Source organism: Xanthomonas sp. NCPPB 1754, from assembly GCF_041475725.2.
In the GTDB taxonomy this organism is placed as follows: domain Bacteria; phylum Pseudomonadota; class Gammaproteobacteria; order Xanthomonadales; family Xanthomonadaceae; genus Xanthomonas; species Xanthomonas euvesicatoria.
The window spans coordinates 3,160,231-3,274,700 of record NZ_CM192982.1 but is presented as its reverse complement, the minus strand read 5'-3'; the positions used below and the strand labels follow the sequence as shown (position 1 = coordinate 3,274,700).

Here is a 114,470-nt window from a genome sequence, read left to right as displayed (position 1 = left end):
GATGGTGCCGGCCGGCTTATCGCGGAAGTCGGTGAGCGCGGACAACTGCGCGTCGATCTCTTCCAGGCGCGGTGCCACGGTTTCGAACAGGCGTGCCCCGGCTTCGGTCATCGCCACGCTGCGCGTGGTGCGGGTCAACAGGCGAATGCCCAGCCGCGTCTCCAGTGCGCGCACGGTGTGGCTGAGTGCCGACTGCGAGAGGCCCAGTTGCGCGGCGGCACGGGTGAAGCTGCCTTCGCGCGCTACCGTGACGAACACCTGCAGGTCATTGAGATTTTCCCGTGCCATTGCCACCAATGCCCGCGTCAGGCATGCCATTCATGCGGCTGCATCATGCGCGAATGTGCGTGATGGCTTCAATGCAGCAGCAGGCACTCCGCGGCGCTGCGGAGTGATGCGCCGTGTTTCTAGGAGCATGCGCGGTTAGCCGGTTAGTGGCCTCGGACAAGCGCGCTACAGTTCGAACACTCGAATCAAGGAGCACTGCAATGAATCTGTTCGCGACTGCAATGTCGTTGTCGATGATGGCCGCCGTGGTTCCTGATGAGGCCGCGAGACCGATCAGGGTGAGCAAGGCGGGTGGGGCGCCGTCGGCAGTGGGGTCGGCCGCGTATTTCACCGGCAAGGTGCGCATCGATGCAGCGTTCCAGGCCGACGCACCGGCACGCGTCGGCGGCGCTACCGTCACCTTCGAGCCGGGCGCGCGCACCGCATGGCATACCCATCCGCTGGGCCAGACGCTGATCGTGACCGCCGGCGCCGGGCGCGTGCAGGAGTGGGGCAAGCCGGCGCAGCAGATCCGCCCGGGCGATATCGTGTGGATTCCGCCCGGCGTCAAGCATTGGCACGGCGCCAATGCAACGTCGCGATGACGCATATCGCCATTGCCGAATCGCAGGACGGTACGCCCGTCAGCTGGCTGGAGCAGGTGAGCGAGGCGCAATATGCGGCTGAGTAGACAGCGGTGATGCCGATGCTGGCGCGGTGATGATGCCGTCTCGGCGTGAGTGGACGCTGCGGCGGATTGCCGGGGCTGCTGCGCGGCCCGCGCTGCGCCCGGCAGACCTCACGCCGCTTCGGTGGCGTCCTGCGCGTTGGCACGCAGCCGTTGCGCATCGCGCGCGGGCGAGATGCCGAGGATGCGTGCATAGTCGCGACTGAACTGCGATGCGCTCTCATAGCCAACCCGGAAGCCGGCGTCGGCAGCGGTCAGCGCCTCGGCGACCATCAGGCGGCGCGCTTCGTGCACGCGCAGCTGCGAGCGGTATTCCAGTGGCGTCATCGTGGTCACCGCCTTGAAATGCGCATGGAAGGTGGAGCGGCTCATCGCCGAGAGATCGGCGATCTGCTCGATGCTGAAGCGCTGCGCATAGTGCTCGCGCAACCACACGATGGCCCTGGAAATCTGGTTGAGCCGGCTGTCGGCGATGGCCATCTGGCGCACTGCCGCATTGGCCGGGTCGGCCATCAGGCGGTACAACAGTTCGCGCACGATCAGGGGAGCGAGCGCGGCAATTTCATGCGGTCGATCGAGCAGGCGCGCCAGCCGTAACGCTGCGTCCTGCAACTGCGGCGTGCTGCGATTGAGCAGCAGCCCGGCCGATGCCGCATCGCGCTGCGTGTCCACCAGTTCCGGATGATTGATCGCCAGCTCGCTGAGCACCGCGGTGTCCAGGTCCAGGCAGAAACACAGATACGGTTGCGCGCTGCTGGCTTGGATCACCGAGCCGACGATGGGCAGATCCACCGACGCCACCAGGTACATCTGCGGGTGATAGACATACGCCTGCGCGCCCAGCATTGCCTGCTTGCGGCCTTGCGCCACCAGACACAGCATGGGTGTATAGACAGTGGGCATGGCCACTGTCGGCGCTGCGCTACGCATGATCTGCAATCGGGCGATCTGCGTGGGATGCATGCCGTCGCCAGGCGCATGACGCAGCAAGATCGTGCTCAATTCGGTCAGCGAAGACATGCGAAAACCCGTCGACGATGCAATGCGGCCCGGCCGCGAGGGCACCGATCGTACAAGAGTGCAGGTGGTGTGGGCGGCAAGGTCCATCGCGCGGGCGGTGGGCTTGCGCCCGATGGACAGCGCGGCAGCAGTCGTGGCCGCCTGCGCGTGAACTGCGTCGGCCCTGATAGGGCGATCACAGGCCGGCCGTATCATGGCGAGGTCTCTCGCATTCACTTGCTGCCATGCCCGCAAAACGTTCCAGCTTTCCAACGCCGACCAGCCCGGCAGAGTGGAAGCGGCTCCAAGCCGCTGCCGCCACCGAATTGGCGCGGCGCACCGCACAGGCGCATCTGCAGATCCTGGGGCTGTTGCGGACGCATGGACATCTATTGAGCGATGCGCAGCGGCGTAGCCTGCACAAACGCCTGCTGCGCGGCGGGCGTTGATCTGCGGGAGCGATTGCCTCGGCGGTTGCGCACGCTGCCGGCCTCAGCTTGTGGTCGTGCACGGTCATGCCGATAGCACGATGCAGCAGCTCGCCAGTCACCTCATGCGACCGAAGGCTGCGCGTTCGGGCCGCCAGCCAGTCGCGCAGTCGGGGCGCGTGAGATGCAGCGACCATGCATCGATGCCGTCGTTTCCGGTGGTGACTGGCATGCCGCAGACGGCGCCCGGCGCCGCCTCGCAGTCGCGGCAGGCGCGTTTCGCTGCGAGCCATCCGCACGGCAACCGCCGGTGCCGGCCGCCCCGTGCGTGGCGGCGTTATGTCGCCAGGTCCCAAGGCGGCTGTGCGCCCAGCCGCTCCAGCAGGAAATCCACGAACGCGCGCACGCGCGGCGGCTGCAGCTGGCGCGCCGGCGTCACTGCGCTGATGTGCGAGGTGGGCGGGGGGTAGTCGCGCATCACTTCGACCAGGCGGCCGCTGCGCAATTCGTCGGCGATGTGCCAGTACGAATGCACCGCGATGCCCTGGCCGGCGACCACGGCGTCGCGCACCAGCTCGCCGAAGTTGCTTTCGAAGCGGCTCTGCATGCGCACGCGCACCAGCCCACCGTCGGGCGTTTGCAATGTCCACACGTCCTGGCGGCCGTCACGGCCCATCAGCAACACGCCGGCGTGCTGTGCAAGTTCGTCCGGCGTGCGCGGTGTGCCGTGACGCTGCAGATAGGCGGGCGAGGCCGCCAGGGTACGGCGGTTGTCGGCAATGCGCCCGGCCACCAGCCCGGAGTCTTCCAGCGGTCCGATCCGGATCGCCAGATCGAAGCCCTGTTTGACCAGGTCCACCAGGTCGTCGCTCAGGTGCGCGCTGATGCGCAGGCGCGGATGGCGGGCCTGGAATTCCGGCAGGAGCGGCGACACGTATTGCCGCCCGAATGAGGCGGACATGGTCATGCGCAGCACGCCACCCACGTCGTGCGCGCTTTCGCGCAGATCCTCGGCCAGCGCGTCCAGATCTTCCACCAGCACACGGCCACGTTCGGCCAGCCGCTGCCCTTCGGCAGTGGGATGCAGGCGGCGCGTGGTCCGGTGCAGCAGGCGCACGCCCAATTCGCGTTCCAGGCGCTTGAGACGCTGGCTGGCCACCGCCACCGACAGATCCAGGCTGCGCGCGCCTGCGGTGATCGAGCCCAGGTCGAGCACGCGCAAGAACAGGGCAATATCGCCAAGACGGTCCATGCGATTGTCAATGATTGCTTGAAAGTGAATCAGGATAGCAGGGCTTTCTGTAAGTAAACGCAGGGCGCAGGCTGTGCGCAGTCCTCCCTGGCCATGCCCATGTCCAATCTCACCTCTGCGCGTGCGTCGCGCTTTCCGCCGGCATTGCTGGCATTGACCATCGGTGCCTTCGGCATTGGCACGACCGAATTCGTGATCATGGGGCTGCTGCAGCAGGTGGCCGCCGATCTGGGCGTTTCGCTCAGCGCGGCAGGCCTGTTGATCAGCGGTTATGCGCTGGGCGTGTTCGTCGGTGCGCCGGTGCTGACCCTGGCCAGCGCACGCCTGCCGCGCAAGGCGGTGCTGATCGGGCTGATGCTGATCTTCACCGTCGGCAACGTGGCCTGCGCGCTGGCGCCGGACTACACCAGCCTGATGCTCGCGCGGGTGCTGACGTCGCTGGCCCACGGCACGTTTTTCGGCGTCGGCGCCGTGGTGGCGACGTCGCTGGTGCCGGCCGAACGCCGTGCATCGGCCATCTCGCTGATGTTCGCCGGGCTGACCGTGGCCACCTTGCTCGGGGTGCCGGCCGGTGCTTGGCTGGGCCTGCAACTGGGCTGGCGCGCGACCTTCTGGGCGGTGGCAGCGATCGGCGTGCTGGCCACTGCCGCGGTCGCGGTGTGGGTACCGGCCACGGCAGGTGCTGCCACGCCGGTGTCGTGGCGGCAGGAAGTGGCGGTGTTGCAGCGGGGGCAGGTGCTGCTGGCGCTGGCGATCACGGTGGTGGGCTACGCCGGCGTGTTCGCGGTGTTCACCTACATCCAGCCGCTGCTGCTGCAGGTCACCGGCCTTGCGCAATCGGCAGTGTCGCCGGTGCTGCTGGTGTTCGGCGTGGGCATGATCGTCGGCAATCTGCTCGGTGGCCGGCTGGCAGACCGTCGCCCCACCGCGGCCCTGCTGGGTAGCCTGGCCGCCCTGGTGGTGGTGCTCGGCGCGCTGGGGTGTGTCCTGCACAGCAAGGCCGCCATGGTGGCCTTTGTCGGGCTATTGGGCGTGGCCGCCTTTGCCACCGTGGCGCCACTGCAGTTGCGCGTGCTGGAACACGCGCGTGGCGCCGGCCAGAACCTGGCCTCCAGCCTCAACATCGCCGCCTTCAACCTGGGCAATGCGCTGGGCGCATGGCTGGGTGGCGTGGTGATCGCCACGCAGGCGGGCCTGGCCGCAACGCCCTGGGTGGCCGCGCTGTTGAGTGCCATCGGGCTGGGCATGGCGCTATGGAGCGTGCAGTTGCAACGCCGCCGCGCGACTGCGCCACTGGCCTGTACGCAGATGGGGTGAGGTGATCGCGCGCTGGTCATTCGCCGGGTTGGCGCAGTGCGCCTCAGGCGGCATTCGAGGCGCATAAACACTGGTTTCGCGCCCAGCATTCCACAAGCGCGAGCGGCCAGCGGTCACCCAACGCATCTCTCATTCAACGTTACCAAGGAATTCTCAATGGAAACCCGTCTACTGGGCCGTTCCGGTTTCAAGGTGCCCGTGCTTGGCCTGGGGGCCGGCACGTTCGGCGGTAAGGGGCCGCTGTTTTCTGCATGGGGCGATACCGATGTGGCGCAGGCGCGGCGCATGATCGATGTGTGCCTGGATGCAGGGCTCAACCTGTTCGATACCGCCGATGTGTACTCCGATGGCGCATCCGAAGACATCCTTGGCCAGGCCCTGCAGGGCCGCCGCGATCAGGTGATTCTCTCGACCAAGACCGGCCTGCGCCTGGGCGATGGCCCCAACGATGCCGGCGCCTCGCGTTTCCGTTTGCTGCGTGCGGTGGAGGCCTCCTTGCGGCGTTTGCGCACCGACTACATCGATCTGCTGCAGCTGCACGCCTTCGATGCGATGACGCCGATGGAAGAGACCCTGTCCACGCTGGATGGCTTGGTGCGCGCGGGAAAGGTGCGCTATCTGGGCGCGTCCAATTATTCCGGGTGGCAGCTGATGAAGTCGCAGGCGGTCGCCGATGCGCACGGCTGGAGCCGCTTTGTCGCCAACCAGACGTATTACTCGCTGGCCGGGCGCGACTACGAATGGGAGCTGATGCCGCTGGGTATCGACCAAGGTATCGGTGCGGTGGTGTGGAGCCCGCTCGGTTGGGGGCGGCTGACCGGCAAGCTGCGGCGTGGGCAGCCATTGCCACAACACAGCCGTCTGCACGCCACCGCCGCGGCCGGCCCGGCGATCGACGATACGCGCTTGTTCGACATCGTCGATGCGCTCGACGTCATCGCCGCAGAGACCGGCCGCAGCGTGCCGCAGATCGCCATCAACTGGCTGCTGCAGCGGCCGACCGTGAGCACGGTGCTGATTGGCGCACGCAACGAGGCGCAACTGCGCGAAAACCTCGGCGCGGTGGGGTGGTCGTTGACCGAGGACCAGCGTGCCCGCCTGGATCAGGCCAGCGCGGTGGAGCCGCCGTACCCGTACTACCCCTATTGGCGCGGGCATTTTGCAGAGCGCAGCCCGCTGCCGCTGTAAGGCGGCTGCGCCAACGCGCCACGCTGCAACACACTGCAGCAGCGTGGCACGCGTGACTGCCGCGGTCCTCGTGCAGTGGCGTCACAACGGCCGTGCCGCCGGAACGATCACTTCCGGCTTGATCGCGCCCACGCCGTTGCTGCCTTGCAGCTGGCGGCAATTATTTAATGCGGTCATCGCCGAGGCATAGCCGATCATCGCGCTGCCGTCGGTGGCGGAGGCATAGATCAGCCTGCCGCCCGTACGCGTGGCCAGTGCGCGCGCGATGGCTGGCGTGGTCTCGAACAATTTGATCGAAGCGCCGAGCAATGCCGGCTGGCCGCTCCGCGTTTCCAGCGCGGCAACGACGGTCGCCGGTGGTTCGCTGCGCGCGGTGCGCGCGACCGCGTTCGCCGCGCCGCTGGTGTCCAGGTAGATCGCGTAGCGATCGACGCGGGCAACCGGTGCGTTCGCGCTGGCCTGCGTGCTTGCTAGCGTTTGCGTGGCGGCCGTACCGCGCGTGGTGTCGGCCAGCTGTACCACTGCCGCTGGAATCAGCCGGAAACTGGCACGGTCCACCACCACGGTTTGCCCGGTTGCGGCAGCCCGCAGGCGGACGCGATCGAATACCTGTGCCGAGGCGGGTGCAGACATGCTGGCGGCAACGACGCACAGCAATGTGATCAGAGAAGTTTTCATGTCAGTGGCCCACCACGCGCATTTCGAATTGCTGCAGTTGTTCCTTGCCGTTGTCGGCGAGCATGTCGTCCACCTCCAATGTCCAGCGACCGGCGGCCGCCTCATCCAGGAAGGCATTGCTGGAGGTCAGGAAGACCACGAAGCCATCGCCCGGATCGAGCGTGGAAAACGGCGTCATCACGGTGCTGCGGGTGCCGCTGGGCGAGACCAGCACGGCGCGCAGTTGACGAGGATTCTTGTGCGTCCCCGCGAAGTACAGCTGTACGCCTTCCACCTTGAAGGACTGCTTGATGTCGATCGCCAATCGCGCTGGCGAACCGATACCGCCGATGGTGCTGCTCTTGCCGTCATAGACGGTCCACTCGGTGTCTTGCATTGCAGGCAGCGGAGTGAAATGCATCGCACGCTCCACCGCCGCGGCTGCATCCACCAAGCCGAAGCCATACCAGTTGCTGAAACGGTGGCCGGCCGCGTTGGTGATCCAGGCGGGCTCGATCACGGCGTCCTTGTAGAACGCCTTGGCCTGATGGGGATCGACCTGCACCGCCGTCGTCGCCAGGATGTATTTGACATCGCGCAACGTCAGTTGCGGGTTGGCGCCCAGCATCAGCGCTGCGACGCCTGCAACCGTCGGTGTGGCGGCAGAGGTGCCGTTCATGCGTGCGCTGTAGTTGCACGAGGCATCGATCTTTGAGTGGCTGGTATCCAGCGCGTTCTGCGGCGCACGCGTGCGATCGCGGTTATTGCCTGCCGCGCATCCGCTCAGATCGGTCGTCACGATCGCCGGTGAGAAGAATGGTTGCGGTCCCTGTGCAGCGAGCAGTGTATAGAACGGACTGTAAGTCTCAGGATGCGGGTCGAAGCGACGCTGGAACCCAAATTCGCCGGAGAGACCGGACACCCACACTGCGGATCCGGGCGAGGAATAACTCGCACGCACACCGTCGGCGTTGACCGCACCGACCACAATCATGGTGGTCAGGCTGTTGAGGTTGTCGATATTGGCGCTGCTGCAGGCGACGCCAAGCTGCCGGGTCTGGTCGCTGCAGCGATCGATCAGCTTGCCCTGTGCATCCACATCAAGCAGCGTATTGAAATCATTGCCGGCTGCCTTGACGTAGATGCCGCCCTTGCCGCCACGCTGGGCACGCATCATTTTTTCCAGAGAGCGCTGCTCGTCGAGATCGCTGAATGGATAGACCGCTGTCGAGATGCCGAAGCTGTTGTTGAACACGTCCATCGCACGGGCTTCCGGGCCATCGCCCCAGGAGTAACGGATATCGACGTACTGCTTGCTGCCATCGACTATGGAAAGTGCATTGAAGCCAGCTACATTCGCCTCCGGCGCAACACTGCGTCCACCCAGCCCGTTCCATCCGCGTGCCGCGATGATGCCGGCGACCGCGGTGCCGTGGTCATTGTCGATTTCATCCGCAGGCGGCGTCGGATCGTTGGAACCATTCAAGAAGTTATGCGAGCCGCCGGCAACGATGTTGTCGACGAGATCCTTATGCGCAATCTCAAGCCCGCCATCGATGACCGCCACCTTGACTCCGGCTCCGCGAATGCCAAGCGTGTGCAGGATGTCCACATCCAGATCGACGCCTGGCCGTGGACGCTGGTCGCCGAACACCGGCTGGCCTTGATTGAGCAGATGCCATTGGTAGCGGAACAACGGGTCGCTGGCATTGTTTGTGTTCTGGGTGGTCTTGATCGGCGCGTCAACGCCGGTTGCTGCAGCATCGGCTGTCAGCGAGAAGGACCCGAGCGCCAGCAGGCACGCGCAAAGCAGCGGCAATCGCCGCAGGGGAGACAGTGTCATGGCATGGTATCGGTCATGGGGGCGCACGCCAGATGCAGGTGCCGGCCAAACCGGCCGGCAGGCTGCCTGACGTGAAACGGCCGCAGCGATCGGCCTGCGGCCGATGTACTTACATGGGTTGCATCACCGTCTGCATGACCACCAGCGCCGCCTGCGCGACACCGCTGCTGCGCTGCAGGCCGGGCAGTGCGCGCTGGGCCTGGTCCACCGATGCATAGGTGATCACCGCGCTGCCGTCCACCGTCGAGGTGTATGCAATGGTTCCGCCGGTGCTGGCAGCCAGCGATTTCGCAGTGGCGGGCGTGGTACCGGTGAGTTTCACCTGCGGGTTGACCAGCACGACACGCCCGTTGCGCTCATTCACCGCAGCGGCGATGGGGCGTTCGGTGTTCGTGGCAAGACTGCGTGCGGCACCCGCAGGCGCATCCAGCACGACCGCATACGGCCCGATGCGCGCGGCGACCTTGTCGCTGGGGGCCACCGCACCCGTAATGCCGGCTTTGGCTGCCGACCGCTGCGCCGATATCGCGTTCCGTGGCGGCTTGTGCTCGCTCACCACCGTGGCCGGCAGCATGCGGAACATGTCCGGTCCGGACTTGAAACGCACGCCGGTCGCTGCCGCACGCAGGGTGTTGGCGTCCATGTATTGCACTGCCTGGGCAGCACCGGTTGCGGCGAGTGACAGCGTCAATAGGCAAGCAACAATCATCGGTTTCATATCAGTGCCCCACGATGCGAAGTTTGAAAGCGTTGAGTGCGACAGTGCTCCTGGGATCGCTCATGTCGGTCACTTCCAGGGTCCAGATGCCGCGCGATTTCTCGTCCAGAAACGCATTGCTGGAGGTCAGGTCGATATAGAACCCGGTCTGCGCATAAGCAGCCGGATCCAGGACGGAAAACGGCGTGGCGACAACGCTGCGCGTCCCGCTCGGCGACACCAGCACCACACGCAGGTTGGACGGCGTCTTGTGCGCCGACTGCAGTGACAGCTGCACCGCTTCCACCTTCATCGCCTGCTGCACACGGATGCGCAGTTTGCCCGGGCGCGCCGGGCCGCCGATCTGGCTGGCGGCATCGGTGGAGCTGATCCATTGGGTATCGCGCATGGGCGGCAGGGGCGTGAAGTAGCGCGCCTTGTAGACCGCGGCCGCGGCATCGGCCAGGCCGAAGCCGTACCAATTGCTGAAACGGTGCCCGGCTGCGTTGGTGATCCAGCCCGGATCGATCACGCTGCCCTGGTAGACCGCCTGCGGCTGCCATGGGTCGATCTGGCGCGCGGTTGTCGCAAGGATATATTTGACGTCGCGTGCGCTCAGACTCGCATTGGCACCGAGAATCAACGCAGCCACGCCAGACACCGTGGGCGCTGCAGCCGAGGTGCCGTTCATGACGGCGTTGTAGTTGCACGATGCATCGATCTTCGACTTGCTGCCGTCCAATGCGTTGTAGACCACGTCGGGAGCTTCGACGTTGTCGCCAGCTGCGCAGCCGCTGAGATCGGTGGTGACAATCGCCGGGTCGTAGGCATAGGGGACTGCGTCTGGGTAAAAGGTGGACGCTGCGTCGGGATAGAACTTGCGTTGACGGCCGAACTCGCCGCCAAGACCAGAAACCCACAATGCAGAGCCTGTGGACGAATACGAGGCACGGGTGCCCTTGGCATTCAGGCTGGCCACGACGATGGTTCCAGGCAGATTTGCCAACGGATCGATGTTGGCCAGCGAGCAGCCGACTTTCAATGCACGCGATTGTTCGCTGCAGATATTGACGGGGTTTCCGTTCTCGTCGGGCGCAAGGAAGCGCAGGAAGCTATTGCCCGCAGATTTGACGTAAATGCCGCCAAGGCCTCCGCGTGTCGAAGCCATCAATGCTTCCCAGCTGCGCTGGTCTTCCAGCGGAAAATCCTGGTAGAACGGGGTAGTGGAACCCCAGCTGTTGTTGAAGACATCGATGTTGCGCGCCTCCGGCCCATCGCCCCATGCATAACGGACGCTGGCATCGGTGATCGAAGAATCGCGCGCAAACATGTCGAATCCTGCCAGTTGCACTTCTGGCGCCACGCCGCGTCCGCCGCGGCCATTCCAGCCCACCGCACCGATGATGCCGGCGACGGACGTGCCGTGACCATTGTTCGGGTCGATCGGCGTGGTGTCGTGTGACCCGTCGCCGAAATTGTGCGACCCGTTTGGCAGGATGTTGTCTGCCAGATCTTCATGGCCCAATTCCAGCCCATCGTCCACTACGCCGACCCGCACGCCGCGGCCGCGAATGCCCAGGGCATGCAGGATGTCGACATCCATGTCCACGCCGGCGACCGGACGGCTGTCGCCGATCACGGCCTGCCCCTGATTGGAGATATGCCACTGGTACCGCAGCAATGGGTCGTTGCCAGTGGCTTTCGCTGTGGCGCTATTGCTGGCGCTGGCGCTGGCAGTGGCCGGGGTGGCGGCAGCCGTTGCCTGGGTGGCAGCAAGTACCGACGGCGGCGTACTGCCGCTCAGGAGGACAACGATCAACAGCGCGAGAGGTCGCCTGCGAAGAGAGTTCATTCCGTTTGATTCCAGTCAAATGGGGGGCGCCGTCGAGTGACACACTCCTCCGTCAGGCCAACCGCGCGATCGGCCTTTGCAACTGCTCCACTCCACGAAGCTCGCGCCTGTGAAGCCGGTGTTGGTGGAGCCGGAAAGAGGAATGCGAGTGAAGGACCCAACAGGTGCCAGCCGGGTCCGGAAAGCCCGTCAGGCAGTGCGATCCGAAAGCCGAGCTGCACCGCAGGCAGTCAGATGCCGCGTGTCGATGCCCGGGGTGTGCGACATCGATGCAAAGGAGGCTGCAACAAGAGCCATGTGCGTTTATCCCAGTTGAGTTACCAAGCGCATGTCTGCCGATGGACGCTGCGGTCAGGTCCGGCGTCGGCTCCCCTGTGCGTGTCGACGCAGCCGATGTTGTCGATGCGTGTGCATCAAGAACGCCTGGATTACAAATGGGGGCAGCATTGTCTGCAAGGCATGCCAGCGACGACATCTTCGTGACACATCGCGCAATTTACGGCTGGCGTGTCGGGTGATGCGTTGCATGCGAAGTTCTGCCGACGAAAATTGCAGAAAAATTTGGCAGTGGCAGTCACTTCGATCGAAATAAGCGATCACGATGCGTCGTCGTGCTTCGCATGCGGCGCTGTTCGGCTCCGCCCTGTCATCACCGTGTTACACCGTCTGCCGCGCATCGGAAAACGCATGGGGCCCGCAGCGTCTGGCTACGTCGGCCATGGCCCGGGCATGCCAGTGCCACCAGGCTGCGCATCGAGACATGCGGTAGCGAGGTGCCGCGCAGCAGTCTGCGCTGCTGCGCGGCTCAGCGTGTGGCGGCGAACTACCAGCGGTACGCCACCGACATCTGGTACTGCCGCCCGGCGATGGGGCGGCCCATGAAGACACCACCGGTGGCTGCGCCAGGCACGCGCACGTTGCCTTCGGTCAGGCCCAGCGTGTCGGTGACGTTGCTGCCGCTGGCCGTCACTTCCCAATGTTCGCCCACATGCAGGTTGGCGCCGATATCCAGCATGTCGTACGAAGGCAGGCGCTGGCTGTTGGCCAGGTCCGCAAAGCGCTCGCCGATGTACGAATAGGTAGCAAACACCTTGAGGTCGCCGAACGGCAGCATCCAGTAATAGCTGGGCGTGATGCGGAACTGGCGCTTGGGTTGGCGCATCACCTGGTTGCCGGTGAACTCGCGATAATTGCGGTACTTGGCGTCCAGCCACACCCCGGTGCCAGCCAGCTCGAACCCGCCGAACGGCCGGATCGCACCCTCCACCTCCAGGCCACGTGCGCGCGAATCGCCCACGGCGGTGAAGTTCTCGCCATTGGCCAGGAATGCCTGGAACGGCGAGTTCTTGAAGGTGTTGTAGAACGCGGTGAGATACAGGTCGTAGACGCTTGTGCCGGACTTCAAACCCAGCTCGTATTGATCCACGTCCTGCACGCGGGTCTGTCCATCGCGCAGGTTGTCGAAGCCGGGAAACTTCACCCCGGAGTTGACCCGCGCAAACAGGCTGTTGTGCTGGTCCAGCGTGAAGTTCAGACCGGCTGTCCACGACAACGCTTCATCGTTCTGATCGATGCGCCGGGTGGTCGCCAGCGCCAGCGAGGTGGCGTTGTCGTACAACGTGGCCGGGTTGCCATCCAGATCCACGGTCGTAGTGTCGTGCACATCGCCGGTGACGCTCTGGCGCTCGTAGCGTGCGCCCAGGTCCAGGCGCAGGCGTTCGCTCAGCTCCCACTCGTCGGCAACGAAGGCGGCGATGTTTTCGCCGTCGTACTTGGCGCGCAGGTTCAAGAACGCGGTACTGGTGAACCCCTGGCGCGTGGCCTGGCGGCCATCGTCCAACGCCACATCGATGCGGCGCGCGTTGTTTTGCGCGGTGAGCAACATGGTATTGCCCAGGTACCAGGTGTCGGCAGAGGAATACTTGGCGTAATACGCGCCCACCGTCAGCGTGTTGCCGGCAAACAGCTCGCGGCTCAGACGCAGGTCGTTGGTAAAGGAATTCAGGCGTTTGTCCACCGACCACCATCCGGCTTCGAGCACCTGCTGATTCGCATCCACCACGCCGCCCCCATTGGTGTAGCTGGCGCTACCACTGCTGCCGTAGCTGGCGATGAAATCGCCCAGGCGTTGTGGCGCATCGCCGGTAAACAGCGCGTAGGTCGGTGCGCTGCCGCTGATCACATTGAAGCGGTCTGCAACGGTCCAGCCGCCGCTCTCCCAGTTCCATTCGCCGCCGAACACGTCGATGTTGACGCCGCGCCCGTCGGCCAGGTCGCGCCGCAGCGTCTGGCCATCGGGTCCGACCAACAGATCCACATTGCGGAAATCGCGGCCGAGCAGGGTGCCGGTCTGCGCGTTCAAGCCGGGGAAACTGGAAAGATCGTTGCCGTTGTTGCGCGAGAGCAACGGGATCGCGGTGTAGAACGCGTTGTTATCGTCGGTGTGGCGCGCGTAGAACGACAGCTCGCCGTTGTCCCAGCGCTTGCTCAAGGTGGCGCTGAACTGGCCGCCCTTGTCGGCGGAGAACTGCGGGTCGCGCACGCCGTCGGTTTCGCGAAAAAAACCGCCTACGCTGTAGTACCAGCCATTACCCATCGGTCCGCTGTTGAACACATCGATGCGGCGCAAGGCGTTGTTGCCGCCGGTCAGGCGCACGCTGCCTTCGGGTTCGTCCTGGCCTTTTTTCTGGATGAAATTGACGGTCAATCCGGGCTGGCCGTTGGAGAAGATCGGGCTGGAGCCGCCGCGCAGCACTTCCATGCGTTCGACGGTGTCATCGACACGGAACAGCGTGGAATTCTCCAGGAACGACAAGGTCGGCGGCGGAAACAGCGGCGAACCATCCAGTTGCATGGTCACGAACGGCGCATCGCCTTCCGATGGCATGCCGCGCACGAAGATGTTGGCGCCGGTGCCGCCGCCGCTGGGCTCGGCCCACACGCCGGGCACGATCTTGAGCAGGTCGGCGGTGCTTTGCGGCACCGCCTGCTGGATCTGCTCCGGGCTGGCCGTGGTGATCGAAAAACTGGCGTCGCGCTTGGCCAGGCCCTTGAAGCGCGCGGTGCCGCTGACGATGACCGCATCCAGCGTCGTGGCCTCCTGATTGCCTGATGCAGGCGTGGCGGTCTGCGTGCGGCCATCCGGTGCCAGCAGCGCGGCAGCGACGGCAAGCGAAAGGGTGTAGCGGGGCGATGAAAAACGCATGCGCAAGGCTCCTTGTCTTAAAGTGCAAGAACGCTGCCGAGCCACGCCGCGTGTGCAGGCATCGGCAGCCAGTGCACGCGCGCGCCCGCGCTATCGCGTCGCTTGCGCCCCCTGTCAGCGCAGTGCTAATGAAGTTTTAACCCTAGATGCGCCGCAGCGTGTTGTGCGACGCAGCAGCCGTGGGCTGCGCTTCCACGTTGGGAAGAAGGTCGTGCTGGCGTGTCGCGCGTCGGTGCTCCCGTCCTGAGTGCCGTGCAAATCCACGCGCTGGCGAACGCGACTGCAGGCGCAGTGCAGTGCGCGCAAGCCGGCGCCGATAGCTCGGCAATGCACATAAAAAAGGCCGCCCGAAGGCGGCCTTCCTTCCAGTCAGCAGGGGAGAGAGTCTGCCGTCAGAAGAACAGGCGCACGCCGAACGAGGCGCTGCGGCCAGGAAGCATCACATCGTCCTTGAGGAAGGAGGTGTGCACGCGTGCGTCCTGGTTGGTCAGGTTGTTGCCGTCCAGGAACACTTCCCACGCCGTGCTGCCGTGGTCCACGTGATACGCCAGATGTGCATCGACGAAGGTGTAGCCGTCGGTCGGCGTTTCGTTCACTGCCACCTTGTCCTGCTTCATGGTGCGGGTGGCACCGAGCGATGCGCGCCACTGCTGCGCATCCCAGCGCAGCTGCGCACCGAAGCGGCCCGGTGCGATCCGCGGCAGGTTGCCGCCATCGTTCAGGCGCGCCCGCACGGTATCCCCGAACACGCGCAGGTCCCACGCACCGTTCTCGTTGTTGGCCAGGTGGACGGTGGCCTCGCCTTCGAAACCGTGGAAGATCGCATCGGCCTGCGTCCACTGGCGAATCGGCAGGAAGTCGTTGTCTTCTTCGTTGAACCACTGGCCGCCGGTGTCGACGATGTAGACGAAGTCGTTGTATCGGTTGTAGTACGCCGCCACCTTGGCATCCACCCAGTCATTCTGGAAATTCAATCCCAGCTCGGCCTGGTTGGCCTTCTCGGTCTTCAGGTTGGCGTTGCCGATTTCGAAGGCGAGGGTGGCGATGTGCGGGCCGTTGGCGAACAGTTCTTCTTCGGCCGGCGCGCGCTCGGCATGGTCCAGGTTGGCGGTCAGACGCCATTGTTCGTTGAAGCGGAAACCGCCGCTGGCCGAGAAGCTGGTCGGCGTGAAATCTCGATCCACGCCGACATCGGTCTGGTACTTGACCTTGTCCACGCGCGCGCCGACTTCGGCGGTGACCCGCTCCCAACTGTTGCGCGCAACGGCAAATGCGCCGAGCGAGCGTGTATCGGTCTTGGGCACGAAGGATTCTTCGCCGATCGCCTGGAAGGTGCTGTCGCTGCCTTGCAGGCCGAATGCAGTCTGCCAGCCGCCGCCAAACGTGAACGAGGCTTCCACGCGGCCTTCGTTGGCCCGCTTGGTGAACACGGTGCCGACTTCGGCGCCTTCGAATTCGGTATGTGCGTAATCGGTATGGCCGAAGCTGTAACGCAACGCGCTGCCTTCGCCCCACGGATCGGTCAGCCCGCCCTTGAGGTCGTAGCGGTCCTGCTGCAGTTTCAGCGACACGCCGCGCTCGCCGATGGACGGGTCGCCCGGCTCGCCCGGGTTGCCGTAGTTGTCGCGGAAACGCGATGCCGACAGGCCGACAAACCCCCAGTCGCCGGACAGCGATGCACCGATCGAGCCCACCTTGGAATCGATCCAGCTGTTGAGCTGGCGACCCTTCGGCGTGTCGTAGTCGTTCTGGTTGCGATACACGCCATCGGCGTGGATCGACAGTCCGCTGCCATTACCGGCATCGACGCGGAACATATCGGTGTTGCCGTCCTTGTCGCCGCCGTCCATGCGCACTTCGGCGCGCCCGCTGAAGCCGTCCACCGGGGTCTCGGCGATGCGCCCGTCGACCACGTTGACCACGCCGCCGATGGCGCCGGAGCCATACAGCAAGGTCGAAGGACCCTTCAGCACTTCGATCTGATTGGCCAGGAACGGCTCGATCGCCGGGGAATGGTCCTGGCTGACGGTGGATACGTCCTGGGTGGACAGGCCGTCGCGCAGCACTGCCACGCGCGGGCCGTCCAGGCCGCGGATGATCGGCCGGCCCACGCCGGGTCCGAAGTTGGAACTCTGCACGCCGGGCAGGCTGGCCACGGTTTCGCCCAGGCTGGAACTGCGCACCTCGTCCAGACGCTCGCCGGCCAGCACTTCCACCGGGCGGCTCAACTCACCGGCCGCATCGCGCAGCGGGCTGGCGGTGACCACCACCTTGTCCAGATCCTTGATATGACGCCCACTGGAGGGGCTGGCATCGTGGCGCGTGTCCGAACTGGGCGGGGTCTGCCCATCGGCAGCGACCGGAGCGTCCTCGGCCATGGCCAGGGCAGGGGTCAGCAGGCTGGTCAGGGCCAGCGAGAGCGCAGAACGGCGGAAAGAGGGAGCAAAAGAGGGCATGGTGGACCGGACTCTGTAATTGTTACTGTGTATCAGTGGTAAGGCGCAGCTTTCCTGCTGCGCCGGCGGCGAGCCCGCATGACTGCGCGATGCACTGATGCGGGGCTGGAACAGTAAGATGTTATATTATTCCACGTCGCCGCGAGTACCCTGCTGGACGTCATGCCTCTACCAACCCTTCGCCATCTTCTTGACCGCTTCGGCGCAACCGGCTCGCTGCTGTGCGCGGTGCACTGTGCGGTATTGCCACTGGTGCTGGCGCTGGCGCCTTCGCTGGGCCTGTCGTTCTGGCTGGGCGACGGGGTGGAACGGGCCATCGTGGTGTTCGTGACGCTGCTGGGCCTTTTCAGCCTTGTGCTCGGGTATCGCCGGCATAAAGCGCTGCATGCACTGGCGTTGCTGCTGCCCGGCCTGGGGTTGCTGTGGCTGGGCCTGCTGTACGACCCGCTTCATCATTCGGTGGTGCCGCATGCGGTGGTGATGACGCTGGGCGGCGCCCTGGTCGGTATCGCCCACCTGGTCAATCTGCGTCTGAATCACGGGCATGGGCATGTGCACGACGCCAGCTGCGCGCACTAAGGGCGGCTAACAACACGACTGCGCAGCCGCCAGGCGGGCGCGGCCGGTGCTCGGAATCGGCATGTACCACGCGTACGCTAAGGTTCTGAGCGCGCCGTTCGTGCCCACCTGATAGCTGCTCGCTACGTTTTGTTAGTCGCACTAAGCCTTTGTCGTAGTGCGGTTGCGTCGCCGCCAGGCCGATGCGGACAGCGGAGTTCCTCCACGTCTGCCCCCGCATTTTCTGGCTGCTCTGCTGCTCCAACCGCGGCCGCGCACAGTCCACGACTGCATGCATCGTTCTTGGGTCGATCAGTGCCGCAAGGCGGCCGGGCGCTGCCCAGCTACGCGCGCCGGGGCCGCCGTGGTAGGCTTGTCGGCCTTGCGCGAGGGCGCCGCCGGTGAAACCTCGCCAGACCTGTGCCAGCACGGGAATTTGTATTCACATTCAGGAGTCGACGAAATGGGTAAGGGTGACCGTAAGACCGCCAAGGGCAAGCGCTACAACGCCAGCTACGGCAATTCGCGTTCGCACGCGGTGAGCAAGGTTGTCGTGGGTGCAGCTGCCCCGGTTGCCAAGAAGGGCGTGGTCAAGGCCCCGGCCAAGAAGGCCGTCGCCAAGAAGACCGTCGCCAAGGCCGGCTGATCCCGGCCAGCTTCGCGACACCAGAACGCGGCGCTTGCGCCGCGTTTTTTATGTCCGCTGTCCGGCATTGCCTGGCCGGCATCGTGAAGGCGCCGGCTGGCCAGGCGATGCCCGATCAGGTCGCCGCAACGTCTTTTCCCCCGGCACGTTCATGGACCCGGCGTACGTGTGCGCGCTGGCTTAGGCCCGGCGCCACCCGATCAACGCCGGGACATGTGGTCGATCACCAGGCGACCCGGCACTGAATCATTGCTGTCGCAGCCGGCCGCGCTGCGCACTGCTGGCCGGCCGCATCCAACGTCAGTGACCAGGCGCGGAAGTCGTCGGTGCCACGGTAGCGCCACCCGGTGCCAGCAACTGCTCGGCCAGGCCACGATAGATCGGCGTCTTGCAGACCAGCCCGGAGACTGCGCGCGCGATCAGCACGGTGGCCAGGATGGGCAGCAGCATCTGGCTGGTGTCGGTGAGTTCCAGCGAAATCACCGCCGAGGTCAGCGGCGCCTGGGTCACGCCGGTGAGATAGGCGCACATGCCCAACAGCACGAAGGTGCGCGGATCCACGCTGGGCATCAGCACCGAGAGGTTGTGGCCGATGCCGGCACCCACTGCCAGCGCCGGCGAAAACAGGCCACCTGGAATGCCGGCCAGATACGAGACCAGGTTGGCGATGAGTTTCATCATGCCGAACTCGTGGCCGACCACCGCATGCCCCTGCACCAGGCTGCGCGCCTGTTCGTAGCCGGTGCCGAAGGCGCCTTGTCCGAACACCAGCGCCAGCCCGACCAGTGCAACGCCGCACAATGCGGCCAGCAGCACCGGATGCCGTTGGCGCAGCGCGCCCAACCAGCGCGGTTTGCCGCTGACGCTGGCCAGCACCATCCGCGCGAAGATGCCGCCGAGTAACCCGGCCACGCTGCCGCACAAGGCGATCGCCAGCCAGGCCTGGCCCAAGGGCAAGGCCACGGCCACCTTGCCGAAATAGGTGTAGTTGCCCAGCAGGCCCAGCGACACCACCCCACCGACGATCACCGCGGTGAGCAGGGTGCCGGAAAAGCGGTGCTCGAAACGCCCGCTCAGCTCTTCAATCGCAAAGACCACGCCCGCAAGCGGGGTATTGAATGCGGCCGCGATACCGGCGGCGCCGCCGGCGAGCAGGAAATGCGAGAGCTCGCGTGGGTCGCGAAAACCGAACCAGCGCCCGAACACATGCATCAGGCTGGCGCCGACATGCACGGTGGGTCCTTCGCGTCCCACCGATGCGCCGCCGAGCAGCGACAAGGTGGTCAACGCGAGCTTGCCAACCGACACGCGCAACGAGAGGTTGCTGTCGCGAAACGCCGGCTCCGGGTGCTCCAGCGCGGCTATTACCTGCGGAATGCCGCTGCCGCGCGTGGGCCGCAGCGCACCGGAGGTGAGCCAGGCGAGCAGCGCGAAGATGCCCGGCGTCAGCAGCAGTGCCCACCAAATCGAGTGTGCGGTTATGCGTTGAAATAGATGAAAGGCCGCGTCGCTGGCCTTGGCGAATACGATCGCCACCAGCGCCACCGCAATGGCGCCGCCCCACAGTGCAGCGCGACGACGCCAGCCTTCGCTGGACAACAACGGCCGCAAGCGACGCGGCGGGGGATTGGAACCAGACATTGCGTCATTGTCGCACTGCTGGGCCGCAGCGGTGTCTACAGCGAGCCACATTCCTGTGCTGTCGCCGACATGAGCCGCGCGGCCACGACGTGGCGCGGCGTCTTGCCTGCGTGCGCGTTTTCGGCGTGGATGCTGCGCGCGCGCATGGCGGCGTTGCTGCGGATGCCGGTCGCGTCTATTTGGCGTCGGCTGCCGGCGGCACGCGCAAGGCCGGCAGCAAGGTTGCCGGGTTGCCATCGTTGGGCGCTGCCGGAATACCCAGCAGCCGGGTCATCAGCGCATACACATCCACGTTGTCGAAGCCTGGCAGTGTCTTGCCTTGCGCCAGGTCCGGGCCTTGCGCCAGGAACACCGCCCGCATCGATGGCAATGCCGGATCGAAGCCATGCGAGCCACGTGTGCCCCGCTGCGCGCGTTTGGCAAGCTTGTCCGGGAAGAGTGCATCCCAACCTTCGTGCATCTGGCACACGATCGACGGAATGCGCGGGTGGCTGCCGTACTGCCAGCGTGCCGGCAGCTCCGCCTTGCGCCAGCAGTCGTAGTGGTCGTGCGCACCGAGCACGCTGGCCTCGGCAGCGTCCTGTTGCCCAGGCAATGGCTGCAAGCCGATCACCTGGCCATCGGTGATTGCGGTGGCGATCCGCGGCGGCGCGATGTCTTCCACGCTGATCGCATGCCCCGGCGCAACCTCGGCCATGCCATGGTCGGAGACCACGATGATGTTGGTGCGCGCACGCGTGCCATCGCGTTGCATGCCTGTCAGCAGCTGGCCGATGGCCGCATCCACCGCGCGCACGGCGTCGGCGTATTCGCGCGATTCCGGGCCGTGGTCGTGGCCGGCTTCGTCCACATTTTCGAAGTACAGCGTGACGAGGCGATTGCGCCGGGCGCCGTCGGTTTTCAGCCAGCCCCGCACTGCGTCCACGCGCGTGTCCAGGCGCACGCCTTTTTGATAATGGCGCCACTGCGACGGGCGTACGCCCTTGATTGCCGCCTCGCTGCCTGGCCACGACCAGGTGGCCGCATGCTGGCCGCTGTTTTCCACGCCCACCCACACCGGTTCGCCGCCCCACCAGCGCGCATCGCCCACCGCCTCGGACTTGCTCAACCAGAAACCCCCAAGCGTCGGGTCGCGCATGCTGTTGTGCACGATGCCGTGGTGGTCCGGGCGCAGCCCGGTGACCAGGGTGTAGTGATTGGGAAACGTCAGCGACGGATACGAGGGCGTCATCCAGCGCGCACGTACGCCTTCGCGTGCCAGTTGCGACAGGTTCGGCGTGATGCCGCGATCGAGCATGTCCGCGCGCAGGCCGTCGATGGAGATGAGCAGCAGTGTGTGCGGGGTGCTGGCCGATGCGGTCTTGGGCGCTGCAGTTGGCGCCTGCGTGGGCGCGCTGCGCGCAGATGGCTGGCTGCTACAGGCCGCAAGCAAGGCAAGCGCCGCTGCGGCAACTCCAAAACGTCGGTCGATCATGGCGTCAGTTTACGGCGCAGCGATGACGCCGCGAAGTCAGCCAGTGCGCACTGCCGAGGCAGGTGCAAACAGATCGTCGGCGCGCGCGCCACGCGGGGACCAGCCTTCCAAATGCAACAAGGCCTGCTTGGTCGGCAGGCCGCCGCCGAAGCCGGTCAACGTGCCATTGGCGCCGATCACGCGATGGCAGGGCAGCACGATCGGCAGCGGATTGCGTCCGTTGGCAGCGCCCACCGCGCGGCTCGCGGCCGGCTTGCAGACCGCCTGCGCAAGTTGCGCGTAGCTCCAGGTCTGCCCGAACGGAATCTGCGCCAGCGTGCGCCAGACCGTCAGCTGAAACGGTGTGCCGACCGGCGCCAGCGGCAGATCGAAACTGCGTCGCCCGCCATGCAGGTAATCGAGCAACTGTTCGCGTGCTTCGCGCACCAGCGGCGCATCGGGGTCGTGCAACCAGCGCGCACGGCCGATGGCGTCGTAGCGGTTCTGCGCGAACAGGATGTGGTGCACGCCGGTGGCGTCGGCGGCCACGCTCAGTGCGCCGATCGGCGAGGGAAAGGTGTCGTAGTGCAGTGTGCTCATGCGCGGGTGTCCTTGCGGTCGTTGGCCAGATGCCACAGGTGCAGCACGGCGTAGGCGCGCCACGGTCGCCACGCCTGCGAACGGGCCTCGGTGGCGCGTTCGCTCAGGCGCCCGGGAGCGCCGAGCACCTGCTGCAGGATCAGGTCGCCGGCCGGAAACGCGTCCGGATGCGACAACGCACGCATGGCCACGTAATGCGCGGTCCACGGCCCGATTCCGGGCAGCGCGGTGCAGGCGGCGATGAAATCAGGCAGGCGCTGCCCGGCACCGAAGTGCAGCTGGCCTTGCGCGCAGGCCGATGCCAGCGCACGCAGCGTGGCGGCGCGCGCACGCGGCAGGCCGAGTTGTTCCAGCGGCGCGTCGGCCAGCTGTTCGGGCGTGGGGAAACTGCGATCCAGTCCGGGTGGCATGTCGGCATGATGACCGCCATGACGGTTCACCAACCGCGCTGCCAGCGTTGCTGCGCCGGCCACGCTGATCTGCTGGCCCAGCACCGCACGCACCGCCACTTCGAAGCCGTCCCAGCCGCCGGGCACGCGCAGCCCGGGACGGCGCGCGAGCGCCTCGGCCAGCAGTGGTTCCGGCGCGAGCGTGGCGTGCACGGCCTGCAGGTCTGCATCCAGATCGAATAGCCGGCGCACGCGCCGCACGATCTGCGGAATCTGGCGCGGGTCGGTAGCGCCGATGCGCAGCAGCAGTTCCGCGCGCTGCGGTGCTGCGCTGACCTCGATCACGCTGGCCTTGCCCGGCGGGCCGATCACGCGCCGGTAGCCATTGGCATCGACCTGCTCGATGCCCGGGATCGCGCGGCGCTGCAAGAAGGCCAGCATCGCCGGCAGATCCAGTGGCGGGCGATAGCCCAGGCGCAATGTCAGTTCGCCGCCGGGGACCTCGGTACGCTGCTTGCGCAATGCAGAGGGCGGCATGCCGCAGCCGTGCAGGAAGGCCGCGTTGAAGCGGCGCAGGCTGTTGAAGCCGGCCGCGAGTGCGACCTCGGTGACCGGCAGGGCGGTTTCGGTCAGCAATTGCTTGGCCAGCAGCAGCCGATGCGTGCCGTGCACCTGGATCGGCGTGGCGCCCAGCTGCTGCACGAATTGCCGCTGCAGTTGGCGCGCGCTCAAGCCCACCGCATCGGCCAGCGTCTGCACCGGCTGCTCCTGCAGCGCGCCGTCGGCAATCATCGCCAGCGCACGCTGCACGCTTTCTTCGCCCAGATGTTGCTGCGCCTGCGGCGACAGCTCCGGCCGGCAGCGCAGGCACGGCCGGTAGCCGGCGGCGCTGGCTGCCGCGGCAGTGGGGTAGTAACTGACATTGGCCGGCTTCGGCGGCGGCGCCGGACACACCGGGCGGCAATAGATGCCGGTGCTGCGCACGGCGGTGAAAAACAGCCCGTCGAAGCGTGCATCGCGTGCCAGGCGCGCGCGGTCGCATTGGGTTCGGTCGGGCGTTGCGGTCTGCATGGCGCCAGTCTATGCGCTCGCCCTGGCGCCGGCTGGCCGTTTTCGGACAGGGTTGCGGCGAGCCCGCGCGTTCATGGCCGGGTCAACCCATCGACCCATTCAGCCATAGACTGCGGGTGATCTCCGTCGCGCTCCGTGCCCCACATCATGCTGAAATCGGTTTGTCTGTCCCTTGCCTGCTTGCTCCTGCTGGCCGCCTGCGATCGGTCGGCGACCTCCGCCGATGCAGCGGTTGCGCAGCAGAGTGGTGCAGGGCAGGCAAGCGATGGCGATCACATGGTGTCGGTGGATACGCCCGACCCGGTCCCGCCACCGCGCCCGCGCACGCAGGCGGGCGAGGCCGGCTGGCCGCAGGCGGAACTGGAATCGGGCCAGGCCTGGATCAGCTGCGCGACCGATTACAGCCGCGAGGCCGGCGACGGCACGTTGTTGCCGGCACTGGACCGGGCCAGCGTGGAAGCGGCGCTGGCGCCGTGCCGCGAGACCGGGCTGGTGCGGGTGCGCTACGCCGGCAAGATCAATGCGGGTTTTGCGGCGCTGGTGTGGCGGCTGGCCTCGGTCGCGGAGCAGTGGAAGTTGCCGCATCGCATCCTGGACCTGGATTCCAGTGGCGGGCAGGTGGAGGCGGCGATCCGCGCCGGCGATACCATCGGCGAATCCAACTGGACCATCTGGGTGCGCGAAGGCTCGATCTGCCACAGCGCCTGCGTGTTCGTGCTGGCGGCCGGCGACAACCGCCTGGTCGCCGGCAAGGTCGGCATTCACCGCATGATGCGGATCAGCTCCAAGGCCACTTCGCGCGCCGAGCTCAATCGCGAACTGCGCGAGGTCTACGGCAACGTCAAGGATTACCTGGAGCGCAACGGCGTGGCGGTGGCGGTGGCCGACCTGATGATGACCGTGCCCAACCGCAGCCTGCGCCTGCTCAGCGTGGAAGAGTTGCGCGAATACGGGCTGGACGGCACCAACGCCGTGCAGGACGATCTGGAACGCATCCGCCAGATGCGCAAGTGCGGCGATGCCTTCGTACGCCGCAAGGACGCGTTTCTGGTCGCCTTCGACCAGAAGTGCAAGGGCGAGGGTGCAGACCTGGACGCGGTCAATGCCTGCGGCCTGGCCTTGAAGCAGCGCTTCGGCTTTCCGGATGCGGCCTGCCCGGAAGAAAGCCCGCTGGCCGAAACCGATGCCGCGGCGCTGCCGGCCACCCCGACGTCCGAGACGGAGACCGGTGAGGCGCAGGCCGGCCAGACGCAAAACGACCAAGCCCAGCGCGATGCCGCAGGTGCGGCGACACCTGCAGCCGAGCCAGACTCCGCGCCAGCGCAGGACGCGGCCCAGGCCGGCCCGTCGCCCGCGACGCACCCCGACGGTTGAGCGCAGTGATGGGCTTCACGCGTATCGCACTGCGCGCTGCCTATCGTCGCTGCATCACAACCGAGCCGGGGGGCGTATGCGAGGCAAGACCAAGGGTGTGTTACTGGCATATCTACCTTCGGCCCTGTTGGTGCTGGTTGGCTTCGGTGTGGCCGAGCTGCTGCGTCTGGCCGCTGCCGCGATGCACGAACAATGGCCGGCGACGCTGGCCACCTGGCTGAGTCTGGCGGCGCTGATTGCCGCGATCGCGCGTGCCTTCTGGGTCAGTTGGCGTCTGTGGCGGCCGCGTGGCGTGGCGGCCGTACCGCCGGCTCCCGGGAGCGAGGTCTAGATCGCGTTGACAACGGCAATGGGAATTCAAGGTTGGTGCGTGCCTGTGCGGAATGCGCGCCTGGTCACTTCACGTGATTGCGGCACGCGTCCGCGCACCCAGCCGAGCCCGACATCTGCAGCATGCCTGCTACTCCAGACAGAAGGATGAAACGCCGCTGCCAGACCTGATGACTTCCAATGCGCGCATTGGTGGCCGGAGGTCCCTGCTCGCCGCTTGCGCGCTCGAGAAGTGTGTTTTCCAAAAGGCCCGCGTCAGCGCTTGCCTTGTCGCCCTCAGCGCCGTCCCCGGACCTGCAGCCGCAGACTTGTGTTGCGCATGACGCGCTCTAGACTGCGCTACCCACTAAAAGGTGGGTGGCGCCTCTCCCTTTCCACCCGATCCGTACAAGGTCCCCGTCCCATGCTTCGTTCTCGTCTGGTTATCGTGTTGGCACTGGCTCCAGCGCTGGCGTTCGCTCAACAACCGCAGGCGGCCGGTCGCGCCGCCAGCCCGGCGGCGGCGCAACCGGCCGCTGCAGCGCCCGCAGGGCAGCCGGCGCTCAGCCCGGCGCAGCAGGCGCAGCTGACCAAGCAGAACACCGAGATGACTCAGGCCGCCTTGCGCGTGGCGCAGATGGTGGACGGCAACCAGGTCGCGTCCTTGTGGGATGGCGCGTCCAAGGTGGCCAAGACCGCGGTCAAGCGCGACGTCTTCGTCAGCCAGATCGGCACCGAACGCGCGCGGCTGGGTGCGGTGGTGGGGCGCGGGCAGGGCTCGGTCACGCGGGTCAAGTACGGTCCCGGCGCGCAGGTGCCCGAAGGCCTGTATGTCAACGTCAGCTTCCCGACCCGTTTCGCCAAGGCGCAGCAGCCGGTCCGCGAGCTGGTCTCGTTCCGTCTGGACGAAGACAAGACCTGGCGGTTGGCCGGTTACAGCCTGCGCACGGCGGTGAAGTGATGTTTCCATCGGCCGGGAGAAACGTATGCCACTGACGATCGAGCTGCAGATGCTGGGCTGGGCGATGGTGCTCGGGCTGGTGCAATTACTGGCCGCCTCGGCCAGCATGACCGCCCAGCGCGGCACCAAGTGGAATGCCAGCGCACGCGATGGCGAGGCCAAGCCGCTCACCGGCGTGGCGGCGCGGTTGGACCGTGCGTTTCGCAATTATCTCGAGACCTTTCCGATCTTCGCGGCCGCCGTGCTGGCGGTGAGCGTAGCCGGGCGCACCAGCGCAGAAACAGCACTCGCCGTGCAGCTCTACCTGTGGGCGCGCGTGGCGTATGTGCCGGTGTATGCCGCGGGTATTCCGTACCTGCGCAGCGCCATCTGGGTGGTGTCGTTCTGGGGCATCATCAAACTGGTGCGCGCGCTGCTGGGCATTTGATGCAGCGTCGCCGGCGGGTGTGAGCTTCAATCAGTCGCTTGCACCCGCGCCAGGATTGCATCGATGGCCGCCTGCGTCTCGCCGGTATGCAGGGCTTGCTCCAGCAGTGGAATCACCCAGGCGCAACCGGCCCTGGTCACCTCTGCACGCCAGTCGCCGCGCCAGGCATCCAGTTCGTGCAAGGCCAGCATGCTGCAGCCGCCTCGCTCGGCATGGCCGCCGCGGATGGACTGCTCCAGCCAGAACGGCTGGTCCGAGTCGATGGCGATCGAAAAAACACAGACGTCGTGGGTTGGATCGTCGGCCGAAGGTGCGTTGTTGCGCCGGCCGATCTCCACCACCCTCATGCGTCAGGCTCGGCGTCCGGGTTCCATGCCAATACGCGAATTTCCACATCGTCCAGCTGCACCAGCTGGCCGGGACGGATCTTGGCGGTCTTGCGCAGCTCCTGCACGCCGTCGACGCTAACCGCGCCGCTGGCGACGATCGCCTTGCCCTGGCCGCCGCTGTCGGCAATGCCGGCCAGCTTGAGCAACTGGTTGAGTTCGATGTAGTCGCCGTCCAGGTCGAATTCCAGGTATTGCATGGTGTGCTCGGTGGCAGGGAGGCCGCGATTATCCGCCTACTCGCGCTGGAAACGCGCGATCTGTTCCAGCAGGGTCTCGGTGCGGGCGACGCTGCGGCCGGCATGCGCGGTGTCGAGGCGTTCCAGCCAGGGGTGACCGCTGCGCTGCAGCCGTCGATAGCCCAGCCAGGTGCCGATGCCGCCGATGACACCGACCAGCAGGTTGCATAGCAGCCAGGCGGTCGGCAACGACTGGCCGGTGAAGACCCGCCACGCAGCGCCTGCCACTGCCACCCACAGCACCCAGAACGCCACGCCCAGCCACGGCGCCACGCGTGTGCGCCAGCGCCGCAGCTGTGCAAGCGCGCGCTGTGTCTGCAGCAGTGGCCTGGCGAAATCCAACTGCGACAACAGCCACAGTTGACGGGCCGCAGACGCAGCCAGCGCAACGCACCACGCCTGCAGCAACACGCCGCCGACGACGGCAGCGGCCTGTTCGGCGAAACTGAGCCAACTGTGGGCAACGATGCCACTCACTGCGATGGCGCACAGCAGTTGCGCCGACTGGCTCAGCCACAACGGGCGCAGGTGCGCGCGTGCTGCGTGGCTGCGCAGGTCGCCGAGCACCTGGCCGGTGAGTGCGGCTTGTTGGTCCAGCCGTTGTTCCAGCGAACGCCAGGCCAGGGCGATGTCGTCCAGTTCCATGTCTTGCTCCGGTTGCGGATCGGTGGGGTTCACAGCTCGGCGCGAATGCGCGTTTTCAGTCGGCTGAGTTTGGTGGCGACATTGATTTCGCTGATGCCGAGCACTTCGCCGATTTCGCGATAGCTGTGCTCGTCCAGATAGAGCAACAGCAGCGCGCGTTCCAGCGGCGGTTGCTGTGCGATGAAGGCATACAGCGCGGCCACCTGTTGCGCGCGTACGGGGTCGTGCGCCTGTGGATCGGCGATGCGCTCCATCACCGCATCCAGCGCGATCGGCTCGCCGGCCGCGCGGCGGCCGCGCAGATCGCTGATCGCCACGTTCAGGGCGATGCGGTACATCCAGGTGGAAAAGCGCCGACCCGGGTCGTAGCCGGGAAATGCCCGCCACAGTTGCGTGGCGATTTCCTGCGCCAGTTCGTCGCGGTCGTCGCGTCCGCGGCAATAGCTGGCCGCCACCTTCAGCACGATGCCGCGATGCTGTTGCAGCAGGGCGCTGAAGCGGGTGTGCAGGTCTGTGTCCAGGGGCGTGGCTCCGGTCGGGCAGGTCAAGGGACGACACGGGGGATGATTCGCGCAGCAGCACAATTCCTCACAACCTGAATGGACTGTCACGAAAATTTCGACAGCAAGGGGGCTGAAGAGGCACACTATGCTGCTTTGCGCCTGCCGGCTCCGTGCGGCGCCTCCGGAGTTACCCATGACCCAAGAATCTTCCGCGCCGCTGCTGTTTGCAGATCTCGGCCTCTCGGACGCTGTGATGAAGGCCGTTGCCAATGTCGGCTACGAGTCGCCGTCGCCGATCCAGGCTGCCACCATCCCCGCGTTGCTGGCCGGTCGCGATGTGCTCGGCCAGGCCCAGACCGGCACCGGCAAGACCGCCGCGTTCGCGCTGCCGGTGCTGTCCAACGCCGATCTCCACCAGGTCAAGCCGCAGGCATTGGTGCTGGCCCCGACCCGCGAACTGGCCATCCAGGTCGCCGAGGCGTTCCAGAAATATGCCGAAGCCATTCCCGGCTTCCGCGTGCTGCCGGTCTACGGCGGCCAGCCGTATGCCCAGCAGCTGAGCGCGCTCAAGCGCGGCGTGCATGTCGTGGTCGGTACCCCGGGCCGGGTGATCGATCACCTGGACCGCGGCACCCTGGATCTGTCCCAGCTCAAGACGCTGGTGCTGGACGAAGCCGACGAAATGCTGCGCATGGGCTTCATCGACGACGTCGAAGCGGTGTTGAAGAAGTTGCCGGAGCAGCGCCAGGTGGCCTTGTTCTCGGCCACCATGCCGCCGGCCATCCGCCGTATCGCGCAGACCTATCTGAAGGACCCGGCCGAAGTCACCATCGCGGCCAAGACCACCACCTCGGCCAACATCCGCCAGCGCTACTGGTGGGTGAGCGGGCTGCACAAGCTGGACGCGTTGACCCGCATTCTCGAGGTCGAGCCGTTCGACGGCATGATCATCTTCGCGCGCACCAAGGCGGCCACCGAAGAGCTGGCGCAGAAGCTGCAGGCGCGCGGCATGGCGGCCGCGGCCATCAACGGCGACATGCAGCAGGCCGCACGCGAGAAGACCATCGCCCAGCTCAAGGACGGCAAGCTGGACATCCTGGTGGCCACCGACGTGGCCGCTCGCGGTCTGGACGTGGAGCGCATCAGCCACGTGCTGAACTACGACATTCCCTACGACACCGAAAGCTACGTGCACCGCATCGGTCGTACCGGCCGTGCCGGGCGTAACGGCGACGCGATCCTGTTCGTGACGCCGCGCGAGAAGGGCATGCTGCGCTCCATCGAACGCGCCACCCGTCAGCCGATCGAAGAGATGCAGCTGCCGAGCGTGGACGCGGTCAACGACACCCGCGTCGCGCGTTTCATGAGCCGCATCACCGAGACCCTGGCCGGTGGCCAGATCGACATGTACCGCGACCTGCTGCAGCGCTACGAGGCCGAAAACAACGTGCCGGCGATCGATATCGCCGCCGCGCTGGCCAAGCTGCTGCAGGGCGATGCCCCGTTCCTGCTGACCCCGCCGGTGCGCGGTGCGCGCGAGGACACTGCGCCGCGCGAACGTCATGAGCGTGCCGACCGCGGCGATCGCCCCCGCTTCGAGCCGAAGTTCGAACGTGGCCCGCGTGCCGAAGGCGAACGCACTGCACGCCCGCCGCGCGGTGACGATGCCGGCGAGCGTCCACGCCGCGAGCCGGCCCCACGTGGCGAGCCGGAGTTCGGCATGGAGAGCTATCGCATCGAAGTGGGCCACAGCCACGGCGTGAAGCCGGCCAACATCGTCGGCGCGATCGCCAACGAAGCCGGGCTGGAAAGCCGCTATATCGGTCGTATCGACATCCAGGACGATTACTCGATTCTGGATCTGCCGGCCGACATGCCGCGCGAACTGCTGCAGCACCTCAAGAAGGTCTGGGTGTCTGGCCAGCAGCTCAACATGCGCAAGCTGGAAGACGGCGAAGCGGCCGCAGCGGCGTCCAAGCCGCGCTTCCCGCGTGGCGGCAAGCCGTCCGGTCGCCCGAACGGCCCGGGCCGTCCGATGGACCGCGCCGGCGCGCCGCACCGCAAGGGTCCGCCGAAGCCGCGCGGCGAGTAAGGCTGCCCGGCCCTGCTTGCAGGGATCCTGCAGACGGTCGGGTTGCCCAGTATCGCTATGCATCCAAGGGCATAACGAGCAGGTAAGGCGTTACGGCGCCTCGAGGCGGCGGCGATCAGGCTGATCTAGTCAGCGTCGCTAACCCCGGTCGCATCACGCCAAGCGGGCATAGCCATACAGACTCGGCCGTTGCGGCCGTTACTGCCTTCAGGCGCCCAGTGGGCGCCTGAATCGCATTGGGGCGGCGAAGGACGGACGGCGATGGCGCAAGCAGTACGCGGCAAGGGCGGTGGGCAGACCATGCACCTGGTGCGTGGCTGGCTGACGCTTCCTCTGGCGCTGTTGATCGGTATCGCCGTCTGCATGACGGTGGTGTCGGCGCTGGTGATCGAAGTGCAGTCCGGCGCGACCGCCTGGATCGTCGGCCAAAGCCATTGGTCCAACGCCCAGCAGGAATCGGTGTACTGGATGGAGCGCTACCTGGGCAGCGGGGATACGGCCGATCTGCAGGCCGCCTGCCGCGCGCTGGAAGTGCCGCTGGGCGACCGCGCCGCACGCGTGGCGATCGAACAGCCGGTGATCGATTGGGACGCGGTCTACGCTGGTCTGACCGCTGGGCGTAATGCCCATGAAGACATGCCGCAAATGGTGCGGCTGTATCGCTACGGGCACCAATTTCCGTATCTCGGCGACGCCATCGCGCTGTGGAAGCGCACCGACGCCGGCATCCTGCAACTGAGCAATCTGGCCGACCGCGCCGCTTCGGTGCAGGCCGCCAACCGGCCCGACCCGCGTGCGTTGCAGGCACTGCGCGATGAACTGCATCTGCTGGACGGCCGCATGCGTCACGACGCGTCCGAATTTCTGGCCTACCTGACCCGCTGCGCGCGGCTGCTGCACGATGTGATGGTGGTCTGCAGCCTGGCCACCTTGCTGCTGGTGTTGATCACCTGCGTACTGGCGATGCGGCGCATTCGCGATTATCTGCTGTCGCATGAAGGCCGCTTCCGTACCGCGTTTCAGCAGGCGGCGCTGGGCATGGTCAAGTTCGATCTGCGCGGCAACGTGCTGGATGCGAACGCGTCGATGGCCAACGTGCTGCTCTACCGGCCCGAAGAATTGCAGGCCTGCACCTTGGCCGAGGTGATGCATCCGGAAGACATCAAGCTGGACAGCCGCGGCATGCTCGATTGGCCCAAGCTGCTGCAGTCCGGCGAATTGCGCTTCGTGCGTGCCGACGGCGGGGTGATGTGGGGCCGCTGGAGCGCGTCGTTGGTCGAGCCGGGGCCGGAAGAGCCGACCCTGGTGCTGGCGGTGATCGAAGATGTCTCGCACGCGCACGAGCTGGCCGACGAAGTGGCCTTCCATGCGCGCCACGACGCGATGACCGGGCTGATCAACCGGCATGAAATCGAACGCCGGCTGCTGCGCCTGATCGAGCTGCCGCAATCGCCGCAGATGTGCCACGCGCTGTGCTTTGTCGACCTGGATCATTTCAAGCTGGTCAACGACACCTTCGGGCATGCGGTCGGCGACAAGTTCCTGTGCCACTTCGCCGATGTGATCACCATGCAGCTGCGCTCTGGCGATTGGCTGGGGCGTCTGGGCGGCGATGAGTTCGCCATCCTACTGGCCAATACCGACCTGGCGCAGGCGCAGGCCGTGCTGGAACGCATGCACGGCGTGCTCGGTCAACCGTGGAGCCATCAAGGCGGGCGACCGCTGACGCCCAGTTGCAGTTTTGGCGTGGTGGAGATTCGCCACGGCGTCAGCGACCTCACTACCTTGATGACCGCCGCCGATCTGGCTTGTCATGCGGCCAAGGAAGAAGGGCGCAACCGCGTTCGCTGCTTCAACGAGAACGATCTGGCACTGGCGCAGCGCCGCCACGATGGTGGCTGGATCAGTGCGGTGCAACAGGCGATCGCCGAAGAGCGTTTGCTGTTGTACGCGCAGAAAATCCAGGTGCTGAACGACCCGGGGCGCCTGCAGTACGAGGTGCTGGTGCGCATGCGCGCCAGCGACGGGCGGGTGCTGAGCCCGGGTGAATTCTTGCCGGCAGTGGAGCGTTACGGCCTGGGGCGCATGGTCGATACCTATGTGCTGGAAGCGCTGTGCGCGCAGTTGGCGGCCAATCCGATGCATGTGGCGATGCTGGACCTGTGCCACGTCAATCTGTCTGCACAATCGATCGCGCAGCCGGATTTTCTCGACGTCGTCTGCGCCCTGTTCGAGCGCTACCCGGCACTGGTGCCGAAGCTGTGCATGGAGATCACCGAGACCGCGGTCATCGGCGATCTGGAACACGCGCAGCGTTTTGTGCAGAGCGTGCGCGCGCGGGGGTGTCACGTGGCGCTGGACGATTTCGGCAGCGGCCTGGCCTCGTTCGGCTATCTCAAGCAATTCACCGTGGACGTGTTGAAGATCGATTGCGGCTTCGTCCGCAACTATGCGCACGATGCAGTGGATCGCGCGGCGGTGCATTCGATCGCCCAGGTCGGGCTGGCGCTGGGCATCGAGGTGGTCGCCGAAGGCGTGGAATCGGAGGCCGACATCCCCGGGCTGCGTGAGGCCGGCGTGGGCCAGGTGCAGGGTTTCAGCCTGCATCGTCCATGCCCGCTGGAAGAACTGTTGCACACACCGCAGCTGGTGGCCGTCTCCGGGTAGCGCGCTTGACCCGTGCGATGTCGGGCAGCGTCAGGCCGGTGCTGCGTGTACAACGCGGCTGGCGACTGCCTGCTGCCGATTGCTGGCCCGGTCAGCCAGCATGGCGCACGGCCTGCTCCAAATCGCCGATAATTGGCAGATGACGATCCGACTCAACAAATACATCGCCGAAACCGGCTTCTGCTCACGCCGCGAGGCCGATCGCCTGATCGGCGAACGAAGGGTCACCGTCAATGGCGTACCCGCCGGCACCGGCGCGGTGGTCGGCGCGGAAGATACCGTGCTGGTGGATGGCCAGCCGCTACGCATACGCGAGGCCAAGAAGCTCGGTGGTCGCAAGCACGTCTACATCGCGCTCAACAAACCGGTGGGCATCACCTGCACCACCGAGAGTTCGGTCAAGGGCAATATCGTCGAATTCGTCGGTCACGAGCAGCGCATCTTCCCGATCGGCCGGCTCGACAAGGACTCCGAAGGGCTGATCCTGATGACCAGCAACGGCAACATCGTCAACGAGATCCTGCGCGCGGAAAATCGCCACCAGAAGGAATATCTGGTCGCGGTCAACAAACCGGTCACCGATGAATTCCTGCGCGGCATGGCACGCGGGGTGCGCATCCACAACGAAACCACATTGCCGTGCCGCACCGCACGCATTGCCAAATTCGGCTTCCGCATCGTGCTGGAGCAGGGCCTGAATCGGCAGATTCGCCTGATGGCTGCCGAGTTCGGCTACCGGGTGACGCAACTGCGCCGGGTGCGCATCGACAACATCAAGCTGGCTGCGCTCAAGCCGGGGCAGTGGCGCAACCTCAGCGACGCGGAATTGCGCGGCCTGCTGCCGCAACGCACCGACTGGTAAGCGCCTGTGCCGGGCCGGCTGCATCGCAGTCAGGTCGGCGCAGCCGGCGTTTCGGACACGGCACATGCCCGCGCTGTAGTGCCGTGCTGCCGCACCAAACGTGCAACGCCGTGCCGGGTGCTTGCGCCCGCTGTATGGATCGCGCTTCGAAATATCCGATGCCGTCCAGGGCGGCGCTGCAGCGTAGGGTGCGCCCGATGGTGGCACTTGCCGGGCTCCGGCATACTTTCACAGATAACAGCCAGGGGGCGGCAGTGATCAAACCGGAATTGCCGAGCAACGAGGCCGAGCGGCTGGCCGCGCTGCGCCAGTACGACGTGCTGGATACGCCAGCCGAACGTGCATTCGACGACCTGACCATGATTGCCTCCACGCTGTGCGAGACGCAGATGGCGGCGGTGGTGCTGGTGGACGAAGACCGGCAGTGGTTCAAGTCTGCGCACGGTGCGCCACGCAGCGAAGCACCACGCGATATCTCGTTCTGTGCGCACGCCATCCTGCGCCCGGACGAAGTGCTGATGGTGGACGACACTTTGCTGGACCCACGCTTCCACGATAACCCGATGGTGGTCGGTAGCGGCGGGGTGCGCTTCTATGCCGGCGCGCCGCTGGTGACCAGCCAGGGCCTGGCGCTGGGCTCGCTGTGCGTGTTCGACCAGACCCCGGCGCATCTGCGCGAAGACCAGCGCGAGGCCTTGCAGGCATTGTCGCGGCAGGCCTCGCAGCTGCTTGAGTTGCGGCTGGCCGGCAGGCAGTTGCGCCAGCAGTTGCACGAGCGCGAGTGGTACGAACAGCAGATGGCTGGCTATTACGCGCAGATGGATGCGTTGAACGCCGACCTGGTCGAACAGACCCGCACCGATCCGTTGACCGGCCTGCCCAACCGGCGCGCGTTCGCGGTGGCGTTGGCGGCGGCCACCGAACAGACGCGTGCGGTGGGCCAGCCGCTGTCGGTCGCGCTGCTGGACGTGGACCACTTCAAGACCGTCAACGACGTGCATGGGCACGATCAGGGCGATGCAGTGCTGCGCGAATTGTCCGCATTGTTGCGTGCGCATATGGCCGGTGCCGGCACCATCGCCCGGTATGGCGGCGAGGAATTCGTATTGCTGCTCCCGAATACGGATCTGCTGCAGGCACGCGTGCAATGCGAATACCTGCGCCAGAGCGTGGCGGCGATGACGATCGCGCTGCCGGTGACGGTGAGTATCGGTGTGGCGACCTTGTACCCGCAGGAAAGCGTGGAGGCGGTGATCAAGCGTGCCGACCAGGCCCTGTATGCGGCCAAGCGCGGTGGGCGCGATCAGGTGGTCGCACTGGAGTAGGGGCGCGTGGTTGCGCGCCTGCCGATGCAGATCGCCTGGCCAGCGCATGGGACGTCGATTGCCGTATGCCGGGCGGCGCGGACGCCGCGCGATGCAGCGTGAACGCCGGCGTGCTTCAACGCGGCGGTCGCAGTGGACAAGCGCGATCTTGCAGCGCTGTGCAATCAGTCGACGATATTTTTCGCCTCGGCTGTGCCGAGCAATTCCGGGTGCGCCACCGTGCGCCGACGCTCCAGAACCGGATGCAGGAACACCGCGCCGAGAATGATCGCCACGCCGAGATAGAACTGCAGGGTCAGTTCGCGTTGTTCGCCCAGCAGCGCGATCGCCAGCACGATGGCGTACACCGGTTCGAGATTGGTCACCAATTGCACCGAATAGGCGCTCAGATGCCGCAAGGCGACCAGCGCCAGCGCAAATGGCAGCAAGGTGCAGGCCAGCGATAACGCCAGCAGCAACACGCCATCGTGCAGGCTGGGCACCACCAGCAGATCGCCATGCAACGCCGGCAGCAGCAGCGGCATCGCCGGTGCAAGCAGGGTCAGGGTCAGCGTGCCGGCGCCCAGTTCCAGCGCGGTGACGGTGAGCGGGTCGGCATGCGCCACCATGCGCTTGTTGAGCGAGCCGAATAGCCCGACGAACACCGCCGAAATCGCGCCCACCACCACGCCGGCCCGCATGCCGTCCGGCACCCCGCCGACGACCAGCGCCACGCCGGGCAACACGGCCAGCCCGAACAGCAGCTCGCGCGGACGGAACGGGCGATGCGTGACCAATGGCTCGATGACCGCCGTGAAAACCGGCGCCAGTGCGATACAGGTCGCCGCCACCGATGCATTGGCCAGCTTGATCGCGCCGTAGAAGGTAAGCCAGTGCAAGGCAACCAGCGCGCCGATGCCGCAATAGCCCAGCACCACACGCCCGGACAAGCCACGCAACCCACGCCACACGCGTGGCCACAAGGCCAGTGCCACCACCACGATCAACATGCGCCACCACACCAGCGGCAGTGCCTGCAGCGTGATCAGCTTGCCCAGGATCGCGGTGATGCCCCAAAGCAGGACGCAGAAGTGGATTTGCAGTTGCGCCTTGCGCAGGTCGGTCGTGGGCATGCGCCATTGTCGCCGAAAACTGCGTGATGTTGCGCTGCAAGGGACGCGGCGCCGGCGTGCAGCGGCGGGGTGGAGGGATGGCTGGCCAGGCTGTCGCGCAGCAATCGTGCGACCCGCCAGCCATCGGCCGACCTGCATCACGGCAGGATGGCCGAGGAGCGATGCACCAGCCCATGCCGCGATCGATCGCGGCACCTCAGCGCTCAGCGCTGTGCGCAAGAGACGGCCGCGTCAACCATCGCGGATTGCCCTCATGTGCGGACCAGGGCGGCTGGCAAACCAGCAAGCCTCAGATGGCTGCGGACGCGCACGCAGAATCCGAATATACGCATGGAACCTGCCGATTCCGAAGCGGCGGCGCCCCTATCGCGGCGGCGCTGTCGTGTTGCTAGCTGCCCTGACGCGCCGACACCTCTTTCAACAGCGCCATCGCCGCTGCCGGGTTGCGTTCCTTCGCCGCACTGATGAAAAACACGAAGACCTCGCGCGGCTGCCGTGCCGGCGCTGCCGAAGCGTCCACGTGCGGCAGATCGGCCGGGTCTTCGCCGCGGCGCCAGGCCTGGATGCGCTCTGCCCAACGCGCCAGTGCCGGCGCCGGATACCCTGCATGCAGGCGCGCCTGGCTGCGCATCAGACGCGCATAGACGAAATCCGTGGAGAGATCGGCGAACGAGGGGTGCTCATCCGAATCGGTGAACACCGTGGCCACGCCATGGCTGCGCACCAATGCGAGCAGCGAAGCATCTACCGCATCGTGGTCGCGGATCTCCAGCACATGGCGCAGCGCTCGCGGGCCTGCACGCTTGGGCAGCAACGACAAAAACGCGTCCAGATCGTCGGCCTGCAACCGGTGCCCTTGTTCGAATTGCCACACCAGCGGCCCAAGCGTATCGCCTAGCTCGACAATGCCGCCGATGAAATCTTCCACCTGCGCCCTGGTGCCAGCCAGCTTGCGCGACTGGGTAATGCGGCGCGGCGCCTTGGCCGAGAACACGAAGCCGGGCGGCACTTCATCGCGCCACTTCGCGTAAGTGGCCGGCTTCTGCGTGCCGTAATAGGTTCCGTTGATTTCGATGGCGGTGACGTGGCGGCTTGCGTATTCCAGCTCGCGGCGCTGCACCAGGCCTTCCGGGTAGAACATGCCTGCGCGCCACGGCGCATACACCCAGCCACCAATGCCGATGTGGATACCTTCGAGGGCGGGCGGGGCGGAAGCGAACAGATCGGTCATTGCATGGAGACTCGCTGGCGAGGTCGTGCGTCATTGCGGATGCGTCGATGGGTGCGACGCGTGCCGGCCGATCATAGCCGTGGCGCAGGTGGCGCGATGAGAAAATGCGTTGCCAATGGGCGCCGCGGGGCAGTGCAATGGTTGAGCCCGCACGACGCAACGTTGCATGGCAGGCTGGCGGTCGTGCCAACGTTGGGTTACGCCTGCGCTGGTCTGCCGCGCCGGCGTTGCACGCTGCTGGAGATGGGCTGCGCAAGCCGCAGACGGCGTAGCTGGCGGAAACCCACGCCGGCTGCGTTGCGCGCCTCGACGGAGACCATACGCGGCAAGCGCCGCATGGCGACTGCCTTGTAGCGACCATCACGACGCGGCGAACGCAGCGTTGTCCGCGTGCGCGCACCTTCGCTGAGCGTGCGTGCCTGCATGGCGCGTTATCGGGTGTCGGTCATCGGGTATCGGTCATCCGTCACCCATCGCCCGCGCGCGGCCACAGCCGGCTACCATGCCAGCTCTGCCGCGCGAGATCGCCCCGATGACCTGGACCACGCCTGATCTGTGTGACCGCTACCCCGACGTGACGATCGCCGAACCGCTGTTCCGCCACTTCGGCGGGCGCACGGCATTCGCCGGGCCCATGGTCACGGTGCGCTGTTTCGAAGACAACTCGCGGGTGCGCGAGCTGGCCGCCATGCCGGGCGACGGCCGCGTGCTGGTGGTGGACGGGCAGGGCTCGCTCAAGCATGCGCTGCTGGGCGACCAGATCGCGGCCAATGCGGTGGCGAACGGCTGGGCCGGCGTGCTGATCCACGGCTGCGTGCGCGATGTCGAGATTCTTGCCACGTTGCCGCTGGGGGTGCTGGCGCTGGCGGCTTGCCCGCGCCGCACCGAGCGACGCGATCTGGGCGATGTGGATGTGCCGGTGAATTTTGCCGGCGTGCCCTTCGTTCCGGGCCACTGGCTGTACGCCGATGCCAATGGCGTGCTGGTGGCGCCGCAACCGTTGGCGCTGGATGGCGCCGGCGGATCGATCTGACCAACAACCTGAAGGTGATGCAGTGACCTTGAACCGATGGCTGAGTGGGGGCGTGCTGATGGTGGCAAGCTTGGTGACGACAACGCACGCGGCCGAACTTCCCGCCGGCATGCAGCAGTTCGATGCGCAGATGGAACGCGTGCGCAAACAGTTCGACGTGCCCGGTATTGCGGTGGCCATCGTCAAGGACGGCCAGGTGGTGCTGGAGCGCGGCTACGGCGTGCGCGAGACCAGCAAGCCTGCGCCCGTGCAGGCCGACACGTTGTTTGCGATTGCCTCCAGTACCAAGGCGTTCACTGCCGCGTCGCTGTCGATCCTGGCCGATGAAGGCAAGCTCTCGCTCGATGACAAGGTCATCGACCATCTGCCGTGGTTCCGCATGTCCGATCCGTATGTGAGCGGGCAAATGCGCATCCGCGATCTGCTGGCGCACCGCAGCGGCCTGAGCCTGGGTGCAGGCGATTTATTGTTCTGGCCCAGCACCAGCTACACCACCGAAGAGGTCGTGCAGCGCCTGGCCAAGGTGCCGCTGAAGGGCGGTTTTCGCGACCGCTATGCGTACGACAACATCCTGTACGCAGTCGCTCAGAAGGTGATCGAGCAGGTCTCCGGGCAGAGTTACGCGGCATTTCTGCAGCAACGTATCTTCGACCCGGTGGGCATGCGCGGCACGCGCTTCAACGCCGACCATCTGCAGCCCGGCGATCACGCGGCAGTCGGGCATGCCAAGTACGACTTCACCGAGCTGCGCACGGTGGCGCCGCTGACCTGGTCCAACAACTCCGGTGCCGGCGGCATCTATTCCAGCGTGCACGACATGGCGCTGTGGATGAACGTGCAACTGGCCGGCGGCATCCTGCCCGATGGCAAACCCCTGTTCAGCGCCAAGCGCCAGCAGGAAATGTGGTCGATGATCACGCCGATCCCGATCGGCGAGGTGCAGGTGCCCGAGCTTGCCGCGGCGCGGCCGAACTTCGCCGGCTACGGTGAGGGCTGGAGCCTGAGCGATTACCGCGGCCATCGCCTGGTCTGGCACACCGGCGGCTGGCCCGGCATGGTGTCGCGCCTGACGCTGCTGCCGGATCAGAAGCTGGGCGTGGTGGTGTTGACCAATCAGGAGGTGGGCGCTGCGTTCAACGCCGTGACCTTCCAGGTGCTGGATGCCTTCTTGCAGGTGCCGTCCACCGATTGGACCGCCGCGTACGCCAAGCTGGTGGAGAAGGCCGACAGCGAGGCGGACGCAAGTTGGAAGAAGCACCAGGACGCGCGCGCGGCGCGGTCCACGCCGTCGTTGCCGCTGCGCAGTTACGCGGCCACCTATCGCGACCCCTGGTATGGCGATGTGGTGATCGTCCAGGACGGCAAGCGGCTGCGCCTGCAGTTCGCCAGGACCGCTCAGTTGGTGGGCACGCTGGAGCATTGGCAACACGACAGCTTCATCGTGCGCTGGGACGACCGCTCCTTGAATGCCGATGCCTTCGTCAATTTTGCGCTGACCCCGGACGGCACGGTGCGCGAGATGCGTATGGAGCCGATTTCGCCGCTGACCGATTTCAGCTTCGATTTCCAGGACCTGGTGCTGACGCCGGTGCCGACGCAGACCGCTGTGGGCAAATGATGCAGGCACGCGCGGATGACCTGCGCGCTGCGCCTGGCGGGCCCAAGCGCGCAGGTGGCTCAGATCGCCATCGGCCGCCGCACGCTACCGAAGTGCGGCAGGTCCAGTTACGATCTGCGCACTTTTCAGGGATGTCGCCGCACGCATGACCACTCCGCAGATGTCGGTGTATTTCTTTTTGCAGGCTGCCGCGATTTTGTTGGTGTGCCGGCTGGTCGGCATGCTGGCCAAGCGCCTCGGGCAACCGCAGGTGGTGGGCGAAATGATTGCCGGCGTGATGCTGGGGCCCTCGTTGTTCGGCTTGCTGGCGCCGGGCGCGCAGGCGGCCCTGTTCCCCAAGCAGACCATGGACGTGCTGTATGTGTTCGCGCAGTTCGGCGTGGGCCTGTACATGTTCTTGGTCGGAACCGATTTCCGCGGCGACCACTTTCGCGCGCGCTATCGCAGTGCCATGAGCGTGTCGATGGCGGGCATTGCGGTGCCGTTCCTGCTGGCATTTGCCATGTGCCCATGGTTGATCAACGTGCAGGGCCTGTTTTCGGAAAAGGCCAAGCTGGCCGAAGCGTCGCTGTTCCTGGGCGCGGCCATTGCGATCACCGCCTTCCCGATGCTGGCGCGCATCATCCACGAACGCGGTCTGACCAATAGCCCCTTGGGCACCTTGGCGCTGACCGCTGGCGCGTTCGACGATGCCGCAGCGTGGTGCATTTTGGCCGTGGTGCTGGCCAGTTTCGGCGGCAGTTGGGGCAGTGCCTACCTGGCCATCGGCGGCGGCATCGGCTATGCGGTCTTCATGATTTTCGTCGGCCGGCATCTGCTCAAGCGGCTGGCCGATCATGTGGTGCCCGGCCAGCCGCTGAGCAACAGTGTCCTGGCGGTGGTGCTGATCCTGTTCTGCATCAGCGCCTGGGCGATGGATGCGATCGGCATCCACGCGGTGTTCGGCGGTTTCCTGCTCGGTGTCTGCCTGCCCAGGGGCGCTCTGACCGAGAAGCTGCGCGAGATGATGCAGCCGTTCGTCGTGGTGTTGCTGCTGCCGATGTTCTTCACCTATTCGGGCTTGAAAACCCAGCTCAGCGTATTGCTGCAGCCGCAGATCATGCTGGCGGGCGTGGCGATCCTGGCCGCGTCGTTCATCGGCAAGGGCGTGGCCTGCTGGGCCGCGGCGCGTGCGACCGGCGAGAACAACCGCGACGCGATGGCGATCGGTTCGCTGATGAATGCACGCGGGCTGATGGAGCTGATCATCATCAATATCGGCTTGCAGGCGGGTGTGATCGAACAGGGCCTGTTCTCGGTGCTGGTGCTGATGGCGATCCTGTCCACGCTGATGGCCACGCCGTTGTTCAACTGGATCATGCGCCGCCACGCCAATGTGAGCGACGCGGTGCCGAGCCTGCAGTCGCGGTGATCGGCGCGCGACTGCCCGCAGGTGCGGGCAGTGCACTGGCGGCGTGTGCGGCCGGGCCTTGCGTCAACGCCCCAGCGGCAACTGCACGCTGGCCAGCAGGCCACCGCCGGGGCGGTTGCTGACGACCAGTTGGCCATCGTGCGCCTGGCAGATGGCCGAGGCGATCGCCAGGCCCAGGCCGCTGCCGCCGGAATGCCGCGCGCGCGAGCTGTCGGCGCGCCAGAAGCGGTCCAGCAAGTGCGGCAGTTGCGCAGGCGCCACGCCGGGACCGCGGTCGCCGACGGTGAGCTGCACGCTGTTGCCGTCGCGGCGCACCTCGATTTCCAGCAACTTGCCGGCTGCGGCGTAGCGCAACGCGTTATCGATCAGGATCGACAGCACCTGGCCCAGCCGGTGCCGGTCGGCATGCAGGCGCAGCGCCGGAGCCGTGGGGTAGTGAATGGTCATCTGCGCCTCGCGCAGCGCCGGGCCTGCCCACTCGATGCGCTCGGCGACGAGCTCCCGCAGCTCGACGCTTTCCGGCTCCAGCACCAGCTGGCCGGCACGCGCCAGCGACACCAGGTGCAGGTCGCCGATCAGGCGATTGATCTGCTCCAGCTGGCGATGCACCAGCCGCAGTTGCTCCGGTTCGCGCGGGAAGACGTCATCCAGCATGCCTTGCACGCGTCCCATCGCGGCATTGAGCGGGGTGCGCAGTTCATGCGCCAGCATCGCGCTGGAGTCGCGTAATTCGCGCTCGTATTGCTGCAGCCTGCCGCTCATCGTATTGAAGTCGTCGGCCAGGGCGGTGAGCTCGTCCGGCGCGCCGCGCACCACTTGCGCGCGTGCGCCGAAATCGCCATCGCTGACCCGGTGCGCGGCGAACGCCACCTGCGAAAATTGCCGCGACAGCGGCCGCGACGCGAGCAGGCCGCAGAACAGGATGACCGGGACCGAGATGGTCATCATGGCGCCCAGCATCCACCAGTCCGGATTGGCCAGCCCGGGCAGGAAATTTTCGATGTCGTAATAGCGCTGGAACAGCTCCCACAGGCGCGCCTGGTTGGCCCGGGGCTGCTCGATCAGCTGGGAGATCTCGGCACGCGGCTCGGCCGGCACGTTGCTCAGGATCAGGCTGTAGCGCAGATTGAAATAGCACCACATGCCGAACGCGATGACCATCATGGTCACCACCGCCAGCGCGCTCATGCGCAGTCCCACCCACCACCACAGGGGCGCCTGGTTGCGCCAGGCATGAAACCGCCGCAGCACCTTCATTGAAAGCGATACCCCACTGCACGCACGGTGACAAGGACACCGGTGATGCCATGCACTTGGAGTTTGCGGCGCAGGTTGTGGATGTGCGAATCCACCACCCGTTCCAATGCATCGCTGTCGGGCAGGCAGGCGTCGAGCAGTTCGCTGCGCGTAAAGGCCTTGAATGGGGTCTTGAGCAGCAGCGCGAGCAGATTGAATTCGGTCGGCGTCAGATCCAGCGCCACGCTGTCTCCGTTTTCGTGTTGCACGCTGGCGACCACGGCGGCCGGATCCACGCTCAGCCGACCGTGCTGCAATGGCTCGCCCGGCGCGCGCACTGCCACGCTCCGGCGTAGCACCGCATGCACACGCGCCACCACCTCCTTGGGGCTGTATGGCTTGACCACGTAATCGTCGGCGCCGTAGCGCAGGGCGCCGAGCTTTTCCGGCTCGTCGCCAATGGCGGTGACCATGATCACCGGCGTGTCGCCGGCGCGGCGGATCGTCGACAGCACCTCGATGCCGCTGAGCTTGGGCAGCATCACGTCCAGCAGCACCAGATCCGGTGCCCATTGCCGGTGGAGCTGGATGGCGCGTTCGCCATCGCCGGCCACCGCCACATCGAAGCCGTCGCGGCGTAGATAGGCCTCCAGAATGCTGGCGCTATCGCTGTCGTCTTCCACCAGCAGAACCTTTTTGCCTGTCATGGCGTGTTGCCCTGTCGTCTCGATCAAATCTGGATAATTCCCGAAAACAACCTGGACGCTGCGGGTCGAGGATGTCGGTCGAGATTGGCTCTGTGCTCCGACATCATGATTCCACAAATTATTCCGCATCGTTGGTCCTGCGTGTGCCTGGTTGCCGCCACTGCGGTGCTGTCGGTTGGCTGCTCGCTGACGCCGGCCTACCAGCGCCCGGTAGTCGGCGTGCCGGCCACGTTCGGCAGCCCGCAGGCGGCATCGGCGCCGGCATCCGGCCAGCCCGACGCCGATGCGGCCGCCGCCGTCACTCTGAACGAGCAAGAGCGCGCGTTTCTGCAGGCCTTCGCGCCAGACCGCGACCTGCGGCCCCTGGTCGAACGTGCCTTGGCGCACAACGGCGATTTCCGCCGTGCGGCATTGCAGGTAGAACAGGCGCGTGCACAGTACGGCATTGCGCGGGCGTCGCGCCTGCCGACGCTCGCCGTCGGCGCGCAGCAGCTGCGGCAACATTTCGACAACCCGACGCTGGATGCGCGGTACCAGCAGGATCTGGTGATTGCCAATGCGGGAATCGGCAATTTCGAAGTGGACTTTTTCGGCAAGCTGCAGGCGATGTCCGAGGCCGCACGCCAGCGCTACCTGGCCAGCGCCTATGGCCGCGACGCGGCGCGTGGCGCCCTGATTGCAGAGGTGCTGCGTGCCTACACCGCCGAGCGCACCACCGCGCAGGCGCTGCAGCAGCTGCAATCGCTGGATGCCGACAGCGCTGCGCTGCTTGCCATCGCCGAGCGGCAATATCAGGTAGGGCTGATTGCGCGCGACGAGCGCGATGCGCAGCAGCGACAGGCCGACCAAGCCCATGTGGCGGCCCTGCAGGGCAACGACAACCACGCTGCGGCGCTGCGTGCGCTGCAGTTGCTGGCCGGCTACGACAGCACTCCGGTACCCGGCGACCTGCAGGGTCTGATCGCCGCTGATACGCCTGCCAGTGCGTGGCGCGCCCTGGATTCGTCGCTGTTGCTGCAACGCCCGGACATCCAGCAGGCCGAGCTGGAATTGCGCGCGGCCAATGCCGACATCGGCGCGGCGCGCGCGGCGTTTTTTCCATCCATCACCTTGAGCAGCAGCGTGGGCACGGCCAGCGACGGATTGAACGGCCTGTTTTCTGCAGGCCACGGCGTATGGAGCTTCATGCCGCAACTGAACCTGCCGTTGTTCGATGGCGGCCGCAATCGCGCCAACCTGGACCTGGCGCAAATACGCAAACGTGCCGATGTCATTGCCTACGAGCAGGCGATCGAGTCTGCATTCCGCGAGGTCGCCAACGCGCTCGACGCGCACGCCACCTTGTCGCAGGCCGAGCCGCGCTCGCGCGAGCAGGTCGAACGCGAGCAACTGCGTCTTGCTCGAATGCATGAACGCGTGGATGCCGGTCTGGAAGACCGCAGCGCGCTGCTGGCCGAGCGGACCCGCATCGCTCAGACCGAACTCGATTACCTGGATACCGCACGCCAACGCGTGCTGAGCCGTATTGCGCTGTTTCAAGCCTTCTATGGCGTGCGCCTGCCCACCGCTTCCTGACTTCCGACGGAGACTTTCGATGAACCTATCGTCCTTCAATCGCCTGCGTGGCCACCATGCCGTTCGCGCCAGCGTGCTTGCCTGCATGAGCGCCATTCCGTGCATTGCGCACGCACAAACCGATCTGACCGGGAGTTCGCGCCTGCTGGGAGACCGTACTGAAATCACGGCCGGCGCGGCAGCGGTTGCTACGCCGGAGTATGCCGGTGCCGAGCGCGCGCGCGTGCAATTCAACCCGGTGCTGGTGGTGCAGCGCGGCGTCCTGTTCTTCGACACCTCCCGCGGCGGCGGCCTGCAATTCCAGAGCAAGTCCGGCTTCTACGTATCGCAATCGTTGTATTACGACCTGGGCCGGCTGCAAAGCGACAGCAACTGGCGGCCGGGCTCGCGCCTGCTGGCCGGCATGGGCGATGTGCCTGGCTCGGTGACCGCACGCACGCTGGTGATGCAGCAAGTGACGCCCTACATGAACGTCAATGCGGAGGCCGAATTCACGCTCAAGGATGCTGCGCGCCGCAACCGCTATCGCGCCGGGATGGAGTTCACCCTGCTGCATAGCGCCAACGACACGGTCACCCTGGACCTGGACGTGCATGGCGGCGACCGCCGCTTCAATCAGGCTTACTTCGGCGTCACCGATGCGCAAGCCGCGCGCACCCGCTTTGCCGCCTTCAATGCCGGGTCCGGTGCGTATGCCGCCGCGGTAGGTGGCAGTTGGACGCACTCGTTGGGCGACCACTGGGCCACCACGTTGGGGGTCACCGGAACGCGCTACCTGGACAACGCCGAAGACAGCCCGCTGGTGGCACGCCGCAGCGTGGTCAGCGGCAACCTCGCACTGACCTACAGCCACTGAGCGGCATACCCCGGGGGATCGAATGATGACGATGTTCTATCGCGGCCTGGTGTGCGGCACGTTGCTGCTGGGACTGGCCGCATGCAGCGGGCCGGAGGCGCCGGCCACCGACACGCCGCGCGCGGTGAAGCTGGAGCGCTTCGGCAACGGGAGCGATAACCCACTGCAGGTGCCGGCGCTGGTGCGCCAGGAACAACGCGCCGAGCTGGGGTTCGAAGGGGCAGGCCGTCTGTCTGCGGTGCTGGTGGATGTCGGCGACCGGGTGACCCGCGGGCAACTGCTGGCACGGCTGGACGATGAGCCGCTGCGCCTGCGCGAACAGCAGGCCGATGCCAACGTGCGCGCGGCACTGGCGCAATCGGGCGAACGGCAACTGCAATTGCGCCAGCAACAGGCACTGTTCGATGACGGTGCCAGTTCCAGCGCCACCTTGACTGCCGCGCGGGCGGCGGCAGATGCGGCCGCCGCGCAGCTGCAGGTGGCCAGGGCCGACCTGGCCATGGCGCGCCGCGGCACGCGTCTGGGAGAGCTCCGCGCGCCCTTCGATGGCAGCGTGGTGGCGCGCCTGCAACAGCCGCAGGCCGATGTGGCGGCGGGGCAGGCGGTGCTGCAGGTGGAGGGGCAGGGCCATGTGCAACTGGTCGCCACGCTGCCGGCAACTGCCGGTGCCGGTCTGGTGCCGGGGCAAACCGTGCATGCCCGTGTGGTGGATGCGGGCGACGCGCCGATCGAACTGCGTCTGCGCAGTCTTTCCAGCCGCCTGGACAATGCCACGACGGTGCAGGCGTTGCTGGAACCGCTCGCCGCTGCGCCTTCGCTGCGCAGCGGCGACAGCGTGATGCTGACGCTGCCGCCTGCTGCCGCTTCCACGCCGAGCGTGCCGTTGTCGGCGGTATTGCCCCGACTCAACCGGCAACAGGCCAGCGTGTTCGTTTACCAGCCGGCCACGCGGGCCGTGATCGAACGCGCGGTCGACCTGGGAACGATCGTCGGCGAGCGCGTCCAGATTCTGCGCGGGCTGCGAGCAGGCGAGCAGGTGGTGAGCGCCGGTGTGGGCTTCTTGGTGAACGGCCAGCCGGTGACGCCACTGCAGGCGCAGACGCAGCTGAGCGGAGGTCGCACGCCATGAAGCTGACCCAGATGGCGATGCGCTCGAGCCGGCTGACGTTGTTTGCCGCAGCGATGATCCTGATCGGCGGCATCGTGGCGTTTCTCGGTTTCCCATCGCAGGAAGAACCGTCGGTGACCGTACGCGACACGCTGGTGTCGGTGGCCTATCCCGGCATGCCCAGCGAGCAGGTGGAAAACCTGCTGGCGCGTCCGGTGGAGGAGCGCTTGCGCGAGCTGGCCGGCATCAAGCGCATCGTCACCACGGTGCATCCGGGCAGCGCGATCGTGCAGCTGACCGCCTATGACGATGTGCAGGATCTGCCGGCGCTCTGGCAGCGGGTGCGCGCCAAGGCCGCGGAGGCCGGCGCGCAATTGCCTGCGGGCACGCTTGGTCCCTTTGTCGACGACGACTTTGGGCGCGTGTCGGTGGCGTCGATCGCGGTGACCGCACCGGGCTTTTCGATGAGCGAAATGCGCGGCCCGTTGCGGCGCATGCGCGAGCAGCTGTACGCCTTGCCCGGCGTGGAGCAGGTGAAGTTGTATGGCCTGCAGGACGAATCGGTGTATGTGTCGTTTGATCGTGCACGGTTGCTGGCGAGCGGCTTGACGCCGTCCAGCGTGATGGCGCAGTTACGCGCGCAGAATGTGGTGGGTTCCGGTGGGCAGGTCGCGGTGTCGGGGCTGGCGCTGACCGTGGCCACGTCCGGCGAAATCCGCACGCCAGAGCAGTTGCGCGCTGTTCTGCTGAGCGTGCCGGGCGCACCTGCGGGCGGTGCCCGCGAGGTGACCCTGGGCGAGCTGGCAAAGGTGCAGGTGATGCCGGCCGACCCGCCGCAAAGCGCGGCCGTTTACCAGGGCCAGCCGGCGGTGGTGGTCTCGGTCTCGATGCAGCCGGGCACCAATATCGCCGACTTCGGCAAGGCGCTGCGCGCCAAGCTCGACGACACCGCGCACGAGCTGCCTGTCGGCTTCACCCAGCACGTGGTGAGCTTCCAGGCCGATGTGGTCGAGCGCGAGATGGGCAAGATGCATCACGTCATGGGCGAGACCATTGTCATCGTCATGGCGGTGGTGATGCTGTTTCTGGGCTGGCGTACCGGGTTGATCGTCGGCGCGATCGTGCCGTTGACCATCTTCGCCTCGCTGATCGTCATGCGTGTGCTGAACGTGGAGCTGCAGACGGTCTCCATTGCCGCCATCATTCTTGCGCTGGGCTTGTTGGTGGACAACGGCATCGTGATTGCCGAAGACATCGAGCGCCGCCTGGTGGCCGGCGAGGAACGCCGCCAGGCCTGCATCGATGCGGGCCGGACGTTGGCGACACCTTTGCTGACCTCGTCGTTGGTCATCGTGCTGGCGTTCTCGCCGTTCTTCTTCGGCCAGACCAGCACCAATGAATATCTGCGCTCGCTGGCCACCGTGCTTGGCGTGACGCTGCTGGGTTCGTGGTTGCTGAGCATCACGGTGACGCCGCTGCTGTGCATGTACTTCGCCAAGGTGCATGTCACCAAGACCAGCGATGCAGCCGAATCGCGGTTCTATCGCGGCTACCGCCGTGTGATCGAACGCGTGCTGCAGCACAAGGTGCTGTTCATCGGCGCGATGACGGCGATGCTGGCAGTGGCGGTCACCGTGCTGGTGTCCATTCCATACGACTTCCTGCCCAAGTCCGACCGCCTGCAGTTCCAGATGCCGGTGACCTTGCAGGCGGGCAGCGATGCACGCCAAACGCTGCGCACGGTGAGTGAACTCAGCCGCTGGTTGGGCGACCGCCGCGCCAACCCCGAGGTGGTGGACAGCATCGGGTATGTTGCCGATGGCGGGCCGCGCATCGTGCTGGGCCTGAACCCGCCGCTGCCGGCGGCCAACCAGGCCTACTTCACGGTCAGCGTGCGGCCGGGGACCGACATCGATGCGGTGATCGCCCGGGTGCGCTCGCATGTGCGCAGCCACTTCCCCGCGCTGCGCGCCGAGCCCAAGCGTTTTTCGCTGGGCGCCACCGAAGCCGGGATGGCGGTGTATCGCGTGGTGGGTCCGGACGAGGCGATCCTGCGCAGCAGCGCTGCTGCGATTGCCAGGGCCTTGCGGGCGGTGCCGGGCACCGTGGACGTGCAGGACGACTGGCAGGCGCGCATTCCGCGCTATGTGGTGCAGGTGGACCAGCTCAAGGCCCGCCGCGCCGGTGTCAGCAGCGAGGACATTGCGCAGGCATTGCAGGGGCGCTACAGCGGCGTGGATGCCACGTTGATCCGCGACGATGGCACCGATGTGCCGGTTGTCGTGCGCGGCAGCACCGACGAGCGTGCCGCCAACGGCAACCCGGCCGATACGTTGGTGTACCCGCAGGCAGGCGGCGCACCGGTACCGTTGGCGGCGGTCGCCACGGTGCTGCGCGACAGCGAGCCGTCGGCGATCCAGCGGCGCAACCTCAGCCGTGCGATCACCGTGACCGCGCGCAACCCGCAACTGACCGCGACCGAGATCGTCGAGCGGCTGTCCGCGCCAATTGCCGCGCTCAAGCTGCCGCCCGGCTACCGCGTGGAGATTGGCGGCGAGCTGGAAGATTCGGCCGAAGCCAATCAGGCCCTGCTGCACTACATGCCGCATGCCTTGGGCGCGATCCTGCTGCTGTTCGTGTGGCAGTTCAACTCGTTCCGCAAGTTGTTCATCGTGCTGTCGGCGGTGCCGTTCGTGCTGATCGGTGCGGCACTGGCGCTGGTGATGACCGGCTATCCGTTCGGCTTCATGGCGACCTTCGGCCTGCTGGCGCTGGCCGGCATCATCGTCAACAACGCGGTGTTGCTGCTGGAGCGCATCGAAGCCGAACTTGCCGATGGCCTGCCGCGCCGCGAAGCGGTGGTGGCGGCCGCGGTCAAGCGGCTGCGCCCGATCGTCATGACCAAGCTCACCTGCATCGTCGGCCTGGTGCCGCTGATGCTGTTTGCAGGCCCGCTGTGGACGGGGATGGCGATCACCATGATCGGTGGGCTGGCGTTGGGCACGTTGGTGACGCTGGGCCTGATTCCGATCCTGTATGACCTGCTGTTCGGTTTGCGCCTGCGCCGCAGTGCTTGAGCGTGGCCGCCAAGCCGTGACGCGTGGCGGTCGGGCGGGCGTGGACGGGGCGCTCAGAGGCGGGATGGACAAGTGCTACATCCCGACCCGGGCACCGGCCGCGCCCGCCTGGCGGTTGCGCAGTGATTCAATCGCCGATCTGGACAGCGTCTGCATTCGCCTGCCTTGCACGCCATACTGGTAACAGGCAGGCACACGCATCGCATGATGACCAAGGCAAAAAAGAAATCCGCGCAGCAAGCGCTGCAGGCACCTGCGCCGGTGTATCAACTGCATGTGGCATTGATCGGCAGTGCGCCGCTGATCTGGCGGCGCCTGCTGGTGTCGGGCGCAGTACGCCTGGCCACCTTGCATCGCGTATTGCAGCCGGTGATGGGCTGGAATGGCGCCCATCCCTACGAATTCGACCTCGGCGGCGGGCGTTACGGCGAATCCGGGCTGGATGTGCCCGAGCGTCCCCGGCTCAAGCACGCCGGGCGTGTCACGCTGGAAAGCGCGGTGGGCGAACTGGAAGGCTTCGAGTATTTCTACGGTGCCGGCCCTGGCTGGCAGCATCGGCTGCAAGTGGAAGCGCTCTTGCCGGCCGATGCCGGCCTGCGCGTGGCGCGCTGTGTGGACGGTGCCAATGCCTGCCCGCCGAATAGCAGTGGCGGCATTGCCGATTACCAGGCGCTGTTGCACGTCATCGCCGACCCGGACCACCCGCAGCATGTGCAGGAATTGGCGAGCTTGGGTGGGCGCTTGGAACCTGGGCATTTCGATCTGGCAGAGGTCAATCGCCTGCTCGCGCGCGTGCGCGAGTGACAGCGGTGGCGCCTCATGGGCGAAGGCGCTGCAAACCTCGTCTCTTGTTCTCCTGGCGACGGCGTTGACGCAGTGCATGGGCTGATCAAGCCGCGTGCCGACCAGCGCCACTGCGGCTTGACGCCCGATCGGCTAGCCTGAGATCCCGGTGTTTCCGAAGTCCGCGCAATGTTCCGCTGGTTCGAGTCTCTGATCGATATCTTCCCGCCCATCGAGCGGGAGATGCCGCCACGCAGCGTGTGGCGCTTTTATCTGCATTATCTGCGGCCGTTGTGGCCGATCCTGCTGGCCACCTTGATCGCCGGGCTGCTGCTGGCGCTGGTGGAAGTGGCGATGTTCGACTTCCTCGGCCGCATCGTCGACATGCTTGCCGACAAGCCTGGGCCGGACTTCTTCCGGCAGCATGCGGGCGAACTGATCTGGATGGCGGTCATCACGCTGGTGGCAAGGCCGTTCTTCACCGGCCTGCACAATCTGCTGGTCAATCAGGCGATCGTGCCGGGTCTTAGCAACCGTTCGCGCTGGCTGATGCACAACTACGTGGTGCGCCAGAGCCTGGGCTTCTTCAACAACGATTTTGCCGGGCGCATCGCCAATCGGGTGATGCAGACCGGCACCTCGCTGCGCGAGTCGGCCGTGCAGATGGTGGATGCGCTGTGGTACATCGTGGTCTACACCGGCAGTGCCCTGTGGCTGTTCGCGCAGGCAGACCCCTGGCTGATGGCGCCGCTGCTGCTCTGGCTGGTGGTGTACGTCGCGCTGATGGCGTTTTTCGTGCCGCGCATGAAGGCGCGCGCATGGGTTGCCTCCGATGCGCGCTCCAAGGCGACCGGCCGCATCGTCGATGTCTATACCAATATTTCCACGCTCAAGTTGTTCGCCCATGCCGGCCGCGAACAGGCGTATGTGCGCGATGCCATCGACGAACTGGCGGTGAAACACCGCCGGCAGACCCGGGTGACCACCGCCATGGACACCGCCATCGCAGTGGCCAACGGCTTTTTGATCGTGGGGACCTGCGCGCTGGCGCTGTGGTTGTGGAGCCGCGGCCAGATCAGCGTGGGCGCGATCACCCTGGCCACCGGTCTGGTGATCCGTATCCACAACATGTCCGGCTGGATCATGTGGACGGTCAACGGCATCTTCGAGGACATCGGCACCGTGCAGGACGGCATGCAGACCATCTCGCAACCGGTGCAGGTGCAGGATGCAGCCGATGCGGTGCCGCTGCAGGTAACGCAGGGGCAGGTGCAGTTCGAGCACATCCATTTCCATTACGGCAAGCGCGGTGGGGTGATCGCCGGGCTGGATCTGCAGGTGCGTGCCGGCGAGAAGATCGGCCTGGTCGGGCCGTCCGGTGCCGGCAAATCCACCCTGGTCAACGTGTTGCTGCGGCTGTACGACCTGGAGCAGGGCCGCATCCTGATCGACGGACAGGACATCGCAACCGTGACGCAGGAAAGCCTGCGCGGGCAGATCGGCCTGGTCACCCAGGACACCTCGCTGTTGCATCGCTCGATCCGCGATAACCTGCTGTATGGGCGGCCGCAGGCCAGCGAGGCGCAGATTCTCGATGCCGTGCGCAAGGCACGCGCCGACAGTTTCATCGACACGCTGATCGATGGCGAAGGCCGCCGCGGTTTCGATGCGCATGTGGGCGAGCGCGGGGTCAAGCTCTCCGGCGGTCAGCGCCAGCGCATCGCGATTGCGCGGGTATTGCTGAAGGACGCGCCGATCCTGATCCTGGACGAAGCGACCTCGGCGCTGGATTCGGAAGTGGAGGCCGCCATCCAGGACAGCCTGGACGCGCTGATGGGCAACAAGACCGTGATCGCCATCGCTCACCGCCTTTCGACCATCGCACGCATGGACCGGCTGGTGGTGATGGATGCCGGCAAGATCGTCGAGACAGGCACGCATGCGCAATTGATTGCGCATGGCGGCCTGTATGCACGGCTTTGGGCGCGGCAGACCGGAGGGTTTGTTGCTGCGGATGCGTGACGGAAAGCTACGTGTAAGGACACGCGACTGGGGTAACGCGGGTTGGAAACTGGCCAATAGACATTGGCAACGACCTAAGCCCCTCTCCCGGCGGGAGAGGGGTTGGGGTGAGGGTCCGGGGCGAAGCCACTTGCTAGTTTTGGATGACACAAGGCTTCATGGTCGATTGAATTCGCACCAAGAAAATGCGTCCTCTATGAGGCACGCGAGGCTTCGCCCGTACCCTCATCCGCCCCTGCGGGGCACCTTCTCCCGCGGGGAGAAGGGAAATGCTCACTCGATCGGTTGATCCAGCATCAGCTCGCGGGCGAAGCGTACCGGCGGTGCACCGTAGGACAGCATCTTGTCGTGATAGGCCTTCAGGTTGAAGGTCTCGCCGAGCTTGTCCTGTACCGCCTTGCGGGTGTCCAGATGTTCCTGCACGCCGACGAAGTAGGTCGGGAGCTGTGCGGAGGAGAGCTGCGCACGCACCCACTTGCCCGAGGCTTCGCTTTCCTGCTGGAAGGTGTCGTGGGTCATCAGGTGCATCGCCTTGTCGCGATCCCATCCGTCCACATGCACACCCTGGTCGAGAATGGCATTGGCAATGGTGCGCAGGTAGAACTTGAGCTGCACCAGGTGGAACAGCGGGTCGTTATCCAGGTAACCCTGCTCCTGCATCATGCGCTCGGTGTAAACCGCCCAGCCTTCGGCGAACATGCCCGAGCGCAGCACCGCGCGCAGCGTGGAGGGGAACTTGGCCGAATGCCAGCCTTCCAGGTAGTGACCCGGCGTGCCCTCATGGATGCTGAGCAGCTGGATCATGCGGGTGTTGTATTCGCGCAGGAACGAATCGACCTGCTTGTCGTTCCAGTCGTCGGGAATCGGCGACACCGCGTAGAACGTCTTGAGATTCTTGTCGAGCGGGCCGGGCGAATCGCAATACGCGACCGCCACGCCACGCTGGAACTCCGGCATCAGGATGATGTCCACCGGCGAATCGGGCAGCGTCATCAAGTCCTTCTGGCGCACGAACTCGGTCGATTGCGCCAGCGCTGCCTTGGCCGCGTCCACCACCTTGTCGCGCGCCGGCTTGTCGGCATACGCCAGTTCCAGCGCCGCTTCGATCGCCGCCTGCTGCTGGTCGTCGGTGGGCGAGTCGGGCAACTGGGGAGCGCCGGGCTTGTCCTTGAGCACCGTGCGTGCAATCCCATACATGTCGCTGCGCACGCGCTTGAGCTCGGATTCGGCGCGCTGCTTGATGTCGGCACGCGACAGCGACGACAGCAGCGCGAATTTCAGCTTCTGATCGTATTTTTCCGCACCGATGCGGAAGTCGCCCTTGGCATTGGGGACCAGCACGGTGTCCAGCCAGGTCTGCTGCTCGGCCACTGCCTTGCGCAGGTTGTCGATGGCCGCCTGCGCACGCGCCGCCTCGATCGGGCCAAGCTGGCTGATGTTGGGGGCGATGAAGCTGTCGACGATGCTCAGGATGCCCTTGTTCTGCTTGGCCACCGTTTCGGCATGGATCTTCGGCACGCGCGCCGGGTCCAGGTTCTCGCGTGCCTGTGCAAAGATGCTCGGGATCTTTTCCATGCGCTGGGTGGCCGCGGTCAGGCGCTCGGGCAGCGGCGCGAATTCGCGCGCCATCAGGCTGTACAGCGCGCTGCCGGCCAGCCCGTTGTAGACCTGCGGGTCCCAGGCCCAGCTTTGCAGCACCTCGGTATTCCAGATCTCCGATTGCAGCTGATTGCGCAGGATGGCCGCATCCACCTGGTTCTCGCGCGAAAGCTTGGCCACCTCGATTGCATCCAGGGTGGCCAGCAGCTTCTTGCCCGCATCCACGCTGCGCTGACGGCCGCCGGCGCTCAGGTCGTCGATTTGCGCATCGAAGCGATGGTCGCCGGTCTGGGTGGCGGTCACCGGCGACAGCTGCATCCAGGTGTCCAGGGCCTGTTTGGATAATGCGGCAAAGCGCGCATCCGGGGTCTGTGCCTGGCTGGCGGCAGGCGCGGCTGCATCGGCGCGCGGTGATTCGGGCTGTTGCTGGCAGGCGCTGAGGCCGGTGAGCAGGGCGAGGACAAGCAGGCGTTGACGCATCGTAGGTCCTGGTGGAATCAAACCGCCAGCATAGGCATCTGCGCCCACGTGCGCATCCGCCATTGGTGTAGGGCAGCCAATAAATCGACGGCGCTCACCGCCAGGCGGGCGCGGCCGAGGCTTGGACCAGCGTGTGCCGCCTGACCCTGCGGATCGTGCGCGCCCTCCATGTGCCCTGACAGATGCGCACCACGTGTGGGTGAGCGCCCCGATCCTGCCGGCCGTGCAGCGGCGCAATCGCCCGGGTGAACACGACGGCTGCACGTTGCGGGCGCGATCGCTCGTACACTCCGGTTCCCGGGCGCCGCCTCGCTACCCAGGCGGCGCGTACACGCAACATCATGCTTGCCACCCGCACGGTGGCCTGTTCCAAGGAGGATCACATGCACTATGCCGGTAGCTGTCATTGCGGACGCATCGCGTTCGATCTGCAGACCGAAGCGCCCATCACCGAGGTCTACGACTGCAACTGTTCGCTGTGTCGCCGCCGTGGCGGTTTGCTCTGGTTCGGCGCGCGCACGCAGCTGCAGCTTCAGGCCGCGCCGGAAGCTGTGGGCAGCTACCGTTTCAATCAGCAGCACATCGATCACCACTATTGCACGCAGTGCGGGATCGCGCCCTTCAGCGAGGGCCTCAACCCCAAGACCGGCGAAATGGGCGTCGCGGTCAATGTGCGTTGCCTGCCGGCGCTGGATCTTGCCGGGCTGCAGGTGCATGCAATCGACGGAGCCAGCCGATGAGCCGTGCCATGCAGCGGTATGCCACGGCCATGCTGCTGGGATGGGCGCTGTGCGGGTGTGCGAAGCATCACGCGGAGATGGCGGCCGACGGCGGGGCTGCGGCGCCGGCACCGCCCGCCGCGCAGGGCAATGCCCTGGCCTACGAGCACGATGTGCGCATCGAGCTGCCTGCCGACCAGATCGGCCAGCGCATCGCCGCGATACGCACTGCCTGCCAGGACGCGCAGTTCGGCGACTGCGCCTTGCTGGCGGTCGAGCAGGAAGGCGGGCGCGATCCCAGTGGGCGCGTCAGCGTACGGCTAGCACCAGAAGGGATCGAACCCATGGTGCAGTTGGCCGGCCAGCATGGCGATGTCGCCGCGCGTAGCACGCGGGCCGAAGATCTGGCCCAGCAGATCGCCGACACCGGCCTGGCACAGGCGCGGCTGCAAAAAGAGCATGCGCGCCTGCTGGAATTGCAGCAGCGCCGCGATCTGGCGATGACCGATCTGCTGGCCTTGTCCAAGCGGCTGGCCGAGATCGAAGCCGAGGCGCAGCAGACCCAACAGCAGGCCGCGCAGCAGCAGCGCCGGGTGCGCACGCAATTGCTGACGCTCAATTTCCGCAGTACCGGTGGCGAGCAGGGCAGGGGCGAGATCGCACAAGCCGCTGCCGAGTTCGGCGAGGTATTTTCCAGCAGCGTGGCGTTCGTCATCCGCGCAGTGGCAGCGCTACTGCCGGTTGCTGCGGTTGCACTGATCGCCGGCTGGTTGTTGTTGCAGGCGTGGCGCTGGCGCGTACGTCGGCGCCGGATGTCCTGATGTACCGCAGCTGCGCGGGACTGCCGTGCAGCTGCGGGGTCATCCGACCGATCAGTGCATGCGGCGTGCGCTGTCAGCGCTCGGTCGCACGCGGCTTGAGCGCGCAGCGGCATGCCCAAGCGACGCAGGACGCGTCATGGCGTCGCGTGTGATCCAGCAACGCAGCACTGTCGCCACAGGTAGGGCTGAGCCCGGCTCAACCTTCGTCCACTTCGTATTCCACAAACACGTCCAGCTGCAGTGCCAGCTCTTGCACCGCGTCGCGGACCTTCTGCGCGGTGGCCTCGTTGCCGGCTTCCACTTCGAACTCGTGGCTGCCCGGACCTTCGTCGTCCGACAGGCCTGCCGAGCTGGAATCTTCGTCGTCCAGGTGCGGCATCAGATCGTCCACTTCTTCCACGTGCTCGATGCCGTCGATGCTTTGCAGCAGGTTGGCAATGGCACGCGCGTCGTCGTCGGTGCCGGTGATGCGCATGCGGAGGGTAGGCATGGGAGTGTCCTGTGGATTGGGGACATCAAGCCTAGGCATCGCCAGGACAAAACGAGGTGATGGCGCGCTGCTCACATCACGCGGGCCGTGCCGGCCATGCCTGGCTGGTAACGGGGTCGGACTGCATCACGCGGCCTACTGCGGCGCGCAGCATCGTGGGCATGACGTACTGGTGATGCGCATGATGGATACAGGCCATGTAGACACGGCCAAACCCGTTGCGGCAGCTCACCCGGGTGGCCATGGTCAGCTCGATCTCGTGCGTGCCGACCCGGCGCAATGCCACCGACGAGCGGAAGCGCAGATGTTTGTCGTCGGCGCCCAGCACGATCTGCACGTGCTGCCCATCGGCGTCGCTGCGTTGTGCCAGCACCGGGAAGCGCCCGGCAAAACGTTGCGCTGCGCTCGGGTCGAGCAACGAAGACACCGGGCAACCCAGGTGCGAGGTACGTAGTCCCAATGGCTTGACCATCAGGTTGCGCAGGCGCATCAAACCGCTCACGCCGCCCGGCGGTTGATCGACGAATGCCTGCAGCAAGTCGCACATCAGGCCTTGCAGGCTGTCGCTGCGCAGTTGGCGTGTGTCCAGGCGCAACTGATGGGTGTCCTGAAAATGCACCTGTCCGCTCAACTGCTCGCGCAGCAATGCATCGGCCGGCAATTCGTGCAGCGAGCGGATCCGTAGCGGTGCCACGCGGGTGGCGACAAATCCGGGGCGGCGGGTGCGCGGCGGCAGCTGGCGGATGCGCCCGCTCCAACGGCGCGCACGGCTGCAGGCGCGCTGCTGCCAGCTCTGCGGTTTGACGTGCAGCGACAGCGAAACGGTAGGCACATCCGCCGCACGAAAGGCATCGGACTGCAGCAGCGCCGCGACAGGGGGCGGCAGCAGTTCGGTCAAGCTGGCAATGGTCGCCGTGCCCTGGGTGACCAAGGCTTGCTGCTCGGGGCTCAAGTCGCCGCCGGCTTCGTCCGGATGGCAGGACAGCGCAAAGAACGCCGAGTGTGCCGCGTTCCCTTGCGCAGGCACGAACCGGTGCCACGTTCCGCCGCCGAAGCGCACCGTAAACAGGCTGTCGCCGGGCAGATCCACGTAGCGCAGCGCCTGCAGGAAGGCCCGCGGGTCCTGACGCAATTGCTGCGCCGAGGCGGTGGAAAAGCGCAGTTGCGCACCGCCGCTTCCGGTGATTGCGGTGAACACGCGATTGCCGGCATGGCAGTGGAATGGATGCCCCTGCGGCCCGACCGAAAACGAAAATAGCGAGGCACGATCGTCATGGCCGAAGTCCGGTGCGGACAGCTGCGCCGACGGTTCGTCCAGGGCATCGTGGTGTGCCGGGTGGTGTCGCTGCCGTTCGCCGGTCTGCGCGATCAAGCTATCGCCTGCGCCTGGGTCCAGTTGCGCAATCAGCATCACCTCGACCGGGCGGCCGCCGCTGTACGAGGGCAGCGATACGCGCGGAAAGCTTGCGTCTGCGACGATCCGTTGGTGGTCCATGGCATGTCCTTGCAGCAGAAGTCGAGTGAAGGGTCAGCGGGTTTTTTTGGCCAGCTTGCGCGACTCGCGCTGCAGCGGGCCTGCCTTGGGGCACACCTCAAATGCGAAGCCGCTGAGCGTATTGACCATGTTGTCGGGCGTCAGCCGATACACCACGAATTGGCCGCGCCGCTCGCTGCTGACCAACCCGGCCGCAGACAGCACGGAGAGGTGGCGCGAAATGGCCGGCGCGCTCATCGAAAACCGTTCGCCGATCTGCCCGGCAGTCAGTTCCTGCGCGGACAGGTAGGCCAGGATTTCCCGGCGTGGCCGGGAAGCCAGGGCTTCGAAGATGCGGTCGATGGACATGGATGGGGTTAGCTAATTAACGAATTAGCTAATTAATGATCTTGATAGGGATGGCTGTCAAGCGATTTATGCAGTGTCGCTCAGGATGTGCTGGTAGCCACTTTCCTGCGGGGCGCCGATCTACCGCTTGCGCACCGATGGTGCGCAAGCGCGCGGAACGGGGGTTTGAGGTGAAGGTACGCGCCGAAGCCGCAAGTGCACCGGACTCCACTAGCCTTCGCTCTTACCCTCATCCACTCCTGCCGAGCACCTTTTCCGTAGCGTGAAGGGCAGCGAAATGTTTCACGCAAACAGCCAGATACCCGCGCAACTTCATTCCGCCGCCGATGCGCTACGCAAACGCCGCCTTGCACGCGGCTCCTGCACGCCTTCGCTCAGCGGCAACGCCACCAATTCGGCGGGCAGTGCCGGCATCGGGGTGCGTTCGTCCTGTGCTTCGCGCTTGAGCCAGTCGATGAACAATGCCGCGGCCGGGCTGAGTTCGCGGTGGCTGGGGTGCACGATGTAGTACGCGTAACGCGCCTTGAGCGTGGGGCCGGGCAGGCGTACCAGTTCGTAACGCTGCAGGTAGGGCTGGGCGATGTGCTTGCGCGCCAGCACCGCGCCCAGGCCATACACGGCGGCGCGCATCGCGTCGGTGCTGTCGTTGAAGGTGTGCATCGGCGGCACGGTGGTACCGCGGACCTGGGCTGCGCGGAACCAGTCGCGCCACCCCTGTGGCGACATGTCGGTCAGTAGCGGTAATTGCGCGATCTGCGCCGGCGTGCGCAGGGCAGCCACTTCCGGCAACGACGGTGAGGCCACCGGGAACAGTTCGTCGTCCATCAGGTGATGCGAGGTCAGTCCGGGCCAGGCGCCTTGGCCATAACGAATACCCAGGTCCGGGCCGCCTTCTTCGAAACGCGAAAAGGCCGTATCCGATTGCAGGTCCATGCGGATATGCGGATAGGCGCGGCAAAAGCGCGGCAGCCGCGGCAACAACCAGCAGTACGACAGCGAGCGCAACGTGGTGACGCGCAGTGGAATGGCGTCTTCGCGCGGATGCAGGTTGCCGGCTACCGCCGCGATCTCGGCCAGCGCGGCGGTGGCCGCATCTGCCAGCTGGCGGCCTTCGGCGGTGAGTTTGACGCCACGCGGTAGCCGCTGGAACAAGGTCGCACCCAGCAGCGCTTCGAGCTTGCGCACATGGTGGCTAACCGCGCTGGCGGTGAGGTGCAGTTCTTCGGCGGCGTGGGCGAAATTCTGGTGGCGGGCGGCAGCGGCGAACACGCCCAGCGCAGGTAACAGGGTAGGGCGCAGATTCATCGAGGCATGAGTGAGATTTGTGGCTCGCCCCGATACTACGCGCTTGTCGCGCCCCTGGTGGCAACCGATGCTGCATCATCCCTTCGCGACGATCGTGCCATGTCTCTTAGTCTGCCTGCTGCCGTCTTCTGCCGTTTCATCCCCGCATGGCACGGTTCGGGAGCACGGCCATGAGCGCCCAACCGTCGGTGCAGTCCGAGCTTGCGGTACGTCAATGGCGTACGCCGCTTGAGCTTGGTTTTCTGGGCGTGGTGTGGGGCTGCTCGTTTTTGTTCATGCGCGTGGCCGCGCCCAAGTTCGGCACCGTGGTGCTGGTGGAAATTCGCCTGGCGCTGGGTGCGTTGGTGCTGCTGCCATTCCTGTGGCTGGCACGCGAACGTTTCCCGTTGCATCGCTGGCCGATGCTGGCGGCAATCGGCGTGCTCAACTCGGCGTTGCCGTTCCTGCTGTTCGCCTGGGGCGCGCAACATGCACCGGCGGCAGTCGGGGCGATCTGCAATGCGATGACGGTGCTGTTTACCGCGCTGATCGCCTTCCTGTTTTTCGGCGAACGGATCGGCACGCGTCGCGCACTGGCCTTGCTGGTGGGGTTTATCGGCGTGCTGGTGCTGGCCACCGGCAAATCCGCCGGTCTGAGCGTCGGGCCGGCAGCGCTGGCTGGTGCAACTGCCTCGCTGCTGTACGGCATCGGCTACAACCTGGTGAAGCGCCATATGGGCGATTTGCCGCCTGCTGCGTCGGCGGCGTCGACGCTGGGTTGCAGTGCGCTCTTGCTGGCGCCCTTGGCCTGGTGGCAATGGCCGACCACGCCGGTGCCGGCGGTGGCGTGGGCCTGCGCCACCGCGTTGGGTGTGGTGTGCACCGGGTTGGCGTTCTTGATGTACTACCGCCTGATCCAGCGCATCGGCCCGGCGCGTGCGTCCACGGTGACCTATCTGGTGCCGGTGTTCGGCGCGCTGCTGGCATGGTCGCTGCTGGGCGAACCGCTCACCTGGACCATGCTGGTGGCCGCGGTGCTGATCCTCGGCAGCGTCGCCTTCAGCCAGCGCGCCCGCTGACGGGGCGCGGCTCGCTCTTGCGATTCCCGATTTCCGATTTCCGATTTCCGATTCAACCAGCCGGCGGCACACGCACCGGCAACGGCACATTGCACAGGTCGATGTGCCCGGCCGGGCGCTTGTAGAAATCGTCCTTGCGGTTGCGGCGCGCCTCGACCACATCGCGGAAGGTCTGGCTGTCGGTACGCAGCAATTGCAGTGGCGTGCGCTCTGGCGCAGGCACTTCGCTGGCCAGCCGGATCGCGCGGATCGGTGCGCGTTGCGCGGGGTCTTCGTAGAAGCCCATCGGGTCGGGGCCGCGTGGCGTCACGCTGAGCAATTCCATGCCCTTGACCACACGCCCGACCACGGTGATGTTGCGATCCAACTGGCGCGGCGATTGCCCGGTGACCACGTACAGTTCGGCGCCGATGCTGCTGTCTTCGTCGTTGTTGCGGCCGGCGCCCAGAGTGCCGTAGCAGTGCGCCAGCCAGGTCTTGTCGGTGGCCGTGTCGCGGCCGACCGGGAAGCCGTCGACAAAGCCCACCTGCGGCGCCCAGCCATCGCTGTCGGGCAGGCGCTGGAAATCCAGGCCCTGCGATGCGCGTTCGAATTCGGCCGGCAGATGCGTCTTGGCCGAGCCAAGCGATTTGGCCTTGGCCGGCGTCTCGCCATCGGGGTCGCCGAACTGCACCACGAAATTGTCCTGCGAGCGATAGATGCTCAGCCCGTCCCAGAAGCGCTCATGCGCCAGCGTGCGAATGTTGGCGACGTGCTCCGGCGCAAATTGCGGCGCCAACTCGATGATGACCCTTCCGGCATCCAGCTCCAGGTACAGCGTGCGGTCCGGATCGAGCACGCGCCACGCGCTGGCCGGCGAGCTGTCCAGAATCTGTTGTGGGCTACGGTAGCCCGCGTTGGCGGCTACGGGTAACAGCAGGGCGAGCAGGCAGGCAGAAGCAACAGTGCGCAGGAGCATGAAGGCAGCCAGCAGGGAGGTGTCTGCGATTCTTGCCGACCACGCGCCCAGACGCAAAGCATGCATCGCATGGCATGACGCCGACGCAGTGCGCCGGCGTCATGCACAGATGCTAGACCTGCCGCGGGCAGGAGGTTACGGATTGTTGCGCACGTGCGGGCTGGTGTGATGCCCGGCAGTGCCATGGTTGTTGCGGAACAGCGGTACCAGCTGCCACAGCGCCGAGAACCCCACCAGCGTGTAAACCACACGCGACAGCAGTGCGTCCTGTCCGCCGAACAGTGCGGCAACCAGATCGAACTGGAACAGGCCGACCAGCCCCCAGTTCAATCCACCGACGATGAGAAGCACCAGAGTGATGACGTTGATCGCTTTCATGAAAGCATTCCATGTGGGTTGGGAAACCCCAGACTCCGCATGCCCCAGCGAGCAGGCCGTGAGCGTCGCCCGCTGGCGGCCCGCTTTGCACACATGTCGCTCACATCCGCCAGCCATGCGGGTGGTGTCTGCGCGCTTGGGCAGCGGTCGCCAGCCGCGCGATGGCCGGTGACCAATGCCTTGGCAGACAGGCGGCGACCCGACATGGACAGGGGCGATATCGCTTCGTTCACCGCCGAGGCGAACGATGCAGCGGCGTGCATCTTCGGCCTGATGCCGCCGCTGGTCCGGCAATGAGTCCGCTTCGGCATCCGCCTGGCGGCGCGGCTGCCGAGGAAGCAGCACACCCCGCGTCAATCGACGTCGGTAACGGACAAGGCAGCGTCCGGTGCGGCGGCCATGTTGCAGGGAGGCGACGCCCTGCAACATGCCGGATCATCACCTCACACCAGGTGCTTGGAGTGTTTGCCGGCCATGCGGGCGAACTCGTGCAGTTCCGTCCCCAAGTTCCGAGCGCTCTTGGACCGCGTTATCTCGTTATTGGTCTGTTCCAGCCTCGATCGGTTCGGGCTACTCGGGGCCGAAACATGTTCCCGGCGCGGTGGTGCCGCCCTGGATGTCGATGGCAAATCCTGTGGCTGGCTGGAAGAGGTGCTTGCCTCCTGCACAGACAACGCTCTTGCCGTTGCCAGCAGCGCTTCAACATCATTGCCCTCCAACAAGGTGTTGATGGCCTTGCTGGCCTTGGTCCCACGTCGCTGGGAGAGCGTTTCATGCATGGCGCCCAGGATTCCGCGGCCTACCTGCTTCCCCAGCCCGATGTCGGTGCTTCCCTCGCGACGGTTGTTCTTGATGGTGATGGCGGTGTGCTGGTTCAGGGCGCCAACGGCGGCCATGCCCCCGGAGATCGCCGAGACCGCCAGGCTTTGCGGGAGCGGAACATTGCGGGTCCCGCCCTGGGAGGCCGAAACGAGTTTGCTGATTACCGACGATGCGGCGCTGCCCAGGAAGATCAGATGGAACATCTGGCCGATGCGCTGTGCGGTTTGCGCGGTGAACTCGAGATAGTTGTACTTCTTGGCGATATCGTTGAACAGCTGCTGCGACAGCACGGACTTTTCGGCGCCGATAAGCAGCTTGGATGCGGTGCCGTTCGGGTCGATTTCGTCGAGCCTGCCTTCGCGCAATGCCTCAAGGTCGTTGCGCACCAAGCGCAGTTCCTGCATCGCCTTGCTGGCGTCGCCGGCCTCGATGTCGCGGTCGTCTGCCGTGATTGCGCCTGGCTGCGTACCCTCTGCTGTCACTGCATCCGCCAGCAGCTTCTCCAACTCGGCGACCCCGGCGGTGACGCGCTTGACCAGCGCTTGGGTGGGCGACTGGATCAGGCTGCGTAGCTTGTCGGCCTTGATGTCCTCTGCGCTGACCGCCGCGCCGCTGGCCAGCTTCTGCTTGCCTGCGTCGGTCAGTACATCGGCGTACAAGAGGTTGAGCTTGTTGTTGGCTTCCTGCTTGGCTTGCTCGTCGAAGCCGGCGGCCACATGTTGCGCAGCCGTCATCAACATCGCGCCAACCGTCTGCGCCGTCGGCGACAGCGCACGCATCGCGCCTGTCTTGCTGAGCAGCCCCAGCGTGCTGGCCACCGGCGAACGCAAGATGCGTGGAACGGCCTGCCAGCGGTTGCCCTGCCACTGGCGATCGTGTGCGCCCTGGGTCATGACGAAATCATGCTGGGCCTGGTGCAGCTCCTTCTCTGCTGCCAGCAAGACGTCGGCTGCCGCCGCGCGTTCCTTACTTGAGGAATTCGGATCACTCTGAATCTCGCGAAACACGTCGCAGGCTTTGGCGAACGTTTCGATCTTTTCCTTGAGGGCGTGTGCCAGTTCGGGGAGCCAGTGCTTGTCGTTGATCTGCTTCTTGTCCGGCACGATGACGTGTGCGCCGTGTTCGCGAATCGACTCGCACAGGCTGACAACCGCCGATTGTTGGCCGGCATTCACAGGTGCGGCGACCAGCATGGTGGCCAGACCGAACCCTGCGCCGGCCCACGGTTGGCGTGTCGCATAGTTGATCCACGGCGAGACGATGTACTGCATGGCATTGGTGAGGAAGCTGCCGCTCGGGTTGGGCATGCCGGAAAGCAGTGCGGTGCGCCGCAGCGTGGCTACGTCGTTTTCGTTCAGCCCCTGCGCCTTGTACCAATCGATCACATCGTGTTCGCTGATGCGGCTGACCAGGTCCGCATGCGTGGCCGCGCGTGCCTGCGCACCCGTGGTGCCGGGCGATTTCATCGGCCTGAGCCTGCTGATCAGATCGGCCGCCAAGTCCGGTGCGATTGCGCGTGCATCGTCCGAAGCCAACTGCTGACGAAGCCGTGCCAGCGTCGCCTTCGTTGCATTCGATGAGGTTGCCGGTTGCGGGACGAGGGCCTGGGCGTCTTGCTCGGGCCTGGCTAGGAGCGCCCCCAGCGTGTTTGCGCCACTGCGCCTGACGGGCGCACGCCCAAGTGGGCTGAGTGCGGGGTCCGGCGCGGATTGGTGTGTGACGGCCGCAGAGGTGGAGGCAGTGGCGAGCTCTGTTTCCTGGATCTCAGGCAAGTGCGACCCCGCACTGCGGCTGGCCGAATCGACGGATGCGGATGACTTCATCGGGACATCTCCTGACGTGTATACGGCAGATAGATTGCGTGCGTACCGGACGATTGTGCGCATCGCATGGGATTGCATCGCAGATGCCGTGGAACCTCCCTCCCGTAGCGAAGTTCCTGGTGCAATCCTGAGCCTGCCGGTATTGGTGGAGGCGAAGTGGTGAATGCACTGCGCGAAAATTGAACTACCAGACGCGTATGCCCGCTGTCTGTCCAGCAGATTTTCTATCGCCGTACGCGAACCAAATCAGGTTCCGAAGCGGCGCCTGGTATGCAATGGATGTGGAGCGTGACAGAGGGCAGTCTTTTCAAATGCACTGGCGCTCTGCAGTCGGCCGGTCTCTGTCTCGTCAGCAACCTTCCAAAATGCGCGTCCAGGGCGAGCAGGTCGTCATGGGTGCATGCCAATGGTGCTGCGCGTCAGGACTGCCGCGCCGGACGGCGCGCCAGGCGATGGTCATTGGCGACGGATATGCCCTGAGGTGCCGAAAAATCTGTGGCCACCACAGCCTTGATCGCTGACTTGAGCAAACAGGCAAGCGTGCGGATCGAACTATTTGCGTGAGGCTTTTGCGCTTCGTGCGTTGCGCCGGTGATTCGCGCTTTCTTTGCGGTGACCGGGCGCTGACAGTGACACTGCCCAGGCAGAGCCAAGCGATGCAGCTCGCACTTTCATTGTGAGATACCTCAAATGACATCCGATCAGATCAATGTTGATTCCATGGTGGCTTCGTTCTTTTCCGGTCTTGGTATTCGCCTGGGCCTGACCGATGTACTGGTGCAGCGCCTGCGTGAAGGCGAGACCGTTCTCGGGCCTGCGGGCATGCTGTGTCGCGTGCATGCGCAGCCCCGGAACGATGGTGTGTCGGGATTTCCGGAAGTCATCCTGCCGTTGGCCGCACGCGAACTCGAGGGCGACGAGGTCGTCACGCTGCTTGCGCTGCAAGAGCAACTGCTGACCGAGTACGGGTGGCGGCTGACGATGTCCAACCTGGGCCTGTTGTGCATCTGCCCGTTGCTGCTCGCGCAGACGCCCGAAGACGTGGCAGCCACTCTCGATCGGGGGCAGATCGTCGCACGTGTCGTGCTGGATGCGCTGGTGACGCAGGCGGGCAGCGCCAGGGAGGCTGTCGTATGAAGCTCCAACGCCAGAACAGCGCTCCACCGTCCATCCCAAGTGGATCGTCCGCAAATCCCGGTGCCGCGCACGCAAGCGAACCATTCGTGCCAGAGCCGCAGACGCCGCGTTCGACGGTGCTAAAGGGGCTGGCGGAGCCGAGCCCGCGCTTGCGCGCGCGTGCAGGCAAGACCACAACGCTGCCGTCGGGTGAATTATCCCCCGCCAAGACCAGGCAGTGGCGTCCGGAAGCGGGTGAATCCTCCCGCGCTGCGTCTGAGCGCGCAGAGCGCCAGCATCGCGCTGGGCGGCATCCAGGCAACCAGCAGGCGGCTTCTTCTTCGGCGACGCAGGGGGCTTACGCGCAGCGTTGTGTCGCCGCTTGCGAACGCCTGAAGACGCAACTGCGTGCAGGTCTGAAGGATCGCCCGTTTGCGGAGCCGTCGGACGAGCAGCTCGCATTGTAGGCGGAATACGTGCAGTGGGCCGATGCCCGCTTGCAGGAGCGTATTGAGGCGTTCGGTCCGGACGCTGCCTACGAAGTTGCCGGGGATATGAAGGCGGTCGGCAGGAAAGCGTCGCTGCCCATTGCGTATGAAAGTCTCAGGTCGTTTTTCGTTGGCGCGTTGCGGACGCCGCTCGGCATTTCTGCAGCCACTGCCTACCAGAGCAGCCGCCCGCCCGCTTCCGAACCCTTGAGTACAGCGACCCTGGCTGGGGTGATCTCGGGAATGGGGTCGCATGCCTGCGACACGCTGTTGATTCCATCGATGGACAGGCGCGCGCGCGTCGCCAATCTGCCGCGTTTCCAGGCGATCGATCCCAAGATCCTGGTGCCGGACCCGCCGCCGGTCCTATTGGAAATCACCCCTGAGGGAAGCAAGCGCTTCGTGCGTCCCGGAGAAAACGGTACGCCGACCCGTGCCGAGCTCACGGCACAGGCCTATGACCGTCGGGCAGGAATCGCGCAGCGTCAGTCCATGCTGGACGATACGGCGCTGGACACCATGCTGCTCAGGCCGACCATCAGCGGCGGCTTTAACGCCGCGCGGCGCACCTCAGGCGACCCCTCCACCCGTACGGCGGTTGCCGAAGTTGGCCTGGCCGGGCTGGCGGTGGGTGGTGCAGGCGCTTTGCATAAGGCGTTGCTGGATACCGGCAAGGCAATGGGGCGCACTGGCCAGATGACGGTTCCCGATTTGCTCGGTGGGCATCAGCGCTTGAATCTGTTCGCTCTTGCATTGCCGGACAAGACACGACCTCCTGCCACGTGGTCCGATGCGGTGCATTTTCCCAGCTATCTGTTGCAGACAGGTCAGGAAGCGATGGCATTAGCGAAACAGGCGTTCAGCACGGCGAACGCGGCAACGACGGCGCTCCGCGATGTGCTGGGACGCCATATGGTCGGCAATGTGCTGGCCAACATGGCTTCGTTGGGTGCCACCAGATTGATCGCTTCCCCGCTGAGAGGAGGGTATGGCGGCGGCAGCTTGCCTGGAGAGGCCGACAATTCTCCAGCATGGGTGTTGCAGCAAGGAGCGCAGATGTTCTTCAACGATGTGGTGTGGAATGCGCTGAAAGCCAAGAACGGCACAAATACCACCCAGGCCACGCGATTGGATCACGAGCGCGCCATTGTAGCGGCCGAGCAGGATAGAACGATTTCACGCACCTTGCAGACGCTCGCCCAGCCCCTGGACACAGCGCTTGGCTTGCTTCCCCCGCCAGCCCAGGGCGAAGTGGCGCGTGCCATGGAAGAAGGCACGGGCGTGCCCGTGCCGCTCAGCGCTGACGTCGACCAACTGCGCAATGCGTTGCAGCAGCTAAGGAACCAGGTGGCTGCGCAAGCGGTCTCGATCGCGACCATCGACGATGCGCTTGGTCGGCTGGCCGATCTCCCCGTCGCGGGTGACGGCGAAGGCCGCGCGGTGATCGCAGAGTTGTCTGCGCAATTGCACGCGCTTGGCGCGGCCTTGCGTCAGAAGCAGGCGCTGCAGCAGTGGCAACAGGGTAGGCCTTGAGCGCCGCCCAGGCGCCGGCGCCTGGCCATGACCAAACGCACGCGCTACGAGTTGCAGCCAGGGCTGCGGCCCGTAGCGCTTGCGTCAGCCCGGCGTTATCTGCATGCCGGAACGCAGGCTTGTCAGTGAGCACGGGTTCCAAGTCAATGCGCCCATGGCCTGATACAAAACCGATGCGCGTTGCGCGACAACTGCAGCAACGGGCGGCACGCTTGCGGCTGCGGTGGCCACACTCGCGTTGCGCCTATGGCAAAGTGCCTGCGCGTTTGCTGCTGCGGCATTAGCACCTGGTCAGGAGGGCGTGCAGCTGTTTCGCTCCGCCATCATCCGTTGCGTGGGCGGCGAGTCGAGCGAAACATGCATCGCCGTATCGGCTGGCGTGGCAGCGTCACTGCCGTCATCCTCAGCGTGCGGGTTTGCGTTTGACGTAGAGCTGCTTGCGGACATGTGCGACCACTTCGCCGTCGCGGTTGTAGACCGTGTTCTCGAACCAGCGCAGATGTTTCTCGCCGTTTGCAGTGGCCTGGCGCAATTGCGCCAGCACGCTGTCGTCGATGACGAAATCCGCCGTTACCGTGCCGCGCCCGGGCTTGACGAATTCGATGCTGCCGGCCTTGTCCCACACGTAATATTCGCGGCCCAGGTTGTGCATGGTCAGCAGCATCCAGAACGGGTCGGTCATCGCAAACAGGCTGCCGCCGAAATGGGTGCCGACATAGTTGCGATTCCATGGGCGCTGGCGCAGCTCCACCCGCGCAAAACGGTAGTCGGCCGAGAGCACGGTGACGTGGATGCCGGCAAACAAAAATGGCGGCCACAGATTGACGCCTAACTTGAACAGCGATGCGCGCATGCGGGCCTGTTTCCTTGGCAAGGGAAAGTGCGCAGCATAACATTCGCATGCGTATGGAGTAGGCCGGCTGCGCGTGGTCGGCGCGGCGTCCGTCCGTTGCTGCCGACCGCGAGCTGGTGTCGTCATGGTCGTTGGCCCGGGTCAAAAAGCCATGCAGGCCCCCGAACGCAACACGCCGGGCACAGGCCCGGCGCGCATCCTGCGGTGAGCAGGGCGATCGGGTGACCGCCTCAACTCAGCGCAGGTGTCGCACGTCAACGCTGGGGCTTAAAACACCAGCGCCGACATCTTGCGACGATAGCGGCCGACCAGATCTTCGTCCTCGATCACGCGGAAGGCATCGATCAGGCTACGGCGCGGCAGGTTGTCGTCGAAGCTGCGGTCCTGCCGCAGCATTTCCAGGAACTGCTCCAGCGCCGCTTCGTCGTTGCCGTCGAGCAGATGGCGCACGCCGAGCAGGTGCCGTGCGCGCAGGTCGGCGCTGTTGGCATCCACGGCGGCCTGCAGGGTGCCGGCGTCCGGGGCGTCCTTGAGAACGTTGGCAAAGCTCAGCCGCGCCTTGGCGCGCACCGCGCGGTCGTCGGTGGCCAGGTTGGCGGGCAGGGCATCGATCAACTGCTCGGCCTCGGCGGTGTCGCCGGTCTTGAGCAGCGCCAGCGCCAGGTCCAGCTTGAGTTCGTCCTTGTCCGGTTCGGCGGCGACCGCTTCACGCAGCGCCGCGGCCTGCGCCTGCGGGTCGAGCGGCGCCAGCGGCACGTCTTCTGCCACCTGCGGCTCGGCCGGCAGCACGCCGTGCTGGGTCAGGAATTCGCGCACCTGGCCTTCCGGCATCGCGCCGGGGAAGCCGTCGACGATCTCCCCACCCTTGACCAGGAAGACCGTCGGCACCGAGCGGATCTGGAACGCCGCAGCGATCTGCTGTTCCTTGTCCACGTCGACCTTGCCCAGCTCGAACGCACCGTTGTACTCGCCGGCCAGCTTTTCCAGGATCGGCGTCAGCGACTTGCAGGGGCCGCACCAGGTGGCCCAGAAGTCCACCAGGACCGGTGTCGTCAACGATTTCTGCAGGACCTCGGTCTCGAAGGTGTCAGTGGTGGCATCGAATACATGCGGCTTGTCGGACATGGGCTTCCAGAAGTTAAGTGCGGCAACAGTGGGAGGTAATGGTGGCAAACGCGGCTGACACAAGCCCAGCCGCAATGAGGCGCTCACGTGCCCGGTTCGGGCGCCTTCCGCATGGCCGTGGCAGCGTCAGGGGTTCACGCCGCGCCCGACCGGCACGACAATGCCGCGTTCTGGCGGCGCGTCGCGCCCAGTGTTGGAGCAAGCCAATGGCAACCACCGAGCGCGCGCAGCGCTACATGGGCCTGGTCGCGGCAACGGTTTTCGTACTGGCGCTGGCCGGTTTCGGCGTCACGCTGCCGGGCTATCTGCAGGCCAGCCATCCGGTGGCGCTGTTGGGCGCGCAGGGCGTGCCGCATGCGCTGGGCTTCAATCTGGTCGCCTTCGTGCTGGTGGGCGCGCTGGGCATGGCCACCGGGGTCAGCCTGCTGGCGCGCATGCCGCCCAAGGCCAGCTGGAGTCTGCGCGTGGGCGGACAGTTGATCGTGCTGGCCGGCCTGGCCTTCCTGGGCATGGGCATGCTGCCGCTGGATCCCACCGATCTGGATGGCCGTGCCAGCCAGGCCCATGCCACCGCCTGGTTGTTGTGGGCCGTGGCGTTCGTGCCCGGCATGTTGTTGATTGCCGCCGCGCTGCTCAACGATGCCACGACCCGCAGGCTGGCCTGGTTGAGCCTGGCGGCCGGATTGCTGGTGGCAGTGCTGGCGTTCGGCCCGCCGGGCCTGGTGCGCCAGGCCATTGCGCAACGGCTGGCGTTCCTGGCCTGGGTCGGCTGGCTGGCGGTGGCGGGCTGGATCTGGCCGCCGAAGCCGGCCGCGCTGCGGTAACGGTTTGGTCCACCTGCTGCACTGCGGTACCCTGTACCGCTTTGCACCGCCCGAGCATCCGCTCCCAATGTCCACCGTCGAACCGAACGTCTACGACCCGCAGCAGGTCGAAACCTCCGCCCAGCAGTTCTGGGATGCCACCCGCGCCTTCCAGGTCGACGAGAACTCGGAGAAACCCAAGTTCTATTGCCTGTCGATGCTGCCGTACCCGTCCGGGGCGCTGCACATGGGCCATGTGCGCAACTACACCATCTCCGACGTGGTCAGCCGCTACAAGCGCATGACCGGCCATAACGTGCTGCAGCCGATGGGCTGGGATGCGTTCGGGTTGCCGGCCGAAAATGCCGCCATCAAGAATAAGACCGCGCCGGCCAAGTGGACCTACGCCAACATCGAGCACATGCGCGCGCAGCTGAAATCGCTGGGCTACGCCATCGACTGGTCGCGCGAGTTCGCCACCTGCACGCCGGACTATTACGTGCACGAGCAGCGCATGTTCACCCGCTTGATGCGCAAGGGCCTGGCCTACCGCCGCAACGCGGTGGTGAACTGGGACCCGATCGACCAGACCGTGCTGGCCAACGAGCAGGTCATCGACGGCCGCGGCTGGCGCTCCGGCGCGCTGGTGGAAAAGCGTGAGATCCCGCAGTGGTTCCTGCGCATCACCGATTACGCCCAGGAACTGCTGGACGGCCTGGATCAACTGGATGGTTGGCCGGATTCGGTCAAGACCATGCAGCGCAACTGGATCGGCCGCTCGGAAGGGCTGGAAATCCAGTTCGACGTGCGCGACATCGACGGCGCACCGCTGGACCCGCTGCGCGTGTTCACCACCCGCCCGGACACGCTGATGGGCGTGACCTTCGTGTCGATCGCCGCCGAGCATCCGCTGGCGTTGCATGCCGCCAAGTCCAACCCGGAACTGGCCGCGCTGCTGGAAACGCTCAAGCATGGCGGCGTCTCCGAAGCCGAGCTGGAAACCCAGGAAAAACGCGGCATGGCCACTGGCCTGACCGCGGTCCACCCGATCAGCGGCGAGCAGGTGCCGGTGTGGGTGGCCAACTTCGTGCTGATGGGCTACGGCACCGGCGCGGTGATGGCCGTTCCGGGCCACGACCAGCGCGATTTCGAGTTCGCCAACAAGTACGGCCTGCCGATCGTGCAGGTGGTCAAGCTGCGCGAGCCGCGCAACGAAGAAGAGCAGACCTGGGACGCCACCCACTGGCGCGATTGGTACACCGACAAGAGCCGCGAGCTGGAGCTGATCAATTCGGCCGAGTTCGATGGACTGGATTTCGGCGGTGCCTTCGAAGCACTGGCCGAGCGCTTCGAGCGCAAGGGCCAGGGCCAGCGTCGGGTCAATTACCGCCTGCGTGACTGGGGCGTGAGCCGTCAGCGTTATTGGGGCTGCCCGATTCCGGTGATCTATTGCGCCAAGTGCGGCGCGGTGCCGGTGCCGGAAGATCAACTGCCGGTGGTGCTGCCGGAGAACGTGGAATTTTCCGGCACCGGTTCGCCGATCAAGACCGACCCGAGCTGGCGCCAGACCACCTGCCCGGACTGCGGCGGCCCGGCCGAGCGCGAGACCGACACCTTCGACACCTTCATGGAATCAAGCTGGTACGTGGCGCGCTATACCAGCCCCAACGCACGCGACATGGTCGACCGCCGCGCCAATTACTGGATGCCGGCCGACCTGTACGTGGGCGGCATCGAGCACGCGATCCTGCACCTGATGTACTTCCGCTTCTATCACAAGCTCATGCGCGACGCGCGGCTGGTGGACAGCGATGAGCCGGTGACCAACCTGCTCACCCAGGGCATGGTCATCGCCGAGACCTTCTATCGCGATGCCGACAACGGCGGCAAGGACTGGATCAACCCGGCCGACGTGCAAATCCAGCGCGACGAGCGTGGCCGCGTCACCGGTGCGGTGCTGATCGCCGACGGCCAGCCGGTGCACATCGGCGGCACCGAGAAGATGTCCAAGTCCAAGAACAACGGCGTGGACCCGCAGTCGATGGTGGCCAAGTACGGCGCCGACACCGTGCGGCTGTTCTCGATGTTTGCCGCGCCGCCGGAGCAGTCGCTGGAGTGGAACGAGGCCGGCGTCGACGGCATGGCGCGCTTCATGCGCCGGTTGTGGGTGCAGGTGCACAAGCATGTGGGCGAGGGTGCTGCCGTCGCGCTGGATGTCGCCGCACTGAGCGCCGAACAGAAAGCGATCCGCCGCAAGACCCACGAAACCATCGGCAAGGTCAGCGACGACTACGGTCGCCGCCACAGCTTCAACACCGCGATTGCGGCAGTGATGGAATTGTCCAACGCGTTGGCCAAGTTCGACGACGCCAGCGCGCAGGGCCGCGCAGTGCGCCAGGAAGCACTGGAGGCGATGGTGCTGCTGCTCAATCCGATCACCCCGCACGCCAGCCACGCGTTGTGGCAGGTCCTGGGACGCGGCGAGACGCTGCTGGAAAACGTGGCGTTCCCGCAGGCCGATGCCAGCGCGCTGGTGCGCGATGCGTTGACACTGGCAGTGCAGATCAACGGCAAGTTGCGCGGCACGATCGACGTCGCTGCCGATGCGACCCGCGAACAGATCGAAGCGCTGGCGCAGGCCGAGCCGAACGCCGCCAAGTTCCTCGAAGGCCTGAGCGTGCGCAAGATCATCATCGTGCCGGGCAAGATCGTGAACATCGTCGCCGGCTAAGCCGTGCTGGTCCGGCGGGTTGCCCTCGCCGGTCCGGGCAGTGCGCCGGATCGGCGTGGCAACGCGCTTGCACGGTGGCGGGGGCGTCCAGCGCGGTCAGGCGCGTGGATAACGTTGCAGCTGCCGCACACTGCACCGGCGTGCGATGTGCGGATGTGCTGCTGCGACGGATCTAGCGATGCATGGCATGGGGGCGCGGTAACACGAAAAGGCGAGGCCGATCGGCGAGAAGCGCCAGGTGTCTTGGGCGACCATTCCATCGGTGCGTGACGACGTGCTGCTGGGTTTTCAGGCAAATCGCCGCGGCGGCGCGTGGCGTGGCTTACGTGGGCACTTTCGTTTTCGACACCGCATTTCACTGGCGCGCACGACGCGTGGGTAGAGTTTTGGCAGTGGTTGCCGACGATGCGTTTCACTGGCGCGTGGCGACGCGTTTTTTCATTCCTGGGGCGCCGCAGTGCTTCGCGGCGCCCTCTCAAGCCCCGTTCACGCGGTCTCGGGCAGGCTAGCCGCCTGTTGCCGCCGCCGGGGCGCTCATCCAGACTGTGCCCATGATTCGATTTCCTACTGCCTTCGCTGCGTCCCTCGTGCTCGTCTCGAGCCTCACCGCCTGCGGCTTCCATTTGCGCAATTCGCTGGCGTTGCCGCCCGACACACCGGCGGTGAAGGTGCAGTCCGCCGTGCAATACAGCGAGCTGGCCAAGCTGTTGCGGCGGGGTCTCAAGGCCTCCGGCGCCACGCTGGCCGACGACGATGCCAAGACCGGCTTTGCGCAGTTGCAGGTGTTGTCCGAGCGTTGGGGCGATCTGCCGATCGCCATCGACAGCCAGGGCCGTGCACAGGAATACAGCCTGCGCTACGCGGCCATTTTCACCGTCACCACCGCCAATGGCTCGGTGCTGGTGCCGCAGCAGGTGATCGAGCTCTCGCGCGACTACGTGTCGCCACCGGTGGATGCCACCGGTACGGCAACCGAGCGCGAAATCCTTGCCGACGAACTGCGCAAGGACATGTCGGCCTCGATCCTGCGTCGTATCGACAGCGTGGTGCGGGCACGCCTGCAGCGCGGCGAAGGTCTGGAGAGCACGCCGACCGCGCCATTGCCGCCGGCCCCGACGGCGCCAGCGCAGCCGACCACGACACCCGAATCCAGCGTGCCGGCCTCGTTGCCGCCCGCGCCCACGTCGGGCAACTGAGCCGCGCCCCGCGTTTTCGGTGATGGAACTTCGCCCAGAGCAGCTGGCCGGCCAGTCCAGCCAGCCCTTGCAGCCGGTGTATCTGATCGCCGGCCCCGAGACCTTGCGTGTGCTTGAGGCCGCCGATGCGGTGCGCGCACGCGCGCGCGCCGAAGGCATCGGCGAACGCGAAGTATTCGATGCCGATGGCCGCGAGTTCGACTGGAACCAGCTTGACGCCAGCTTCAATGCGCCCAGCCTGTTCAGTCCGCGCCGCCTGGTCGAAGTGCGCCTGCCCAGCGGCAAGCCTGGCAAGGACGGGGCCGAGGTCATCACCCGCTTCTGCGCCAACCCGCCGCCGGACGTGGCGCTGCTGATCACCGCCAACGACTGGAGCAAGGCGCATCACGGCAAGTGGGCGGAGGCGGTCGGTCGCATCGGCACCATCGCGGTGGCCTGGGCGATCAAACCGCACGAACTGTCCGACTGGATCGAGCGCCGCCTGCGCGCGCACGGCCTGCGCGCCGATGCCGCTGCCGTGCAGCGCCTGAGCGAGCGGGTGGAAGGCAACCTGCTCGCCGCCGCGCAGGAAATCGACAAGCTCGCCCTGTTGGCCGACGGCAAGACGCTGGATCTGGAGGCGATGGAATCGCTGGTTGCCGATGCCGCGCGCTACGACGTGTTCCGGCTGGCCGAAACCACGTTGTCCGGGCAGCCGGCCGCGGTGATCCGCATGCTTGCCGGCCTGCGCGGCGAAGGCGAGGCGGTCGCCGCGCTGATGCCGATCCTGATCAAGGAACTGCTGCGCACCGCGTCGCTGGCGAAGGTGCAGGCCAACGGCGGCAACCTGGCCGCCGAAATGAAGGCGCAAGGGCTGTGGGAATCGCGCCAGGCGCCCTTCAAGCGCGCGCTGCAGCGTCACCCCGAACCGCACCGCTGGGAACGCTTCGTCGCCGAAGCCGGGCTGGTCGATCGCATGGCCAAGGGCCGCGCCGACGGCGACGCCTGGGTTGGTCTGGAACGCCTGCTGGTGGCCGTGGCCGAAGCCCGCGCGGTGAGATTGTTGGCGTGAAGGCCAGGGACGCCGGAACCCGGGACTCGGGACCGGGGAGCCGGGAAGGGCAGGGTGACCGGCAGCGGGCCCATTCCGACCAGCTTGCGCAGGCCAGCCCTGCAAGCAGCTCTTCCGGATCGCAGGAACAGCAACACTCCCATCCCGACCACGTTGCAGACCCCGGCTCTTCCGATTCCCGAATCCCGAACCCCGATTCCCAGCTCCATCTTTACTACGGCGGTACCTTCGACCCGATCCACCTGGGCCATCTGGCCATCGCCTGCGCGGCGCGCGACGAACTGGGCGCGTGCGTACGGCTGGTGCCGGCTGCCGACCCGCCGCATCGTCCTGCACCCGGTGCCACCGCCACGCAACGTGCGCAGATGCTGAAACTGGCGCTGGCCAACTATCCAGGGCTGCAACTGGATACCCGCGAACTGCAGCGCGCCGCGCATTGCGATGCGCCGTCCTACACGGTCGATACCCTGCGCGGGCTGCGTGCCGAACTCGGCCCTGCGGCGCCGATCGCCTGGTTGCTCGGCGCCGATGCCTTCGCCGGGCTGCACCACTGGCATCAGTGGGAGGCGTTGTTCGGGCTGGCGCATTTCGTGGTTGCCGCCCGACCGGGCACACCATTGACGCTGGCCGACGCACCGCAGCTGGCCACGGCGGTGCAGGGCCGCTGGGTCGCCGGCGCCGACGAGCTGGTCGGCGCGCCGGCCGGCCGCCTGTATCTGCTGCATCAGCCCCTGCGTGGCGAATCGGCCAGTGCGGTCCGGTCACGCATCGCCACCGGTGCGCAATGGCAGAGTCTGGTGCCGCCGCCGGTGGCCGGAATGATCCAGCGCGAAGGCCTGTACCGCAGCGTCCGCCCGGCTACCTGAACACGCGTCCGGCCGGACCGGCCTATAATTCACGCCAATTCCATCGAGTTGCCGCTTTGACCAGCCAAGCCCAAGTCATCAAGACCTCCCTCCCGAACCCGCCGCCATCCGTGCCGGCCCTGTTGGCGACCGTGCGCGAGGCTGTCGAAGAACTCAAAGCCAAGGACGTGGTCGAGATCGATGTGCGCGGCAAGTCCAGCGTCTGCGACTACATGGTGGTGGTCTCCGGCACCTCGACCCGCCACGTCAAGTCGATCGCCGACGAAGTGGTCAAGTTCGCCAAGCGCCTGGACGTGATGCCGCTGGGCGTGGAAGGCGAGCGCGAAGCCGAATGGGTCCTGGTCGACCTGGGCGATGTGGTGGTGCATGTGATGCTGCCGCGCGTGCGCGAGTTCTATGCACTGGAGCGTCTGTGGACCGTGGGCGATCAACGTCCGTCCGACGAAGACGAGTCCGACGAACTGCGCTGAGTCTGCGCAGGTGCGCCGCAGGCGCGCAGAGACAACAACGGCGCCCTTGGGCGCCGTTGTTGTGTGGGGCGTTCGCTGCGCAATCGGTCGGCGTCGTGCATTCCTTGGCCACGCGCTGTTCGGGACATGCATACCGCAGGTGCGCAGCGCCACGCGCTTAGAGCGGTCCGCGTTCCCACGGCCCGGTGATGGCCAGGGTAATGCCCGGCGTCTGGATGTTGACGAACAAGGTGCGCGCCAACGGGTCCCAGCACGCGCCGCAGAACTCGGTGTCGCGGTAGTCGCCTTCGGCGATCGTCTTGCCGGCATCGGCAATCTGCTGCGAGGTCAGCTGCACGTTGTTCTTGGCCAGATAGAACGAGGCGCCGTTGCGCGTCAGCCCGAGTAGACGCGCGCCGGGGCCGTATTGGTCCGGGCTTTCGCCGCCGTCTTCGCACAACACCACGCCGCCGCGCGCACTCACCGTCACGTTATTCGGGTTGTGCGCAGCCAGCTGATTGCCGCTGACGAACAGCGCGCTCAGGCGTTGGGTAAACAGGTCCAGTACCCACACCGCACCGTTGCCGTACCCACGGCGCCCCTGCGCATCCACGCCGGTGCTGGTGTCGACGATGAACATCTTGCCGTAGCTGTACCAGATGCCTTCGCCGCGGCTCATGCGCAGCGCGCCATCGGCCCAGGCCTGCGCGAACGGGCCGCTCAGGGTGTCGTTGGCGCCGATATCGGCAAAGCCGGCCGGCGCAGCGATGCTGTCCAGGTCGGGCTCGGAGATATCCACCCATTCCAGCTGGAATTGCTGGCCGATGCTGGCCACGGTGAGATCGGCATTGCGGCGCCCGCGCACGCGCGCGGCTTGCAATCGCCCGCCGTTTTCCAGCGAGCCATTGCGGCCGCGGCGGTCGTTGGGGATGAAGCGGTACAGGCCGGCCTTGTTGCGGTCGTCTTCGGTGAGATAGACGATGCCGGTGCGCGGATCGATCGCCACCGCTTCATGGCTGAAACGGCCCAGGCCCACCAGCGGGCGGCCGGTGGTGCGGTGGCTGTCCGGGTCCACCTCGAACACGTACCCATGCTTGCGGCCGGTGCTGGAGACCGTATTGGTCTTGATCTCTTCGCAGCTCAGCCAGGTGCCCCAAGGCGTGGGGCCGCCGGCGCAGTTGACCAGCGTGCCGCCCAGGCTGGGCTCCAGGCTGCCCCAGCCGCGCCGGCCGTAGCTGAGCGTGGTGGTGCCGCCGCCGGCCTGCTGGGTGCCGCTGACGATGCCGGTGTCGTACATCGCCGGTGCGCGGAACGGGTTGCCTGCGCCGCGTTCGTGGTTGCGGATCAGCACATATTCCAGACCGCGTAGCGGGTCGCTACCGGGGCGCCAGTCGGGTCGGCGCAGGCCGACCACGGCCATGCCGTCGTGGCGGTCGGGGCAGGGCTGGCCGTCGTCCATGCGGTCGCCGCTCCAGCCGAACGAGCGATAGCTGAAACCCTGTGGCAGCTGCAGCAGCGGCAAACCGGTGCTCTGGTCGGCGACCGGGGCGAGCGGGCCGTACCGGCTCGGGACCGGTGCAAGCTGCGTGGAAGGCGAGGTGGCGGCCTGGGCTTGGCGCGACTGCAGCGCGCTCAAGCTGCCAAGGGCGCCGGCGGCCATGACGGCAGCACTGCCCTTGAGAACCTGGCGGCGGGCGGGATCGAAAATCGGCATCGAACGACTCCTGCGTGGCTGGGTGGTCGAGCGACACTAATTGCCAGCTGTAACCACACCATGACACGCGGTGACAAATCGCCGCGGGCTGCCCGGGCTGTGACGCGGATATCATGTGGCCATGAAATGCCGACTCATCGCTACCGGCGAGCGCGCACCAAGCTGGGTGGCGCAAGGTTTTGCCGAATATCAAAAACGTCTTTCGCACTGGATGCCGCTGGAGCTGGTCGAGATCGAGCCCGGCCTGCGCGGCAAGGGCCGCGATGCGCAGCGCGCGACCGACGACGAAGGCCGTCGCGTGCTCGCGGCGCTGCCAAAAAATGCCTACGTGGTGGCGCTTGATGTCCCCGGGCGCCCGCTCAGTTCCGAACAGCTCGCCCAACGCATGGAGCATTGGCGCGGACAGGGCCGCGACCTGGCGTTTCTCATCGGCGGGCCGGAAGGCCACGCGGCGGAGGTGCTCAAGAGCGCCAGCGAAAGCTGGTCGATCGGCCCGCTCACCCTGCCGCACATGCTGGTGCGCCTGATCGTCGCCGAGCAGCTGTATCGCGCCGCGGCGATGCTGGCCAACCATCCGTATCACCGCGCATAAGAGCGCCTAACGGAACTGGTGCGCAGAGCCACATCGATGCGGCGGCTGCGGTTGCAGGCCGCCGCATCCAGTCGCCACTTAGTTCAGCGAGAAGCTCACCGGCACCAGACCATAGGCCTGCACGGCCTGGCCGTTCTGCATCGCCGGCTGGAAGCGCCAGCTGCGCAGCACCTGGCTACGCGCGGCCAGGTCGAGCACGCGATGGCCGCTGCTGGTCTGCACGCTCACTTCGGCCGGACGCCCATCGGTGCCAACCAGTACGCGCAGCACCACCGTGCCTTGCTGCCCTGCACGCAGTGCAGCCGCCGGATAGCTCGGCGCGGGCGAACTCAGATACTGCAATTGCCCTGCTTCGACCGGGCCGCTGGGTGGGGTGGTTGTCGGAGCGCTGTCTGCAACAGCGTCGGAGACCGTTGCGGCAACGGCAGCCGGTGCGCTGTCGACAACGGAGGGTTCACTGATCACCGGGGTCTGTACCGGCACCGGCAGCGTCTTGGTCGGTGAATGCGTTTTCGGCGTGAACTTTACTTCGACTGGAAACACCAGCGGCGGTGGCGGCGTCGGGATGCTGACCGGCATGAGCCAGCGCTCTTTTGGCGCGGTCTGCTGCGGAATGGCCCGGTGCGAGAGCGGAATCAGCAACAACCCGCCGGCCAGCAGGTGCAATGCCACGGCCGTGCTCATCGCCAGAACGCGGGAGGGGTCGATGCCAAGGGGACGGGAAGAAACCTGCGATTGCGTGCGAACCATCATCCACCTCCAGAACGGAACTGCGGAAAGGACCAGCGCGAGCCGGACGCACATCACCATCCGGTGGCGTAGGTTTACCGCAGTGGTGGCAACCGCACAAGCGCCGCGCAAATGCGCGGGGTTGCATCGAGCCGTCAACGCGGCACGCGTCGTTTTCATGGTGCTTGGGGATGCGTTGCGGCTCACGCATATCGCATGGACCAGCCGCGGCACTCATCCGCGCAAGCAAAACGCCCAGCCGAAGCTGGGCGTGGATCGAAGAAAAGCCCAGCCCTTAGCAGGGCTGGGGAAGCGACGCTGACGGGAGAGTGCGTCAGTAGTCGTACGACACGGACAGCACGGCGTAGCGGGGCTGAGTGAAATAGACTCCCATGCCGTAGGTGTTGGACAGGGTGTAGGGGCTGTCTTCCCAGGTGGAGTCCACTTGCAGCGGCTTGCGTTCGTTGAAGATGTTGAAGCCTTGCAGGGTAACGGCCAGTTTTTTGTCGGCAAATGCCGGGCGGTAGGTCAGGCCCAGGTCGACGATCTTGGTCCACGGCAACCGGCCGGCGTCGCCAGGACGCGATGGCTGGCCGTTGCAGATGTGATAAGCCGAGCCGTAACCGACCGGGTCGCCCGCATCGGAAGACTCATCAGTGCCGTTGGTGCTGACATAGCCCAGGCAGGACCACGGCGTTCCGGACAGGACGCGGATATTGCCCGCGATTAGCCATTCCGGTGCGATCTGGTATGAGCCGTAAATCTTGATCTGGTGGCGCCGATCGTTGGCCAGGTAGCCGCCGGAATACCACATCAGCGCAGCGGCATCCCAGTCCTGGGTTTTGGACACGTCGGTCTGCCCGATATCGGATTTCACCTGGCCCTCTGTGTTCCCAAAGTTGCGCGACAGGGTGTAATCGATGCGGCCTTCCCACTTGCCGTCGAACGGATGCTGCAGGAACAGATCCAGTGCCAGGTACTTGCGCTTGGCCTTCTTGTCGAAGCCCCAATCGGCCGACGACATCGAAACCGCGGTGCGGCCGGAACCATCCAGGTTAGCCAGGCTGAAGGAATTGGTTTCGCCCGGGTTGAAGATGACGCAGCCGGGAACATTGACGGTGCTGGGGTCAACGCCGATCGCAGTCAGCTTGGTGCGCATCTTGTCCGAATCGCAGACATCGTCGATGGTGGTGCCCAAGTTGCGGTAGGTGAACTTGGCGCCGGTAACCCAGTCGCTGCCCAGCGTCTTGTCGAAGCCGACCATGAACTCATCCTGGTACATCGACTTGAGATCCCGGGCGGCAACGCTGGCCGAGTCGGTCGGCTGGCCGCATTCCTGATTGGAGGAGACCACGTTGCCGCCGCAGGAGAAACCCACGCTTGGGTCGACTGCGATCGGGGTCAGGCCGGTGGGATTGCCTTGCGCGTCGATGCCCGTGTAATTGAAGTACTCGCGGGTGTAGGTTGATGGTGATGCACCGCGGATGGCGACGCTGTTGGGCAGGGCCAGATAGTAGCGGCCAGCGTTACCGTAGACTTTCAATGACGAATCGCCGAAGACGTCCCAACTCAGGCCCAGGCGCGGCGCCCACTGGTCGCCGCTTTCGACATATGGCGTGCCGGCATCGTTGAAGTTAGTGAACTTGTCGTTGCGTACGCCCAGTGTCAGCAACAGGTTGTTGGTCACCTGCCACTTGTCTTCCAGAAAGTAAGCCTTCTGCCGGACCGACATGCTGGTAGACGTGTTGTAAACGCCTCGATACACGTAGTAACCGTTGCCGCCTGCCGGACCAACGCCTAGCGAACCGCTGATCGGCAAATCCGGACGCGACGAATTACCGTAGGTCCAGGTATAACCCGGTCCGGTCGTGACCACGCCCTCGTTGTCGGCGTTGAAGTACATATTGTCGACGCCCGCGGCCAGCGTATGGGCGCCCAGCACGTATTCCAGATCCAGGCGCAGACCGTGCGTGCGGTTTTCGCCGTCGCGTCCTTGAGACGAAGTCTGATTGTTACGGATCTCGGTACCTCCAGTGACGGCGGGGTCCTGCAGGTTGGCGGAATACAGATACGGATTTGTGCTCGGGTTGTTGCGATAGTCGCTCTGCTGGCTTTTGCCGTAGGTCGCGCTGAAGGTCAGTGCGTCGGTGATGTAGCTGGTGTACTTGCCAATGTAGTAACGGTCGTTGACCTTCACGGTGTCGGCGAATGCATCGCCTGCATCCGAGGTGATGCCGTCGTAGCCATTGAAAGCGCTATAGACACCGCTCTCGCGGTAATTGTTTTTTACGCCAGTGAATTCAAGGACGTTGCTGTCGTTGATATTCCAGTCGATCTTGGCGTAGACCTTCGGCTCATCAATGCGGTAGTTGTTGCGGCCGATGACCGGGCTGTCGCGGCTGGCGGTCGACGCGCCTTCGGTGCGTTCCTGTTCGGCGGCGATGAAAACGAAGAGCCGATCCTCGATCAGCGGGCCGCCCGCGTAGGCGCTGTAGACCGTATTCCATGCCTGGTCGTCCTTGCGGCTGCGGTACAAGGTGCCGGGCAGGCTTTCATCGCTGTACTCATAGCCGGCAGGCGGTGCGGTATTCGGATAAAAGACATTCTTGTAGTCGCTGGACAGGCTCTTCGGCCGCCACAGCATCTGGCCGCCAAAATGCCACTCGTTGGTGCCGCGCTTGCCGACCTGGCTGAGCACGCCGCCTGCCGAACGGCCGTAGCGGGCGCTGTAGCCGCCGGTATAGGTTTCCTGCTGGTCGATGGCGCCGTAGGGCAGGGTGACGCCGCCGATGTTGGTCAGCGGATTGGAGCTGAGATAGCCGTTGAGGTAGTAGGCGTTCTCGGTCACGCCGGCGCCGCCGAAGGAAATGGCGTTGCCGAAATAACCGCTGCCCTGTACCGCGCCCGGCGACAACAGCGCAATCGCTTCGCCCGAGCGTGCCAGTGGCAAGCGTTGCAGTTGCTCGGCCGTGATGACGGTGCGTGAAGCAGTGGCGGAGACGTCCACCGGCGAGATGTTTTTGCCGGTCACCGTGATGGTGCCCAGGGTGGCCGTGTCGTCGGACGCATTGCCGCTGCCAAAGGACACATCGGTGCCGGCGCCAACGCGCAGTGCGATGTTCTTGCGGGTCTCGGCGGCCTGGCCTTCGCGTTGCAGGGTGACGGTGTAGGTGCCCACCGGGAGGTTGCCAATGGCATAACGGCCATTGGCATCGACCGTTGCCGTGCGCGTCAAACCGGTGTCGCTCTGCGCGGTGACCGTTGCACCTGCACTGGCCGGCGCGCTTCCGTAGATGCCGGCAGTGGTGCTTTGCGCGGCTGCAGTGCCGGTCGCGAGCATGCCGACGGCGCCGCTCAGGGCAAGCGCAAGCATGCTGATGCGGCCATAGCGCGCAGGCGACGTGGAACGAAACGGGCGGCGTTGCCGCGCGGCGTGGCTGGTCATCTCTATCGCTCTCCAGATGGGCGCCGTCACGAAGATGACGGTGCGCTGACAATCGATGCTAGAGAGCGGTCGCGCTTGCTTAAAGAATGATTTCGCTAAATTTCATGTTTTTTTAAGCACAAACAGCCGAAAACGCGCATTCAGGATAAGTCGTTGTGACTGTGGGCACTTGCACCTAAGTAGTGCCTTTGCTTTAGAGAGGTAGCTAGTCGCTAGTGACTGGTCACCATCAGCGACTGCCAACGGTCGGAGGTGCGGTGCGCTTTACCGAGCGTACAAACGACACTGCCCTCCGAGGAGGGCAGTGCAAACGCAGTGGCTTGACGGTGGTCTGCCCTGTCAACGCCCCAGCTCGAACGTCACATCCAGGTTGATCGACAAGGTGCTCTCGCCGGGGGCGACCGGGGTGTCCATCTCGGCCTTTGCCGAGCGCATCGAGGCGGCCATCATCATCGGGCGGACTGCGCCGCCGCTGCGGCCTTCGGAAATGCTGACGATGCGGCGCACCTTCAGCCCCAGCGACTTGGCGTAAGTTTCGGCGCGCGCCTGGGCCTTCTTCAGTGCGGCAACGCGGGCTTCGTCGTAGACCGGCTCGGGTTGGTCGATCGAAAAGCTGGGGCCGTTGATGTCGTTGGCGCCTTGCGCGACCAGGGCGTCGAGCACCTTGCCCAGGCGGGTGATGTCGCGCACCTTGAGGCTGACCGTGTTGCTGGCCTGGTAGCCGTTGATCTTGGGCGCTTCGTTTTCCTTGTAGGTGTACTGCGGGCTCAGATTGATGCCGCTGGTCTGTACGTCTTTGTCGGCGATGCCGGCAGCTTTGACCGCGGCCATGACCTTGCTCATCTGTTCGGCGTTCTGGCGCATGGCGGCGTTGCCGTCGGCGGCCTGGGTGACCACCCCGGCAGACAGCGTGGCGATGTCCGGCACACGCTTGGCTTCGGCCTCGGCCGAGACATTGAGCAGGGTGCCGTCGCTGGGAATGGTGTAGCTGGACGCGGGTTGGGCGTGGGCAGTCATGGCGGTTCCGGCAGCGATGGACAGGGCCAGCAACAACGGCTTGAGATGGGTACGCATGAGATCTCCTTGTCTGTGTGGCGAGCGTGTTGGCAGCTCGATGAATATGTTGTGAGTCGAGCACGACAGCGCCGTCGGCAACGGTGTGTGCGTTCACCAGGCAAGCGGGCGAGTGCGGGCAACAGGTATGCTGGACGGATGCTCTATCTCGCTTCCCGTTCGCCGCGCCGACAAGAACTCCTGCAACGCCTGGATGTGCCGTTCCAGACGCTGCAACTGGATGTGCCCGAGCTGCGCGCAGCCGACGAATCGCCCGACCAGTACGTGCAGCGCGTTGCGTTGGAAAAGGCGCATGCCGGGCTGGCGCTGGTACAGGCCGCCGACCCCGACGCCATCGTGCTGGGCTCCGATACCGAGGTGGTGCTGGGCGAGCGGGTGTTCGGCAAACCGGTCGATGTGGACGATGCCGTTGCCATGCTGCGCGCGTTGTCCGGGCGCACCCACCAGGTGCTCACGGCGGTGGTTCTAGTCTGCGCACAGCGCGCGCCGGCCCAGGCATTGGTGGTGTCGGAGGTCACCTTCGACACGCTCGATGATGCGCAGATCGCCGCCTACGCCGCCTGCGGCGAGCCGATGGGCAAGGCTGGCGCCTACGCGATCCAGGGCCGCGCCGAACGCTTCATCCGCCATCTGTCCGGAAGCTATTCCGGCGTGATGGGATTGCCGCTGTACCACACCTCGCAGTTGCTCACAGCCTTCGGAGCGCATTGATGTCGGAAGAGATTTTGGTCAACGTCACCCCGCGCGAGACCCGTGTGGCGGTGATCGAGAACGGCATGCTGCAGGAACTGCACATCGAGCGCGGCTGGCGCCGGGGCGTGGTGGGCAATATCTACAAGGGCAAGGTGCAGCGGGTGATGCCGGGCATGCAGGCTGCCTTCGTCGAAGTGGGGCTGGAGCGTGCCGCGTTCCTGCACGCCAACGACGTGGTCCGTCTGGCACCGGCACCAGCCAGCGTGGTCGATACCGAAGAAACCCCGATCCCGCCGCCGCCGCCGGCCTCGGTGCCGATCGTGGAGCTGCTGCGCGACGGCCAGGAGATCGTGGTGCAGGTGGTCAAGGATCCGATCGGCACCAAGGGTGCGCGGTTGACCACGCAGATCAGCATCCCTTCGCGCTATCTGGTGCTGCTGCCGCAGTCCAAGGTGGTTGGGGTGTCGGCGCGCATCGAAGACGAAGCCGAGCGGCTGCGCCTGAAGACCATCGTCAGCGAGGTCTCGGCCCAGCATGGCGGCTTCGGCTACATCATCCGCACCAATGCCGAAGGCCAGCCGGCCGAGGCGCTGGCCGAGGACATCGCCTACCTGTCGCGGGTCTGGAACGTGGTCGAGCGCCGCGGCCGCGAAGCGCCGCCGTGCAGCATCATCTACGAAGACCTGAGCCTGCCGCTGCGCGCGGTGCGCGACCTGATCCGCCGCGACGTGGAAAAGGTCAAGGTCGATTCCAACGAGACCTTCGTGCAATTGCAGGCGTTCGTGGCCAAGTACATGCCGGTGCTGGCCGAGCGGCTGGAGCTGTACACCGGCGACCGCCCGATCTTCGACCTGTACGGGGTCGAAGACGAGATCGGGCGCGCGCTGAACAAGCAGGTGCCGCTCAAATCCGGCGGCTATCTGGTGATCGACCAGACCGAGGCGATGACCACCATCGACGTCAATACCGGCTCGTTCGTCGGTCAGCGCAACCTCGAAGAAACCGTCTTCCGCACCAACCTGGAAGCCGCGCAGGCGGTGGCGCGGCAACTGCGCCTGCGCAACCTGGGCGGCATCATCATCATCGACTTCATCGACATGGACGATGCGGAGCACCGCCGGCAGGTGCTGCGCACCCTGGAAAAAGCGCTGGCGCGCGATCATGCCAAGACCACCGTGTATGAGTTCTCGCCGTTGGGCCTGGTGGAGATGACCCGCAAGCGCACCGTCGAAAGCCTGGAGCGCCAGCTCTCGGAAACCTGCGGCCAGTGCGGCGGGCGCGGCACCATCAAGACCGCCGAAACGGTGACCTACGAAATTTTCCGCGAGATCACCCGCGCCGTGCGCCAGTTCGATGCCGCGCGCCTGTTGGTGATCGCCTCGTCGAAAGTGGTCGCCCGCATCACCGAGGAAGAGTCCGCCGCCGTGGCCGAACTGGAAGAGTTCCTCGGCAAGAGCATCCGCTTTCAGTCCGACGACCAGTACCTGCAGGAGCAGTTCGATGTGGTGCTGCTGTGAGTTCGGGATTGGGGATCCGGGATTCGGGATTTGTAAAAGCCGGCCCCGTCATGATGTGCGGCCAGCAGGAGCGTTGACGTTACCGTGCTTGGACACGCTGTAACCAATCCCGAATCCCCAATGCCCAATCCCCGCTCCTGATGCCCACCCCGCTGCGCCGCCGTCTTCGTCTGTTTCGCCGCTATGCGATCACTGCCTGCGCGCTTGCGCTGGTGGCGGTCGCGTTGTTGGTGGGCGCGGCCAGCCAGGCGCTGCCGTTGGCCGAGGAACATCCGCAACAGATTGCGCAGTGGCTGAGCCAGCGTGCCGGTCAGCCGATTGCGTTCGACCGGCTGCAGACCGAATGGACCCGGCGCGGTCCACTGCTGCGGCTGGATGGGCTGCGTATCGGTCCGCACGGCGAGGTGCGCGTCGGCCAGGCCGAGGTGCTGTTGGCGATGTACGCCGGGTTGCTGCCGGGCCATTCGCTGACCGAAATACGCCTGCGCGGCCTGGCGCTGACCTTGCAGCGCAGCGACGACGGTGTGTGGTCGGTCCAGGGCATGCCCAGCGGCGGAAACTCCGATCCGTTGGATGCGCTGCGCCGGCTGGGCGAGATCCAGCTGGCCGAAGCCCGACTGCACGTGGCCGCGCCCTCGATCGGCCTGGACACCACGCTGCCGCGCATCGACCTGCGCCTGCGCGTCAGCGGCTCGACGGTGAAGGTGGGCAGCCGTAGCTGGATCGATCTCACGCGCGCGCCGCTGACGGCGGTGCTGGAATTCGATCGCGACAGCGGCGACGGCAGCGCTTATGTGCAAGCCGATCCGGCCGACCTGTCCGCATGGGCGTCGTTGCTGCAGTTCGGCGGCATGCGCGTGGAGGGCGGTGGTGGGCGCTTGCAGGCCTGGGCGCAATTGCGCGCACGCCGGATCGCTGCAGTGAGCGTGGATGTCGACCTGCAGCAGCTCCGCCTGTCCGGGGCCGCGCTGCCGGACGAGACCGCGCGGCGCACGCTCACCTGGGAACGGCTGCAGGCGCGTGCGCGCTGGCAGACCATCGATGGCGGCTGGCGCGTGGACGCGCCGCTGCTGCGCCTGGGCCCGGCAGCGCAACTGCAGCACCTGGACGGGCTGAGCATTGCCGGCGGGCGCCGCTATGCGGTGGTGGGCAAGCATGTGGATGTCTCGGGCCTGATTGCAGCTGCCGCCTTGAGCGAGCAGTTGTCGCCCGCCTTGCGGCGTTGGCTGAGCTTGTCCAAACCGCAGCTGCGCGTGGCCGACCTGCAGGTCGCCGGCGAGCGAGGCGGCGACCTGCGCGCGCGGGGCCAGATCGAAGCGTTGGGGTTTCTGCCGGTGGGCAATGCGCCTGGCATCAGTGGCCTGCGCGGCACCTTCGATGGCGATGCGCAGGGCGTCGAGCTGGATCCCGCGCCCGACGCCACGCTGCGTTTCGATTGGCCGACCGGCTTCGGCGTGGTGCACGAGATCCAGCTGGCCGGCAAGATCGTCGGTTGGCGCGAAGGCGCGGGCTGGCAGGTCGCCACTCCGGCGTTGCGCGTGCAGGGCAAGGATTACGGCGCCAACGTGCGTGGCGGGCTGTGGTTCCAGGGCGATGGCAGCCGCCCGCGCATGCAGCTGGCGGCCCAACTGGACGATGTGGCGCTGCCGGTGGCGCGCAAGTTCTGGATCCGCTCCAAGATGAGCGAGGCCGCCATCGACTGGCTCGACATGGCCGTGGCCGGCGGCACCGTCACCGGCGGCACTGGCCTGGTCAGCGGCGATCTGGACGATTGGCCGTTCGACAACAACGACGGGCGCTTCGAAGCGTTCGGGCAGATCCGCGATGGCGTGATCCGCTTCCAGCCGGACTGGCCGGCGATGGAGCAGGTCCAGGCCAACCTGAGCTTCATCGGCAACGGCTTCTCGCTGCAAGGGCAGGGTGATCTGGCCGGTACCCCGGTCGCGCAGCTGGAAGCGGGTATTCCCAGCTTTGCCACCTCCGAACTGTACGTGCGCGCATCCACGCAGGCCGATGCGGCGCAACTGCTCGGCATGTTGCGCAAGAGTCCGCTGGAGCGACGCTATGGCGACACCTTGCGCAATCTCACCGTGTCCGGGCCGGCCGCCGTGACCTTCGACCTGCTGCGCCCCTTGCGGACGCATGGTGCCGGTGGCCATCTGCAGGGCACGGTGGCCCTGCAGGGCGCCAAGCTGGCCGACGCGCGTTGGGACCTGGCCTTCGACCAGGTCAGCGGGCAGGCCGAGTATCGCGACACCGGCTTTGCCGCCGAGCGGCTGAGCGTGCAGCACGAAGGCCGCAGCGGCGAATTGTCGTTGCGCGCCGGCGGGTTGGTGCAGGACCCCAGGCAAGCTTTCGAAGCACGTCTGGGCGCCACCCTAGATGCCAGGGAACTGTTCGACCGTGCACCCCAGATGGAATGGCTGCGCCCGTACGTGCATGGCAGTGCGCCATGGCAGGTGGGCGTGGATGTGCCACTGCCGCCGCCGGGGCAGACCGATGCGAACGCGGTGCTGACGCTGCGCTCCAATCTGGTCGGCACCACGCTGGATCTGCCCGCGCCGTTGGACAAGGCAGCCAGCGAGCCATTGGACACCCGGGTCAGGGTCGCGCTGCCGCTCGGCGATGGCGACATCGATGTGGGGTTCGGCAAGCTGGTGGCGCTCAAGGCCAGCAGCCATGGCGCGCAGACCGGCGTGCGTGTGGTGATGGGCACCGATACCGTCACCGAACGGCCACCCGCCAACGGGCTGGTGGTGACCGGCCGCGCCGCCTCGCTGGATGCGATCGACTGGATCAGCCTGGCGCGCGGCAGCAGCGGCGACGCCGACATGCCACCGTTGCCCGGCCAGCCGGCCGTGCCCGCCAAAGACCCGATGCCGTTGCAGCAGGTGGATGTGCAGGCAGACCGGTTGCTGATGATCGGTGGGGTGTTCCCGCAGACGCGTCTGCGTCTGCGCCCCACCCGCGACACGGTGGCGGTGACGCTGGACGGCCCCTCGCTGGCCGGCCAGCTCACCGTGCCCAATGCCGACGGCGCAACGGTGCAGGGCACGTTGAAGACCGTGCACTGGCAGCCGGTGGAGGCGCCTGCCGAGCCGGCCGCGCCCGAGCCCGGCGACCCGTTGGCAGGCGCGTTGCCGGAGCCCGCGCGTCGTGCCGTGGCCGAATTCGACCCGGTGTCGATCCCGCCGCTGGCGCTGGATATCGACGATCTGCAGATCGGCAAGATGACCTTCGGTGCGGCCACCCTGCGCAGCAGCCGGCTCACCGATGGCATGCAGGTGGATCAGCTGCAACTGCGCTCGGACGATCAGAACATCGGCCTCACCGGGGCCTGGCGCGGCAAGGGCGAGGCGGCCAGCACGCGGTTGTCGGCGCGCGTGGACAGCCGCAACCTGGGCAATCTGCTGCAGAACCTCACCCTGGGCGGCCAATTGCGCGGCGGCGAAGGGCAACTGGAGCTCAATGCCGGCTGGCAGGGCTCACCAACCGGTTTCGCGCTCGGCTCGCTGGACGGCAACCTCAAGGTCGATGTGCGCAATGGCCAATTGCTGGAAGTGGACCCGGGCGCCGGCCGCGTGCTCGGCCTGCTGAGCGTGGCGCAGCTGCCACGCCGGTTGATGTTCGACTTCCGCGATTTCTTCTCCAAGGGGCTGGCCTTCAACAAGCTGGCCGGCGAGGTGCGCTTCGGCGAGGGCTTCGCGCGGACCGATGCCATCCGCATCGAAGGCCCGGCTGCCGACATCGCGATCCGAGGCCAGACCGACCTGCGCGCGCAGACCTTCGACCAGACCGTGGACGTGAACCCCAAGGCCGGCAACCTGCTAACCGTGGTCGGCGCAGTGGCCGGCGGCCCGGTGGGTGCCGCCGTCGGCGCAGCGGCCAACGCGGTGCTCGGCAAACCGCTGGGTGCGATCGGTGCCAAGACCTATCACGTCACCGGGCCATGGAAAGACCCGCAGGTGGACGTGGTGGAGCGCGAGGCGCGCGAGCGGGCGCCGAGCAAACCGGCCGCCCCCTCCGGCAGGTCCGGCAAGGCAGATCCGACGCAGCGCTGATGGACTCCGTCGGCCTCACTCTGCGGGCGCGTCCTCGCTGCCGGCACGGGTAAACATCGGCAGGCGCAGTCGCGACCGATGTCCCGGCACCGGCGGCTGCCCGGGTGCGGCCACACCAAGAAAATAGCCACGCTGCCATTTTTCGCGTGCCGCCGCCGATTGCGTATCGGGCAGTTCCTCGAGAAAGCGCGTGCGGCTCCGGGTCCAGTCGGCGTGTTGCTGGGCCAGTTGCGGCGCTTCGGAAAGCGGCTTCCACTGCGGCTGCACCTGCTCGATCAACTGCCGCTGCAGCGGGAACAGATGACAGAACGGTTCGCCCGCCTCGAAGCGCACCCGCCCGGGCCGGGTGAAGCGCCAGTTCATGGTGAAGGTATGCGGGCTCCAGTCGGTTTCCACCATGCCGCTCAGCGCGCCGATGCCGTCCTTGGGGCGGTTCAGCGGCCCGGTAACGAACAGGTCGATGCCGGTGTCGGTGCGGAACAGGCACGGTACGTGGAAGGTCAGCACGCCATAGCCGAAGTGGCTGATCGCCGGTGCCTGCGTGTCGGCATCGGCGCTGATGCTGATCGCCGCCAGTGCGTCGCTGCCGTCCCAACTGGCCTCGAAACCGGACTGGCACAGCAGCTCCCAGCCATGCGCATTGGCGATCGCCAGCGGCAGGCAGCGGTAGGCGTAGCGCTGGTCGGTGGCATCCATCCACGCGCGCTCGTGCGGGGCAGGGCGGATGTCCAGCGTATGGCCATCCAGGACGTAGGCGATGAGCTTCATGCGCGGGCGACCGGTGAAGAACTGGCCAGCGATGATAGCCGCGCGCATGTTCAGCCGAACGACTTGTCTCCCCGGCGCGCGGGCCCCATCCTGACCACATGACCGATAACGCTCTCACTCTGGCCGAAACCCGGCTGCTGCTTCCTTCCGGCCTGGACGCCGGCCATCTCGACCGCACCTTCGGCGCCCTGCTGGGCCCGGGCATCGACTTCGGCGATCTGTATTTCCAGCATTCGCGGCGCGAGAGCTGGAGCGTGGAAGACGGCATCGTCAAGGACGGCGCGCATTCCATCGAACAAGGCGTGGGCGTGCGCGCAATCGCCGGCGAAAAAACCGGCTTCGCCTATTCCGACGACATCCACCGCGATGCACTGCTGGAAGCGGCACAGTCCGCGCGCGCGATCTCGCGCGAGGGCGGGGCGCAATCCACCCGCGCGCTGGTACGCGGCAATGGCCGTGCGCTGTACCCGGCCACCGATCCCATCGACGACATGGACAGCGCCACCAAGGTGGACCTGCTGCGCCGGATCGACCAGTTCCTGCGCGCTGCCGACCCGCGCGTCAAGCAGGTGATGGTGAGCCTGTCCGGCGGCGTGGACACGGTGCTGATCGCCCGCAGCGACGGCGTGCTGGCAGCAGACGTGCGGCCGCTGGTGCGCTTGAACGTGCAGGTGATCGTCGAACAAGGCGGCCGGCGCGAATCCGGTTATTCCGGCGGCGGCGGCCGCTATGGCTATGCCGAACTGTTCGCCGACGGCCGCCCGGAAGGGTTTGCGCGCGAAGCGCTGCGCCAGGCGCTGGTGAATCTGGACGCGATCCCGGCGCCGGCCGGGGTGATGCCGGTGGTGCTTGGCCCGGGCTGGCCCGGCGTGCTGTTGCACGAGGCGGTGGGGCACGGCCTGGAAGGCGACTTCAACCGCAAGGGCACCAGCGTCTACGCCGGCCGCATCGGCGAGCGCGTGGCCTCGCCGGGCGTGACCATCGTCGATGACGGCACCCTTGACGGGCGCCGCGGCTCGCTCAATATCGACGACGAAGGCACGCCCAGCCAGTGCACCACGCTGATCGAAGACGGCGTGCTGGTGGGCTACATGCAGGACAGCCACAACGCGCGCCTGATGGGCGTGGCGCCCACCGGCAATGGCCGCCGCGAATCGTTCGCGCACCTGACCATGCCGCGCATGACCAACACCTACATGCGCGCCGGCCAGCACGACCCGGAAGAGATGATCCGCTCGGTCAAGAAGGGCATCTACGCGGTGAACTTCGGTGGCGGCCAGGTCGACATCACCAGCGGCAAATACGTATTTTCGGCCACCGAGGCCTACCTGATCGAAGACGGCAAGGTCACCGCACCGGTCAAGGGCGCCACCCTGATCGGCAACGGCCCGGAAACCATGCAGAAGGTGCGCATGATCGGCAACGACCTGGCGCTGGACGAAGGCGTGGGCGTGTGCGGCAAGGACGGGCAGAGCGTGCCGGTCGGCGTCGGCCAGCCGTCGCTGCTGATCGACGGCATCACGGTTGGCGGAACGCAGGCCTGAGATGCGGGGAATCGGGATTGGGGAATGGGGAATCGCAACGGCGGGAGCGGGGTATCGCGTGTCTGAGCCTTGTGCTGCGTCGGGCTTAATACCGGGAATCGGGATCAGGGCAGCGGGAGGCGCAGCGGTAGAGGGGCATAGCGTCCTCGGCGCTCAGGTGTCGCCTACCCAGGTTGCTGATGTTGGACGCATGCTGCCGCGGTGGACTGCGGCGGAGGCGCTGGTTGAGCAGCGCCGCGCTTGCGGCCGCCAGGTCCTATTCGTCGTCTCCCGGATCCTGGTTGTCTTCCAGTCCCGAATCCCCGCTCTCCAATCCCTGCTCTTGAGACAGCTCCCGCAGCACCTGGAACAGTTCGCGGTAGGCGCGCGGGGGCTTGTTCTTGGCACGTTCGTGGATCGCGTTGCGCACCAGCTGACGCAGTTGCTGGCGGTCGGCGGCCGGGTAGGCTTCCAGCAGTTCGGCCAGCGCCACGTCGCCTTCGGCCAGCAGGCGTTCGCGCCAGCGTTCGACCCGGTGGATCGCCGCCACTTCGCGGCGCGCGGTATCGCTGTTGGCGTCCAGCGCATCGCGGATCGCGGCCAGGGCCTGCTCGTCCTCGCGGCGCATGTGCTTGGCCAGAAACGCCAGCTGCCGCTTGTGCGCAATATGCGAGGTGATGCGCTTGCTCTCTTCGATATGCGGGATCAGCGATTCGGGCACCGGCAACTTGGCCAGCTGCGCCGGGGTCAACGCCACCAGCTTTTCGCCCAGGTCGAAAATCTCCAGCGCCTCGCGCCGCTGCTGGCTGCGGCTGGCGCCACGAAATTCACCGGTCTCTTCATCGCGTCCGCGCATTGCCACCACATCCCGAAACTTGGTTGATAAACATCTGCGGCCTCGAACGGCCGGGCGTCGGCGGAATAACTCCGCACCGAATTCAAACATTCCGGTCATGGATGGCCGGGCTTTCGCGGACGGATCCGCGTTTCCAAGGATAAAGCATTGAACGCACTCTCCTCCGAAATCCGCGTCACCGACGACAGCCTGCAGCGCCTGGATGCGCTCACCGACATCTCCCAGCGCCTGCTCGAGCGCGCGCGCGCCGCCGGCGCCACGCAGGCCGAAGTCAGCTGCAGCGAAGAGCGCGGCCTGGACGTCAATGTGCGGCTGGGCGATGTGGAGACGGTCGAATCCACGCGCGATCGTGGCATTGCGGTCACGGTCTACTTCGGCAAGCGCAAGGGCAGTGCCAGCACTGCCGACCTGCAGGATTCAAGCCTGGAATCTACCGTGGCGCAGGCCTGCGCGATCGCCCGCTTCACCGAAGACGACGTGGCCGCCGGCCTGGCCGACCCGGAGTTGATGGCGCGCGAGTTCCCCGAGCTGGACAGCTGGCATCCGTGGGCGCTGGACGCCGATACCGCCGTGGATCTGGCGCTGGCCTGCGAAACCGCCGGCCGCGACGCCGACGCGCGCATCACTAATTCCGATGGCGCCTCGGCCAGCACCGGTCTCAGCCTGTCGGTGTACGCCAATTCGCACGGGTTCATCGGTCGCGAGCGCGGTACCCACCACTCGATCAGCTGCGCGCTGATTGCCGGGCAGGGCGATGGCATGCAGCGCGACGGCTGGTACAGCAGTGCACTGGCACGCGAAGACCTGGAAGCGCCCGACGCCATCGGCCGCCATGCCGCCGCGCGTACCGTGGCGCGCTTGCAGCCGCGTTCGCTGCCCACCGGTCAGTTGCCGGTGCTGTTCGCTCCGGAAGTGGCGCGCTCGCTGGTCGGCCACCTGCTCGGCGCGGTGTCCGGCGGCGCGCTGTATCGCCGTGCCAGCTTCCTGCTCGACAGCGTCGGCAGCACGTTGTTCCCGGACTGGTTCAACATCGAAGAGCTGCCGCACCTGCGCCGCGGTTTGCGCTCGGCCGCCTTCGACGGCGAAGGCGTGGCGACGCGGCGTTCGGCATTGATCACCGACGGCGTGCTGCAGCGTTACGTGCTGGGCAGCTATTCGGCACGCAAGCTGGGCCTGCAGACCACCGCCAACGCCGGCGGCGTCCACAACCTGCAGGTCACCGCCAATGCGGGCGATCTGGCGTCGATGATTGCCGGCATGTCGCGCGGCCTGCTGGTCACCGAACTGATGGGCAACGGCGTCAATCCCGTCACCGGCGACTATTCGCGCGGGGCCGGCGGCTTCTGGATCGAGAACGGCGTGATTGCCTACCCGGTCGATGGCCTGACCATCGCCGGCAATCTGCGCGACATGTTCGCCGGCATCGAAGCGGTGGGCAGCGATGTCGACCCGCGCTCGCACGTAAAGATCGGCTCGGTGCTGATCAACCGCATGACGGTGGCAGGCGACAGCTGAGCGGCACCGCTGTGTCGGCTTCGCCGGTTTCCGGGCGGCTTGTCGTGTAGGCGCACGCCTCACGAGTCGCCGCTCGCACCTGACGATGCATCTGCGTAACGCCGAAGCGGGCAGGTCACGGTCACCGCCGCTGTCTCCGATGCGATATGCGCAATGGGGTATGGATCTTGCGGCGGCGCGCGCGACGTGCGAGCGCTACCTACGCACCTTGCGGCGCGCGTGAATAAGCCCTCTGCGTCTTGTGGGCGGCACCCGCTCGCACTAAGGCAGGGTGGTCTTTTTCGCCATGGCGCGGCCGATTGCAGCCATGGCCGGGCCGCGCACCCATGTCTTTCCGCACTGGTGGCCGGCTGAATCGTTGCTATAGTCCGCCGCACCACAACCATGCACGGGGAGACATGATGAGCGAATTCGAATCGCACGCCGCACCGCCACCGCCACCGGTCAGCACCAGTCCGTCGGAGGAGCGTACGCTCGCGCTGGCCGCGCATCTGCTCGGCATCGTGACCTCGTTCGTCGGTGCGTTGGTGATCTGGTTGATCAGCAAGGACGCCAGCCCGTCCAAGCCGTTCGCGACCGATCAAGCCAAGGAAGCGCTGAATTTCCAGATCACCGTGCTCATTGCCACCGTGGCAGCGATCATTCTGACCATTGTCTCGTTCGGCATCCTGTTCTTCTTGCCGACGCTGGTGTGGATTGCCAACCTGGTGCTGTGCATCCTGGCCGCTGTCAAGGCCAACAACGGCGAGCATTACCGTTACCCGTTCGCGCTGCGCCTGATCAAGTAACCGGCGCGGTGGAAGCGACAAAGGCCCGGCAGCGATGCCGGGCCTTTGTCGTATCAGGCGATGGAGCGATCAGTTCTGCGCCGGAGTGTTTTCGGCGAAATACTCATGGCTGTCGGCGTTGGTGATGGCCTGCGCCGGGTTGCTGATCGCCAGGCTGCGCGCGCCGGACTGGCCATAGACGCGATCCTGGGTGCCGGCAACGACCGTGAAGTGACTCATCTCGTGTACCAGCGTGCCGGCCTTGGAGTCGGTGCCGGTGGTCGATGCACTCCAGAACGCATTGCAGACATAGATTTCGTAAGGTGCATTGGCGTAGACGTACGCGAAGGCACTGTCGGTGCAACCGCAATTGATGGTGATCTGGCCGTTGTTCTGGTCCAGCGCATTGTCGATGTTGACGAAGTTCGAGCTGACCCGGCTGTAGCGCGAGGCGTTATAGGCACCAAACCAGGTGGTGTAACGCGCGCCGGTGCTGCCGGCATTGAGGTAGTTGCGCGCGTTCTGCGAGTAGTTGCGCGCGGCAGTGACGGCACTGGCGATCTGGCTGGTGCGGGTGGTGCTGCAGTTGAGGTAATTGATGCCGTTGACCACGGCGGTCGGGCCGACTGCGAGCTGGCGCTGTACGCCACGGTTGACGCCGTCCAGCCACACGGTGAGCGGGGTGCTGGTGGCCACGGCCGGCTCGCCGCTGGCGGCTTTCATCAGGCTGCCGTCGGAAAAGGAGGCGTACTGCAGCGCCGAGCGCACCTGGATGGTGTAGTTGCCGCTGGTGGACAGATCGTAGGCGCCGGCCAGATCGACCTCGCCCTTCACGCTCTGGCCTGGCTGCAGGATGGTGAAGTCGGCGGCCTTGGGCAGGCCGCGCTTGACCAGGCGCCCGGTGTAGTCCACCGGCTTGCCGTCGCGGCTCACTTCCAGAATGCCGTTATCCAGCGACTTCAGCGGCAGCTGGTACGTCGGCACGCGTGCGGTCTGGCTGCCGTTATTGGTGACGGTGACGGCGATCTTGCCCTGATGACGCCCAGCCTGGTCGGCCACTGGCGACAGTTCGATGGTCAACGGAAGCGGGCCGCGCACGGACTGCGCCTGGGCCGATCCGAGGACGCCAACAACGGCCAGCGTGCCTGCTGCAAACGATGCGAGAAAAACGTTCTTCACCAGTGACTCTCCGTGTGATCGGGGGATGTCCGCGGATGCGGGCAAGCCAAACCTAGGCAGGACGAGCGGACGCGACAAGTTATTCAATTGCGAATATTTTTGTTCGTAGCGAACTTATGAACGCCGCTGAAATAGCACGGATGTCGACAATTCAGCTTTAAAATGTGCAATCGGTCATGTGCTGCGACTCAGAATGTGTCATCGCATGACACAAACGCAGCCAAGAAAAGTTGCAATGTGTGACCCAGTTCGCCGCTTGCACGCCCCCGATGCAGACGTTGACCGTGCGCTGGCGCACGGAGTGCGCAAATCGTGTCCGGCGCGTCCGCTTTATGTCGCAAATCGTCCAGATGTGGCTGCGCGAGCCACCGGCGCGCCATTGCGGCACGCGGGAAACTTCAGATCGATTCGGGCATCGGCCGTTCCTGCTCGCTGCGGTGTAGCGGCGTTGGCAACTGCGCCTAGTGCGCGCGGTTCACCGCAAACCGGCCCAAGGTGGCCAACGTCTCGCCTGGTTGCCCATAGGGCTGCAGGACGTCGTGCATGCGCGCGGCCAGCTCGGCCAGCTTCGCCTTGGCGCCATCCATCCCCAGCAGGGCGGGGTAGGTGGATTTGGCTTGCGCCGCGTCCTTGCCGGCGGTCTTGCCCAGCTGCGCCGAGTTCGATTCCACATCCAGGATGTCGTCGCGCACCTGGAAGGCCAGGCCCAAGGCGTCGGCAAATTCGTCCAGACGCTGCTGGTCGGCCGCCGCGGCACCTCCGGTGAGTGCGCCCATCCGGACCGCCGCACGGATCAACGCGCCGGTCTTGAGCGCATGCATACGTTGCAGATCCTGCAGCGACTGCAGTTGCCCGGTCGCATCGATATCCAGCGCCTGGCCGCCGCACATGCCGGCCGCGCCCGCAGCAGTGGCCAGGCTCTGCATCCAGCTGACGCGCAGTTCGGCGCTGGCAGAGGCAGTGGCGAGTAATTCGAACGCGCGCGTCTGCAAGGCGTCGCCGGCCAGAATCGCGGTGGCCTCATCGAAGGCGATATGCACGGTGGGCTGGCCGCGCCGCAGCGCGTCGTCGTCCATCGCCGGCAAGTCGTCGTGCACCAGCGAATAGGCGTGAATCAGCTCTACCGCCACCGCGGGCGTGTCGAGCTGATCCTCAGCAGCGCCGAACAAAGCGCCGCTTGCGTAGACCAGCAGCGGACGCATGCGCTTGCCCCCGCCCAGCACGGCATGGCGCATCGCTGCATGCAGGCGCTGCGGCGCATGCGTGGCGCGCGGCAGGCCCGCCTCCAGGCTGCGTTCGGTGCGGGCGATCCAGTGGTCGAACAGCGCCGAGCTCACCTCAGCCGTCCAGCGACGGCGGTTCGAAGGCTTCGGCAAGCTCGGGGCGGGCGGGGTCGGTCAACAAGCGCACGCGCAGTTCGGCCTGTTCCAGCGCCTGCTGGCAATCACGGTACAACCCGATGCCGCGCTCGTAGGCCGTGAGCGATTGCTCCAGGCTCAGATCGCCGACTTCCATCTTCTGCACCAGTTGCTCGAGTTCTTCCAGCGACTGTTCGAAGCGGGCAACCGGGGACGTTTCGTTCAAAGACTTCTTGGCCATCGCTAAAGTGTGCGGCGCGCGCGCAGGCGGGTCAATTCGCGTCGGCAGCCGCGCGCCATTGCAGCGCGGCGGCATTGGTCTGCAACCATGCGTCCAAGGTGGCGGAAATGATGCAGTCGCCGGCGGCGAGCACCTGCGTGCCGTCCCACAGGATCGGCAGGCGCCCGCGCTCCCACGGCGGTAGATCCAGCGCCTGCAGCAGGTGTTTGAGTTGGTGCGAATGCGTGCGCTGCGGCAGCACGACGCGCTCGCCGCCCTGGCGTGCGCGCACCAGCAGCGGTTGCGCAAAGCGCAGCCCGGGTGCGCCGAGCAACTGCAACTGCGCACCGTCGGGCAGGTGCAGGGGCGCTGCGCCGTCCCACTGCGCGTGCCAGTCCGACGGCCAGGCCGCAGCGGGGCGGTGCAGAAACAGGTACTGTCGCCAGCGGCGTACTTTTACCTGTTGCCACGCAAAGCAGGCCTGCCGATCTGCAGCGTGATTGTCGATTTCCCGTTCCAGTGCGGCCACGCCTTGCGCAGGCAGCGGCGGCGCGTGCGCCGCACTCACCCAGGCGCGCAACAGCCGTGCCCTTCGTTCCACGGGGTGCGCGCGCAATGCCTGCAGATCCAGCGCGCCGCTTGCGGTCCGCACACTCGGCAACAACGCCATGTCCTGCTGCAGCAGTAATGCGCTGGCGTTGGCGCTCAGTTGCGCACTGCGCGCCAACGCGTCGGGTGCTTGCGGCCAGCGTTGCTGCAGCAACGGCACGACCTGGCTGCGCAGGAAATTGCGGTCATGGCGCGGATCGGCATTGCTGGGATCTTCGATCCAGCGCAACCCTTGCGCATGCGCGTAGGCGAGCAGATCGGCGCGGGCGTGCGCCAGCATCGGGCGCCACAGCGTGCCGCTGGCGAATGGGCGCTGCGGCCGCATCGCCGCCAGGCCTTCGGGGCCGGACGCACGCAGCGCACGCAGCAGGAAGGTTTCCGCCTGGTCGTCGCGATGGTGCGCCAGCGCCAGCCATTCGCCAGCAGTGAGCGCCTGCGCGAACGCCGCATGGCGCGCGTGGCGTGCTGCCGCTTCCAACCCAAGACCGCTGTCGCGTGCCACCTGCACCCGCACGATCTGCAACGGCACCTGCAGCGTGTCGCAGGTGCGTTGGCAATGCGCGGCCCAGGCATCGGCATCGGCATGCAGCCCATGATGCACATGCAGCGCGCGAAATCCTGCGTGCCGATAGCGTGGCGTCGCCGCCAGCAGATGCAGCAGCACGCTGGAATCCATCCCGCCGCTATAGGCCAGCAGCACCGGGCCGGGCGGGGTGGCTGGCAACAGGAGCGGGGTGCCGGTCAGCATAGGCGCAATCTCGCAGCGGCTCCTGCGCGCTCGGCGAGCAGATGCCATCCCTGCTGCGTGATTGCGTGTCGGCCGCCTGCCCGGGGTGTTCTCTGCTTGGGACCCATCGACGATTCCGTCGTTCCCGGCGCCCCGTAGCGCGAACAACCGTGCGCAGCTGCAGTCTGGGCTGCAACGTGCTGCCGTGCGCGGTCACCGCATCGTTCCGCTACGGCCCATCCGAGCACCACACCAACGGCTGGGGACTGCGGCTGTTCGCAGGCGCGATTGCACATGGCGGTGGCGACGCCAGGCGGGCAGGTCGAGCGGCGATGCGGCAACCGCATCACGCGCCAGCTCGCCCGCCATCGCCGCAGCGCCGCCCGCGCATCAGCGCTTGACCGCAGCCTCGAAGGTGGCCGGCCTGGGCAATTCCACCGGCACGCCGGCGGCATCGCAGGTGCCTGCCTTGCACAGGCGCTCGCGCAAGCGCGGGGTGGCCTGGACGATGACGTGGTAGATCACGTTCTCTTCCAGCGTGCCGCGGAATGCCGCGCTGCCGGGGCCGGTGGCCCAGATGCCGACATCTTCGCCGCCGTGGCTTTCGGATTTGGTCGGCACCAGCGCTTCCTGCATGTAGCTGGGGGCCTCGGTGTCGACGTGGGTCAGGTCCGGGCGGCCGGCAGCCGGCTCGCTGCTGCTGGGTTCGTGCGGATATTTCTTGGGGCCGGCCGGCTGCGCATTGCTGGCACCGGTGTAGCCGGGACCGTTGGCGTAGCTGAGCGTGGTGTATGGCTGGCCGGCCAGGTCGGTGGCCAGCTGGCTGCGGTCGCCTTCTTCGCCGCCGGTGCCGCGCACCTTGCCCAGGATCGGGTTGCCGCGCACCGGGTAGCCAACAAAGTTGAGCGTGTGCGAATGGTCGGCAGTCACGATGATCAGCGTGTCCGCTGGCGCAGTCTGCACGGCAGCGCGTACGGCATCGGACAGCGACACGGTTTCGTCGAGTGCGCGGTAGGCATTGCCGGCGTGGTTGGCGTGATCGATACGGCCGCCTTCGACCATCAGGACGAAGCCATTCGGGTCGCGCGACAGCGACTGGATCGCGGTGCGGGTCATTTCGGTCAGGCTGGGCTCGCCCTGCGGGGTGCGGTTGCGGTCGTGGTCGAACTGCATGTGGTCCGGCTCGAACAAGCCCAGCAGCGCCGGTGCACCGGACGCTGCCTGCAACTGCTGCTCGTTCCAGACATAAGCGCCCTGCGGGTGCGCCTGTTTCCATTCGGACACCAGATCGCGGCCGTCCAGGCGCAGGCCCACCTTGTCGTCGTATTCCGGGTCGCGCTCCTGCACGCTCTGGAACTGGCTGCGTCCTCCGCCCAGTACCACTTGCGGGCCTCGGCCGTAGCGGGCGGTGGAGAGCAATTGCTGGGCGATGTCCTGGCAGCCGGCAGCACGGGCCGATTCGGGAAGGTCGGTGTCGTTTTCCCAATTGCGGTCCGGCGAATGCGCATAGGTTGCCGCCGGCGTGGCGTGGGTCAGGCGCGTGGTGGTGACGATGCCGGTGGCCATGCCGGCGCTGTCGGCCAGCTGCAGCCAGCTCAGCAGGCCCTTGTTCAAGCTGTCGGCACAGTCGCTGCGGTTGCCGCTGCTGACCCCGATCGCGCCCATGTGCGACTTCACGCCGGTGGTGATCGCGGTCATGGTGCCGGCCGAATCCGGCGTCTGCGAGTCGGTGTTGTAGGTCTTGCTGAAAGCGGTGGCGGGGAATTGTTCCCACGACAACAGGTTTTCTTCGCCCGGCCCGCCCTTGCGCTGGCCGTCCAGGATGCGGGCGGCGGCGACCGTGGTCAGGCTCATGCCATCGCCCAGGAACAGGATCACGTTGCGCGCCTTGCCGGCCATGGCGCCGTTGCCGGCGGCACGGGCGGCGCCCGAGCGGTACCACCACTGCGGGGTTTCGCCCGCCGGGTGCGCCACCGGCGGTACCTCCACGCGGACCGACGCGGGTGCGGAGGTGCTGCTGCCGGTCGTGGAGGCGCAGGCGGCGACGCACAGCGTGGTCAGGGCGGCGAGGGTAGGCAGGCGGTAACGCATCGGCATCGAACTCGTGGCTGAATCAATCCCCATTATGCCGCGCTGGGTGGTGTCACACCGATGACACAGCGCTGTTCCAGCGGTGGTCTCGCGGGCAGGGCAGCCCTGGGCTATGGTGCATGCACTTTCCCCCCGGAAGATTCGACGACATGAAACTGGTTGCGGCGTGGTTGCGCATTCCGTTCTGGCAACGCGTGGTGGCCGGCTTCGTCCTCGGCGCGCTGGTCGGCTGGGCCATGGGCCCGGCGGCCGATGTGTGGTTCGGTCCCCTGGGTGACCTGTACGTCACGCTGATCAAGATGATCGCCATCCCGCTGGTGTTCTTCGCGGTGATCAATGCGATCTCGTCCTTGCACGGGCAAAAGTCGGTTGCCGCACTCGGTGGACGCACGTTTTTATGGTTTGTCATCACCGCAGCATTGGCGGTGGGCGTGGGCCTGGCGGTCGGCACGATCATGCAGCCGGGCGCCGGCCATTTCAGTCTGAGCGTGGATTCGGCCTGGAAGCCGCGCGATGTGCCAAGCCCGGTCCAGGTGCTGCTGGATGTGGTGCCGTCCAATCCGTTCTACGCACTGACCGGCATCGGCACCAAGACCAACGCGGCCGGCGAAACGGTGCTGGCGGCGGGGCGTGGCTCGATCCTGCCGGTGATCTTCTTCGCCGCGTTGCTAGGCTTTGCAATGGTCAAGCTCGGCGAGCGGGTGGCCGAGGCGCGCAAGCTCACCGGGCAGATGAGCGACATCATGATTCAGGTGACGCGCTTCGTGCTGGAAATGACTCCGCTCGGCACCTTTGGCCTGATCGCTGGCCTGGTCGGCAGCTACGGCTTTTCGAAACTGCTGCCGTTCGGCAATTTCGTCCTGGCGCTGTATGTGGCCTGCGCGATCCACATTGTGGTGGTCTACAGCAGCCTGTTGCTCGCACATGGGCTGAACCCGTGGAAGTTTTTCCGCGGTGCCGCGCCTGGCATGCAGGTGGCGTTCGTCAGTTCGTCGAGCTTTGCGGCAATGCCGGTGGCAATGCGTTCGATCACGCATAACCTGGGGGTCAGCAAGGATTACGCCGCATTCGCGGTACCGCTGGGCGCCAGCATCAAGATGGATGGCTGCGGCGCGATCTTTCCGGCGTTATGCGCGGTGTTCATCGCGCAATACACCGGCGTGCCGCTGACCGCCAACCAGTATTTCGTGGTGCTGATCGCCTCGGTGCTCGGCAGCTTCGGCACGGCCGGTGTACCGGGCACGGCCGTCATCATGGCGACGGTGGTGCTCAGTGCGGCCAATCTGCCGCTGGAAGTGATCGGCTACCTGTATGCGATCGACCGCATCCTGGACATGATGCGCACCATGACCAATGTCACCGGGCAGATGCTGGTGCCGGTGCTGGTGGCCAAGGAGACCGGACTGCTCGACAAGCGCATCTACGACTCCGCCTCCACCAATGTGGGGCTGGAAGAACCGCCGGCCGACAGCGCCAGACCACTGCGCTGAGGCGGCTTGATGCGTGCCGGATCTCCACTCCTGCGCGAACGGCTGCAGCAGCTGCCCGAGCTGCAGCGCATGGATGGCGTGTTCGTGCAGCGCGGCTTGGCCGACGACCCCTTCGAGACGCGCTATCTGGAGATCCGGCGCAAGGAAGGCCGGCTGTACACCGATGCGCAGGTGCGCAGCCTGCCGCGTCCGGGCGGAAAACTGGCGGCAACGCTGGAATGGCGCGTGCGCGCGCTGTCGAGCAGTTTGCTGGTGCAGCACCTGGGCACGCATGCCGGCGAGGGCGCCATCCTCGAACTCGGTTGCGGCAATGGCTGGCTATCGCACTTGCTGGCGCAGTCGCTGCAACGCGAGGTCTGCGGCATCGACGTCAATCGCACCGAGCTCACCCAGGCCGCACGCGTGTTCGGCCATGCAGCGCGCCTGAGTTTCATCGCTGGCGACATCCAGACCGTGGCACTGCCGCGCGACGTATTCGACATCATCGTGCTACCCGCCTGCGTGCAATATTTTGCTGATCCTGGCGCGTTGATCGAACGTTTGCTCGCGCATCTGCGCGAGGATGGCGAGCTGCATATTCTCGATAGCCCGCTCTACGCCACGCCGCAGCGCGGCCAGGAGAGTGCCACACGCAGCCTGCGCTACTTCACCGAGCTGGGCGTCCCGGAGCTGGCCGCGCATTACCACCAGCATACCTACGCGACGTTCGAGCGCTTTGCGGTGCAGTGGTTATTCGACCCGCGTTGTTGGAGTGCCCGTGCGCGAAAGGCGCTCAGCGTGTCGCAGCCGCATTTTCCATGGCTGTGTCTGCGCAAGCGGGACAACCCTGGGGTGCTTGGCGGTTGAGGGTGCTTGTGGGTGTTGTTTGATAAAGCCGGGCAGTGTGCGTCGGGCGATCTGGCGATGACCCTGCTCACGCTCGCATATGAATTTCAAGGCATCCGGCATTCGCTGATGGACAGCAATGGCAACGAGGGGTGTGCCGGCCGATGTTCTTAGGCGCTCACGTCGACCGGTACGGCCATCGCGTCGCGGGTACGACGAGCTTCAACCACATGGCACACTTCCAGCTCATCCATTGACGAGGGCGGGCGGTGATTGGCCAACAGCGTGATCTGACATTTCGTTTTCTGGCCGAGCCCAGCGACGTCAACTTCGGCGGCAAGGTGCATGGCGGCGTGGTGATGAAGTGGATCGACCAGGTTGGCTTTGCCGCCGCCAGCGGTTGGAGCGGGCATTACTGCGTCACCGTGGCGGTGGGCGGCATCCGGTTCGTGGCGCCGGTGCGCATCGGCGATCTGGTGGCGGTGTCGGCCAAGCTGGTCTACACCGGCCGCAGCAGCATGCATTTGGCCATCGACGTACGCGCGCGCAGTCCGATGGGAGGCGATTCGCGCCTGTGCACGCATTGCATCATCGTGTTCGTGGCGATGGACCCGGACGGGGTCACCCCGGTCGAAGTGCCGTCCTGGCGGCCCGACACCCCGGAAGATCAACGCCTGGCCGAATATGCGCTCAAGGTGATGGAGTTGAGCAAGGGCATCGAGGACACCATGGCGCGGTACAAGGCCGACACTTCGCAGTAAGCCGCGTACGGGGTAGGTCGTCTGGCCCGATGAAAGCGCATGCGGTGCGGCCAGCGTGGCTCCTGGTGCGCCTGGCACGCGGGCCGATAGGCGCCGAGAGCATGCGCAGTCGCACACGGACGTCGCGGCCGGGTTCCGCACAACAAAAAGGCCGCGAGATCGTCGCGGCCTTGCTTGACTGAGTCCGGGCAACCGAGCGTTACAGCACGCGACGCGCCTGGATGAACTTCTCGCTCCAGTAGCCGCTCGCCAGCGAATCCACGCGCACGTCCTTGCCGCGGCTGGGCGCGTGCAGGAACTTGCCGTCGCCGACCACCAGGCCGACGTGGTCGATACGACCGCGCTTGCCGAAGAACACCAGGTCGCCAGCCTTCAGCGCGCTCGGGTCCTTGATCAGTTCGGCCGATTCGTCGCGGGCGATGTCGCGCGAGACGCGCGGCAGATCGATGCCGAGTGCAGTCTTGAACACATAGCCGACCAGGCCGCTGCAATCGAACCCTTCGGTGGACTCGCCGCCCCAGACATACGGGGTGCCGAGCAGGGCCATGGCGCGCTGCAGGATCACCTGCACGCGGCTGTCGGCCACGGCGTTCTGGGCCGCATTGGCTGCGCTCTGCGACACGTCGTAGTTGGCAAGCAGGCGGCTGAGATCGCCGGCGAACATTGCCGAGCGATCCATCAGCGGAATGGCGTCGTTGGCAGCCAGGTGCGGAAGCAGGGCGGCCAGTGTTGCAGTGGCAGCGGCGTCGGCGCGACTACGGGTTGCGGCTTTCTCGGCGGCGACGGCGCTGTCAGGCGTGGTCGTCTGCGAAGCGGATGGCGTGCTGCTGGCGGTCTGCGCGAATGCGGGAAGTGCTGCAATCAAGAGAGCGGTGGCGCATAGCAGGCGGAGCGGTTTCCGGGGCGGAAGCGGTGCGGCGCCAGTTTTGATCTGTTCGTCGTTCGTCACGCGGGAATCACAGTTCTGCTGTCGATGCGAGATGATGCCCTGGTGAAAGAATCGTTACGTTCAAAAAAAGTTAACTTTCCGTTTTATGACTTGTGATCTGCGTCACATTTCAGTGCAAAACCCGCTTCGAACCTGAATAATGGTCACGCCAGTAAGCTCCATCAAGGAAATCCAGGCGGACCGTACCGCCCGTGGTAGGGGCATGCACGAAGCGGCCTTCACCGACATAAATGCCGACGTGGGTCACGTTGCCGCCGGAGCCAAAAAACACCAGATCGCCGGTGGCAAGTCGCTCGGGCGGGATGCGCGGGCCCTGAATTGCGGCCAGTTCGCGGGAGGTGCGCGGTAGCGCCAGGGCCAATACATCCCGGTAGACATAGGTGACCAGCCCGCTGCAGTCGAACCCGGTCTCTGGCGTGTTGCCGCCGAACCGGTACGGGGTGCCCACCAACCCCAGCGCGCGCATCAGGATGTTGTTGGCGGCGGCCGGGTCGGCTGGCGTTACCTGCGGCCACACGCGCGTTGTCGGCGGTGGCGCGGCCGGGCGCTGAACCGGCGTGTGCGACGAACAGCCCCCCAGGAGCAGCAGGCCCAGCAACAGGCTGGCCGCGGCGCAACGGGCGCGGGCGGCGAAAACTGGCGTGATATGCATGGAGCCGGGATAATGGGCGGTTCGAAAGGTCGCCATGATGGCGGCGCACCCGGCGGCCGACAAGCCGTCCTCAACCGTCTGCCACCGGGCAGCCCATTCAGAGCCAGGCATGAAGATCGAAAAAGACAGCGTCGTCCGCTTCCATTACACCGTTTCGGAGATCGGCCAGGAGCCGATCGAGAGCTCCAAGGAGCGTGACCCGTTGGCGATCATGATCGGCCACGGCAACATCATCCCGGGCCTGGAAGCGGCCATGATGGGGAAGGAGGCCGGCGAGAGCTTCGGCGTGGACGTCAAGGCCGCCGACGCCTACGGCGAATACCGCGAAGGCCTGAGCCAGCGCGTGCCCAAGAAGCATTTCGGCGCCACCAAGCTGGTGCCCGGCACCCAGGTCGTGCTGCAGACCAACTTCGGCCCGCGCGCAGTGACGGTGCAGAAAGTCGGCATGAGCGTGGTCGATGTGGACCTCAATCACCCCATGGCCGGCAAGGATCTGCATTTCGACGTGGAGATCGTCGAAGTGCGTGAAGCCACCGCAGAAGAACGCGACCACGGCCATGTGCACGGCGACGGCGGTCATCACCACTAAGGGTGGGGCACGCGCTCGCATGGCGGTTGGACGGGTGGGACGCCTGCGCGCCACTGACGTAGGCCGGTCATCCGGCGCTGCGCTGGCGCATGCACTCCACGCGCATGTCGGCCCATCCGTGCGGTTTGCCGCGGCGCGTGCATGATTGCTGTTCCTGACGGCCCGCCCCATCGGCGGGCCGTTTGCATTCTGCGGCGCGTGCCGCCGTATCTGGTTGCCTGAGCCGTGATGACATCCCGCGACGTGCTGCTTCCCATTGCTGCGACCGAGCGCATCGTCGTGCTGGATGTCCTGCGCGGCGTGGCGCTGCTGGGCATCCTGCTGATGAACATCGAAGCCTTTGTCGGGCCACTCGATCTGGCCATGACCGGCGTGGAGCCGCATTGGCATGGCGCCGACCGGGTTGCCGATGCGCTGGTCTACGTGTTCGTGCAAGGCAAGTTCTACACGCTGTTTTCGCTGTTGTTCGGCATGGGCTTTGCGGTGATGGCGCAGCGCGCCGCGCAGGCCGGGCGCGCGTTCTTCGGCCTGTATCTGCGCCGCACCCTCGGGCTGTTGGCGATCGGGCTTGCCCACGCGCTGCTGGTGTGGTCCGGCGATGTCCTGGTGACCTATGCCCTGCTGGCGTTGCTGCTGCTCAGTGCGCGCAACGTGCCGACCGTGACGCTGCCGTGGTTCGCTGCGTTGGTGTACCTGTGCGCACCCGGGCTGACCCTGCTGTATGGGGTGGCAGGCGAGTTGGCGCAGGCCGATCCTGCCGCGACGGTGCAGTGGAAAGCGGCGATGGCCGACGCCGCGCAGCAGGCGCTGGCGAATGTGCAGGCGCAGCGCGCCGCATTCGGCAGCGGCACCTACCTGCAGGCGACGGTGCAGCGCTGGCATGACTTTCAGCAGGCGATGACCGGGCTCAGCATCAATGGCCCGGCCATGCTCGGCATGTTCCTGTTCGGCAGCTGGTTCGTGCGCAGCGGTGCGATCGCCGCGCCCGAGCGCTTCCCCCGTTTGTTTGCGACGCTGCGCCATGGCGTGTTGCCGCTCGGGCTGGGCGTGATGCTGGCAAGTTATGCATTGGAGCCGTGGATCGATCCGGCGCGGCTGGACCTGCGCCTGTCCGGCGCCTTCGCGCTGTCGCTGATTGCAGGGCCGTTGATGTGCCTGGGCTACGCCGCATGGGTGGTGCGCCTGGCGCCGCGTCTGGCATGGCTTGCGCCGGCGGGGCGGATGGCATTGAGCAATTATCTGCTGCAATCGCTGGTCTGCACCGGCATCTTCTACGGCTACGGGCTGGGCTATTTCGAACAGCTGCCGCGGGTGTGGCAGCTGCCGTTCGCGCTGGCACTGTTCGCGCTACAGGTGCAGCTGAGCCGGTGCTGGCTGCACTGGTTCCGCTTCGGGCCGATGGAATGGCTATGGCGCAGCGCGACCTATCTGCAGATGCCGCCGATGTGGCGTGGCGCTGGGCGCGCCGGGTAGCGCCTGCATGCACGGCAGCCGCGATGATGTGGTGGTGATCGGTGCGGGCGCGATTGGCCTGGCCACCGCGCTGGCACTGGTCGAAGCGGGCCGGCAGGTGCGCGTGCTCGATGCCGGTGCGCCCGGTGCGGCGACCTCCTACGGCAATTGCGGCACCATCACGCCAAGCCATGCACCGCCGCTGGCGGCGCCCGGCATGATTGCGCAGGCACTGAAATGGATGTTCACCCCGGACGCGCCGCTGTATATCCCGCCACGTCTGGATCCGGGGTTGTGGCGCTGGCTGCTGCGTTTTGCGCGGCGCTGCAATTCACGCGATTGGCAGGCCAGTGCACAGGCGCGCGCGGCGTTGTTGCACGACGCGCGGCAGCGCTTCGACGCGTGGGTGGCGCGGTACGGGTTGGAGTGCGAGTTTCGTAACGACGGGCTGGATTACGTGTTCGGCGATGCGCGCCGCTTTGCGCAATACCGCGACGAATGCGCGCTGCTGGCGCAGTGGGGTATCCGGGCCGAGGTCATCGATGGTGCGGACTACATACGCCAGGATCCCGCATTTCGCGATGGGATCGCCGGTGCGATCCACTTCCCGGGCGATGCCCATCTGCGCCCGGAGCAGTACACCGCAGAGCTTGCGAGGGTGCTGCGCGCACGTGGCGTGGTGATCGATGCGCACTGCCGCGTGCAGGCAATCGTGCCCGATGGAGCTGGCAGCTGCGTGCAGACCGAGCACGGCAAGTGCCCTGCGCGCGAAGTGGTGATCGCAACCGGGCCATGGTCGCCGGTGCTGGCGGCGCAACTTGGTTTGCGCCTGCCGGTGCAGGCCGGAAAGGGCTATTCGATTACCTACAGCGCGCCGCATCTGATGCCGCGCCGCCCGGTGGTGTTGAAGGACCGCTGGGTGTTCGTGGTGCCGTGGCGCGACCGCCTGCGCATCGGCAGCACGATGGAATTTTCCGGGCGCGATACGCAGCTCAATGCCACACGCCTGGCTGCGTTGGAGCGTGCAGCGGCCGAATATCTGCAGGCGCCATGCGGGCCTGCGGTGATCGAGCGCTGGTACGGATGGCGACCGATGACCTGGGACGATGTGCCGGTCCTGGGCGCGGTGCCGGGCCATCCTCACGTCTGGCTCGCAGCCGGGCATGGCATGCTCGGCATCAGCATGAGCACTGCAAGCGGACAATTGATGGCCGACCTGATCACGGGCCGCGCACCCGCGCTGGACCCGCATCCTTACCGGGCGGAGCGTTTCGCATGAGTGCGCGTTACGACTACGACGTGGTGATTCTGGGTGGCGGCTCCGGCGGCCTCGCGGCTGGATTTCGCGCAGCAAAACATGGCGCGCGCGTGGCGATCATGGAGCCCGACGAACTGGGCGGCACCTGCGTCAATCTCGGTTGCGTGCCGAAGAAGGCGATGTGGCTGGCAGCCGATCTGGCCGGCAAGGTCGAGTTGGCCAGCGCGCTGGGATTCGATGTGCCGCGCCCGACGCTGGCCTGGCAGGAGCTGGTCACGCATCGGCAGGGGTACATCTCCAACATCCACGCCAGCTATCGACGCCGCCTCAACGAAGATGGCGTGGTCCTGATCCCTCAGCGCGGCGTATTGCAGGACCGCCATACCGTCATGGGCAGCGACGGCGTACCGGTGACCGCCGAGCACATCGTGATCGCCACCGGTGCACACCCGTTACGCCCGGACGTGGAGGGCGCAGAACATGGCGAAGTCTCCGACGATTTCTTCAATCTCTGCCATGCGCCCGAGCAGGTCGCGATTGTCGGCGGTGGCTATATCGCGGTGGAAATCGCCGGGCTGCTGCAGGCCCTGGGAAGTCGCGTGCATCTGTTCGTGCAGGGCGAGCGCTTGCTGGAGCGCTTCGATGCGGAGCTCACCTTGCAGTTGGCCGACAACCTGCGCCATCTGGGTGTGCGGCTGCACTTCGGTTTCACCACCACCGCATTGGAGCGCGATCTGCACGGTGCGTTGCGCGTGCATGGTCATTGCGTGCATCCGCGCGAGCAGGGCAACGACGTCTTCGACAAGGTGTTTTTTGCGGTGGGTCGCCGCGCCAATACCGCCGGGCTGGGTCTGGACACAGTGGGCGTTGCGCTTGGTGACAAGGGCGAAGTGGTGGTGGACGACGGGCAGACCACCAACGTGCCGAATATTCACGCCATCGGCGATGTGGGCGGCAAGGTCGGACTGACGCCGGTGGCGATTGCGGCAGGGCGCAAGCTGATGGATCGCCTGTTCGGTCACCAACCGGATGCGCGCATGGACTACGAAAACGTGCCCAGCGTGGTGTTTTCGCACCCGCCGCTTGGCAATGTCGGGCTCACCGAAGAACAGGCGCGTGCACGGTACAACGGTGCGGTGCGCGTGTACCGCAGCAATTTCCGCCCGATGCTGCACGCGCTGGCCGACGCGCCGCAGCGCAGTCTGTTCAAGCTGGTGTGCGTGGGCGAGGAGGAACGTGTGGTCGGTGTCCATCTGCTGGGTGAGAGCGCCGACGAAATGCTGCAAGGCTTTGCGGTGGCGGTGAAGATGGGCGCGACCAAGCGGGACTTCGAGGAGACCGTGGCGATTCATCCCACTTCGTCTGAAGAGATTGTGTTGATGCATTGAGGGGGGCGCTGTCGCCATCGACGGTGGGTTGCCGCGTGGCGGCGCATGAGGCGATGCCTTGATCAATGCCAGACTGGGATAGCCAGTGGCAGCCGTAGCCTCATCCGGCGCTGCGCGCCACCTGGTCCCCCAGTGTCTCGATGGAAGAAGGGACCGAGCTTCTGTCCCTGTGGGAGAGGGTTGGGGTGAGGGTCTGGTACAAGCGACGCATCGATCCAACGCGACCTGATGTTCAAGGTTGGTTGTACCTTTATCCACGAACAAACGACGACTGATTGCGTGTCCCCGGCGGTTTGCTCTGCTGCGCCCGCACCTCAAGCCCTCTCCCGGGAGCAGAGGGCTTGCAACCTTCCCCTCGCGTGCAGGGCGATCCGCACACGCACGCTCATCAGCTGGCATGCTTGTGCGATGCCCACATCTCGCCATCCAACACCGCGCGGCACCGCCAGCCCGCCTGCGCGCGCAGGCTCCAAGAGCGCGTCACTGTCCGGCGAGCAGGCGCGGCTGCGGATTCTTCAGGCGATCGGCGCAATTCCCGTGGGCGAGGTCGCCGGTTATGGGGAAGTTGCCCGGCGCGCGGGCCTGCCGGGCCGTGCGCGACTGGTGGCACGCGTGCTCAGCGGCAACGACGACCCGCAGCTGCCCTGGCACCGCGTATTGCGCAGCGACGGCCGGATTGCCTTGCCCGAAGGCTCGGCAGGCTACCGCGAGCAATGCCAGCGCCTGCGCGACGAGGGCGTCCAGGTGGAACGTGGCCGTGTGCGCCGGGCCAGCGCCGCGCAGCGGCTGGATGCGGCCGTGTGGGGACCTTCATAAGCCTGCCGTTATCATCAGCAGCATTCCGAAGGAAGCCGCCATGCCTCAATTGCCGCCCGTCACCAAAGCATTACTGATCGCCAACATCGGCTTGTTCCTGCTGCAATGGGCGGTGGGCGACCTGGGCGCTGGCGTGTTGCCATCGGACAGCGTGTTGTCGTGGCTGATGTTGTGGCCGCTGTCCAACGGCTTCGATGCGTTTTCGCCGGGTGCCAGCTTCATGCCCTGGCAGCTGCTGACCTACGCATTCCTGCATGGCGGCTTCAACCATCTATTTTTCAACATGCTGGCGCTCTTCATGTTCGGCGCGCCGTTGGAACAGACCTGGGGCCAGAAGCGCTTTCTCACCTACTACCTCGTGTGCGTCGCCGGCGCCGGCCTGTGCCAGTTGCTGATGGCCTGGTTCACGCAAAGCGGTGCGCCGGTCGTCGGCGCATCGGGCGGCGTGTTCGGTTTGCTGCTGGCTTACGGAATGCTGTTCCCCAATCAGCGCGTGATGCTGCTGTTCCCGCCGATTCCAATGAAGGCGCGGACCTTCGTGATCGTGTTCGGCGCGATCGAGTTACTGCTCGGGGCGACCGGTTGGCAGCCTGGCGTGGCCCACTTCGCGCATCTGGGCGGCATGCTGTTCGGCTGGCTGATGATCCGCTACTGGCGCGGCCAGTCGCCATTCGGCGGCAGCGGCGGAAGGAAGGGCGGCGGGAAGCGCAAGCCGCCGTTGCGCGTGGTGCGTTGAGATCCACGCTGCTCCGTAGGAGCGACCCTGGCCGCGATGGGGTTTTACCGGCAAGGCTTCATCTCGGCCGGGCCGCCCCTACGAAGAGCGCGTTGAGGTAAGCAACGGATGGGCGAAATGCCAGGCACAAAAAAAGAGCGCGGAGTCCGCGCTCTTCTTTATTGCCTGCCACTGCGTGCTGATTGCCAGCGACTTGCTGGCGCCTGACTCAGCGCCAGATCTTCAACTGCTCGGCATCCACGCGCTGCATCGGCTGGCCGGCCTTGCAGCTGAACGCTGCACCGAACTCGGGCAGGTTCGAGAGCGGGCCATTGGTGCGCCACTGGCCCGGTGCGCGGATGTCGGCGCTTGCGCGCTGCACCGCCTCGTTGGGCGACAACTGCTGTGCCCACAGCCCGGCCCAGGCGGTGAAGAAGGCCTGCTTGTCGGCCTCGGTGGCTGCCGGCTGCGCCTTGCTGAACGCCTGCCAGGCCAATTCGACGCCGGCCAGATCGGCCAGGTTCTCTTCGGCGGTCTGCGCACCATTGACCTTGGCGTTGGGCACGCCCGGGTACGGGTAGGCGGAGAACTGCGCGGCGACCTTGTTGGTCAGCATGGTCCAGCTCGCCTTTTCGGCCGGCGTCCACCAGCTGCGCAATTCGCCCTTGGCATCGACCAGCGAGCCCTTGGCATCGATCGCACGGGTGATCTCGTGTGCGACCAGCGCACCGTAGGCACCGTACTGCGCGGCCTGGGTGCCGCCGGTGGTCAACACCGGCGCCTGCAACACGGCGGAAGTGACGATCAGGCGGTTCTGCGCAATGTCGTAGGCCACCGCCGGCTGTTGCGGCAGCACGTCCCAGC

General features: G+C 66.1%; 94 protein-coding genes, 1 other RNA gene and 2 pseudogenes (2 of these 97 only partly in view). 51 read left to right on the top strand and 46 right to left on the bottom strand.

Annotated features, from left to right (window positions below):
- Positions 1-288: the 5' end (the start) of a LysR family transcriptional regulator gene (locus ACCQ15_RS14325; protein ID WP_005919295.1), read on the bottom strand. The gene continues 612 nt to the left of window position 1, outside the view; only the first 288 of its 900 coding nucleotides appear in the window; its start codon is at positions 286-288; the stop codon falls past the left edge of the window.
- A gap of 200 nt (positions 289-488) precedes the next feature.
- Between ACCQ15_RS14325 and ACCQ15_RS14320 the strand changes: the two are divergent.
- A pseudogene (locus tag ACCQ15_RS14320) lies at positions 489-958 on the top strand ((R)-mandelonitrile lyase).
- A 108-nt stretch (positions 959-1,066) separates the two neighbouring features.
- Here the strand turns inward: ACCQ15_RS14320 and ACCQ15_RS14315 are convergent.
- Entirely contained in the window at positions 1,067-1,975 is a 909-nt protein-coding gene (locus ACCQ15_RS14315; protein ID WP_011348053.1) for an AraC family transcriptional regulator, read from the bottom strand.
- A gap of 224 nt (positions 1,976-2,199) precedes the next feature.
- Between ACCQ15_RS14315 and ACCQ15_RS14310 the strand changes: the two genes are divergently transcribed.
- The gene (locus tag ACCQ15_RS14310; RefSeq protein ID WP_014090619.1) at positions 2,200-2,403 is read left to right on the top strand and encodes a hypothetical protein; all 204 of its coding nucleotides are present in this window, start codon (positions 2,200-2,202) and stop codon (positions 2,401-2,403) included.
- Between the two features lie 316 nt (positions 2,404-2,719).
- Here ACCQ15_RS14310 and ACCQ15_RS14305 read toward each other — a convergent pair whose 3' ends face one another.
- A complete protein-coding gene (locus ACCQ15_RS14305; RefSeq protein ID WP_372380712.1) occupies positions 2,720-3,634 on the bottom strand; it encodes a LysR family transcriptional regulator in 915 nt (304 codons plus the stop codon).
- A gap of 99 nt (positions 3,635-3,733) precedes the next feature.
- Here ACCQ15_RS14305 and ACCQ15_RS14300 point away from each other — a divergent pair, with 99 nt between their 5' ends.
- Together ACCQ15_RS14300 and ACCQ15_RS14295 are read left to right on the top strand one after the other, a co-directional pair.
- Entirely contained in the window at positions 3,734-4,951 is a 1,218-nt protein-coding gene (locus ACCQ15_RS14300; protein ID WP_014090618.1) for an MFS transporter, read from the top strand.
- 156 nt (positions 4,952-5,107) lie between these two features.
- Entirely contained in the window at positions 5,108-6,139 is a 1,032-nt protein-coding gene (locus ACCQ15_RS14295) for an aldo/keto reductase (protein ID WP_136732762.1), read from the top strand.
- Between the two features lie 81 nt (positions 6,140-6,220).
- On the opposite strand, the gene ACCQ15_RS14290 is transcribed toward ACCQ15_RS14295, so the two are convergent.
- The 6 genes from ACCQ15_RS14290 to ACCQ15_RS14265 all read right to left on the bottom strand — a co-directional run bounded on the left by ACCQ15_RS14290 (position 6,221) and on the right by ACCQ15_RS14265 (position 16,849).
- Positions 6,221-6,817, bottom strand: a complete 597-nt coding sequence (locus ACCQ15_RS14290) for a hypothetical protein (protein WP_122272545.1) — start codon at positions 6,815-6,817, stop codon at positions 6,221-6,223.
- A gap of 1 nt (position 6,818) precedes the next feature.
- Positions 6,819-8,639, bottom strand: a complete 1,821-nt coding sequence (locus ACCQ15_RS14285) for a S8 family serine peptidase (RefSeq protein WP_372380711.1) — start codon at positions 8,637-8,639, stop codon at positions 6,819-6,821.
- Positions 8,640-8,748: 109 nt separating this feature from the next.
- Entirely contained in the window at positions 8,749-9,357 is a 609-nt protein-coding gene (locus ACCQ15_RS14280; protein WP_136732761.1) for a hypothetical protein, read from the bottom strand.
- Position 9,358: 1 nt separating this feature from the next.
- Positions 9,359-11,155 (bottom strand): S8 family peptidase, encoded by a 1,797-nt coding sequence (locus ACCQ15_RS14275; RefSeq protein ID WP_372380710.1) that lies wholly within the window; start codon positions 11,153-11,155, stop codon positions 9,359-9,361.
- A gap of 856 nt (positions 11,156-12,011) precedes the next feature.
- The gene (locus ACCQ15_RS14270) at positions 12,012-14,393 is read right to left on the bottom strand and encodes a TonB-dependent receptor (RefSeq protein ID WP_218502108.1); all 2,382 of its coding nucleotides are present in this window, start codon (positions 14,391-14,393) and stop codon (positions 12,012-12,014) included.
- A 392-nt stretch (positions 14,394-14,785) separates the two neighbouring features.
- Positions 14,786-16,849, bottom strand: a complete 2,064-nt coding sequence (locus ACCQ15_RS14265; protein WP_372380709.1) for a TonB-dependent receptor — start codon at positions 16,847-16,849, stop codon at positions 14,786-14,788.
- A 162-nt stretch (positions 16,850-17,011) separates the two neighbouring features.
- Between ACCQ15_RS14265 and ACCQ15_RS14260 the strand changes: the two genes are divergently transcribed.
- From ACCQ15_RS14260 to ACCQ15_RS14250, 3 genes are all read left to right on the top strand, one after another.
- Positions 17,012-17,428 (top strand): MerC domain-containing protein, encoded by a 417-nt coding sequence (locus tag ACCQ15_RS14260; RefSeq protein ID WP_008571877.1) that lies wholly within the window; start codon positions 17,012-17,014, stop codon positions 17,426-17,428.
- Positions 17,429-17,489: 61 nt separating this feature from the next.
- Positions 17,490-17,566, top strand: a non-coding RNA gene (locus ACCQ15_RS14255) — sX9 sRNA.
- Between the two features lie 304 nt (positions 17,567-17,870).
- Positions 17,871-18,053 carry a 30S ribosomal protein THX gene (locus tag ACCQ15_RS14250; RefSeq protein ID WP_008571876.1) on the top strand — a complete coding sequence of 61 codons (183 nt, stop codon included), beginning with the start codon at positions 17,871-17,873 and terminating at the stop codon, positions 18,051-18,053.
- 300 nt (positions 18,054-18,353) lie between these two features.
- Here ACCQ15_RS14250 and ACCQ15_RS14245 read toward each other — a convergent pair whose 3' ends face one another.
- The 4 genes from ACCQ15_RS14245 to ACCQ15_RS14230 all read right to left on the bottom strand — a co-directional run bounded on the left by ACCQ15_RS14245 (position 18,354) and on the right by ACCQ15_RS14230 (position 23,207).
- Positions 18,354-19,745, bottom strand: a complete 1,392-nt coding sequence (locus ACCQ15_RS14245) for a chloride channel protein (protein WP_127166644.1) — start codon at positions 19,743-19,745, stop codon at positions 18,354-18,356.
- Between the two features lie 124 nt (positions 19,746-19,869).
- On the bottom strand, positions 19,870-21,168 hold the full coding sequence (locus ACCQ15_RS14240; protein WP_014090608.1) for an alkaline phosphatase family protein: 1,299 nt from the start codon (positions 21,166-21,168) through the stop codon (positions 19,870-19,872).
- 36 nt (positions 21,169-21,204) lie between these two features.
- Positions 21,205-21,747 (bottom strand): methylated-DNA--[protein]-cysteine S-methyltransferase, encoded by a 543-nt coding sequence (locus ACCQ15_RS14235; RefSeq protein ID WP_372380708.1) that lies wholly within the window; start codon positions 21,745-21,747, stop codon positions 21,205-21,207.
- A complete protein-coding gene (locus tag ACCQ15_RS14230; RefSeq protein WP_008575644.1) occupies positions 21,744-23,207 on the bottom strand; it encodes an AlkA N-terminal domain-containing protein in 1,464 nt (487 codons plus the stop codon). The genes ACCQ15_RS14235 and ACCQ15_RS14230 overlap by 4 nt, the downstream gene beginning before the upstream one ends.
- Positions 23,208-23,354: 147 nt before the next feature.
- Between ACCQ15_RS14230 and ACCQ15_RS14225 the strand changes: the two genes are divergently transcribed.
- The 4 genes from ACCQ15_RS14225 (at position 23,355) to ACCQ15_RS14210 (ending at position 26,278) form a co-directional block, all read left to right on the top strand.
- The gene (locus ACCQ15_RS14225) at positions 23,355-24,581 is read left to right on the top strand and encodes a COG3904 family protein (protein ID WP_122272553.1); all 1,227 of its coding nucleotides are present in this window, start codon (positions 23,355-23,357) and stop codon (positions 24,579-24,581) included.
- A gap of 76 nt (positions 24,582-24,657) precedes the next feature.
- Positions 24,658-24,912 (top strand): hypothetical protein, encoded by a 255-nt coding sequence (locus ACCQ15_RS14220; RefSeq protein WP_005912872.1) that lies wholly within the window; start codon positions 24,658-24,660, stop codon positions 24,910-24,912.
- Positions 24,913-25,314: 402 nt separating this feature from the next.
- Positions 25,315-25,851 carry a DUF4019 domain-containing protein gene (locus ACCQ15_RS14215; protein WP_057681427.1) on the top strand — a complete coding sequence of 179 codons (537 nt, stop codon included), beginning with the start codon at positions 25,315-25,317 and terminating at the stop codon, positions 25,849-25,851.
- A gap of 25 nt (positions 25,852-25,876) precedes the next feature.
- Complete coding sequence (locus tag ACCQ15_RS14210) at positions 25,877-26,278, top strand: MAPEG family protein (protein WP_005912874.1); 402 nt, start codon at positions 25,877-25,879, stop codon at positions 26,276-26,278.
- 26 nt (positions 26,279-26,304) lie between these two features.
- Here the strand turns inward: ACCQ15_RS14210 and ACCQ15_RS14205 are convergent, their stop codons facing one another.
- Genes ACCQ15_RS14205 through ACCQ15_RS14190 form a run of 4 tightly spaced genes read right to left on the bottom strand, consistent with a single transcriptional unit; the run spans position 26,305 to position 28,096 of the window.
- Positions 26,305-26,625 (bottom strand): hypothetical protein, encoded by a 321-nt coding sequence (locus ACCQ15_RS14205; RefSeq protein WP_218498594.1) that lies wholly within the window; start codon positions 26,623-26,625, stop codon positions 26,305-26,307.
- The gene (locus ACCQ15_RS14200; RefSeq protein ID WP_005912879.1) at positions 26,622-26,864 is read right to left on the bottom strand and encodes an RNA-binding S4 domain-containing protein; all 243 of its coding nucleotides are present in this window, start codon (positions 26,862-26,864) and stop codon (positions 26,622-26,624) included. Before ACCQ15_RS14200 ends, ACCQ15_RS14205 begins: the two co-directional genes overlap by 4 nt.
- Positions 26,865-26,900: 36 nt before the next feature.
- Entirely contained in the window at positions 26,901-27,548 is a 648-nt protein-coding gene (locus ACCQ15_RS14195) for a hypothetical protein (RefSeq protein ID WP_372380707.1), read from the bottom strand.
- Positions 27,549-27,577: 29 nt separating this feature from the next.
- Entirely contained in the window at positions 27,578-28,096 is a 519-nt protein-coding gene (locus tag ACCQ15_RS14190; RefSeq protein WP_372380706.1) for a sigma-70 family RNA polymerase sigma factor, read from the bottom strand.
- Between the two features lie 148 nt (positions 28,097-28,244).
- On the opposite strand from ACCQ15_RS14190, the gene ACCQ15_RS14185 reads away from it, so the two are divergent.
- From ACCQ15_RS14185 to ACCQ15_RS14170, 4 genes are all read left to right on the top strand, one after another.
- Entirely contained in the window at positions 28,245-30,143 is a 1,899-nt protein-coding gene (locus tag ACCQ15_RS14185) for a DEAD/DEAH box helicase (protein WP_218490065.1), read from the top strand.
- A gap of 261 nt (positions 30,144-30,404) precedes the next feature.
- Positions 30,405-32,810, top strand: a complete 2,406-nt coding sequence (locus ACCQ15_RS14180) for a putative bifunctional diguanylate cyclase/phosphodiesterase (protein ID WP_347129801.1) — start codon at positions 30,405-30,407, stop codon at positions 32,808-32,810.
- Between the two features lie 139 nt (positions 32,811-32,949).
- Positions 32,950-33,672, top strand: a complete 723-nt coding sequence (locus tag ACCQ15_RS14175; RefSeq protein ID WP_014090599.1) for a pseudouridine synthase — start codon at positions 32,950-32,952, stop codon at positions 33,670-33,672.
- A 197-nt stretch (positions 33,673-33,869) separates the two neighbouring features.
- Positions 33,870-34,997, top strand: a complete 1,128-nt coding sequence (locus ACCQ15_RS14170; RefSeq protein WP_011348033.1) for a GGDEF domain-containing protein — start codon at positions 33,870-33,872, stop codon at positions 34,995-34,997.
- A gap of 164 nt (positions 34,998-35,161) precedes the next feature.
- Here ACCQ15_RS14170 and ACCQ15_RS14165 read toward each other — a convergent pair whose 3' ends face one another.
- The 3 genes from ACCQ15_RS14165 to ACCQ15_RS14155 all read right to left on the bottom strand — a co-directional run bounded on the left by ACCQ15_RS14165 (position 35,162) and on the right by ACCQ15_RS14155 (position 37,765).
- Positions 35,162-36,109 carry a DMT family transporter gene (locus ACCQ15_RS14165; RefSeq protein ID WP_003487571.1) on the bottom strand — a complete coding sequence of 316 codons (948 nt, stop codon included), beginning with the start codon at positions 36,107-36,109 and terminating at the stop codon, positions 35,162-35,164.
- A gap of 388 nt (positions 36,110-36,497) precedes the next feature.
- Positions 36,498-37,340, bottom strand: a complete 843-nt coding sequence (locus ACCQ15_RS14160; RefSeq protein ID WP_031423452.1) for a DUF72 domain-containing protein — start codon at positions 37,338-37,340, stop codon at positions 36,498-36,500.
- Between the two features lie 197 nt (positions 37,341-37,537).
- A complete protein-coding gene (locus ACCQ15_RS14155; protein ID WP_506187841.1) occupies positions 37,538-37,765 on the bottom strand; it encodes a hypothetical protein in 228 nt (75 codons plus the stop codon).
- 107 nt (positions 37,766-37,872) lie between these two features.
- On the opposite strand from ACCQ15_RS14155, the gene rraA reads away from it, so the two are divergent.
- The 3 genes from rraA to ACCQ15_RS14140 all read left to right on the top strand — a co-directional run bounded on the left by rraA (position 37,873) and on the right by ACCQ15_RS14140 (position 41,402).
- A complete protein-coding gene (gene rraA / locus ACCQ15_RS14150; RefSeq protein ID WP_071118636.1) occupies positions 37,873-38,373 on the top strand; it encodes a ribonuclease E activity regulator RraA in 501 nt (166 codons plus the stop codon).
- Positions 38,374-38,395: 22 nt separating this feature from the next.
- Complete coding sequence (locus tag ACCQ15_RS14145) at positions 38,396-39,991, top strand: serine hydrolase (RefSeq protein WP_496561797.1); 1,596 nt, start codon at positions 38,396-38,398, stop codon at positions 39,989-39,991.
- A 145-nt stretch (positions 39,992-40,136) separates the two neighbouring features.
- Positions 40,137-41,402 (top strand): cation:proton antiporter, encoded by a 1,266-nt coding sequence (locus tag ACCQ15_RS14140; protein ID WP_008573493.1) that lies wholly within the window; start codon positions 40,137-40,139, stop codon positions 41,400-41,402.
- A 63-nt stretch (positions 41,403-41,465) separates the two neighbouring features.
- Here the strand turns inward: ACCQ15_RS14140 and ACCQ15_RS14135 are convergent, their stop codons facing one another.
- On the bottom strand, positions 41,466-42,659 hold the full coding sequence (locus ACCQ15_RS14135) for a sensor histidine kinase (protein WP_008573491.1): 1,194 nt from the start codon (positions 42,657-42,659) through the stop codon (positions 41,466-41,468).
- Positions 42,656-43,345 (bottom strand): response regulator, encoded by a 690-nt coding sequence (locus ACCQ15_RS14130; protein WP_372380705.1) that lies wholly within the window; start codon positions 43,343-43,345, stop codon positions 42,656-42,658. The genes ACCQ15_RS14135 and ACCQ15_RS14130 overlap by 4 nt, the downstream gene beginning before the upstream one ends.
- A gap of 105 nt (positions 43,346-43,450) precedes the next feature.
- On the opposite strand from ACCQ15_RS14130, the gene ACCQ15_RS14125 reads away from it, so the two are divergent.
- From ACCQ15_RS14125 to ACCQ15_RS14100, 6 genes are all read left to right on the top strand, one after another.
- Complete coding sequence (locus ACCQ15_RS14125) at positions 43,451-44,920, top strand: efflux transporter outer membrane subunit (RefSeq protein ID WP_372381565.1); 1,470 nt, start codon at positions 43,451-43,453, stop codon at positions 44,918-44,920.
- Positions 44,921-44,939: 19 nt separating this feature from the next.
- Positions 44,940-45,776 carry a MipA/OmpV family protein gene (locus ACCQ15_RS14120; RefSeq protein WP_372380704.1) on the top strand — a complete coding sequence of 279 codons (837 nt, stop codon included), beginning with the start codon at positions 44,940-44,942 and terminating at the stop codon, positions 45,774-45,776.
- A 22-nt stretch (positions 45,777-45,798) separates the two neighbouring features.
- The gene (locus ACCQ15_RS14115) at positions 45,799-46,905 is read left to right on the top strand and encodes an efflux RND transporter periplasmic adaptor subunit (RefSeq protein ID WP_372380703.1); all 1,107 of its coding nucleotides are present in this window, start codon (positions 45,799-45,801) and stop codon (positions 46,903-46,905) included.
- Positions 46,902-49,961, top strand: coding sequence for an efflux RND transporter permease subunit (locus tag ACCQ15_RS14110; RefSeq protein WP_372380702.1), 3,060 nt, complete (start codon positions 46,902-46,904; stop codon positions 49,959-49,961). The genes ACCQ15_RS14115 and ACCQ15_RS14110 overlap by 4 nt, the downstream gene beginning before the upstream one ends.
- 204 nt (positions 49,962-50,165) lie before the next feature.
- Entirely contained in the window at positions 50,166-50,765 is a 600-nt protein-coding gene (locus ACCQ15_RS14105; RefSeq protein WP_008578182.1) for a plasmid pRiA4b ORF-3 family protein, read from the top strand.
- 168 nt (positions 50,766-50,933) lie between these two features.
- Entirely contained in the window at positions 50,934-52,766 is a 1,833-nt protein-coding gene (locus ACCQ15_RS14100; RefSeq protein WP_372380701.1) for an ABC transporter ATP-binding protein, read from the top strand.
- A 273-nt stretch (positions 52,767-53,039) separates the two neighbouring features.
- Here the strand turns inward: ACCQ15_RS14100 and ACCQ15_RS14095 are convergent, their stop codons facing one another.
- On the bottom strand, positions 53,040-54,845 hold the full coding sequence (locus ACCQ15_RS14095; RefSeq protein ID WP_055026736.1) for a DUF885 domain-containing protein: 1,806 nt from the start codon (positions 54,843-54,845) through the stop codon (positions 53,040-53,042).
- 341 nt (positions 54,846-55,186) lie between these two features.
- Here ACCQ15_RS14095 and ACCQ15_RS14090 point away from each other — a divergent pair, with 341 nt between their 5' ends.
- Both ACCQ15_RS14090 and ACCQ15_RS14085 read left to right on the top strand, forming a co-directional pair.
- Positions 55,187-55,585: a GFA family protein gene (locus ACCQ15_RS14090; RefSeq protein WP_082429798.1), complete on the top strand. Its 399-nt coding sequence runs from the start codon at positions 55,187-55,189 to the stop codon at positions 55,583-55,585.
- Entirely contained in the window at positions 55,582-56,385 is an 804-nt protein-coding gene (locus ACCQ15_RS14085) for a DUF4349 domain-containing protein (RefSeq protein WP_372380700.1), read from the top strand. Before ACCQ15_RS14090 ends, ACCQ15_RS14085 begins: the two co-directional genes overlap by 4 nt.
- A gap of 196 nt (positions 56,386-56,581) precedes the next feature.
- Here the strand turns inward: ACCQ15_RS14085 and ACCQ15_RS14080 are convergent, their stop codons facing one another.
- The 4 genes from ACCQ15_RS14080 to ACCQ15_RS14065 form a co-directional block, all read right to left on the bottom strand.
- The gene (locus ACCQ15_RS14080; RefSeq protein WP_005912915.1) at positions 56,582-56,875 is read right to left on the bottom strand and encodes a hypothetical protein; all 294 of its coding nucleotides are present in this window, start codon (positions 56,873-56,875) and stop codon (positions 56,582-56,584) included.
- Between the two features lie 76 nt (positions 56,876-56,951).
- A complete protein-coding gene (locus tag ACCQ15_RS14075) occupies positions 56,952-58,286 on the bottom strand; it encodes a DUF2867 domain-containing protein (RefSeq protein ID WP_240993263.1) in 1,335 nt (444 codons plus the stop codon).
- Between the two features lie 117 nt (positions 58,287-58,403).
- The gene (locus tag ACCQ15_RS14070) at positions 58,404-58,718 is read right to left on the bottom strand and encodes a metalloregulator ArsR/SmtB family transcription factor (protein ID WP_011348014.1); all 315 of its coding nucleotides are present in this window, start codon (positions 58,716-58,718) and stop codon (positions 58,404-58,406) included.
- A gap of 312 nt (positions 58,719-59,030) precedes the next feature.
- Entirely contained in the window at positions 59,031-60,023 is a 993-nt protein-coding gene (locus ACCQ15_RS14065) for a LysR substrate-binding domain-containing protein (RefSeq protein ID WP_011348013.1), read from the bottom strand.
- A gap of 170 nt (positions 60,024-60,193) precedes the next feature.
- On the opposite strand from ACCQ15_RS14065, the gene ACCQ15_RS14060 reads away from it, so the two are divergent.
- Complete coding sequence (locus ACCQ15_RS14060) at positions 60,194-61,081, top strand: DMT family transporter (RefSeq protein ID WP_014090584.1); 888 nt, start codon at positions 60,194-60,196, stop codon at positions 61,079-61,081.
- Between the two features lie 52 nt (positions 61,082-61,133).
- On the opposite strand, the gene ACCQ15_RS14055 is transcribed toward ACCQ15_RS14060, so the two are convergent.
- The 3 genes from ACCQ15_RS14055 to xopN all read right to left on the bottom strand — a co-directional run bounded on the left by ACCQ15_RS14055 (position 61,134) and on the right by xopN (position 65,062).
- Positions 61,134-62,105 (bottom strand): peptidylprolyl isomerase, encoded by a 972-nt coding sequence (locus ACCQ15_RS14055; RefSeq protein WP_031423422.1) that lies wholly within the window; start codon positions 62,103-62,105, stop codon positions 61,134-61,136.
- 69 nt (positions 62,106-62,174) lie between these two features.
- Positions 62,175-62,417, bottom strand: a complete 243-nt coding sequence (locus ACCQ15_RS14050; protein ID WP_372380699.1) for a DUF378 domain-containing protein — start codon at positions 62,415-62,417, stop codon at positions 62,175-62,177.
- A 443-nt stretch (positions 62,418-62,860) separates the two neighbouring features.
- A complete protein-coding gene (gene xopN, locus ACCQ15_RS14045) occupies positions 62,861-65,062 on the bottom strand; it encodes a type III secretion system effector XopN (RefSeq protein WP_008573180.1) in 2,202 nt (733 codons plus the stop codon).
- A gap of 690 nt (positions 65,063-65,752) precedes the next feature.
- Between xopN and hap3 the strand changes: the two genes are divergently transcribed.
- Both hap3 and xopF1 read left to right on the top strand, forming a co-directional pair.
- Positions 65,753-66,199 (top strand): Hpa3 family type III secretion system protein, encoded by a 447-nt coding sequence (gene hap3 / locus ACCQ15_RS14040; protein WP_372380697.1) that lies wholly within the window; start codon positions 65,753-65,755, stop codon positions 66,197-66,199.
- Positions 66,196-68,199, top strand: a pseudogene (gene xopF1, locus ACCQ15_RS14035) (type III secretion system effector XopF1). The gene hap3 and the pseudogene xopF1 overlap by 4 nt, the downstream one beginning before the upstream one ends.
- Positions 68,200-68,602: 403 nt before the next feature.
- Here xopF1 and ACCQ15_RS14030 read toward each other — a convergent pair.
- Both ACCQ15_RS14030 and trxA read right to left on the bottom strand, forming a co-directional pair.
- Positions 68,603-69,052 carry a DUF4442 domain-containing protein gene (locus tag ACCQ15_RS14030; RefSeq protein WP_008573175.1) on the bottom strand — a complete coding sequence of 150 codons (450 nt, stop codon included), beginning with the start codon at positions 69,050-69,052 and terminating at the stop codon, positions 68,603-68,605.
- A gap of 267 nt (positions 69,053-69,319) precedes the next feature.
- Positions 69,320-70,177, bottom strand: a complete 858-nt coding sequence (gene trxA / locus ACCQ15_RS14025) for a thioredoxin (protein WP_029819793.1) — start codon at positions 70,175-70,177, stop codon at positions 69,320-69,322.
- A gap of 206 nt (positions 70,178-70,383) precedes the next feature.
- On the opposite strand from trxA, the gene ACCQ15_RS14020 reads away from it, so the two are divergent.
- From ACCQ15_RS14020 to rsfS, 6 genes are all read left to right on the top strand, one after another.
- The gene (locus tag ACCQ15_RS14020) at positions 70,384-71,001 is read left to right on the top strand and encodes a DUF998 domain-containing protein (protein WP_372358262.1); all 618 of its coding nucleotides are present in this window, start codon (positions 70,384-70,386) and stop codon (positions 70,999-71,001) included.
- A 67-nt stretch (positions 71,002-71,068) separates the two neighbouring features.
- Positions 71,069-73,711 (top strand): leucine--tRNA ligase, encoded by a 2,643-nt coding sequence (gene leuS / locus ACCQ15_RS14015; protein ID WP_372380696.1) that lies wholly within the window; start codon positions 71,069-71,071, stop codon positions 73,709-73,711.
- A 551-nt stretch (positions 73,712-74,262) separates the two neighbouring features.
- On the top strand, positions 74,263-74,907 hold the full coding sequence (locus tag ACCQ15_RS14010) for an LPS-assembly lipoprotein LptE (protein ID WP_014090575.1): 645 nt from the start codon (positions 74,263-74,265) through the stop codon (positions 74,905-74,907).
- 22 nt (positions 74,908-74,929) lie between these two features.
- Positions 74,930-75,958, top strand: coding sequence for a DNA polymerase III subunit delta (holA, locus tag ACCQ15_RS14005; protein WP_372380695.1), 1,029 nt, complete (start codon positions 74,930-74,932; stop codon positions 75,956-75,958).
- A complete protein-coding gene (gene nadD, locus ACCQ15_RS14000; RefSeq protein ID WP_372380694.1) occupies positions 75,955-76,824 on the top strand; it encodes a nicotinate-nucleotide adenylyltransferase in 870 nt (289 codons plus the stop codon). Before holA ends, nadD begins: the two co-directional genes overlap by 4 nt.
- A gap of 56 nt (positions 76,825-76,880) precedes the next feature.
- Positions 76,881-77,294: a ribosome silencing factor gene (gene rsfS, locus ACCQ15_RS13995; RefSeq protein WP_005912943.1), complete on the top strand. Its 414-nt coding sequence runs from the start codon at positions 76,881-76,883 to the stop codon at positions 77,292-77,294.
- Between the two features lie 157 nt (positions 77,295-77,451).
- Here the strand turns inward: rsfS and ACCQ15_RS13990 are convergent, their stop codons facing one another.
- Positions 77,452-78,987 (bottom strand): alkaline phosphatase PhoX, encoded by a 1,536-nt coding sequence (locus ACCQ15_RS13990; protein WP_372380692.1) that lies wholly within the window; start codon positions 78,985-78,987, stop codon positions 77,452-77,454.
- 121 nt (positions 78,988-79,108) lie between these two features.
- Here ACCQ15_RS13990 and rlmH point away from each other — a divergent pair, with 121 nt between their 5' ends.
- Positions 79,109-79,579: a 23S rRNA (pseudouridine(1915)-N(3))-methyltransferase RlmH gene (gene rlmH, locus ACCQ15_RS13985; RefSeq protein WP_003486825.1), complete on the top strand. Its 471-nt coding sequence runs from the start codon at positions 79,109-79,111 to the stop codon at positions 79,577-79,579.
- Positions 79,580-79,657: 78 nt separating this feature from the next.
- Here the strand turns inward: rlmH and ACCQ15_RS13980 are convergent, their stop codons facing one another.
- The 3 genes from ACCQ15_RS13980 to ACCQ15_RS13970 all read right to left on the bottom strand — a co-directional run bounded on the left by ACCQ15_RS13980 (position 79,658) and on the right by ACCQ15_RS13970 (position 84,827).
- Complete coding sequence (locus tag ACCQ15_RS13980; RefSeq protein ID WP_071118012.1) at positions 79,658-80,332, bottom strand: energy transducer TonB; 675 nt, start codon at positions 80,330-80,332, stop codon at positions 79,658-79,660.
- A gap of 310 nt (positions 80,333-80,642) precedes the next feature.
- Positions 80,643-83,753 (bottom strand): TonB-dependent receptor, encoded by a 3,111-nt coding sequence (locus ACCQ15_RS13975; RefSeq protein WP_372380690.1) that lies wholly within the window; start codon positions 83,751-83,753, stop codon positions 80,643-80,645.
- 339 nt (positions 83,754-84,092) lie between these two features.
- A complete protein-coding gene (locus ACCQ15_RS13970; protein WP_008573166.1) occupies positions 84,093-84,827 on the bottom strand; it encodes an SIMPL domain-containing protein in 735 nt (244 codons plus the stop codon).
- A 138-nt stretch (positions 84,828-84,965) separates the two neighbouring features.
- Here ACCQ15_RS13970 and ACCQ15_RS13965 point away from each other — a divergent pair, with 138 nt between their 5' ends.
- From ACCQ15_RS13965 to ACCQ15_RS13955, 3 genes are all read left to right on the top strand, one after another.
- Positions 84,966-85,538 carry a Maf-like protein gene (locus ACCQ15_RS13965; protein WP_011347998.1) on the top strand — a complete coding sequence of 191 codons (573 nt, stop codon included), beginning with the start codon at positions 84,966-84,968 and terminating at the stop codon, positions 85,536-85,538.
- Entirely contained in the window at positions 85,538-87,037 is a 1,500-nt protein-coding gene (gene rng / locus ACCQ15_RS13960; protein ID WP_011347997.1) for a ribonuclease G, read from the top strand. Before ACCQ15_RS13965 ends, rng begins: the two co-directional genes overlap by 1 nt.
- A 140-nt stretch (positions 87,038-87,177) precedes the next feature.
- Entirely contained in the window at positions 87,178-91,098 is a 3,921-nt protein-coding gene (locus ACCQ15_RS13955) for a YhdP family protein (RefSeq protein WP_372380689.1), read from the top strand.
- 15 nt (positions 91,099-91,113) lie between these two features.
- Here the strand turns inward: ACCQ15_RS13955 and ACCQ15_RS13950 are convergent, their stop codons facing one another.
- Entirely contained in the window at positions 91,114-91,866 is a 753-nt protein-coding gene (locus ACCQ15_RS13950; protein WP_372381564.1) for a DUF6065 family protein, read from the bottom strand.
- A 98-nt stretch (positions 91,867-91,964) separates the two neighbouring features.
- On the opposite strand from ACCQ15_RS13950, the gene tldD reads away from it, so the two are divergent.
- Entirely contained in the window at positions 91,965-93,410 is a 1,446-nt protein-coding gene (tldD, locus tag ACCQ15_RS13945; protein WP_011347993.1) for a metalloprotease TldD, read from the top strand.
- A 256-nt stretch (positions 93,411-93,666) separates the two neighbouring features.
- On the opposite strand, the gene yjgA is transcribed toward tldD, so the two are convergent.
- Positions 93,667-94,245 (bottom strand): ribosome biogenesis factor YjgA, encoded by a 579-nt coding sequence (gene yjgA / locus ACCQ15_RS13940; protein WP_372380688.1) that lies wholly within the window; start codon positions 94,243-94,245, stop codon positions 93,667-93,669.
- Positions 94,246-94,392: 147 nt separating this feature from the next.
- On the opposite strand from yjgA, the gene pmbA reads away from it, so the two are divergent.
- The gene (gene pmbA, locus ACCQ15_RS13935; protein WP_014090567.1) at positions 94,393-95,760 is read left to right on the top strand and encodes a metalloprotease PmbA; all 1,368 of its coding nucleotides are present in this window, start codon (positions 94,393-94,395) and stop codon (positions 95,758-95,760) included.
- 326 nt (positions 95,761-96,086) lie between these two features.
- Positions 96,087-96,548, top strand: coding sequence for a DUF4870 domain-containing protein (locus tag ACCQ15_RS13930; protein ID WP_372380687.1), 462 nt, complete (start codon positions 96,087-96,089; stop codon positions 96,546-96,548).
- Between the two features lie 69 nt (positions 96,549-96,617).
- Here ACCQ15_RS13930 and ACCQ15_RS13925 read toward each other — a convergent pair whose 3' ends face one another.
- From ACCQ15_RS13925 to ACCQ15_RS13905, 5 genes are all read right to left on the bottom strand, one after another.
- Positions 96,618-97,706 carry a M35 family metalloendopeptidase gene (locus ACCQ15_RS13925; protein WP_008573158.1) on the bottom strand — a complete coding sequence of 363 codons (1,089 nt, stop codon included), beginning with the start codon at positions 97,704-97,706 and terminating at the stop codon, positions 96,618-96,620.
- A gap of 461 nt (positions 97,707-98,167) precedes the next feature.
- Positions 98,168-99,043 (bottom strand): polyprenyl synthetase family protein, encoded by an 876-nt coding sequence (locus ACCQ15_RS13920; protein ID WP_372380686.1) that lies wholly within the window; start codon positions 99,041-99,043, stop codon positions 98,168-98,170.
- A 1-nt stretch (position 99,044) separates the two neighbouring features.
- The gene (locus tag ACCQ15_RS13915) at positions 99,045-99,305 is read right to left on the bottom strand and encodes an exodeoxyribonuclease VII small subunit (protein ID WP_003486852.1); all 261 of its coding nucleotides are present in this window, start codon (positions 99,303-99,305) and stop codon (positions 99,045-99,047) included.
- A gap of 31 nt (positions 99,306-99,336) precedes the next feature.
- Positions 99,337-100,641 carry a tRNA lysidine(34) synthetase TilS gene (gene tilS / locus ACCQ15_RS13910; protein WP_122272575.1) on the bottom strand — a complete coding sequence of 435 codons (1,305 nt, stop codon included), beginning with the start codon at positions 100,639-100,641 and terminating at the stop codon, positions 99,337-99,339.
- A 369-nt stretch (positions 100,642-101,010) separates the two neighbouring features.
- Complete coding sequence (locus tag ACCQ15_RS13905) at positions 101,011-102,717, bottom strand: alkaline phosphatase family protein (protein ID WP_071117675.1); 1,707 nt, start codon at positions 102,715-102,717, stop codon at positions 101,011-101,013.
- A gap of 143 nt (positions 102,718-102,860) precedes the next feature.
- Here ACCQ15_RS13905 and ACCQ15_RS13900 point away from each other — a divergent pair, with 143 nt between their 5' ends.
- From ACCQ15_RS13900 to ACCQ15_RS13890, 3 genes are all read left to right on the top strand, one after another.
- Positions 102,861-104,201, top strand: a complete 1,341-nt coding sequence (locus ACCQ15_RS13900) for a dicarboxylate/amino acid:cation symporter (protein ID WP_014090560.1) — start codon at positions 102,861-102,863, stop codon at positions 104,199-104,201.
- A 9-nt stretch (positions 104,202-104,210) separates the two neighbouring features.
- Positions 104,211-105,047, top strand: coding sequence for a class I SAM-dependent methyltransferase (locus ACCQ15_RS13895; protein WP_372380685.1), 837 nt, complete (start codon positions 104,211-104,213; stop codon positions 105,045-105,047).
- Positions 105,048-105,295: 248 nt separating this feature from the next.
- Positions 105,296-105,787 (top strand): acyl-CoA thioesterase, encoded by a 492-nt coding sequence (locus ACCQ15_RS13890; RefSeq protein ID WP_014090559.1) that lies wholly within the window; start codon positions 105,296-105,298, stop codon positions 105,785-105,787.
- 199 nt (positions 105,788-105,986) lie between these two features.
- Here ACCQ15_RS13890 and ACCQ15_RS13885 read toward each other — a convergent pair whose 3' ends face one another.
- Together ACCQ15_RS13885 and ACCQ15_RS13880 are read right to left on the bottom strand one after the other, a co-directional pair.
- The gene (locus ACCQ15_RS13885; RefSeq protein WP_011347979.1) at positions 105,987-106,736 is read right to left on the bottom strand and encodes a C40 family peptidase; all 750 of its coding nucleotides are present in this window, start codon (positions 106,734-106,736) and stop codon (positions 105,987-105,989) included.
- 109 nt (positions 106,737-106,845) lie between these two features.
- Positions 106,846-107,388, bottom strand: coding sequence for a C40 family peptidase (locus ACCQ15_RS13880; RefSeq protein WP_011347978.1), 543 nt, complete (start codon positions 107,386-107,388; stop codon positions 106,846-106,848).
- A gap of 109 nt (positions 107,389-107,497) precedes the next feature.
- Here ACCQ15_RS13880 and ACCQ15_RS13875 point away from each other — a divergent pair, with 109 nt between their 5' ends.
- The 6 genes from ACCQ15_RS13875 to ACCQ15_RS13850 all read left to right on the top strand — a co-directional run bounded on the left by ACCQ15_RS13875 (position 107,498) and on the right by ACCQ15_RS13850 (position 113,627).
- Complete coding sequence (locus ACCQ15_RS13875; RefSeq protein ID WP_014090558.1) at positions 107,498-107,977, top strand: FKBP-type peptidyl-prolyl cis-trans isomerase; 480 nt, start codon at positions 107,498-107,500, stop codon at positions 107,975-107,977.
- Between the two features lie 228 nt (positions 107,978-108,205).
- Entirely contained in the window at positions 108,206-109,450 is a 1,245-nt protein-coding gene (locus tag ACCQ15_RS13870) for a DUF418 domain-containing protein (protein WP_008573151.1), read from the top strand.
- Positions 109,428-110,708 carry an NAD(P)/FAD-dependent oxidoreductase gene (locus ACCQ15_RS13865; RefSeq protein WP_370486284.1) on the top strand — a complete coding sequence of 427 codons (1,281 nt, stop codon included), beginning with the start codon at positions 109,428-109,430 and terminating at the stop codon, positions 110,706-110,708. The genes ACCQ15_RS13870 and ACCQ15_RS13865 overlap by 23 nt, the downstream gene beginning before the upstream one ends.
- Entirely contained in the window at positions 110,705-112,075 is a 1,371-nt protein-coding gene (gorA, locus tag ACCQ15_RS13860; protein WP_277573989.1) for a glutathione-disulfide reductase, read from the top strand. Before ACCQ15_RS13865 ends, gorA begins: the two co-directional genes overlap by 4 nt.
- Positions 112,076-112,483: 408 nt before the next feature.
- The gene (locus ACCQ15_RS13855) at positions 112,484-112,891 is read left to right on the top strand and encodes an MGMT family protein (protein ID WP_011347973.1); all 408 of its coding nucleotides are present in this window, start codon (positions 112,484-112,486) and stop codon (positions 112,889-112,891) included.
- 40 nt (positions 112,892-112,931) lie between these two features.
- On the top strand, positions 112,932-113,627 hold the full coding sequence (locus tag ACCQ15_RS13850) for a rhomboid family intramembrane serine protease (RefSeq protein WP_014090553.1): 696 nt from the start codon (positions 112,932-112,934) through the stop codon (positions 113,625-113,627).
- 208 nt (positions 113,628-113,835) lie between these two features.
- Here the strand turns inward: ACCQ15_RS13850 and ACCQ15_RS13845 are convergent, their stop codons facing one another.
- On the bottom strand, positions 113,836-114,470 hold the final stretch of the coding sequence (locus ACCQ15_RS13845) for a M13 family metallopeptidase (protein ID WP_372380684.1). Its footprint extends 1,381 nt past the window's final position; 635 of the gene's 2,016 nt are visible here — the last part of the coding sequence; the start codon falls outside the window, past its right edge — the gene reads right to left on this strand; its stop codon occupies positions 113,836-113,838.

What these genes read in the sequence shown, in the direction of transcription:
- ACCQ15_RS14315 (WP_011348053.1), bottom strand. Translation starts at nt 1,975, where the DNA reads ATGTCTTCGCTGACCGAATTGAGCACGATCTTGCTGCGTCATGCGCCT.
- ACCQ15_RS14310 (WP_014090619.1), top strand. Translation starts at nt 2,200, where the DNA reads ATGCCCGCAAAACGTTCCAGCTTTCCAACGCCGACCAGCCCGGCAGAG.
- ACCQ15_RS14305 (WP_372380712.1), bottom strand. Translation starts at nt 3,634, where the DNA reads ATGGACCGTCTTGGCGATATTGCCCTGTTCTTGCGCGTGCTCGACCTG.
- ACCQ15_RS14300 (WP_014090618.1), top strand. Translation starts at nt 3,734, where the DNA reads ATGTCCAATCTCACCTCTGCGCGTGCGTCGCGCTTTCCGCCGGCATTG.
- ACCQ15_RS14295 (WP_136732762.1), top strand. Translation starts at nt 5,108, where the DNA reads ATGGAAACCCGTCTACTGGGCCGTTCCGGTTTCAAGGTGCCCGTGCTT.
- ACCQ15_RS14290 (WP_122272545.1), bottom strand. Translation starts at nt 6,817, where the DNA reads ATGAAAACTTCTCTGATCACATTGCTGTGCGTCGTTGCCGCCAGCATG.
- ACCQ15_RS14285 (WP_372380711.1), bottom strand. Translation starts at nt 8,639, where the DNA reads ATGACACTGTCTCCCCTGCGGCGATTGCCGCTGCTTTGCGCGTGCCTG.
- ACCQ15_RS14280 (WP_136732761.1), bottom strand. Translation starts at nt 9,357, where the DNA reads ATGAAACCGATGATTGTTGCTTGCCTATTGACGCTGTCACTCGCCGCA.
- ACCQ15_RS14270 (WP_218502108.1), bottom strand. Translation starts at nt 14,393, where the DNA reads ATGCGTTTTTCATCGCCCCGCTACACCCTTTCGCTTGCCGTCGCTGCC.
- ACCQ15_RS14265 (WP_372380709.1), bottom strand. Translation starts at nt 16,849, where the DNA reads ATGCCCTCTTTTGCTCCCTCTTTCCGCCGTTCTGCGCTCTCGCTGGCC.
- ACCQ15_RS14260 (WP_008571877.1), top strand. Translation starts at nt 17,012, where the DNA reads ATGCCTCTACCAACCCTTCGCCATCTTCTTGACCGCTTCGGCGCAACC.
- ACCQ15_RS14250 (WP_008571876.1), top strand. Translation starts at nt 17,871, where the DNA reads ATGGGTAAGGGTGACCGTAAGACCGCCAAGGGCAAGCGCTACAACGCC.
- ACCQ15_RS14245 (WP_127166644.1), bottom strand. Translation starts at nt 19,745, where the DNA reads ATGTGGCTCGCTGTAGACACCGCTGCGGCCCAGCAGTGCGACAATGAC.
- ACCQ15_RS14240 (WP_014090608.1), bottom strand. Translation starts at nt 21,168, where the DNA reads ATGATCGACCGACGTTTTGGAGTTGCCGCAGCGGCGCTTGCCTTGCTT.
- ACCQ15_RS14235 (WP_372380708.1), bottom strand. Translation starts at nt 21,747, where the DNA reads ATGAGCACACTGCACTACGACACCTTTCCCTCGCCGATCGGCGCACTG.
- ACCQ15_RS14230 (WP_008575644.1), bottom strand. Translation starts at nt 23,207, where the DNA reads ATGCAGACCGCAACGCCCGACCGAACCCAATGCGACCGCGCGCGCCTG.
- ACCQ15_RS14225 (WP_122272553.1), top strand. Translation starts at nt 23,355, where the DNA reads ATGCTGAAATCGGTTTGTCTGTCCCTTGCCTGCTTGCTCCTGCTGGCC.
- ACCQ15_RS14220 (WP_005912872.1), top strand. Translation starts at nt 24,658, where the DNA reads ATGCGAGGCAAGACCAAGGGTGTGTTACTGGCATATCTACCTTCGGCC.
- ACCQ15_RS14215 (WP_057681427.1), top strand. Translation starts at nt 25,315, where the DNA reads ATGCTTCGTTCTCGTCTGGTTATCGTGTTGGCACTGGCTCCAGCGCTG.
- ACCQ15_RS14210 (WP_005912874.1), top strand. Translation starts at nt 25,877, where the DNA reads ATGCCACTGACGATCGAGCTGCAGATGCTGGGCTGGGCGATGGTGCTC.
- ACCQ15_RS14205 (WP_218498594.1), bottom strand. Translation starts at nt 26,625, where the DNA reads ATGAGGGTGGTGGAGATCGGCCGGCGCAACAACGCACCTTCGGCCGAC.
- ACCQ15_RS14200 (WP_005912879.1), bottom strand. Translation starts at nt 26,864, where the DNA reads ATGCAATACCTGGAATTCGACCTGGACGGCGACTACATCGAACTCAAC.
- ACCQ15_RS14195 (WP_372380707.1), bottom strand. Translation starts at nt 27,548, where the DNA reads ATGGAACTGGACGACATCGCCCTGGCCTGGCGTTCGCTGGAACAACGG.
- ACCQ15_RS14185 (WP_218490065.1), top strand. Translation starts at nt 28,245, where the DNA reads ATGACCCAAGAATCTTCCGCGCCGCTGCTGTTTGCAGATCTCGGCCTC.
- ACCQ15_RS14180 (WP_347129801.1), top strand. Translation starts at nt 30,405, where the DNA reads ATGGCGCAAGCAGTACGCGGCAAGGGCGGTGGGCAGACCATGCACCTG.
- ACCQ15_RS14175 (WP_014090599.1), top strand. Translation starts at nt 32,950, where the DNA reads ATGACGATCCGACTCAACAAATACATCGCCGAAACCGGCTTCTGCTCA.
- ACCQ15_RS14170 (WP_011348033.1), top strand. Translation starts at nt 33,870, where the DNA reads ATGGTGGCACTTGCCGGGCTCCGGCATACTTTCACAGATAACAGCCAG.
- ACCQ15_RS14165 (WP_003487571.1), bottom strand. Translation starts at nt 36,109, where the DNA reads ATGCCCACGACCGACCTGCGCAAGGCGCAACTGCAAATCCACTTCTGC.
- ACCQ15_RS14160 (WP_031423452.1), bottom strand. Translation starts at nt 37,340, where the DNA reads ATGACCGATCTGTTCGCTTCCGCCCCGCCCGCCCTCGAAGGTATCCAC.
- ACCQ15_RS14155 (WP_506187841.1), bottom strand. Translation starts at nt 37,765, where the DNA reads ATGCAGGCACGCACGCTCAGCGAAGGTGCGCGCACGCGGACAACGCTG.
- rraA (WP_071118636.1), top strand. Translation starts at nt 37,873, where the DNA reads ATGACCTGGACCACGCCTGATCTGTGTGACCGCTACCCCGACGTGACG.
- ACCQ15_RS14140 (WP_008573493.1), top strand. Translation starts at nt 40,137, where the DNA reads ATGACCACTCCGCAGATGTCGGTGTATTTCTTTTTGCAGGCTGCCGCG.
- ACCQ15_RS14135 (WP_008573491.1), bottom strand. Translation starts at nt 42,659, where the DNA reads ATGAAGGTGCTGCGGCGGTTTCATGCCTGGCGCAACCAGGCGCCCCTG.
- ACCQ15_RS14130 (WP_372380705.1), bottom strand. Translation starts at nt 43,345, where the DNA reads ATGACAGGCAAAAAGGTTCTGCTGGTGGAAGACGACAGCGATAGCGCC.
- ACCQ15_RS14125 (WP_372381565.1), top strand. Translation starts at nt 43,451, where the DNA reads ATGATTCCACAAATTATTCCGCATCGTTGGTCCTGCGTGTGCCTGGTT.
- ACCQ15_RS14120 (WP_372380704.1), top strand. Translation starts at nt 44,940, where the DNA reads ATGAACCTATCGTCCTTCAATCGCCTGCGTGGCCACCATGCCGTTCGC.
- ACCQ15_RS14115 (WP_372380703.1), top strand. Translation starts at nt 45,799, where the DNA reads ATGATGACGATGTTCTATCGCGGCCTGGTGTGCGGCACGTTGCTGCTG.
- ACCQ15_RS14110 (WP_372380702.1), top strand. Translation starts at nt 46,902, where the DNA reads ATGAAGCTGACCCAGATGGCGATGCGCTCGAGCCGGCTGACGTTGTTT.
- ACCQ15_RS14105 (WP_008578182.1), top strand. Translation starts at nt 50,166, where the DNA reads ATGATGACCAAGGCAAAAAAGAAATCCGCGCAGCAAGCGCTGCAGGCA.
- ACCQ15_RS14100 (WP_372380701.1), top strand. Translation starts at nt 50,934, where the DNA reads ATGTTCCGCTGGTTCGAGTCTCTGATCGATATCTTCCCGCCCATCGAG.
- ACCQ15_RS14095 (WP_055026736.1), bottom strand. Translation starts at nt 54,845, where the DNA reads ATGCGTCAACGCCTGCTTGTCCTCGCCCTGCTCACCGGCCTCAGCGCC.
- ACCQ15_RS14090 (WP_082429798.1), top strand. Translation starts at nt 55,187, where the DNA reads ATGCTTGCCACCCGCACGGTGGCCTGTTCCAAGGAGGATCACATGCAC.
- ACCQ15_RS14085 (WP_372380700.1), top strand. Translation starts at nt 55,582, where the DNA reads ATGAGCCGTGCCATGCAGCGGTATGCCACGGCCATGCTGCTGGGATGG.
- ACCQ15_RS14080 (WP_005912915.1), bottom strand. Translation starts at nt 56,875, where the DNA reads ATGCCTACCCTCCGCATGCGCATCACCGGCACCGACGACGACGCGCGT.
- ACCQ15_RS14075 (WP_240993263.1), bottom strand. Translation starts at nt 58,286, where the DNA reads ATGCTGATTGCGCAACTGGACCCAGGCGCAGGCGATAGCTTGATCGCG.
- ACCQ15_RS14070 (WP_011348014.1), bottom strand. Translation starts at nt 58,718, where the DNA reads ATGTCCATCGACCGCATCTTCGAAGCCCTGGCTTCCCGGCCACGCCGG.
- ACCQ15_RS14065 (WP_011348013.1), bottom strand. Translation starts at nt 60,023, where the DNA reads ATGAATCTGCGCCCTACCCTGTTACCTGCGCTGGGCGTGTTCGCCGCT.
- ACCQ15_RS14060 (WP_014090584.1), top strand. Translation starts at nt 60,194, where the DNA reads ATGAGCGCCCAACCGTCGGTGCAGTCCGAGCTTGCGGTACGTCAATGG.
- ACCQ15_RS14055 (WP_031423422.1), bottom strand. Translation starts at nt 62,105, where the DNA reads ATGCATGCTTTGCGTCTGGGCGCGTGGTCGGCAAGAATCGCAGACACC.
- ACCQ15_RS14050 (WP_372380699.1), bottom strand. Translation starts at nt 62,417, where the DNA reads ATGAAAGCGATCAACGTCATCACTCTGGTGCTTCTCATCGTCGGTGGA.
- xopN (WP_008573180.1), bottom strand. Translation starts at nt 65,062, where the DNA reads ATGAAGTCATCCGCATCCGTCGATTCGGCCAGCCGCAGTGCGGGGTCG.
- hap3 (WP_372380697.1), top strand. Translation starts at nt 65,753, where the DNA reads ATGACATCCGATCAGATCAATGTTGATTCCATGGTGGCTTCGTTCTTT.
- ACCQ15_RS14030 (WP_008573175.1), bottom strand. Translation starts at nt 69,052, where the DNA reads ATGCGCGCATCGCTGTTCAAGTTAGGCGTCAATCTGTGGCCGCCATTT.
- trxA (WP_029819793.1), bottom strand. Translation starts at nt 70,177, where the DNA reads ATGTCCGACAAGCCGCATGTATTCGATGCCACCACTGACACCTTCGAG.
- ACCQ15_RS14020 (WP_372358262.1), top strand. Translation starts at nt 70,384, where the DNA reads ATGGCAACCACCGAGCGCGCGCAGCGCTACATGGGCCTGGTCGCGGCA.
- leuS (WP_372380696.1), top strand. Translation starts at nt 71,069, where the DNA reads ATGTCCACCGTCGAACCGAACGTCTACGACCCGCAGCAGGTCGAAACC.
- ACCQ15_RS14010 (WP_014090575.1), top strand. Translation starts at nt 74,263, where the DNA reads ATGATTCGATTTCCTACTGCCTTCGCTGCGTCCCTCGTGCTCGTCTCG.
- holA (WP_372380695.1), top strand. Translation starts at nt 74,930, where the DNA reads ATGGAACTTCGCCCAGAGCAGCTGGCCGGCCAGTCCAGCCAGCCCTTG.
- ACCQ15_RS13990 (WP_372380692.1), bottom strand. Translation starts at nt 78,987, where the DNA reads ATGCCGATTTTCGATCCCGCCCGCCGCCAGGTTCTCAAGGGCAGTGCT.
- rlmH (WP_003486825.1), top strand. Translation starts at nt 79,109, where the DNA reads ATGAAATGCCGACTCATCGCTACCGGCGAGCGCGCACCAAGCTGGGTG.
- ACCQ15_RS13980 (WP_071118012.1), bottom strand. Translation starts at nt 80,332, where the DNA reads ATGATGGTTCGCACGCAATCGCAGGTTTCTTCCCGTCCCCTTGGCATC.
- ACCQ15_RS13975 (WP_372380690.1), bottom strand. Translation starts at nt 83,753, where the DNA reads ATGACCAGCCACGCCGCGCGGCAACGCCGCCCGTTTCGTTCCACGTCG.
- ACCQ15_RS13970 (WP_008573166.1), bottom strand. Translation starts at nt 84,827, where the DNA reads ATGCGTACCCATCTCAAGCCGTTGTTGCTGGCCCTGTCCATCGCTGCC.
- ACCQ15_RS13965 (WP_011347998.1), top strand. Translation starts at nt 84,966, where the DNA reads ATGCTCTATCTCGCTTCCCGTTCGCCGCGCCGACAAGAACTCCTGCAA.
- rng (WP_011347997.1), top strand. Translation starts at nt 85,538, where the DNA reads ATGTCGGAAGAGATTTTGGTCAACGTCACCCCGCGCGAGACCCGTGTG.
- ACCQ15_RS13955 (WP_372380689.1), top strand. Translation starts at nt 87,178, where the DNA reads ATGCCCACCCCGCTGCGCCGCCGTCTTCGTCTGTTTCGCCGCTATGCG.
- ACCQ15_RS13950 (WP_372381564.1), bottom strand. Translation starts at nt 91,866, where the DNA reads ATGAAGCTCATCGCCTACGTCCTGGATGGCCATACGCTGGACATCCGC.
- tldD (WP_011347993.1), top strand. Translation starts at nt 91,965, where the DNA reads ATGACCGATAACGCTCTCACTCTGGCCGAAACCCGGCTGCTGCTTCCT.
- yjgA (WP_372380688.1), bottom strand. Translation starts at nt 94,245, where the DNA reads ATGCGCGGACGCGATGAAGAGACCGGTGAATTTCGTGGCGCCAGCCGC.
- ACCQ15_RS13930 (WP_372380687.1), top strand. Translation starts at nt 96,087, where the DNA reads ATGTCTTTCCGCACTGGTGGCCGGCTGAATCGTTGCTATAGTCCGCCG.
- ACCQ15_RS13915 (WP_003486852.1), bottom strand. Translation starts at nt 99,305, where the DNA reads ATGGCCAAGAAGTCTTTGAACGAAACGTCCCCGGTTGCCCGCTTCGAA.
- tilS (WP_122272575.1), bottom strand. Translation starts at nt 100,641, where the DNA reads ATGCTGACCGGCACCCCGCTCCTGTTGCCAGCCACCCCGCCCGGCCCG.
- ACCQ15_RS13905 (WP_071117675.1), bottom strand. Translation starts at nt 102,717, where the DNA reads ATGCCGATGCGTTACCGCCTGCCTACCCTCGCCGCCCTGACCACGCTG.
- ACCQ15_RS13900 (WP_014090560.1), top strand. Translation starts at nt 102,861, where the DNA reads ATGAAACTGGTTGCGGCGTGGTTGCGCATTCCGTTCTGGCAACGCGTG.
- ACCQ15_RS13895 (WP_372380685.1), top strand. Translation starts at nt 104,211, where the DNA reads ATGCGTGCCGGATCTCCACTCCTGCGCGAACGGCTGCAGCAGCTGCCC.
- ACCQ15_RS13880 (WP_011347978.1), bottom strand. Translation starts at nt 107,388, where the DNA reads ATGCATATCACGCCAGTTTTCGCCGCCCGCGCCCGTTGCGCCGCGGCC.
- ACCQ15_RS13875 (WP_014090558.1), top strand. Translation starts at nt 107,498, where the DNA reads ATGAAGATCGAAAAAGACAGCGTCGTCCGCTTCCATTACACCGTTTCG.
- ACCQ15_RS13870 (WP_008573151.1), top strand. Translation starts at nt 108,206, where the DNA reads ATGACATCCCGCGACGTGCTGCTTCCCATTGCTGCGACCGAGCGCATC.
- gorA (WP_277573989.1), top strand. Translation starts at nt 110,705, where the DNA reads ATGAGTGCGCGTTACGACTACGACGTGGTGATTCTGGGTGGCGGCTCC.
- ACCQ15_RS13855 (WP_011347973.1), top strand. Translation starts at nt 112,484, where the DNA reads ATGCCCACATCTCGCCATCCAACACCGCGCGGCACCGCCAGCCCGCCT.
- ACCQ15_RS13850 (WP_014090553.1), top strand. Translation starts at nt 112,932, where the DNA reads ATGCCTCAATTGCCGCCCGTCACCAAAGCATTACTGATCGCCAACATC.